The sequence below is a fragment of the Paenibacillus sp. UNC451MF genome, assembly GCF_000686845.1.
In the GTDB taxonomy this organism is placed as follows: domain Bacteria; phylum Bacillota; class Bacilli; order Paenibacillales; family NBRC-103111; genus Paenibacillus_S.
Genome location: NZ_JMLS01000012.1, coordinates 115,343 through 230,685 on the forward strand (window position 1 = coordinate 115,343; position 115,343 = coordinate 230,685).

The 115,343-nt window shown below is 46.1% G+C and carries 98 protein-coding genes and 1 other annotated feature (2 of these 99 running past the window's edge); of the genes, 78 read left to right on the plus strand and 20 right to left on the minus strand.

Features of this window, described 5'->3' with window-relative positions:
- The 11 genes from BP97_RS0114495 to BP97_RS0114545 all read left to right on the plus strand — a co-directional run.
- Positions 1–942, plus strand: partial view of an ABC transporter permease gene (locus BP97_RS0114495; protein WP_081824191.1) — the 3' portion only. Its footprint begins 30 nt before the window's first position; the window shows 942 of its 972 coding nt (coding positions 31–972); its start codon lies off the left edge, out of view; the stop codon is at positions 940–942.
- 24 nt (positions 943–966) lie between these two features.
- A complete protein-coding gene (locus tag BP97_RS0114500) occupies positions 967–1,863 on the plus strand; it encodes a carbohydrate ABC transporter permease (RefSeq protein WP_028549750.1) in 897 nt (298 codons plus the stop codon).
- 48 nt (positions 1,864–1,911) lie between these two features.
- Entirely contained in the window at positions 1,912–3,591 is a 1,680-nt protein-coding gene (locus BP97_RS0114505; RefSeq protein ID WP_028549751.1) for an ABC transporter substrate-binding protein, read from the plus strand.
- A 400-nt stretch (positions 3,592–3,991) separates the two neighbouring features.
- Positions 3,992–4,912 (plus strand): carbohydrate ABC transporter permease, encoded by a 921-nt coding sequence (locus BP97_RS0114510; protein ID WP_028549752.1) that lies wholly within the window; start codon positions 3,992–3,994, stop codon positions 4,910–4,912.
- Between the two features lie 24 nt (positions 4,913–4,936).
- On the plus strand, positions 4,937–5,773 hold the full coding sequence (locus tag BP97_RS0114515) for a carbohydrate ABC transporter permease (protein ID WP_028549753.1): 837 nt from the start codon (positions 4,937–4,939) through the stop codon (positions 5,771–5,773).
- Between the two features lie 101 nt (positions 5,774–5,874).
- The gene (locus BP97_RS0114520; protein ID WP_028549754.1) at positions 5,875–7,194 is read left to right on the plus strand and encodes an ABC transporter substrate-binding protein; all 1,320 of its coding nucleotides are present in this window, start codon (positions 5,875–5,877) and stop codon (positions 7,192–7,194) included.
- Positions 7,195–7,321: 127 nt separating this feature from the next.
- A complete protein-coding gene (locus BP97_RS36320; protein WP_036745884.1) occupies positions 7,322–9,076 on the plus strand; it encodes a cache domain-containing sensor histidine kinase in 1,755 nt (584 codons plus the stop codon).
- Complete coding sequence (locus BP97_RS0114530) at positions 9,069–10,637, plus strand: response regulator transcription factor (protein ID WP_028549755.1); 1,569 nt, start codon at positions 9,069–9,071, stop codon at positions 10,635–10,637. The genes BP97_RS36320 and BP97_RS0114530 overlap by 8 nt, the downstream gene beginning before the upstream one ends.
- 109 nt (positions 10,638–10,746) lie before the next feature.
- Complete coding sequence (locus BP97_RS36325; RefSeq protein WP_051620592.1) at positions 10,747–11,469, plus strand: DUF2238 domain-containing protein; 723 nt, start codon at positions 10,747–10,749, stop codon at positions 11,467–11,469.
- Positions 11,470–11,636: 167 nt separating this feature from the next.
- Positions 11,637–13,847, plus strand: a complete 2,211-nt coding sequence (locus BP97_RS0114540; RefSeq protein WP_036745885.1) for an alpha-galactosidase — start codon at positions 11,637–11,639, stop codon at positions 13,845–13,847.
- A gap of 25 nt (positions 13,848–13,872) precedes the next feature.
- Positions 13,873–14,247: a cupin domain-containing protein gene (locus BP97_RS0114545; protein WP_028549757.1), complete on the plus strand. Its 375-nt coding sequence runs from the start codon at positions 13,873–13,875 to the stop codon at positions 14,245–14,247.
- A gap of 130 nt (positions 14,248–14,377) precedes the next feature.
- Here the strand turns inward: BP97_RS0114545 and BP97_RS0114550 are convergent, their stop codons facing one another.
- Positions 14,378–14,845, minus strand: coding sequence for a DinB family protein (locus BP97_RS0114550; protein WP_028549758.1), 468 nt, complete (start codon positions 14,843–14,845; stop codon positions 14,378–14,380).
- A gap of 100 nt (positions 14,846–14,945) precedes the next feature.
- Positions 14,946–15,833 carry an AraC family transcriptional regulator gene (locus tag BP97_RS0114555; protein WP_028549759.1) on the minus strand — a complete coding sequence of 296 codons (888 nt, stop codon included), beginning with the start codon at positions 15,831–15,833 and terminating at the stop codon, positions 14,946–14,948.
- 211 nt (positions 15,834–16,044) lie between these two features.
- Between BP97_RS0114555 and BP97_RS36330 the strand changes: the two genes are divergently transcribed.
- From BP97_RS36330 to pckA, 7 genes are all read left to right on the plus strand, one after another.
- On the plus strand, positions 16,045–17,829 hold the full coding sequence (locus tag BP97_RS36330) for a glycoside hydrolase family 36 protein (protein ID WP_051620593.1): 1,785 nt from the start codon (positions 16,045–16,047) through the stop codon (positions 17,827–17,829).
- Between the two features lie 107 nt (positions 17,830–17,936).
- On the plus strand, positions 17,937–18,707 hold the full coding sequence (locus BP97_RS0114565) for a sugar phosphate isomerase/epimerase family protein (protein WP_028549760.1): 771 nt from the start codon (positions 17,937–17,939) through the stop codon (positions 18,705–18,707).
- A gap of 137 nt (positions 18,708–18,844) precedes the next feature.
- Positions 18,845–19,306 (plus strand): MarR family winged helix-turn-helix transcriptional regulator, encoded by a 462-nt coding sequence (locus tag BP97_RS0114570; RefSeq protein ID WP_028549761.1) that lies wholly within the window; start codon positions 18,845–18,847, stop codon positions 19,304–19,306.
- 67 nt (positions 19,307–19,373) lie between these two features.
- Complete coding sequence (locus BP97_RS0114575) at positions 19,374–20,573, plus strand: MFS transporter (protein WP_028549762.1); 1,200 nt, start codon at positions 19,374–19,376, stop codon at positions 20,571–20,573.
- 197 nt (positions 20,574–20,770) lie between these two features.
- Positions 20,771–21,811, plus strand: coding sequence for a type I glyceraldehyde-3-phosphate dehydrogenase (gene gap, locus BP97_RS0114580; protein ID WP_028549763.1), 1,041 nt, complete (start codon positions 20,771–20,773; stop codon positions 21,809–21,811).
- Positions 21,784–21,966: a GapA-binding peptide SR1P gene (locus BP97_RS36335; protein WP_036745886.1), complete on the plus strand. Its 183-nt coding sequence runs from the start codon at positions 21,784–21,786 to the stop codon at positions 21,964–21,966. The genes gap and BP97_RS36335 overlap by 28 nt, the downstream gene beginning before the upstream one ends.
- A gap of 35 nt (positions 21,967–22,001) precedes the next feature.
- Positions 22,002–23,582: a phosphoenolpyruvate carboxykinase (ATP) gene (gene pckA / locus BP97_RS0114590; protein WP_051620594.1), complete on the plus strand. Its 1,581-nt coding sequence runs from the start codon at positions 22,002–22,004 to the stop codon at positions 23,580–23,582.
- A 138-nt stretch (positions 23,583–23,720) separates the two neighbouring features.
- Here the strand turns inward: pckA and hrpB are convergent, their stop codons facing one another.
- From hrpB to BP97_RS0114605, 3 genes are all read right to left on the minus strand, one after another.
- A complete protein-coding gene (gene hrpB, locus BP97_RS0114595) occupies positions 23,721–26,243 on the minus strand; it encodes an ATP-dependent helicase HrpB (protein WP_028549765.1) in 2,523 nt (840 codons plus the stop codon).
- A gap of 200 nt (positions 26,244–26,443) precedes the next feature.
- Positions 26,444–26,671 carry a hypothetical protein gene (locus tag BP97_RS0114600; RefSeq protein WP_028549766.1) on the minus strand — a complete coding sequence of 76 codons (228 nt, stop codon included), beginning with the start codon at positions 26,669–26,671 and terminating at the stop codon, positions 26,444–26,446.
- A gap of 218 nt (positions 26,672–26,889) precedes the next feature.
- The gene (locus tag BP97_RS0114605) at positions 26,890–27,318 is read right to left on the minus strand and encodes a cell wall hydrolase (RefSeq protein WP_028549767.1); all 429 of its coding nucleotides are present in this window, start codon (positions 27,316–27,318) and stop codon (positions 26,890–26,892) included.
- Between the two features lie 223 nt (positions 27,319–27,541).
- Here BP97_RS0114605 and BP97_RS0114610 point away from each other — a divergent pair, with 223 nt between their 5' ends.
- The 11 genes from BP97_RS0114610 (at position 27,542) to BP97_RS0114660 (ending at position 42,111) form a co-directional block, all read left to right on the plus strand.
- Positions 27,542–27,790 (plus strand): hypothetical protein, encoded by a 249-nt coding sequence (locus tag BP97_RS0114610; protein ID WP_028549768.1) that lies wholly within the window; start codon positions 27,542–27,544, stop codon positions 27,788–27,790.
- A gap of 48 nt (positions 27,791–27,838) precedes the next feature.
- Positions 27,839–28,885 (plus strand): glycoside hydrolase family 88/105 protein, encoded by a 1,047-nt coding sequence (locus tag BP97_RS0114615; protein WP_028549769.1) that lies wholly within the window; start codon positions 27,839–27,841, stop codon positions 28,883–28,885.
- 263 nt (positions 28,886–29,148) lie between these two features.
- Positions 29,149–30,012: a VOC family protein gene (locus tag BP97_RS0114620; protein ID WP_028549770.1), complete on the plus strand. Its 864-nt coding sequence runs from the start codon at positions 29,149–29,151 to the stop codon at positions 30,010–30,012.
- A gap of 260 nt (positions 30,013–30,272) precedes the next feature.
- Complete coding sequence (locus BP97_RS0114625; protein ID WP_231506307.1) at positions 30,273–32,612, plus strand: AraC family transcriptional regulator; 2,340 nt, start codon at positions 30,273–30,275, stop codon at positions 32,610–32,612.
- 296 nt (positions 32,613–32,908) lie between these two features.
- The gene (locus tag BP97_RS0114630) at positions 32,909–33,814 is read left to right on the plus strand and encodes an ABC transporter permease (protein WP_442952367.1); all 906 of its coding nucleotides are present in this window, start codon (positions 32,909–32,911) and stop codon (positions 33,812–33,814) included.
- 18 nt (positions 33,815–33,832) lie between these two features.
- Positions 33,833–34,717 (plus strand): carbohydrate ABC transporter permease, encoded by an 885-nt coding sequence (locus BP97_RS0114635; RefSeq protein WP_028549773.1) that lies wholly within the window; start codon positions 33,833–33,835, stop codon positions 34,715–34,717.
- 158 nt (positions 34,718–34,875) lie between these two features.
- Positions 34,876–36,426 carry an extracellular solute-binding protein gene (locus tag BP97_RS0114640; protein ID WP_028549774.1) on the plus strand — a complete coding sequence of 517 codons (1,551 nt, stop codon included), beginning with the start codon at positions 34,876–34,878 and terminating at the stop codon, positions 36,424–36,426.
- Positions 36,427–36,606: 180 nt separating this feature from the next.
- On the plus strand, positions 36,607–37,308 hold the full coding sequence (locus BP97_RS0114645) for a DUF1961 family protein (protein ID WP_036745888.1): 702 nt from the start codon (positions 36,607–36,609) through the stop codon (positions 37,306–37,308).
- Between the two features lie 3 nt (positions 37,309–37,311).
- Positions 37,312–37,998, plus strand: coding sequence for a rhamnogalacturonan acetylesterase (locus BP97_RS36340; RefSeq protein WP_051620595.1), 687 nt, complete (start codon positions 37,312–37,314; stop codon positions 37,996–37,998).
- Between the two features lie 84 nt (positions 37,999–38,082).
- On the plus strand, positions 38,083–40,665 hold the full coding sequence (locus tag BP97_RS36345; RefSeq protein WP_036745933.1) for an exo-rhamnogalacturonan lyase family protein: 2,583 nt from the start codon (positions 38,083–38,085) through the stop codon (positions 40,663–40,665).
- 117 nt (positions 40,666–40,782) lie between these two features.
- On the plus strand, positions 40,783–42,111 hold the full coding sequence (locus tag BP97_RS0114660; RefSeq protein ID WP_028549776.1) for an ABC transporter substrate-binding protein: 1,329 nt from the start codon (positions 40,783–40,785) through the stop codon (positions 42,109–42,111).
- A gap of 105 nt (positions 42,112–42,216) precedes the next feature.
- On the opposite strand, the gene BP97_RS0114665 is transcribed toward BP97_RS0114660, so the two are convergent.
- Positions 42,217–43,389 (minus strand): aminotransferase class I/II-fold pyridoxal phosphate-dependent enzyme, encoded by a 1,173-nt coding sequence (locus BP97_RS0114665; RefSeq protein ID WP_197035470.1) that lies wholly within the window; start codon positions 43,387–43,389, stop codon positions 42,217–42,219.
- A gap of 206 nt (positions 43,390–43,595) precedes the next feature.
- Positions 43,596–43,808: a binding site (T-box leader), on the minus strand.
- Positions 43,809–43,980: 172 nt separating this feature from the next.
- On the opposite strand from BP97_RS0114665, the gene BP97_RS0114670 reads away from it, so the two are divergent.
- The gene (locus BP97_RS0114670) at positions 43,981–44,811 is read left to right on the plus strand and encodes an amidohydrolase family protein (protein ID WP_028549778.1); all 831 of its coding nucleotides are present in this window, start codon (positions 43,981–43,983) and stop codon (positions 44,809–44,811) included.
- A gap of 193 nt (positions 44,812–45,004) precedes the next feature.
- Here BP97_RS0114670 and BP97_RS36350 read toward each other — a convergent pair whose 3' ends face one another.
- Positions 45,005–45,460 carry a MarR family winged helix-turn-helix transcriptional regulator gene (locus tag BP97_RS36350; RefSeq protein ID WP_051620596.1) on the minus strand — a complete coding sequence of 152 codons (456 nt, stop codon included), beginning with the start codon at positions 45,458–45,460 and terminating at the stop codon, positions 45,005–45,007.
- Between the two features lie 182 nt (positions 45,461–45,642).
- Between BP97_RS36350 and BP97_RS0114680 the strand changes: the two genes are divergently transcribed.
- On the plus strand, positions 45,643–46,416 hold the full coding sequence (locus tag BP97_RS0114680; protein WP_028549779.1) for a type III pantothenate kinase: 774 nt from the start codon (positions 45,643–45,645) through the stop codon (positions 46,414–46,416).
- A 73-nt stretch (positions 46,417–46,489) separates the two neighbouring features.
- Here BP97_RS0114680 and BP97_RS0114685 read toward each other — a convergent pair whose 3' ends face one another.
- The gene (locus BP97_RS0114685) at positions 46,490–47,161 is read right to left on the minus strand and encodes a hypothetical protein (RefSeq protein ID WP_028549780.1); all 672 of its coding nucleotides are present in this window, start codon (positions 47,159–47,161) and stop codon (positions 46,490–46,492) included.
- 44 nt (positions 47,162–47,205) lie between these two features.
- On the minus strand, positions 47,206–48,525 hold the full coding sequence (locus BP97_RS0114690; RefSeq protein WP_081824179.1) for an SLC13 family permease: 1,320 nt from the start codon (positions 48,523–48,525) through the stop codon (positions 47,206–47,208).
- Here BP97_RS0114690 and BP97_RS40190 point away from each other — a divergent pair.
- On the plus strand, positions 48,498–48,995 hold the full coding sequence (locus BP97_RS40190) for a hypothetical protein (RefSeq protein ID WP_028549782.1): 498 nt from the start codon (positions 48,498–48,500) through the stop codon (positions 48,993–48,995). The genes BP97_RS0114690 and BP97_RS40190 overlap by 28 nt on opposite strands.
- A 637-nt stretch (positions 48,996–49,632) precedes the next feature.
- Here BP97_RS40190 and BP97_RS0114700 read toward each other — a convergent pair.
- Positions 49,633–50,160, minus strand: a complete 528-nt coding sequence (locus BP97_RS0114700; RefSeq protein ID WP_156043218.1) for a hypothetical protein — start codon at positions 50,158–50,160, stop codon at positions 49,633–49,635.
- Positions 50,161–50,273: 113 nt separating this feature from the next.
- Here BP97_RS0114700 and BP97_RS0114705 point away from each other — a divergent pair, with 113 nt between their 5' ends.
- The 9 genes from BP97_RS0114705 (at position 50,274) to BP97_RS0114745 (ending at position 61,015) form a co-directional block, all read left to right on the plus strand.
- Positions 50,274–51,329 (plus strand): CotH kinase family protein, encoded by a 1,056-nt coding sequence (locus BP97_RS0114705; RefSeq protein ID WP_036745892.1) that lies wholly within the window; start codon positions 50,274–50,276, stop codon positions 51,327–51,329.
- 140 nt (positions 51,330–51,469) lie between these two features.
- On the plus strand, positions 51,470–53,662 hold the full coding sequence (locus BP97_RS0114710; RefSeq protein WP_028549785.1) for a RelA/SpoT family protein: 2,193 nt from the start codon (positions 51,470–51,472) through the stop codon (positions 53,660–53,662).
- 54 nt (positions 53,663–53,716) lie between these two features.
- A complete protein-coding gene (gene dtd / locus BP97_RS0114715) occupies positions 53,717–54,157 on the plus strand; it encodes a D-aminoacyl-tRNA deacylase (RefSeq protein ID WP_028549786.1) in 441 nt (146 codons plus the stop codon).
- Positions 54,158–54,269: 112 nt separating this feature from the next.
- Entirely contained in the window at positions 54,270–54,446 is a 177-nt protein-coding gene (locus BP97_RS40195) for a hypothetical protein (RefSeq protein WP_156043219.1), read from the plus strand.
- 226 nt (positions 54,447–54,672) lie between these two features.
- Positions 54,673–56,628, plus strand: coding sequence for an FAD-dependent oxidoreductase (locus tag BP97_RS0114725; protein WP_028549787.1), 1,956 nt, complete (start codon positions 54,673–54,675; stop codon positions 56,626–56,628).
- Between the two features lie 148 nt (positions 56,629–56,776).
- Positions 56,777–56,938 (plus strand): hypothetical protein, encoded by a 162-nt coding sequence (locus tag BP97_RS40200; protein WP_156043220.1) that lies wholly within the window; start codon positions 56,777–56,779, stop codon positions 56,936–56,938.
- 160 nt (positions 56,939–57,098) lie between these two features.
- Complete coding sequence (hisS, locus tag BP97_RS0114735; protein ID WP_028549788.1) at positions 57,099–58,358, plus strand: histidine--tRNA ligase; 1,260 nt, start codon at positions 57,099–57,101, stop codon at positions 58,356–58,358.
- A 43-nt stretch (positions 58,359–58,401) separates the two neighbouring features.
- Positions 58,402–60,177 (plus strand): aspartate--tRNA ligase, encoded by a 1,776-nt coding sequence (gene aspS, locus BP97_RS0114740; RefSeq protein ID WP_028549789.1) that lies wholly within the window; start codon positions 58,402–58,404, stop codon positions 60,175–60,177.
- A gap of 82 nt (positions 60,178–60,259) precedes the next feature.
- Positions 60,260–61,015 (plus strand): tRNA threonylcarbamoyladenosine dehydratase, encoded by a 756-nt coding sequence (locus tag BP97_RS0114745; RefSeq protein WP_028549790.1) that lies wholly within the window; start codon positions 60,260–60,262, stop codon positions 61,013–61,015.
- A 78-nt stretch (positions 61,016–61,093) separates the two neighbouring features.
- Here the strand turns inward: BP97_RS0114745 and BP97_RS36355 are convergent, their stop codons facing one another.
- A complete protein-coding gene (locus BP97_RS36355; RefSeq protein ID WP_051620597.1) occupies positions 61,094–62,041 on the minus strand; it encodes an AraC family transcriptional regulator in 948 nt (315 codons plus the stop codon).
- Positions 62,042–62,256: 215 nt separating this feature from the next.
- Here BP97_RS36355 and BP97_RS0114755 point away from each other — a divergent pair, with 215 nt between their 5' ends.
- The 11 genes from BP97_RS0114755 (at position 62,257) to BP97_RS36360 (ending at position 77,352) form a co-directional block, all read left to right on the plus strand.
- A complete protein-coding gene (locus tag BP97_RS0114755) occupies positions 62,257–64,320 on the plus strand; it encodes a glycoside hydrolase family 65 protein (RefSeq protein ID WP_036745895.1) in 2,064 nt (687 codons plus the stop codon).
- A gap of 68 nt (positions 64,321–64,388) precedes the next feature.
- On the plus strand, positions 64,389–65,708 hold the full coding sequence (locus BP97_RS0114760) for an ABC transporter substrate-binding protein (RefSeq protein ID WP_028549792.1): 1,320 nt from the start codon (positions 64,389–64,391) through the stop codon (positions 65,706–65,708).
- Between the two features lie 20 nt (positions 65,709–65,728).
- Positions 65,729–65,932 (plus strand): hypothetical protein, encoded by a 204-nt coding sequence (locus BP97_RS0114765; protein WP_028549793.1) that lies wholly within the window; start codon positions 65,729–65,731, stop codon positions 65,930–65,932.
- Positions 65,933–65,995: 63 nt separating this feature from the next.
- Entirely contained in the window at positions 65,996–67,084 is a 1,089-nt protein-coding gene (locus BP97_RS0114770) for a Gfo/Idh/MocA family protein (RefSeq protein WP_028549794.1), read from the plus strand.
- A complete protein-coding gene (locus tag BP97_RS0114775) occupies positions 67,081–67,977 on the plus strand; it encodes a sugar phosphate isomerase/epimerase family protein (protein ID WP_028549795.1) in 897 nt (298 codons plus the stop codon). The genes BP97_RS0114770 and BP97_RS0114775 overlap by 4 nt, the downstream gene beginning before the upstream one ends.
- 1 nt (position 67,978) lies before the next feature.
- The gene (locus BP97_RS0114780) at positions 67,979–69,097 is read left to right on the plus strand and encodes a DUF6807 domain-containing protein (protein WP_028549796.1); all 1,119 of its coding nucleotides are present in this window, start codon (positions 67,979–67,981) and stop codon (positions 69,095–69,097) included.
- 26 nt (positions 69,098–69,123) lie between these two features.
- A complete protein-coding gene (locus tag BP97_RS0114785) occupies positions 69,124–71,613 on the plus strand; it encodes a glycosylhydrolase-like jelly roll fold domain-containing protein (protein ID WP_036745897.1) in 2,490 nt (829 codons plus the stop codon).
- Between the two features lie 27 nt (positions 71,614–71,640).
- Positions 71,641–72,930, plus strand: coding sequence for an ABC transporter substrate-binding protein (locus tag BP97_RS0114790; protein WP_028549798.1), 1,290 nt, complete (start codon positions 71,641–71,643; stop codon positions 72,928–72,930).
- Positions 72,931–72,982: 52 nt separating this feature from the next.
- The gene (locus BP97_RS0114795; RefSeq protein WP_028549799.1) at positions 72,983–74,314 is read left to right on the plus strand and encodes an ABC transporter substrate-binding protein; all 1,332 of its coding nucleotides are present in this window, start codon (positions 72,983–72,985) and stop codon (positions 74,312–74,314) included.
- A 160-nt stretch (positions 74,315–74,474) separates the two neighbouring features.
- Entirely contained in the window at positions 74,475–75,797 is a 1,323-nt protein-coding gene (locus BP97_RS0114800) for a replication-associated recombination protein A (protein WP_028549800.1), read from the plus strand.
- Positions 75,798–76,014: 217 nt separating this feature from the next.
- Positions 76,015–77,352, plus strand: coding sequence for a hemolysin family protein (locus BP97_RS36360; protein WP_051620598.1), 1,338 nt, complete (start codon positions 76,015–76,017; stop codon positions 77,350–77,352).
- Positions 77,353–77,424: 72 nt separating this feature from the next.
- Here the strand turns inward: BP97_RS36360 and mnmA are convergent, their stop codons facing one another.
- Positions 77,425–78,516 (minus strand): tRNA 2-thiouridine(34) synthase MnmA, encoded by a 1,092-nt coding sequence (gene mnmA, locus BP97_RS0114810; RefSeq protein WP_036745898.1) that lies wholly within the window; start codon positions 78,514–78,516, stop codon positions 77,425–77,427.
- 259 nt (positions 78,517–78,775) lie between these two features.
- On the opposite strand from mnmA, the gene cymR reads away from it, so the two are divergent.
- From cymR to BP97_RS0114895, 16 genes are all read left to right on the plus strand, one after another.
- Entirely contained in the window at positions 78,776–79,195 is a 420-nt protein-coding gene (cymR, locus tag BP97_RS0114815) for a cysteine metabolism transcriptional regulator CymR (protein WP_028549802.1), read from the plus strand.
- 17 nt (positions 79,196–79,212) lie between these two features.
- Entirely contained in the window at positions 79,213–80,367 is a 1,155-nt protein-coding gene (locus tag BP97_RS0114820; RefSeq protein WP_028549803.1) for a cysteine desulfurase family protein, read from the plus strand.
- Positions 80,368–80,412: 45 nt separating this feature from the next.
- Positions 80,413–80,934, plus strand: a complete 522-nt coding sequence (locus BP97_RS0114825; RefSeq protein WP_028549804.1) for a PRC-barrel domain-containing protein — start codon at positions 80,413–80,415, stop codon at positions 80,932–80,934.
- Positions 80,935–80,944: 10 nt separating this feature from the next.
- On the plus strand, positions 80,945–81,142 hold the full coding sequence (locus BP97_RS0114830; RefSeq protein ID WP_028549805.1) for a hypothetical protein: 198 nt from the start codon (positions 80,945–80,947) through the stop codon (positions 81,140–81,142).
- 240 nt (positions 81,143–81,382) lie between these two features.
- On the plus strand, positions 81,383–82,453 hold the full coding sequence (locus BP97_RS0114835; RefSeq protein WP_028549806.1) for an AI-2E family transporter: 1,071 nt from the start codon (positions 81,383–81,385) through the stop codon (positions 82,451–82,453).
- Between the two features lie 304 nt (positions 82,454–82,757).
- A complete protein-coding gene (locus tag BP97_RS0114840; RefSeq protein WP_028549807.1) occupies positions 82,758–84,038 on the plus strand; it encodes an ArsB/NhaD family transporter in 1,281 nt (426 codons plus the stop codon).
- Between the two features lie 527 nt (positions 84,039–84,565).
- Positions 84,566–87,193, plus strand: coding sequence for an alanine--tRNA ligase (alaS, locus tag BP97_RS0114845; RefSeq protein WP_028549808.1), 2,628 nt, complete (start codon positions 84,566–84,568; stop codon positions 87,191–87,193).
- A gap of 127 nt (positions 87,194–87,320) precedes the next feature.
- Positions 87,321–87,584 (plus strand): IreB family regulatory phosphoprotein, encoded by a 264-nt coding sequence (locus tag BP97_RS0114850; RefSeq protein ID WP_028549809.1) that lies wholly within the window; start codon positions 87,321–87,323, stop codon positions 87,582–87,584.
- A 58-nt stretch (positions 87,585–87,642) separates the two neighbouring features.
- Entirely contained in the window at positions 87,643–88,062 is a 420-nt protein-coding gene (ruvX, locus tag BP97_RS0114855; RefSeq protein ID WP_036745900.1) for a Holliday junction resolvase RuvX, read from the plus strand.
- Between the two features lie 5 nt (positions 88,063–88,067).
- The gene (locus BP97_RS0114860) at positions 88,068–88,376 is read left to right on the plus strand and encodes a DUF1292 domain-containing protein (RefSeq protein WP_028549811.1); all 309 of its coding nucleotides are present in this window, start codon (positions 88,068–88,070) and stop codon (positions 88,374–88,376) included.
- A 22-nt stretch (positions 88,377–88,398) separates the two neighbouring features.
- Positions 88,399–88,698, plus strand: a complete 300-nt coding sequence (locus tag BP97_RS0114865; RefSeq protein WP_028549812.1) for a DUF1292 domain-containing protein — start codon at positions 88,399–88,401, stop codon at positions 88,696–88,698.
- A 99-nt stretch (positions 88,699–88,797) separates the two neighbouring features.
- Positions 88,798–89,865 (plus strand): endolytic transglycosylase MltG, encoded by a 1,068-nt coding sequence (gene mltG, locus BP97_RS0114870; RefSeq protein ID WP_231506308.1) that lies wholly within the window; start codon positions 88,798–88,800, stop codon positions 89,863–89,865.
- 15 nt (positions 89,866–89,880) lie between these two features.
- Positions 89,881–90,810, plus strand: a complete 930-nt coding sequence (locus BP97_RS0114875; protein ID WP_028549814.1) for a peptidase U32 family protein — start codon at positions 89,881–89,883, stop codon at positions 90,808–90,810.
- 42 nt (positions 90,811–90,852) lie between these two features.
- Entirely contained in the window at positions 90,853–92,133 is a 1,281-nt protein-coding gene (locus BP97_RS0114880) for a peptidase U32 family protein (RefSeq protein WP_028549815.1), read from the plus strand.
- A 395-nt stretch (positions 92,134–92,528) separates the two neighbouring features.
- Positions 92,529–94,595: a methyl-accepting chemotaxis protein gene (locus tag BP97_RS0114890; protein WP_051620614.1), complete on the plus strand. Its 2,067-nt coding sequence runs from the start codon at positions 92,529–92,531 to the stop codon at positions 94,593–94,595.
- Positions 94,596–94,762: 167 nt separating this feature from the next.
- The gene (locus BP97_RS0114895) at positions 94,763–96,571 is read left to right on the plus strand and encodes a peptidoglycan D,D-transpeptidase FtsI family protein (protein ID WP_028549817.1); all 1,809 of its coding nucleotides are present in this window, start codon (positions 94,763–94,765) and stop codon (positions 96,569–96,571) included.
- Here the strand turns inward: BP97_RS0114895 and BP97_RS0114900 are convergent.
- Both BP97_RS0114900 and BP97_RS0114905 read right to left on the minus strand, forming a co-directional pair.
- Positions 96,565–97,854 (minus strand): ATP-binding protein, encoded by a 1,290-nt coding sequence (locus BP97_RS0114900; protein ID WP_028549818.1) that lies wholly within the window; start codon positions 97,852–97,854, stop codon positions 96,565–96,567. The genes BP97_RS0114895 and BP97_RS0114900 overlap by 7 nt on opposite strands.
- 131 nt (positions 97,855–97,985) lie before the next feature.
- Complete coding sequence (locus tag BP97_RS0114905) at positions 97,986–99,044, minus strand: metallophosphoesterase family protein (protein WP_028549819.1); 1,059 nt, start codon at positions 99,042–99,044, stop codon at positions 97,986–97,988.
- Positions 99,045–99,294: 250 nt separating this feature from the next.
- Here BP97_RS0114905 and BP97_RS0114910 point away from each other — a divergent pair, with 250 nt between their 5' ends.
- The 4 genes from BP97_RS0114910 to BP97_RS40205 all read left to right on the plus strand — a co-directional run bounded on the left by BP97_RS0114910 (position 99,295) and on the right by BP97_RS40205 (position 101,878).
- Positions 99,295–99,681 (plus strand): DoxX family protein, encoded by a 387-nt coding sequence (locus BP97_RS0114910; RefSeq protein ID WP_028549820.1) that lies wholly within the window; start codon positions 99,295–99,297, stop codon positions 99,679–99,681.
- 179 nt (positions 99,682–99,860) lie between these two features.
- Entirely contained in the window at positions 99,861–101,081 is a 1,221-nt protein-coding gene (locus BP97_RS0114915; RefSeq protein ID WP_028549821.1) for a DUF2157 domain-containing protein, read from the plus strand.
- Positions 101,078–101,614, plus strand: coding sequence for a GDYXXLXY domain-containing protein (locus BP97_RS0114920; protein ID WP_028549822.1), 537 nt, complete (start codon positions 101,078–101,080; stop codon positions 101,612–101,614). The genes BP97_RS0114915 and BP97_RS0114920 overlap by 4 nt, the downstream gene beginning before the upstream one ends.
- Positions 101,615–101,716: 102 nt before the next feature.
- Positions 101,717–101,878 carry a hypothetical protein gene (locus tag BP97_RS40205; protein WP_156043221.1) on the plus strand — a complete coding sequence of 54 codons (162 nt, stop codon included), beginning with the start codon at positions 101,717–101,719 and terminating at the stop codon, positions 101,876–101,878.
- An 89-nt stretch (positions 101,879–101,967) separates the two neighbouring features.
- On the opposite strand, the gene BP97_RS0114930 is transcribed toward BP97_RS40205, so the two are convergent.
- Genes BP97_RS0114930 through BP97_RS36370 form a run of 5 tightly spaced genes read right to left on the minus strand, consistent with a single transcriptional unit; the run spans position 101,968 to position 107,810 of the window.
- Complete coding sequence (locus BP97_RS0114930) at positions 101,968–103,719, minus strand: hypothetical protein (protein WP_028549823.1); 1,752 nt, start codon at positions 103,717–103,719, stop codon at positions 101,968–101,970.
- Positions 103,720–103,765: 46 nt separating this feature from the next.
- On the minus strand, positions 103,766–105,007 hold the full coding sequence (locus BP97_RS0114935; RefSeq protein ID WP_028549824.1) for an efflux RND transporter periplasmic adaptor subunit: 1,242 nt from the start codon (positions 105,005–105,007) through the stop codon (positions 103,766–103,768).
- A gap of 44 nt (positions 105,008–105,051) precedes the next feature.
- Complete coding sequence (locus BP97_RS36365; RefSeq protein WP_051620599.1) at positions 105,052–106,641, minus strand: DHA2 family efflux MFS transporter permease subunit; 1,590 nt, start codon at positions 106,639–106,641, stop codon at positions 105,052–105,054.
- A gap of 48 nt (positions 106,642–106,689) precedes the next feature.
- Complete coding sequence (locus BP97_RS0114945) at positions 106,690–107,343, minus strand: HlyD family secretion protein (protein ID WP_028549825.1); 654 nt, start codon at positions 107,341–107,343, stop codon at positions 106,690–106,692.
- 38 nt (positions 107,344–107,381) lie between these two features.
- Positions 107,382–107,810 (minus strand): MarR family winged helix-turn-helix transcriptional regulator, encoded by a 429-nt coding sequence (locus BP97_RS36370; protein WP_051620600.1) that lies wholly within the window; start codon positions 107,808–107,810, stop codon positions 107,382–107,384.
- Between the two features lie 232 nt (positions 107,811–108,042).
- Between BP97_RS36370 and BP97_RS0114955 the strand changes: the two genes are divergently transcribed.
- Together BP97_RS0114955 and BP97_RS36375 are read left to right on the plus strand one after the other, a co-directional pair.
- Positions 108,043–108,477, plus strand: a complete 435-nt coding sequence (locus tag BP97_RS0114955) for a MarR family winged helix-turn-helix transcriptional regulator (protein WP_028549826.1) — start codon at positions 108,043–108,045, stop codon at positions 108,475–108,477.
- A 113-nt stretch (positions 108,478–108,590) separates the two neighbouring features.
- Entirely contained in the window at positions 108,591–109,424 is an 834-nt protein-coding gene (locus BP97_RS36375; protein WP_036745902.1) for a lipoyl protein ligase domain-containing protein, read from the plus strand.
- Positions 109,425–109,501: 77 nt separating this feature from the next.
- On the opposite strand, the gene BP97_RS0114970 is transcribed toward BP97_RS36375, so the two are convergent.
- Positions 109,502–110,230, minus strand: coding sequence for an alpha/beta hydrolase (locus BP97_RS0114970; RefSeq protein ID WP_028549828.1), 729 nt, complete (start codon positions 110,228–110,230; stop codon positions 109,502–109,504).
- Between the two features lie 207 nt (positions 110,231–110,437).
- On the opposite strand from BP97_RS0114970, the gene pdhA reads away from it, so the two are divergent.
- The 4 genes from pdhA to lpdA all read left to right on the plus strand — a co-directional run.
- Positions 110,438–111,511 carry a pyruvate dehydrogenase (acetyl-transferring) E1 component subunit alpha gene (gene pdhA, locus BP97_RS0114975; RefSeq protein ID WP_028549829.1) on the plus strand — a complete coding sequence of 358 codons (1,074 nt, stop codon included), beginning with the start codon at positions 110,438–110,440 and terminating at the stop codon, positions 111,509–111,511.
- A gap of 18 nt (positions 111,512–111,529) precedes the next feature.
- The gene (locus BP97_RS0114980) at positions 111,530–112,510 is read left to right on the plus strand and encodes an alpha-ketoacid dehydrogenase subunit beta (protein WP_028549830.1); all 981 of its coding nucleotides are present in this window, start codon (positions 111,530–111,532) and stop codon (positions 112,508–112,510) included.
- Positions 112,511–113,043: 533 nt separating this feature from the next.
- Positions 113,044–114,366, plus strand: a complete 1,323-nt coding sequence (locus BP97_RS0114985) for a dihydrolipoamide acetyltransferase family protein (RefSeq protein ID WP_028549831.1) — start codon at positions 113,044–113,046, stop codon at positions 114,364–114,366.
- 5 nt (positions 114,367–114,371) lie between these two features.
- On the plus strand, positions 114,372–115,343 hold the 5' portion of the coding sequence (lpdA, locus tag BP97_RS0114990) for a dihydrolipoyl dehydrogenase (protein ID WP_028549832.1). 450 nt of this gene lie beyond the right edge of the window; 972 of the gene's 1,422 nt are visible here — the first part of the coding sequence; the start codon lies at positions 114,372–114,374; the stop codon falls past the right edge of the window.

Below are 115,343 nucleotides of genomic sequence, written 5' to 3' on the forward strand. Positions count from 1 at the left end.
AGCAGTAGCGTAACGAAAACAAGAAGTCAGCCGTTTTCCCGCTGGAAGCAAATCAGACGAAGCTGGCAATTATACACATTGCTTGTATTGCCGGTTGTCTATGTCCTTGTATTCAAATATTATCCGATGTATGGAGCGCAGATCGCGTTTAAGGATTATATTGCATCCAAGGGAATTACGGGAAGCGAGTGGGTGGGCTTCAAACATTTTATCCGTTTTTTCAATTCCTATGAGTTTGGAAAACTGATGAAGAATACGTTGATTATCAGCGTATACAGTTTGCTGGCGGGAATCCCGTTTCCAATCATTTTGGCTTTATCTTTGAATTATGTAAAAAACCAGTTTTTCAAAAAAACAGTTCAAATGATCACTTACGCGCCGCATTTTATTTCTGTGGTCGTTATGGTAGGGATCATTCTGGAGCTGCTGGAGCCCCGCAAGGGATTAGTGAATCTGCTGTTGGTCCAATTAGGCTTTGAGCCTATCAACTTCATGGCGATTCCAGAATACTTCAGCTCAATCTACGTTTGGTCCGGCATTTGGCAGAACGTTGGTTTTTCCTGCATCATTTATTTAGCTGCCCTTGCTGGCGTAGACCCTGCTCAACACGAAGCCGCTGTAATTGATGGTGCCAACAAATTTCAACGTATGCTTCATATCGACCTTCCAAGTATTATTCCAGTCATGATTATTTTGCTCATCCTGAATACAGGTAATATTCTGGATCTTGGCTTCGAGAAGGTGCTCCTGATGCAAAACTCGTTGAATGCACGGACCTCTGAAGTTATAGACACGTTCGTGTACAAGGTCGGACTTGCTTCTCAGGCGATGAATTACTCATACTCCACGGCAATTAATTTATTCAAATCGATTGTAGGTCTGATTCTGCTTGTTACGGTCAACTCCATCGCCAGAAGAACGAAGCAGGAGAGCCTATGGTAGGGCCGGAGAGAGGAGGAAGCCGAGATGGAATACGCCAATATTAGAGAAGGTAGGACCGATCGTTGGTTTAACATTATTAATTATGTTATCCTTACGCTATTTCTCATCACAGTGCTGTATCCGCTAGTCTTTATTGTAAGCGCATCATTCAGCAGTCCGAATGCAGTGACTTCAGGACGAGTCTGGCTGTGGCCTGTTGAACCAAGCCTGGAAGGCTATGCTGCGGTGTTCAAGCACAAGCTCATCTGGAGCTCGTTTCGGAATTCCGTATTTTATACGGTTGCAGGAACATTGATTAATGTCGTTTTGACGGTTATGGCCGCATATCCATTGGCACGAAGAGATTTGTTCGGCAAGAATGCCTTTATGCTTTTGTTTGTATTTACAACGATTTTTTCCGGCGGATTGATTCCAAGCTATATTCTGGTGAAAGACTTAGGCATGTTAAATACGGTATGGGCGATGATTTTGCCTAGTGCTATGAGCGTGTTCAATGTTATTATTGCGCGTACTTATTTTAAAACGACCATACCGGATGAGTTGCTGGAAGCGGCTCAATTGGACGGCTGCAACGATTTCAAGTTCGTATGGCGAATCGTTATTCCGTTGTCCGGACCGATCATTGCTGTCATTATGCTTTATTCGGCCGTCGGATATTGGAACCAATATTTCAATGCTTTGATCTACTTAAAGCAGCCAGCTTTGTATCCGCTGCAGCTCGTGCTAAGAGAGATTCTTGTGCAAAATGAGGTTGATGTAAGCATGTTATCCAGCTTGGAGGATCAAGCGAACCGTGAAGGCTTGCGGTCATTGCTAAAATATTCACTCATTGTCGTATCATCATTACCGCTGCTTGCTGTATATCCGTTTGTACAAAAGCATTTTGTGAAGGGCGTTATGATCGGTTCATTAAAAGGATAGAACGCAATGAAGTGTATGGATGGGCAAAATTCGAAGGGGGTTTTTCAGATGCAGAGGAAAAAATGGCTTCCAGTAAGCTTAGGCTTGGCATTAGCAGCAACGGCGGTATTAAGTGGTTGTGCGGATAAAGGTGATCAGCAGGGAGCTTCAGGGCAATCTCAGCAAGTGACGGTGAACCCGGCGGGGCAGCTGCCTATCACTAATGAAAAGACGACGCTAAAAGTTCTTGTTAAAGGAAGCCCGTTCGTAGAAGACTTCTCGAAAAATGAGTTTACGAAGTTTCTGGAAGAGAAGACGAACATTCATATCGAATGGGATGTAGCTCCAGAGAAATCGGCGACAGAAAAGCTGAACCTGGTGCTTGGAAGCGGCGATTTGCCTGATGTCATCATGGGCTTTGGTGTCTCGCCTACACAGCAGCTGATCTACGGAAGTCAAGGTGATTTCCTTGATCTTACTCCTTATATTGAGAAATATGGAGCGGAAACCAAGAAGATGTTTGACAAGGTTCCAGGTGTAAAAGAGGCTATTACCGCCCCAGGAGGCAAGATTTATGCTCTGCCTATGGTGAACGAATGCTTCCATTGCTCGATGTCGCAAAAGCTGTGGATCTACAAACCATGGCTGGATAAATTGGGACTAGCAGTGCCTAAGACGACCGATGAACTGTATGAAGTGCTGAAAGCCTTCAAGACCAAGGATCCTAATGGCAACGGCAAGGCGGATGAGATTCCTTTGGCGGGAGCGGCTGTAGGCCCTAACGTCAATATCGATTCGTTTATTATGAACTCCTTTATATTAGATTCCAGTGCCAATGGAGTCGGACAAAACAACTGGAATCGTTTGTTTGTTAACAATGGGAAAGTGGATCTTCCTTACAACAAACCGGAGTGGAAAGAAGGCTTGGCTTATTTACACAAGCTGTATGCTGAGGGCTTGATTGCTCCTCAATCGTTCACCCAGGATAGGGACCAAGCGAGACAGATGGGGGAAAATCCGGATATCAACATTTTGGGTGCGGAAATCGCGCAGCACAATGGCGTGTTCACCACCTTCAGCGGACCCAGCGGAAGATGGCTTGAAGTCGTGAGTGTTCCGCCACTCAAGGGACCTAAGGGAACACAAATCACGCCGCTTAACAACAGCGTAGGCCAAGGACGTTATATCATTACGAAAGCAAGCAAAAACCCGGACGCTGCTTTCAGACTTGCTGATCTGCTGTATAGTGAAGAGATGACGATGCGCGAAACGATTGGCCGCTTGGATGTGGAATGGAAATATGCCGATAAAGGCGAGGTGGGTATTAACGGCAAGCCGGCTATTTGGAAGAAAACCGACGTCGTTCTGCCAACCGTACAAAACGTAAGCTGGTCACAAACCGCTCCAACGCTCAGAACCAACGATTTCCGACTCGGCCAGGTTGCCGATCCGAAAAATCCGCAAGAAACGATACTGTACAATGAAACGAAGCAAAACTACGAGCCGTACAAGCAGAGCATGAATACGGTTCTACCGCAAATGTTCTTTACTAATGAGCAAGCCATGGAACTCGCAGATCTGGAGAAAACCATTACAGATCACGTGCAGGAGATGATTGCGCGTTTTGTAATCGGGGATGCGAGCCTTGATAAAGATTGGGACGGTTATTTGAAGAATCTGCAAAATATGAATTTGAAGCGCTACTTGGAAATCTACCAAGCGGCATATGACGCAAAGATGAAGAAATAGGGTATAGCCATATAGTTTGAACAATAAGCCACAGGCTGCTCGTTCGGAGCAGTCTGTGGCTTATGCGTCATTTAAATGCATCAAATGCACCACGTTTCACGAGCACAATCGCCTGTTCACGTGTCGTTTGACCGAGGGAGCTCTACTTCCTAAGGGGTTCTTTTAAGGAGACAACTAGCTTAGAAAATAGGAGCAAAGGGAAGGGAGAGAAATCGTATACTTAGCAAGCTTCGTCCAGACAGGACGGGGCTTTTTTTTGTATGCAACGTTTCTTTATGTCCCGGAAGGTAAAAATAGTGCACAAACGAGTAAAAATCATCAGCGTGAAAATAGGCTGGAACCTTATATAGTAGGAACAAGCGAATACAAAAATGAGGTGAACAGCTTGGCGGATAACAAAATGGAGCTTGGTACGCAGAGGCTTGCCCAGCGCAGAAAATTTTGGAATAACGGACGAAAGGACGCCTTGATCGGCTGGCTATTTCTAGCTCCGGAATTTCTTGGAATGCTGGTGCTTGGCGTATTTCCTATTGTATTTTCATTATATTTAAGCTTTTGCGATTGGAATTTGGTTGGCGGTCTATCCAGTATCAAGTTTGTTGGTCTAGACAATTTCAAGATGCTGTTTGAAGACGAGAAGTTCTTCATGGCATTAAAAAATAATTTGATTTATACGTTGTTTACAGTACCGATCGGGATGATTCTCGCACTTGTTCTAGCAGTCATTATTCATTCCAAGGTATATGGAAAAGAATATTTTAAGGCTGCGTTCTTTATTCCCTATATCTCTTCCATAGTTGCCTTAGGAGCCGTATGGAGTGCGCTGTATCATCCATCCCAAGGGCCGATCAATCGCTTCTTAATCAGCATCGGCATCACCGAACCGCCTAAATGGCTTGCGGATACGCATTATTCTCTAGCGGCGATTATCATCATTGCAATATGGGCGGGAATTGGCTATCAGATTATTATATACATTGCCGGTTTATCCAACATACCGGACGAGCTGTACGAGGCTGCTGACATTGATGGCGCAACGCAGACACAGCAGTTTTTTCGTATCACGCTGCCACTGCTTGGACCTACGACCTCGTTTTTGTTTATTACTTTGTTGATGTCCTCGTTCAAAGTATTTGATCTTATTGCCTTCCTGACAAACGGCGGGCCGAACGATTCTTCTACTGTACTGGTTTATCGCATCTATGAGGAAGGCTTCCGTAATTTCAGAATGGGTTATGCTTCGGCCATTTCATGGGTATTGTTTATCCTGGTTGGCGTCATTACGCTCATCACTTGGAAGCTGCAGAAAAAACCGGAATAGATCTGGAGAGAAGGAGAGCCTAAGATGCTATCTAAAAGAATAGATGTTCCAAAGCTGTTTACAACGGCGATACTTGCCGTGCTATCCGTGTTATTCCTGGTTCCGCTGATCTGGATGCTGTCGGCAGCTTCCAAATACGAGCAGGATGTCATGTCTTACCCTATTCAATGGATTCCTACGGCATGGAATTTCGTGGGTAATTTTAAAGAAGTATGGCTGGGCAAGGTACCGTTTTCCTTGTTTTATTTCAACTCGCTGAAGCTGGCTATCATTATGACGCTGAGCACATTAATATTTTCATCGATGGCTGCGTTCGCGTTTACAAAAATTCAGTTCCGTGGCCGTAATGTAGCTTTTGGTTTGCTCTTATCGTTCATGATTATTCCTTCGGAAGCGACCTTGGTGCCGCGCTATATGCTGCTTAAATGGTTACACTTGTATAATACACATGCAGGGCTTATCGTTATGGGAATGTTCTCTATTTATTTCACTTTCCTGCTCAGACAATTTATGATGGGAATTCATAGTGAATTTATTGAAGCTGCGAAAATAGATGGTGCTGGATACTGGACGATCTACTCGCGAATCATGCTTCCCTTGTCCAAGCCGATCCTTGCAACCGTCGGGATTATTAAGTTCATCTGGACCTGGAACGATTACCAGAACCCGCTTATATTCCTGATCAAGCAGCAGCTGTACCCGATTCCGCTGGGACTTCAATTGTTCCGTAACGATTTCGCGGATAATTATTCAGTAGTCATGATGGCTTCTCTTGCTGCGATCCTTCCTTTGCTAATTATCTTCGTCATTTTGCAAAAGCAGGTCATTAAGGGGATTTCGCTCGGAGGGGTTAAAGGGTAAGGTCAATATAGTGCACAAAATACACAAGATTCTGCACACTAAGAACTAAACAAGCAATGTACAATTCATGTTGTAGTCATAAACAGTAGGGGGAATACAAGTTGAAAAAGCACAGTGCCATTGTATTGAGCGGTATGATCGTCACAGTATCTGCTTTGAGCGGATGCGGCAGCCCAAAGGCGGATGATACATCACAAGGAAAAGCGCAGAGCATTACATTGAAATATTATAACTACGATGCAGATACAGATGCCCCAGCCACGAAAAAATTGATCGAAGACTACCAAAGCAAAAATCCGAATGTAAAAATCGAGTCAATCACTCTTGTTCCGGGCAACTCCGTAGAGACATTGAAAAAGCTGGATGTTACGATGTCCTCCGGCGAACAGGTAGATATCGTAAGATTTCCGAGCATTGAGGAAACAATGTCCAGAGCGGCACAAGGCGTTCTAGCTCCACTGGACGATTTTTATGCCAAGGATAACGTAAAGCCTGAAGAGGAATATTATGTGAATCCGAAGTATAAAGGAAAATATTACGCAACCATGCATACTTCCAGCAATTGGTTCGTGCTATTGAATGAGGATGCATTGAAGGAAGCGAATCTTCCCGTGCCAAGCTTTGACTGGACTTGGGATGATTATCGTGAATATGCGAAGAAGCTGACCAAAGGAGATCGTTACGGTACCTACTTCCACAACTGGGGCGAGTACGTGAATCCGATTGCGTATACCGACAAGAAAAACCCTTATGTGACGGAGGATTTAAAACCGCTCTTTAACGATGCCTCATTCAAATATTTCTTTGATCTTCGCCGCGCGATGGAGAAGGAGGACAAATCGGCTAAGACGTTGGCGGATGTTATTGGGGCCAAGCTGAACTATCGAAACGAGTTCTTCACCGGTAAAGCCGCCATGATGATGAGTGCGACGTTCATTCTACCTGATGTAGGCAATGTGGAGAAATATCCGCATACGTTCAAGACAGTGTTCGCTCCGTTGCCGCGTTCCTCCAAAAATGTTGAACCTGGATTGACGAACATTGGAGGAAGCTATGTGGGTATTGCTAACAGTTCTAAATATAAAGAAGAGGCGTACAAGTTTGTGCGTTACATGACCACAGAGCAGGATGCCAGACTCGAATTGTCCGGTTGGAAGAAAGGCGACTCCAAAGCATTGATCGAGGAATTGTACGGCAGCAGCAAAAGTCTGGCTGATATGACTACGCTTAACTCAGTACTGACCGATAAGCGCGTTAAAACGGCGGTGTCCAGTGACATTGCAGTAGCTTATGGAGCTCAGCTGAAGAAAGTGATGGAAGACGGCTTTAGCAAATATTTGCTCGATAATGTATCGGCGGAGGAAGCACAGAAGTGGATGGTCGAGCAAGCGGATAAAATCATCAAGCAAAACACTAAATAAACCGGATCAAACAATAGGGCGCCCGCAACGGCGTCCTATATCCAATTTATTAAAGGATGAGATGGGATACTACAGCGGAATATGCTAGGATATGAACTGTGCAATCAAGGTCAGGAGGAGGATCAACATGAGCAACATTTTTCATTTTACCTTTTATCGTCGAATTCAGATTTCATTTCTCCTGCTGATTCTGCTGCCAACCGTGGCTGTATCTTATATCAGCTATTCGGTAACGCAAAACAATGTGAAGGAAAAAATTCGTTTAAGTAATGAATCGGTTATCGCAGTGATGGCGAAGGACATTACGAAAATGATCGACGATTTGACCTACTCCTCCAATTTCTTTGTACAGGATACGAACGTCCGCAAGGAGCTCCGCAGCTTTGCCGATACCAAACGAATCGGTAATTATTCGGATCTGACCACCTACCAGCAGATCAAGGATTTTTTTAGCTTGACAGTCGCTAAGACGATGAATACGGACATTCTCATGTTTCTTGTAAATAACGAAGGGTTCATTGTTCAGTCTAGCGAAAGCTTGAGTGTGTCCCCGGAGCAGATTCAGCAGCATTGGGAGAAGGTCAAAGATCGTGTAGACCCAGATCAACGCAATTTGCTTCAATGGCTTGGAACGGTTGCGGTCACATCTAACGGAGAGCAAAGCAACTACTATGTTTCGAGAGTGCTTCGCGATCCTGCGGACAACCGGCTGTTGGGTATTTTGTACATTGCTATTCCAAGCCAATATTTCGATAAATTGTTCCAGCAGCTTCAGTCCGGGAACATGGTTCTTTATGACGCCAACGGTGTCCGAATAGCCGGAGATTCTAACGTAGCCTATTCTGCGGCGGAAGCTCCCTTGGAAAATGTACGCAACGAAGTCATGATTGAGAAGGCTGGCTGGAAGCTCGTCTATGAAACGCCTAAGAAGGAAGTCACAGGAGAAATATCCAGGACGTTTTATATAGCGCTTTTCCTCGTAGTCCCGTTCTTTATAATATTTTTCTTGATATCGATTGTTATGGCTAAAAGATTACATCGGCCGATTCGCCAGTTGGAGCTCGGCGTGAAGTTGTTCGGTGAGGGGAACCGTAAAATTCGATTTCAAGCGGAAGGCAAGGATGAAATAGCCGATCTTGGAAAAACGTTGAACACGATGCTGGATCAAATCAACCAGTTGATTATAGATATCGAACAGGAACAGGAGCAGAAGCGGGAGATGGAGCTTCAGGCCCTTTTCTCGCAGATACGACCCCATTTCTTGCTCAATACACTTAATTCCATCAAATGCAATTTGGTACTACACAACGATGAACTCCATAGCAGCAAGATCGATTCGTTAATGAGTTTACTGAGAGCCTACATGAAATTTAGTGAGCCTTCTACCTTGCAGAGCGAGTGCAAGCTGCTTGCGTCTTACGTGGACATTATGCAGATGAGAAACGATATTCAATTGGAGTTCGAAGTGCATTTGGAGAAGGACACGGAGGGCATAGATATACCAAAGCTTCTGCTGCAGCCTATCGTAGAGAACGCATTTGTTCATGGCTTTGCAGAAGAAGTGGATAGGCCGCGAATTGAAATACGCTCTAAGTTAACTGATGGAGAGCTGCAGATCCGCATTGAAGATAATGGAGCAGGTTCGGAGGAGCAGCGATTGAAGGAAATGAACGAATGGCTGCAGCATCCGGATGCGGAGACTCACAGCTCTTATAAAAGGGTTGGACTTATGAACGTACTCCAACGGTTGCAAATGACTTACGGCCCTGGTGCCTCGATGCATTTAACCAGAAACGAGGCTGGAGGGGTTGCCGTACTGCTGAGAATACCTCTAAAACCGGAAGAAGCGGAGCACAGCAAAGAGGGGGATGCGAATGCTTAAAGTGATGCTAGTGGATGATGACGTGCCGATGATCAAATATTTAGTAAAGTTGATCCATTGGAAGGAACAGGGGCTGGAAGTCACTGCGACGGCCCATTCGGGGAAAAAAGCGCTCCAGCTATTCCGGGAGACGAATCCTGATATTGTTATTACCGATATAGGGATGCCGCAGATGGACGGCTTGGAGCTGGCTGGAGAGCTAAAGAGGATCAAGCCGGAAATCCGAATTTTGTTTCTAACATGCCATGAGGAGTTCCACTATGCCAGAAAAGCGGTACAGCTGGATGCAGACGACTATTTGATTAAGGACGAGCTGTCCCGTGAGCAGCTGGAAGCCAGTTTAAAGAAAGCCGCCCAAGAGGTGAAGGATCAGCAGACCCAGCTTGGAGAATGGACGTACAAGCAAGATTTGATGAAGAATAAGGATGTGCTGAAGGAACGTTTTTTTGCGCAAATGCTATCCGGCTCCTCCCCTGAGGAGATGCTAAGCTTCGGCAAAAGGCTTGGCTTCGAATGGAACCATTCCCATTTTATCGTTGCTATCGGATATTTGAATTATGCATCATTTCCCAAGCAATATCGCTATGAGGATGTTCCTGTGCTGTTATACGCGATCAGCAATATAGCTGAAGAGCTGTCAGCCGATACGAATCTGGTCACAACACTAACGGATACGGAAGCTTATTTTGTCTGCGTCGCCAACTACCAGCCGAATTTAAGCTTGAATACGGTAGAGCAATTTCAACAGCTGCTTTCTGCACTCCGGACCAAAATTAAGGAGTACTTGAAGGTCGATGCATCTATCTTTTACGGTCAGCCCTTTAAAGGGATTGAGGGCATCAAGCAGCAATATAAGCAGTTAAAGCAAACTGATCGCTCCGCTTACTATGAGGATTTGACGTTTGGACCGATGCCTGCTCTAGGAAACAAAATGTGGTCAGTAGATGTGACAGGTGTGCTAGGGGAGGAATGGAGCCGGATCGTGCGGTCATTCAAGGATAAGGACGAGCAGCAGACGAATCAAGCGCTTAGTGAGATGAAGCAGAAGGCATACAGACATCAACTGGACCCCGGTGAATTCATGGCCAAATGTTCGCAGTGGATCAGGGTGCTGGAGCTTGAAAGCAATGAGCATAGTGATGAAAGTTTCCACGATTGCATGGTGAGATGCAGACGATTGGATCAATCGATGCTGCTGATGGAGAAGAAGATTAAACAATTGATGAGTGCTAACCCTGACCCTGGATTCGAGAGAAAACCGAAGCTGCAGCAGATTGACCAATTTATTGCGGAGCATCTGTCGGAAAATATTTCACTTGTGGATATCGCCGACTATTTATTTCTAAACCCAAGCTACTTATCCAGGTATTTCAAACAGGAAACCGGCATGAATTTCACCGATTACGTTCACCGACACAAGATGAAAATCGCCTGTCACATGCTTAAGAGCAAGCAGGACAATATCGAACGGATTGCTTTTAAGCTCGGCTATATGGAGAGGACGTATTTTTCGAAAATTTTTAAAAAGTACGTCGGGGTTAGTCCGAAGGATTATAGATAAGTGATTCCGTTAGTGATGAATACTTCTGTAAGAGCATATGTCATATTTAGGTACTCCATAGGACAATCTAAAAGGAACTAACCGATCTGTTCCGAGGAGGAATCTTCAGATGCTTCGTCTGTCTGAGTCTTCGCCAAACGCTGGATCCTCATTACTGAAAAGCCACAACATTGCTTTCCGCAAAAATTGGGTTTTGCATCTATTGATCGCTATATTCGTTCTTTACTGGTTAGCTATGGCTATTCATCCTGTTGATTATAGAGACTTTTATCTAGAAAGCGCGCTTCCCTTTATCCTTATTGCAGTGCTTGCCTTTCTTTATCGTCATTTTGCATTCAATAATATTTCGTATATTTTGATAACTGTTTTTTTCATACTGCATCTGACAGGGGCGCATTATGCATATGAATATTCCCCGGTAGACTTTTGGTTCAAAGGGACATTTCATTCCGAGCGAGGCATTTCTGATAGGCTGGTGCACTTTGCGTTCGGACTGTTGATGGTATATCCGTTAGAGGATATGATAATTCGTCTAATGAAAACCAAATGGGTCTGGTCATATGTCATTACCTTTTCAGTGATCATGGCAGCCAGCGCCCTGTTTGAGATATTGGAAATGCTAGTAGGGCTTATGGCTAATCCCCAGCTAGCGGAGCAATACTTAGGTCTTCAAGGGGATGTTTTGGATACGCAGAAAGATATGATGATGTCCCTTTGTGGAGCGGTTATTGGTATCGGCTGTATTGCAGGTTATCGGTACTTTAAACAAAAAGACCCTTCAGATGATGATGGCAGAGAGGGGCATAAGGGGATCAGAGTCAGAGTAAGGTGACCCGTGAAGTTAAACGTAAGCAGCAGTCCGAGCCTAAAAAAGGCTCGGTTTTTTTGTCTTTCAAGCTGAAATAAAAGAAATTTCTCCATATAAAAGTGTGTTTTGTCCATATTCGGGCTTTTAGCGCCGTTATATAATGTTGGGTATATCTAACTATGGAGGTAGCCATGAGCAGCATAAGCTATGATTCAACAACACAAACCTTTCATCTACAGGCTCAAAATGCAAGCTACATTATACAAATCATCAAATCGAAATATATCGCTCATGTACATTGGGGAAGCAGGGTGCGGGGAACCAATATCGGACGGCTTCTAGCTAACCGTAAGCGCTGTTCATTCTCGCCGTCAACAGATCCTAATGATCTCAGCATATCACTGGATACCCTGCCGCAGGAGCTGCCGGCTTATGGTGGAAGCGATTTCCGAGTACCTGCATATCAAGTGCAGTTGGACAATGGCACTACAGTAAGCGAGCTGGTCTACGAATCTCACCGGATTTATCCCGGGAAGCCGCAGCTCGAAGGACTCCCAGCCACTTATGTTGAGCAGGACGAAGAAGCGGAAACGCTCGACATTGTTTTGACAGACAAGCTGATCGGCTTGAAGGCAGTTCTTTCGTACACCGTCTTTCGTGATTTCAACGCGGTTGCCCGTTCTGTCCGGTATTATAATGAAGGCGCTGGACAGCTCAGACTTCTTAGGGCTCTTAGCATGGGCATTGACTTACCGCATCCGAATTTCGATATGCTTCATTTGTCGGGCTCTTGGGCGAGGGAACGACACATCGAGCGTCGTTCTCTGACGACAGGAGGATCATCCATCGAGAGCCGCCGCGGTGCGAGCAGTCACTCGGTCAATCCGTTTGTTGCACTGCTATCAAAGGATGCAGACGAAGATCACGGGGAAGCTTACGGCTTCAGTCTTGTCTATAGTGGCAGCTTCCTGGCACAAGCAGAGATCGACCCGTACAGTACGACACGAGTGGTGATGGGAATCAATCCTTTTGACTTCTCGTGGCTGCTGCAGCCGGGAGAATCGTTCCAAACGCCAGAGGCAGTCCTTGTCTACTCCGCTGAAGGGATAGGCGGAATGTCTCGCACTTATCATAAGCTGTATCGTACACGCCTATGCCGAGGCGAGTATCGCGATAAGTCTAGACCTGTGCTCGTGAATAACTGGGAAGCAACCTATTTTAATTTCAATGCCGATAAAATTGAAGAGATTGCCAAAGTTGGCCAAGAGCTCGGGTTGGAGCTGTTCGTGCTTGATGACGGATGGTTCGGCAAACGAGACAATGATAAAAGCTCGCTAGGTGACTGGTTCGTCGATTTGAACAAGCTTCCGCAAGGCTTGGAGGATCTAGCCTCTAGGGTTAACAAGCTTGAACTGCAATTCGGGCTTTGGTTTGAGCCGGAGATGATGTCGCCGGATAGTGAGCTGTACCGCGCACATCCCGACTGGTGCCTGCATGTTCCGGATCGCAGACGCACGGAAGCACGTCAGCAGCTCATTCTTGATTTCTCGCGCAAGGATGTGCGGGATTATATTGTCAAGGTCGTCTCCGACATTCTGGCAAGCAGCCCGATAAGCTATGTCAAATGGGATATGAACCGCAATATGACGGAAATCGGTTCAGCTTTGCTGCCTCCGGAAAGACAAAGGGAAACCGCCCACCGCTACATGCTCGGGCTATACGAGGTGCTGGAGCGGATCACTTCCGACTTTCCGCACATTTTGTTCGAGAGCTGCTCCGGAGGTGGAGGCCGCTTTGATCCTGGGATGCTTTACTACATGCCGCAAACCTGGACGAGCGATAACACGGATGCGGTCGAGCGGTTGAAGATCCAATATGGAACAAGTATCGTCTATCCGATCAGCTCAATGGGCTCACATGTATCGGCCGTGCCGAACCATCAGGTTCACCGCATTACCCCGATCGAAATGCGCGGTCATGTAGCGATGTCGGGAAACTTCGGCTATGAGCTGGATTTGACCAAATTTACGGATCAGGATAAAGAAGTAGTCAAGCAGCAGGTTGCTATGTACAAGGAGTTAAGACCGTTGATCCAGTTCGGCGATTTTTATCGCCTGCTAAGTCCGTTCGAAGGTAATGAGACAGCGTGGATGTTCGTCTCCGAGGATCGAACGTCTGCTCTAGTGGCGTTTTTCCAAGTGCTCTCGAAGCCGAATGCGCCGTTAGCTAAGCTGCGCTTAAAAGGCCTTGATCTTAACAAGGATTATCGTGTGCAGGAAGATGGGGCGGTGGAAGCTGAAGAGAGTCTGTTTGGTGGAGACGAATTGATGCATGTCGGGCTTAACCTGCCTCAGTGGAAGGGTGACTTCCGTAGTCGCTTGTACCACCTGAAGGCAGAATAATATATCATAACCGGGAGGAATCGATATGAAAAAGTATCGTTTGTCTGATCTGCAGGATACGAAAGAAGGACACTTCTTACAAGGAATTTTACCAGGAGAATATTTATCCTCCGGCGGTTTGGCATTTGAAAAACCAGGCTATCGCACTCATTCGAACGACGGCCCTGAGGGAAGAGACTATCATGTTCACAAGGATTGCGAAGTATTCATCATCGCGCAAGGGAAAGGTGAAATGGAAGTCGATAAAACCTTCCATCCCGTTGTTACCGGAGATATTTTTGTTATCGAGCCCGGTGAAGATCACCATCTGATCTCCAGTAAGGAAGATCCTATAGTAACGTTGTGGGTTCATGCGGGACCTGCACGCCACAAGAACCAGCTGGAAGAACAGCAAGGATAGACGTACAGTTGTCATCAGCTTGATATTGAAAAAAGTCCTCCTATTTTACGCAAACGCTGCGGAAGTATGAGGACTTTTTGCTGCTCCAGCTAACCGGAGAATGAGAATAATTGTAAGTTACGTTTATACCCTAAGCTTTACGATTCAATGCTTTAAGCAAGCCGCTGACCATGCCGGAATGCATGCTTTCATGCATAATATGGAATTGCAGAAGCTCGTCGATCGACTCTGCTTTCATAAAATTTTCTTTCGTCAATCCTGAAGAAAGTTTTCTGGACAGAACCGCTTGAATACGATTAGGCTGATCCTTCAACTGCTCCATGATGGTTTCCCAGGCCGGAGGCTCTTCTGACCAGTCTGCGGGTTTAGTCCCATTGCCGAAGAATGAGCGGTATGAGGCAGGACATTCGGAAGGATGTCCCGATATGCCAAAAACTAATCCATCTGTCACCGTAAGGACATGGCCCATCTGCCATAGGATATTGTTATTGAAGCCGTCGGGAACAACGTTTCTCTGATCTGCCGGGCACTGTTCCGCCTGCTTCAGCAGCTTATCCCTGGTTCTTGCAATCAGTGAAAATGTAAACTCTTCTCTCATATTCAACCTCCAACCAGTTTCTAATTCATTGTTATTATACTACGCTGCGGAGAATGTTTGCACATATTGGAGCATCGATTGTAGTCGACTTGATCTTGTTTTATCCGAAACCCCGAAATCGCTGCCGATATTGGGTAGCGGTTTCCTGTACATATTTACTGAATAGTCTTGCAAAATAATGCAGCGACGAGAAGCCAAGTCTGTAGGCAATTTCGGTCACAGGCATATTCGTTTCTCGTAAATAAGCTTTGGCTTTGTCGAGCTTACATTCAAGCAAGTAGGTTTGGGGACTCGTACCTGTCTGCTTACGGAACAGCTCGTATAAATATGCGGTGCTGATGCCTAATCGCTCTGCCCATTCGGTCACGTTTGCGCTGGAAGTATCGGTCTCTTCCAGCCACTCGAGCATTTTGACAATCCTCGGATCGTAAAAGGTGTTCTGTGGTTTCAACGTATGTTGAATATATCGGACAAGAAAAGACTCAAAATGGGAGCGCAGCAGCAAATCGTTGCCGAGCGATTGATTGAAATAAGTTTCGATTACTGAGAAAAACGGCTCCATCCATACGGCATTGTGGGGCAGTCGAGTGTGGACCGGTATAACAAAGCCCTCGCTATATTCCACTCTGGTCGCGCATAGGGAAGGATCGTATCGAGAAGCATCGTTAACATTTAGTTGTGTATCTCCTTTTAACTTGGGTGTGGAAGGAGATATAAGATCTACATAAATCGAAGCATGAACCATCGGGTCTTCCTGCTTTGCGATGAACTGATGAGGTACGCCGGGGGCAATGTAAAACAAGTCTCCTTGTTCAGATGGCCATGCTTCTTCTCCAATCTTCATAATTCCTGCTCCTGCTGTAATATAAATGAAGATATGGACATATGGCAGACGTGGTCCGACGATTTGTCCAGGCTTGAACGGATAAAAGTTAGCGCTAACTATCCGAGAGCGAAGCTCGGTTAATGCAATAGTGCTGGACTTCATTAGAGGTCACCTCATGTTAATGCTATCAAGAAAATAAACGGATGACAATATTTTATCCTACAATCGTGCAAATCTTAGACATTTGGATAAATTCAATAGAAAGCTCAGTTGCTATAATGTTTATACTAGCTTCCGTCATCTGGAAGTCTTGAAGTGAGTTCATATAAAAGTAGAGAAAAAAACAAATTTAAACATTGGAGTGTTTACAACAATGATTTCAACTCGTATCGATTTTATCAAAAATGCTTCTTCTTTTGTTAGAGAAGCGGATGGGAACATTAACGAGCATGTCCGCATAGTGACGGAATGGTCCGGTAACTCGGCATCGTTTCAGCTTGTGAATGAAGGAAGTAACCCTATCGCTGTAAAAGAAATGATATTGTTTAAAGGGGAATGGCCTTATGCGGCGGAAACTAAGTTTTATGGCGAAGGCTATAGCATGCTATCACAATATGGAGGAACGATTGGTCAGCCCGGTCTCATAGGTAAGTTTGACGATCGTAAGCATTATAAGCTTCCTGCCACGGAAGGCTTCTTTACCGCTTATAACTTCGTGTTGTTGTCGCAGGATGCTTCAAGCCATACGCTGATGGGCTTTACCTCTTGCAACTGCTACACGGGAGAAATTCGATTAGCGAGCGGTCATTATGAGATTGTGCTCGACGGCGAGCAGTTGGTTATTGAACCGGGACAAAGCTGGGAGCTTGAAAGCTTCGCTATCTTCGAAGGAAGCGATAGAGAAGCTTTGCTTGAGCAGTTCGGCAAGCAGCTCGAATCGCATCACCCAAGACTGGAAACGCCTGGCGCACCGAACGGCTGGTGTTCCTGGTATTGCTTCGGACCCGAAGTAACCGAGCAAAATATATTTGATAATTTACACGCGATAGGCGAGCAAGCGCCTCAATTAAAATATATACAAATTGACGATGGCTACCAAGCCTATATGGGGGATTGGCTGATTCCAGGCAAATCGTTCAGCGACATGGAGAAGCTGTGCAAGCAGATTAAGTCCGAAGGCTTTGAGCCTGCTATCTGGGTAGCACCTTTTATCGCTCAACAGGAATCGGCGTTGTTCCAGGAGCATCCGAATTGGTTCATACAAGATGAGAACGGACAACCTCTTGCCTCGAATAAATTTTCATTTGGTGGCTGGCGCCAAGGTCCTTGGTACATGCTGGACGGGACGCACCCGGAAGCACGTGAATATTTAAGACATGTGTTTCGGACCATGCGGGAAGAGTGGGGCTGCCACTACTTCAAGCTGGATGCAAACATGTGGGGCGCACTCCCGGGAGGGCGGCGCTATATTCCGGAAGCCACAAAAGTAGAAGCCTACCGAATGGGTATGGAGGCAGTACTGGAAGGAGCAGGTCAAGACAGCTTCTTGTTAGGCTGCAACGCTCCAATGTGGCCTTCGCTTGGAACCGTGCACGGGATGCGGGTCACAGGAGACATTGCGCGGAAATGGCCAGTGTTTGCATTGTTAGCTGCCGAAGGCTTCTCCCGCAATTGGCAGCACAACCGTCTGTGGGTTAACGATCCTGATTGCTTGGTGCTTGAGAACCGCAACATTAAGCTCGTGGATCCAGATGGCACAGTGCGTCGAGGCCTATCTTCCATTACACCGGATGAATTCAGCTTCCACGCTGCTTACATCGTGGCGTCTGGCGGTATGGTACTGTCTGGGGATGACATGTCTACCATGTCTTCGGAAAATTTGGATATTGTGAAAAAAGCGCTGACCACCCGTAATAAAGCGGCAAGGTTTGACGATGACAGCTTCCGCGTAGGCAGAGTTAATGAACCTGACCGTCAGCTGCTATGCTTGTTTAACTGGCAGGAGACGGCTTCAACTTTGACTGTCCAGTTGGATCATGCAGGACGCATTGAGGATTTCTGGAAGGGTGAAGAGCTTGGACATCACCAGGAGCAGCTCACCTTATCGGATATGCCTCCGCACTCGGCGCGTGTCCTTATCCTCTATCCTTCCTTGTAATCTAATTAATGAGATAGGGAAGTTTTGGTAGAACTATGAAGATGAATATGGTAAATTGAACTTGAACTACTAAATCCTCATTTTATGATGAATGGAGATGTCCTATTTTGAAAATTGCAGCACAGCTCTACACGTTGAGAGAGTTTTTGAAAACACCGGAAGACATTGCTGAAACTCTGAAAAAGGTTAAACAGATCGGCTACAATGCCGTACAAGTATCTGGTGTAGGTCCTATCGACAATGAGGCGTTGAAGGAATTGGCGGACCGTGAGCAGCTGACGATTTGTGCTACGCATATCGGTTATCCGGATTTGTTGAACAACCTCGATAGTGTCATCCAAAAGCATAAGACTTGGGGCTGTCAGTATGTAGGACTGGGCGGATTGCCGCAGGAATATCGGACAAGCGGTGAAGGTTATGCTGCATTTGCGAAGCAAGCGTCCAAAATCGGGAGAAAGCTGAAGGATGCAGGATTAACGTTCATTTACCATAATCATAGTTTTGAATTTGCCAAATTCGACGGCAAGACCGGCATGGATATTTTGTTCGAGGAGTCCGATCCGACGGCATTTGACTTCGAGTTGGATGTATATTGGGTACAAGCGGGTGGAGCTGATCCGGTTGAATGGATCCGTAAGGTGAACGGCCGAATGAAGGTCGTTCATTTGAAAGACATGGCTGTTACGGGTGACCGTGAGCAGCGTTTCGCCGAGGTTGGAGAAGGCAATATGAATTTCAAACGCATTCTAGAGGCTTGTAATGAAATTGGAGTAGAATGGGGGGCTGTAGAGCAGGATCAATGCTACGGACGGAATCCGTTCGAGAGTCTTGCAATCAGCTTTAACAATTTACAAAAAACAGGACTTATTAACGTATAATCTTTTTATCGTGACCCCGTACTGCTTCGTCTGAAGCGTGCGGTTTTTTTTTATATGTAACCAATCCATTGCATCGTTTAGTTGCTTATGATATTATTGTTACAACAATTAATTTAGAAAGGAAAGGAGGAATCATAATGCAGTTTTATGATTTGGACGGATCGTTCGGTTTTTTGCTCGGGAAAGCATACCGAAGAATGTCGCAACTGCTCCTGCTTAGATTCAAGCCGTTTAATATTACACCGGAGCAGTGGACTGTGCTGTGCAGATTGCAGGGCAATGACGGCATAAGCCAGAAGGAGCTAGCTTCCCGCGCGGATAAAGATCCTCCTACCACAACCCGTATTCTGGATGTCTTGGAGCGGAAAGGATATGTCCGAAGAGAGATGAATGCCGAGGACCGTAGGTCTTTTTGCGTCTATTCAACACCGCTTGGCATTGAGCTTGCGGAGAAGCTCGTACCGATTGAGCTGCAAGCGCTAAAGGATGCTGCTCGTGATATTCCGTTTGCTCAGCAGGAGCTATTGAAGCAATTACTTTCTCAAATCAGCCAGACTGCCGAGAAGCTTCATGATGATTCACATGTTCAAGGCAAATAGTGGGCGCCCACTTATACTTTTTTAAAACTACAACTATGGAACGACAGGAAGGGAATTTACAATTACAATGAATCAACCACCATCATCGTCGTCCAGACTCTGGACGATGAATTTTATTTTTCTGACCTTATGTAACTTATGTGTGTACTTAAATCTTCAAATGATTACTCCGTCGCTGCCTGCCCATGTATCGAGCACCTTCGGAAGCAGCGGAACGATGATCAGCTTTGTTATCAGCTTGTTCGCTGTATCAGCAATAGCCACCCGATTATTCGCAGCTAAACTATTTGAACTGTTAGGAGAGCGCCGCTTGATGTTTATCGGGCTCATCATATTTGCAGTTTCTACAGCAGGATACGCCTTTATGCACTTCTTGGGTTCGTTACTTGTTCTTCGAATCGTGTATGGAATTGGCTTCGCCATTGCAGGTACGGCGTTTGGGACACTAGCATCTGAGATTATTCCTAAAAATCGGATGGGAGAGGGCATGGGCTATTTCGGGCTTTCGACCAGCTTGTCGATGTCCATTGCTCCGGTTATTGGTTTGTGGTTGTTGAATGCTTACGGCTTCAACACACTCATCGGGGTGACGTCAGTGCTGGCCGTTGTCGTGTTTCCGCTGGCGGCTTTTATCCGTTTTCCTGCGAAAGCTCCTGCGGTCACTAACCCTTCTTCTGCTGGAAAGGGCAAAAGTGGAATATGGGAAAAAGGAGCGGTATTCCCTTGCGGCTTGAATCTACTCTTATCCGTAACCTACGGCGGTCTGATTACTTTTATCGCATTGTTCGGTAAAGAAGTTTCCCTCGGGAACGTAGGCTGGTTTTTCTTGTTTAATGCCATGATGGTTCTTATTATCCGCCCTTTTTCAGGCAAACTGTTCGATCGCAAAGGTCATGCGGCTGTTTTGCCGCCAGGAGCCTTGTTTACGGCCTTGGGCTTGATCCTGCTATCGTACGCATCGAATATGACGCTGCTCGTCATCTCGGCACTCTGTTACGGAATCGGCTACGGGATGCTGCAGCCTTCACTGCAAGCTTGGACGATACAGCGCAGCGCTCCGGAGAGACGCGCAGTAGCGACAGGAATGTTTTATAATTCAATCGATCTAGGCATTGCTATAGGTTCCGTTTGCCTCGGCTTTGTTGCAACAGGAACTGGATATGCGGGGATGTACAGAGTTTCTGCTGTCAGTATGCTCCTGTTCTTGATTTTATATGCCCTGCATGTGTTAGGAGCCAAGAGAAGACAGCCTGTTTCTAAGGCATAATTATACAACAATACCATTTATGAAACACCCTTACCATAAAGCGTTAATGGTTTTAGGGTGTTTTTTGTATATAATATGACGCTATAAATAAAACTTTTCACATGTATAATACAATTTATCGATTATATATTGCGTCATAATTATAATTATGTTATACCATATATATAAGTAATGCACATTAATGAGGGAGGCAGAACATGACAACAGGTGTAGGCATTAGCGGTATGGGAAGAATCGGCAGATTATTGGTGAGAAGAATTTGCTCTAACCCGGAACAGTCCATCGTCTTGAAAGCTATTAACAGCATTTATCCGGTGGAAACGGTTGCGCACTTATTGAAATATGATACGGTGCACGGAACATGGGGAGCGCAAATTTCTATTCAAGATGGTTTATTGGTTGTTAACGGTCATGCGATTCAAGTGGTTTATGAACGTGACCCGGACAATATTCCATGGGCACAGCTGGGCGTTCAGCTTGTTGTCGACGCTACCGGTAAATTCAATGATCGTGAAGGCGCTCAAAAGCATTTGAGAGCCGGCGCATCTTCTGTCATCGTGACGGCACCTGGAAAGCAAATGGATCTTACTGTTGTTATGGGGGTTAATGATCCATCTTATGATCCTGCCCAGCATAAGATATTATCGGCAGCTTCCTGCACGACCAACTGTGTAGCTCCCGTTTTAGCTATACTGGACAATGCATTTCAAGTAAAAAGCGGCTGGCTGACGACCATTCATTCTTCAACGTCGGATCAGAACCATTTGGACAATCCGCATAAAGATTTAAGAAGAGCCCGCGCTTGCACGCAGTCGATTGTTCCGACAACAACAGGAGTAGGGAAAGCGCTGGTTGACGTGCTTCCGCATCTGGCACCGCATATTGAAGGCCTGTCGGTCCGTGTTCCAACGCAGGACGTATCCTTGATCGATTTGACAGTTCAAGTAGCACGGCCAGCTGAGGTGGAAGCGGTAAGAAAAGCTTTTCGCTCCGCAGCCAATGGAGCTTTTGCACACTATGTTGATTATTCGGAAGAACCTCTAGTATCGGTTGACTTTGTCGGCTGCTCGAAATCCGCTGTTATTGATGGATTATCCGTTATGGCATCCGGCGACCAAATTAAAGTGTTGGCATGGTATGACAACGAATGGGCATATGCTTGCCGCGTTGTGGAATTAACTCAAACCGTAGGCGAAAGGGTGGGAGAAACATGCGAAGCATCTATGGCGGTTCTTTAGAGTTAGGGGTCATTGTTTGTAAACATTGCGGAGAAATCATCGATACTGTAGATACGGAAAAAGTAGTTACTTATTATAGTCAATGCGACCATGCACAATGCAAGGAAAAGAGCAAGAAACAAGAAGTGTTGTCCGTCAAAGCGGCTTCGATATAATACATCACATTCACCAAGAGAGGATTCGGAACCCCATGAAAATAAATGAACTTACACTTGACCCGGCACTGTTAGTAGAAGAAAACGCTCACATGAATGCATCAGCCAGCCAGCTGGTTGAGTATGCACTAAGCCGTAAGGAAGGAAAGCTTGCTTCGAGCGGCGCATTTACAGTTACAACTGGCAAATATACCGGACGTTCGCCAAAGGATAAATATATTGTAGAAGAACCGTCCGTTATGGAACACGTTGCTTGGGGCGCAGTCAATCAGCCGATGTCACAGGTTCATTTTGAAAAGCTGTATGCTAAGGCGATGGATTATATGAAAGATCGTGAGCTATTCGTCTTCGACGGCTTTGCAGGGGCAGATAGCGAGTATCGTCTTCCAATCCGGGTGATTAACGAACGCGCGTGGCATAATTTGTTCGTTCGCCAATTATTCATTCGACCAACCGAGGAGCAGCTGGCAGCTCATCAGCCTGAGTTTACGGTTATCGCAATGCCCGGCTTAAAAGCAGAGCCTGCTGAAGACGGAACGAACTCGGAGACGTTCATCGTCGTTTCTTTCGAGCGTCGAGTTGTACTGATTGGCGGCACGGAGTATGCCGGTGAGATGAAGAAATCGATTTTCAGTATATTGAATTACCTGCTTCCTTTTAAAGACGTATTTCCTATGCACTGTTCAGCAAATGTCGGTGAGCAAGGGGATGTAGCATTGTTCTTTGGTCTGTCAGGTACCGGCAAAACGACTCTTTCAGCAGATCCCAACCGACGCTTGATCGGTGACGATGAGCATGGATGGTCGGATAGAGGTGTATTTAACTTCGAGGGAGGCTGCTATGCCAAGTGTATCGGACTCACCAAGGAGAAGGAGCCGCAAATTTGGGAAGCCATTCAAAACGGTACTGTGCTTGAAAATGTAGTTTTGGACCCGCAAACCGGTGAAGCCGATTATTCGGACAATTCGCTTACGGAAAATACTCGTGCGGCATATCCAGTTGATTACATTGCTAACGCCGTTATCCCTGGAGCTGCAGGACACCCTGGAGTAATCGTATTTTTAACTGCTGATGCATTCGGTGTGCTTCCTCCGATCTCGAAGCTGACGAAGGAGCAGGCGATGTATCATTTTCTTTCCGGCTATACGTCGAAGCTTGCAGGTACGGAGCGGGGAGTTACAGAGCCGGAAGCTACGTTCTCTTCTTGCTTTGGTGCGCCGTTCCTGCCGCTACGCCCAAGTGCTTACGCGGAAATGCTCGGCAAAAAGATTGATGAGCATCAAGCACAGGTATATCTTGTGAATACGGGATGGTCCGGAGGCAGCTACGGTGTTGGCAAAAGGATGAATCTGACTTATACAAGGGCGATGGTTACGGCAGCATTGAACGGCAGTCTGGAGCAAGCTGCATTCACTCCTGATCCGATCTTTGGCGTCGGCGTTCCCGATCAGGTTGAAGGCGTTCCTAGTCAAGTGCTTCAGCCCCGTAAAACATGGGAGAATCCTGCAGCTTATGATGTTAACGCGCGAGAACTTGCAGGTCGGTTCATTCGTAACTTTGAGAAGTTTGCGGACGTGTCGGAAGTAATTCGCAACGCTGGTCCCAAGCAGGAGTAACCTGTTTCATGCAAACTGTAGGTTTGCTTTAACAACAAGCTAAGCAGCTCCTACAACAGCACAAAGACCCGGTCTATGCTATTTACGCATACCGGGTCTTTTGGCGTCTTCTTGATGAAGCTTCACAACAATTTAGGGTTAGGCACGCGGACGAGTTCGATTCGTTGGCATGGCTTCGAGAGGATTGTCAGGCCAGTAATGTTTTGGATAACGTCCTTTCAGATCCTTCTTTATCTCAAAATAGGCATTGGACCAGAAACTGGCCAAGTCCTTAGTTACTTGCACGGGTCTGTGTGCAGGTGACAACAAATGCAGCGTGAGAGGAACACTGCCGCGGCCGATACGGGGCGTTTGCGTTAGTCCGAACATTTCCTGCAGCCTAACGGCAAGCAATGGAGATGCCGGGTCTGTGTAATCTATAGGAATACGGGAACCGCTAGGAACAACGATATGGGTCGGTGCGTAAGTGTCGAGCTCCCTCCGTTGATCCCAGGAAAGCCATGTTTCCAGAATATCTGCCAAGTGGAGCCGCTCTAGATCACTTCGGCTTTTCAAGCTGTACAAGTGGGGGGCGAGCCAATCTCCCAGTGTTGAAATGAGTGCTTCTTCCGAAGCATCGGGCCATGAAGCATCCACTTGATGCATGAAGCAGATGCGCTGCTGCAGCTGCCGGGCTGCTTTGGTCCACGTTAGTATGGATAAGCCTTCCAGCGAGATGCCTTCGAGTAGAGCTTGGAGTGCTGCATCCGGATCGGGATGCGTTAGTTGAGCATCCTTTACGACCAGCGCCCCAAGACGCTGGCGTTTTCTTGCGCGTACGGCTTGTACGGTGGTATCCCAGCCGACCCAAGTTTCTTCTTCGAGCTGATCTCCTATATATTGCTCTATATCGCTTAGTTCAACAGGTGCCGCCAAATAGATGCGGCTTTCTACACTCTGATCGTCCAGTTCTGCAGCAACTAAATAAGCAGAGCTCGCGAGAAGCTGTGTGTCGCTGAACGCAGCTCCGCGACCATTTTGCAGCAAATAACGGCCGTTCGGTCTACGCTGGCCTATCCGATCTGGATAAGCCAGCGCCAGCAGGATGCCGCATGAATCCACATCTTCGTGAGTGGGGGGATGCGATAGCTTGAGCGCACGCTTCCATTGGTTTGCTTCTGCATTAATTCTTCTACATGCAGCAGTGTCGATCCGAAAGCCTTCATGATACAGCTCATGGATTCGATTAGCAGAAGCTGACTTGCGAAGCGCCTCAACGCGTAAACGGATATCGGCATTTCTGCCGGTACCGTCACTTCTCAGAATATCGCGGTCATTCAAAAGGGCAGCCAGCTCGCAGGCGAGTACGCCGAGCTGCATCTTAACTGCCTTGAGCAGCATATGTGCGAGACGTGGATGAAGCCCGAGATCGGCCATGCTTTTGCCGTGCTCGGTGATGCTTCCGTTTATGTCGAGCGCCTGCAAGCTCATCAGCAGCTCACGAGCTTGCGAGAACGCTGCTGATGGTGGAGGATCCAGCCAGCACAGCTCGGAAGGATCGGAGACGCCCCATTGCGCCAGTTCAAGTGCCAGCGGCGCCAGATCCGCTTCTGTAATCTCCGGTGCGCTTCGTGAATGGAGGTTACGGTCTTCCTGCTCCGTCCAGAGCCGGTAGCATACGCCGGGCGCTGTCCGCCCGGCACGGCCCCGGCGCTGATCCGCTGAGGCACGGGAGACGGGAATCGTCTCCAAACGCGTCATCCCCGTTCTCGGTGAGAAGCGGGGAACCCGCATGAGTCCCGCATCGATGACGATCCGCACGCCCTCCACTGTCAGGCTCGATTCGGCAATTGAGGTAGCAAGAACAATTTTGCGCTCATCCGGGCGGCTAGGCGCGATGGCCAAGTCCTGTGCGTCCTGAGGCAAGCTACCGTAGAGTGGGGCGATCCGCAGCGGATACCCCGTCTCTGGAGCTTGTTCTGAGAGCATAGCTTCGACGCGACGTATCTCGCCTTCACCAGGGAGAAAGACGAGAAGATCACCAGGATCGTTAGCTAGCGCATTAAGAATACAACGGACAACGGAGGACTCTATCCTTCCTTCTGTACTTCGGTTCCAATAACGTGTTTCCACAGGAAAGCTGCGTCCTTCGCTAATAATTGTCGGTGCATTGCCCAGCAGCTTGGTGACAGGCTCAGCGTCGAGTGTTGCCGACATAACTAATATTCGTATATCGTCGCGCAGCAAGGATTGTGATTGAAGGCATAAGGCTAAGCCGGTATCGGCATGCAAGCTTCGCTCGTGAAATTCATCGAAAATGACGATGCCCACGTCTTCCAACGCCGGATCGGCTTGAAGCATTCGGGTAAGTACACCTTCCGTTACGACCTCAATACGCGTTATAGCACTGACTTGAGTATCGAGCTTCACTCGGTAGCCTACGGTATTCCCAACCTGCTCTCCTAGAGCGGAGGCCATGAACCGGGCTGCGGACTTTGCAGCGAGCCGACGTGGCTCCAGCATAAGGATTTTTCGCCCTGACAGCCAAGGCTCGTCCAATAATGCAAGAGGAATACGGGTTGTTTTTCCTGCCCCCGGCGGGGCTACAAGCACTGCGTTAGAGCAGGATCGAAGCGTTTCTTTAAGTTTTGGTAATACGGGATCAATCGGTAATAGGTTCATAGGTTCACTTCTTCCCTTAATCAACGGAAAATATGGATTCCTATCATTGTATACGAAAAAGGAAAATGCGAACAAGTGTGGTGTGATGTTATTGAGAGTAGAGGGGGAAGAAATGGAAAGAAGAGGGTCATCCAAGACCCTCTGAAGAATAACCGTATAATAAATAAGAAGCTGGATAATCGTTCTACGGTGGTTATCTCTTAATAGAGAGACAACGCAAGTGAATCTCGTTCGTTAAGAGAATGAAGAATGGCTTCGCACCCGACGATTTCGATACTGATAAGCGAATCAAGACATTTCTTAATCGCTTTTCTCCCTTTGGTCACCTTGGATTCCAAAGCGGATTTTAATAAATTAAATTTTTTACTTGTTTTCTCATCGGTGTATACGGGTACGGTTTTGTTTTGGACAGTAATAAATAGTTTCATCAATGATCACCAACCTAATATTGGATATGTAAATAGGATATATTACGATTATTAAAATAACATTAAAAAAGTTTTACAATTTAACTACAGAAACTATTATTTTTGTTTTCTCTATTAATTAAGACGGATGATAGCTGGAAAAGGTTACACATGAAATGAAAAAAACCTCGCTGCAGACGAAGAAAAAGATCTTCTCCGCCGCTGCGAGGGGGCGACATTTAATACGTATTATAGATGTTTTCACACTCTTCCCCGGTCGGCTGATAAAAGCAATGTAACTTCCAGCGACCGACCAGAGGCTGATTGTACCAAGTATCCGGGCAATCTCCTGCGGGTCTGAAATACCACAGGCTGTATTTGCCCGGCCACAATCTTTCACCGTTTACCGAGCGTCTTGCAAGACGCCTCTCTCTTTCCCTGGGAGATTGATAGAAATAACCGTGCTGTACTGCTTCAAAGGCATGCTCCTGATACACCATTTGAGGAATAGTCCGCAGCCCTTTAAAGTCGGAGCAGTTGGAACGAATTCGGTTGATACCTACGTTTCCTACGAGGAGCATCCCCTGCTCTCCCTCACCTTCGGCTTCAGCCCGGAGCAATCTTGCCAACAAATTGATATCCTGTTCCCTGGCTTTAACAACAGCCATAGGTTCACCTCCTTATTCGGATTTATCCCTAACATATGTGGCTTCTTGCTGATTTATGAGGTGGCAAAGGCTGTCCTGTCGCGTTTTGGCAAGGAAGTCTCAAGCATACAAAATAGTGCAAATGCTATTCCTGGCTACAGCAAAAATGTGTAATTGTGTTACAGACCTGCATCGTATAAGGTTAATTAACAAGAGCGGATAACGACATAGGAGGGGGAAGCTCATGTTTGACCTGAAGTTGTTTCAGCCGCCGCCGTCACTGTTCCGTTTCCAACCGTTTTGGTTTTGGAACCGAGATATGACGGACGAGCAGATCGGGCCATGGTCACCTTATCGTTGGACAGGCTCATCGAATCTGCTGCGAAAAGGTGCAAATCAGGTCGAGGTTAAAGTGACTAATACTTTGAGCGGTCTGCTCGAAGGCAAATATTTTGATTATGCAAGTCATACCTTGCAACCAGTCAATAACTAACTACTAACCAATAAACTAACAAGTTGACTATAAGAGAGGAAGATTACTATGCCGTACCTTCAATTTGATGAACAAGCCATTAAACAAACCTTGGATCGAATCGTAGAAAGAACCAGCAATATGGATTTTACATGGGATTGGCCTGCAGGCGTTGCCTATTACGGAATTAGCTGCGCTTACGCGGCTACCAAGAACGAAGCCTATTTGAACGTTATGACCAAATGGGTAGACGAGCAGCTGGAGGAAGGGATCCCGCCGTTAACCGTCAATGCGGTTTCCATTGGTCACACGCTTCTCAGCTTGTATGAAGCTACAAAGAAAGAAGAATATTTGGAGACGGCCATTAAAATGGCGGAGCATTTGAAAAATGATGCGGTCCGGTTTGCTGACGGTATTTTTCAGCATACGGTTTCTCAAAACTACTATTTCCCTGAGCAAGCATGGGTCGATACCATGTTCATGGCAGGTTACTTCCTGATTCGTATCGGGACACTGCTCAACCGCAACGATTTCCTGGAGGATGGCTTGCTTCAGTACCACGGCCACGAAAGATTCTTGCAAAATATGGATACAAACCTGTACTACCATGGATGGGACAATATTGTGCAGAACAACATGTCCGCTGTGTATTGGGCTAGAGGCAACAGCTGGGCTGCCTATACGATGGGGCAAGCATTGGCTATTGTAGAGGTCACCCATCCCGGATATATGAAAATGTACGATTCTCTCAGAGACCAGCTTAGCACGGTAGTGCGCCTCCAAGCGGAAGATGGCTTATGGCACACGGTATTAAATGATCCGACAGCTTATACGGAAACATCCGGCTCTGCGGGTCTAGCAGCAGGTTTGGTTCGATTCAATGAGGCTATCGGCTCGCCGTTGTACAACAAGCAAATTCAAAAGGCTATTGATGGAGTGCTTGGTCGTGTGAGCGCGAACGGAACGGTTACAGGCGTATCTGCTGGAACAGCCGTTATGAAGGATGCCGAAGGATATAAAGGGGTTGCTCATCAACGCATCCAAGGCTGGGGGCAAGGACTTGCACTCGTCTTCTTGTCTTCCTTGCTTACTTACAAGTGGAAAGTAACCGAATAAGGTAGTTTTGTTAAAAACCTGCAAGTTGTTGCAGGTTTTTTCTTTTTCCCTGAAATGAATTCGGTTACAAATAGTAATTTAAATACAAATGATAGGATATTACATTGTTTCGAGTTGTTTACTTGGGTTATAATAAGTTAACTTAGGAGAGAGATTACGGGAGGATATCCTTTTTTTATGGTAAGGAAATGGTATTGGACCGTATTCTTGTCCCGGAGGAGCGACAGATGACGGTTCTATTTTTTTAGGAGGTGATTTTCTTTATGTCATATACGATTCATCCGGCAATGGAGCTTGGTGAAGTCAGCTTAAGGGTAAGTGATTTAAAACGATCGCTTCAGTTTTATGAGGAGGTTGTTGGCTTCTCGGTTCTCAGACGTAGCAGCACCATTGTGGAACTGACTGCAGACGGGAAAAGAACGCTGCTCATTCTCGAAGAAATTCCGAATGCCGCCGTGGTCCCAAGAAGATCGGCGAGTGGACTTTATCATTTCGCATTGCTGCTCCCAACGCGTAAAGATTTGGGAATCGTGCTGCAAAGGCTCATACAATCAGGGATTCACATCGGTCAAGCGGACCATTTGGTGAGTGAGGCGCTATATATTACGGATCCAGATAATCACGGCATTGAAATATACCGGGATCGCCCTCGGGATACATGGGAGCGAGACGCGCAAGGAAATTACAAAATGGCAACGGATCCTATCGATTGGGACGGCCTGTTGAACGAGGTCAAAGGCAGCACCGAGAGCAAGCTGCCAGTCGGTACGACCATGGGGCATGTCCATTTTCATGTCGGAGATCTTCTTTCATCCAAACATTTTTATTGTGATATGCTCGGCTTTGACGTTACGTCCGATGTAATGAGACAGATGGGGGCGCTCTTCATTTCTGCAGGAGGATACCATCATCATATCGGCCTAAACCTATGGGCTGGCCACGGTGCTTCCCCTCCACCTCCGAATGGGACCGGAATTCAATATTTCACCATCGTTCTTCCTGATGAGATCGAATTGCAAAAAACACAAGAGCAGCTTGCGAGCTCTGGGATTACGGTCCAGCGGCAGGAAAGTGCTTTATTAACCCAAGATCCATCCGGTATAGGTATACGCTTTATCGTCAAATAATCGAAAAATGATTTCGCCTTTGGCGTGACAACCTGCCTCTACTCGCGGTCCCTTTTTAAAAGGCCACGATAGAGGTTTTCTCGTTGATGGGCCTCGGTTAAAAGATTGATTTCAAATAAATAACCAATAGGCATGCAATATTTCAAAATAAAACGGTTGAAAACAAAAACAAATAAAGGTATGTTAGTAATATAATGAATACAAATGGTTCTTTCTTACAAAAGATAGCTAACATTTAATACTTCTTGGTGGTGAATGGATTGCTCGGTACGATAAAGAAGCGCTTGAGTCACTGGGGCTCCAGCTTTTATGGAGGAAAAGGCACACATTATCGGAAGATACTTGTCCTCATTCTGATCATTGCCAGTATCCCAGGATTAATTACCGGAGCCTTAATCTATTGGTTTGTCGGCGGCCGGATAGAGAACGAGCTGCTTCAGCTGCATAAAAATCAAATTATTAAGAGAGCAGAAAATATTGACGGGCAGTTTGCAAATATGGAGCTATCTATGTCACATGGGGCATTGGATACCAAGTTTGATTACAGTTTGAAGGAAGTCGATTTTTATCGACAGTTTTCACTCACAAGAGATATTTCCAAAACGATTGTGTTGATGCAAGGCGCCATGCCTTTAGCTAAGCGATTGGATCTGTATATCGACGGTCTACTCCCGGTTCATTTTAACCCTGAGATTAGCGTTATCGATAAAAATTCGGACGAATGGAAGCAGGTTAAACGAGTCGGTGAAAATGGACCCAATGTATATTGGACCACTTTGCCTACTTTGACTAAAAACCAAACGGGAAATGATGTAGCCCTTGTGCATAAAATCCCAGGAGGGATATCAGAACCCTTCGGACTCATGGTAGCACGCCTGGACCGTGATAATGTCGTTGCACTATTGAAAACGGTTGCTCCTTATGATGAAGGAGAAGCTTTCATGATGCAGGAGGATGGAGACGTTCTGATCTCAACGGAAGAGAGCAAGCAGGCTTCCACATTGATTGATGCGGTTAAAAAGGAAGTGCTCAGCCGCAATGTTGATCAAACGTCGTTCCTGTTTAAATGGGATAAAAATACGTATTCGGTATCCGCCGGAGCGTTGGATAGAATCGGCAACAAGTGGATCTATGTTTCTATCGCTCCTACCAGTGCTATTAAGAAGCCTATTGTGTTTCTTTCTCAAGCCATTGTTCTTGTCAGCTGTGCCGGGCTGCTTCTAGCTGCCGTTCTGTCTTGGCTCGCTTCACGAAGAATTTACTCTCCGTTAAATCAGCTTGTAGGCTTACTGAGCGGAGGGAACCAGACGCACGGTGACGAATTTGAACTGATTGAGAAGCATTGGCAGCATTTGAACAGGGAAAGCCTAGAGCTGCAAACGAAGTTAGAGCAGCAGCTACCGCAGATGAAGGAAGGCTTCCTTCTTCAGCTTATTCAAGGGTATTTATCCGCTTACTCGGAAGCTGACCTTATGGACCGGATGAATCATTACGGCTGGAATACCGACCAACGTCAATATATCGTATTATATATTCAATTAGTTGGGATGACGGAATTGGATACCGGAGGCCGATTTTCTCACGGAGATGAGGGGCTAATAACCTTTGCCGCGGCCAATATGGTCGAGGAGCTTGTCAACGAACGATTCGAGCATTGCCACGTTATTAATTTTCATAATTTAACCGTCGGACTTATGATCAATATTCCGGAAGGTCAATCGTTCAAGAATGAGCTGTATCAGCTAAGCGATATTTTGATGAAAACGATCAATCAAATTCTCAAGATGCAGGTAACTATTACCCTGGGTAAAGCAACGAGCAAGATCAGGGAGATTCCGTTCTTGTTCGAGGAAGCTAAGCTTGCCATGAGCTATCGGAACTTTAGTAAAGAGAATCAGATCATAGATCTGGAAGCTTTGAGTAAGCTGGAAGAACATCAGCCGTTTCAATACCCGTTCTCATTGGAAAGAGACATTATTCAGGCTATGCGGATGGGACAAGCGGATGAGGCGAGGCAGCATGTACATGCTTTCATGGATGCGCTAGCAGCAGATAGGGTCAAGGAAATGGATGTTCAGCAGGGGATGATGAATTTACTTGGGTCCCTTGAGCACGCTATTATGCAATCCGGTCTTAATCCGAACCAACTGTTCAAGTCAGTGAATTTATTCGAACAGCTCTCCATGCTGAGGGAACCGGAGCAGATTGAACTGTGGTTCATGAATAAAGTGATCAGTCCATTTATCGAAGCAATGGAAAATCGCGCGGATTTCCAAATTAAGAAAATGATCGAGCAAGCCATGCTTTATATCCAAGCTAACTACATGAATGATATTTCACTGGACAGCTGCGCTGAGCATTGCGGCACAAATGCGTTTGTGATGAGCCGAACCTTCAAGCAAGTCTCAGGCAAAAACTTCATCGATTACTTAACGGATCTTCGAATGGAAAAGGCAAAGGAGATGCTGAGGAATTCGGAGCTGAAGATTAATGAGGTGTCGGAAAGAGTCGGATATCAGCATAGTTATTTCAATCGTATTTTCAAAAAATACGAAGGCGTTACACCGAGTCAATATCGCGACATGAGCCGCAAAGGATAGCCTGAAAACCCGCTTGTAGAGCGGGTTTTTTCTTTTTTATCAAGAAAAGAGTAGGTTTGCAAAAGTAGTACAAACAGCAAAACCAGGGCAAATCAAGAATGTCTAATTGAAAACAAAAGCCCTATACAACACAATGTGACTATGACTTAACCGAACGACGAAACAAGTCTTAATGTATCGTTAAAGGTCGAAACTTGTCACAAGATAAAGATGATATTCGAATAAGGAGTGAAACTATGGGGCACACAACAACGACAGACAACATCCAAATGAAGGTACGTAAAAAACAAAGTACCATGGACCTATTCCTCAATCGGTTAAAAAGAGACAAATGGATGTATATTCTTTTATTACCCGGCTTGCTGTACTTTCTCATTTTTAAGTATGTACCTATGTGGGGCGTGCTGCTTGCCTTTAAGAACTATCAACCCTTTACAGGCTTTTGGAACAGTGAGTGGGTAGGTTTCGATCATTTCCGTAACTTCTTTCAAAATCCGGATTTTGCCCGGCTGATGAGAAATACGCTGTTGCTTTCTTTATACAATTTGGTGTTCTTTTTCCCGGCACCTATTGCAATAGCGCTTCTGTTGAACGAAATTCGTAAAGACTTCTATAAACGGACGATTCAAACGCTCATTTATGTGCCGCATTTTATATCGATGGTTATTGTGGCCAGTATTTCATACGTGTTCTTGACTACCGAAGGCGGTATCGTCAACAGCATGCTCGAGCAGTACACCGGACATAAGATTGATTTTCTCTCAAATCCGGAATGGTTTAGACCGCTGATCATTTTACAAACGATGTGGAAGGAATGCGGTTGGGGGACGATTATTTTCCTTGCTGCTCTAGCGGGAGTAGATACCGAGCAATACGAAGCAGCAATTGTGGATGGAGCTAACCGTTGGCGCCAAATGTGGCACATTACGCTTCCATCTGTACGAAGCACAATCATTATTTTGTTAATTCTAAGAGTAGGCGATGTGCTGGAGAACGGCTTCGAACAAATTTACTTGATGACCAATGCTCTGAACAGGGAAGTAGCCGACGTATTCGATACCTATGTCTATATGATGGGGATTACGCAGGGAGCATTCAGCTACAGTACGGCGGTCGGTTTGTTCAAATCGATTGTAGGCGTCATTCTTGTCTTTACAAGTAACTATTTGGCCAAACGATTCGGGCAATCAGGCATTTATTAATAATGGAGGTTCGATACTATGGGGAGACATCATAGAAGCTTTCTAGGCAATTTGTTCGACGGGTTAAATTACACGATTCTCGGAATACTTGGACTCTTAACGATACTTCCCTTCCTTTATGTCATTGCGGGCTCCTTCGCCACGGAAGCGGAATTGACTCAAAGAGCGTTCTTTCTGATTCCGAAGACATTCTCGTTGTCCGGTTATCAATTCATTTTCTCATCCGATACGCTGTTCCGAAGCATCCTGGTTTCGATCTATGTGACGGCGATGGGGACATTGGTGAACTTGGTGTTTACCGTTACGATGGCCTATGCATTGGCAAGAAAAGATTTAATGGGACGCAATACCATATTGAATATGGTGCTATTCTCCATGCTGTTCTCCGGCGGGATGATTCCGACTTACCTGGTTGTGAAAAACCTTGGCTTGCTCGATTCCTATTGGGCATTGATGCTGCCGGGAGCGATCAGCGCCTTTAACCTGATTGTTGTGAAAAACTTTTTCCAAGAGCTGCCTCCAGGGCTTGAAGAAGCCGCAAAAATTGACGGCTGTACTGAAATCGGCGTTCTATGGCGCATCGTGCTTCCATTGTCCAAGCCTGTGCTTGCCACCTTCGGCCTCTTCTATGCCGTAGGTCACTGGAACAATTTCTTCACGGCCCTGCTTTATATTAACGATCCGGACAAATGGCCGCTACAGGTTATGCTTAGACAGCTGGTTATGCTCTCCCAAGGAAGCATTGGGGATATGAGTCAGCTTGACCCAACCTTCGTTCAGCCTCCAGAGCAAACAATCAAAATGGCGGTAATCGTTGTCGGTACCATTCCAATCTTGCTTGTATATCCGTTTTTGCAAAAGCATTTTGCTAAAGGTGTTTTGATTGGATCGATCAAAGGCTAAACCATTGCTATGTTGTAATCCAAATCATTGATTAGTTCTTCGCATTGCTGAAAAAAAGGGGGGATACAAACCGGTAATGCGAATTATTATAAATTTTAAGCCAATCATTTAGCTAAAATTGTTATACTCAATGAAGATAAAAAGGGAGGCAATTATTCATGGAATCCAAAAAGAAATTGAAACGTTTAGTAAGTGGGGTCATGATCTCGACGATTGCAGTTACTGCAGTTGGCTGTGGATCGGGTGGAGACAAGGCGCCAGCAGCAGGGAAAGACGCAGGCTCCTCTGCATCGTCAGCACCTCTTGAGCTCAGTATCATGCTTCCAGCGTTTAAGCCAACGTTTCCTAAGGATGGAAGTCCTGTAGTTGCAGAATTGGAGAAGTTCACCAATAGTAAAATGCATTTGGAATGGGTACCGGACTCCTCTTATGCGGAGAAAATGAACATTACTCTTGCATCCGGTAAATTGCCTACCGTAATGGTTATTAAAGATAAAACAGCAAGCTTCATCAATGCGGCTCGTTCCGGTGCATTCTGGGAAGTAGGCCCGTATTTGAAAGACTACCCGAACCTGAGTAAAGCGAATTCGATCGTAAACAACAATATCTCCGTTGACGGCAAAGTCTACGGTGTATACCGCGCAAGACCGCTCGGAAGAAATGGTATCGTGTACCGCAAAGAGTGGCTGGATAATCTTGGAATGAAAGAACCGAAGACGATCGACGACTTTTACAACATGCTGAAAGCCTTTACAACCCAAGACCCGGACAAAAACGGCAAAAACGATACGTACGGCATGGTTATTTCCAAATACACCGGTCCTTTCGATATTATGCAAACCTGGTTCGGCGTGCCGAATAAATGGGGTACTGACGCAAGCGGCAAGTTAATTCCTGCACACTTTGCTCCAGAGTATATGGATGCCCTTAAATTCTTCAAGAAGCTGTATGACGAGAAGCTGATCAATGCGGACTTTGCCGTCATGGATTCTAACAAATGGACAGATCCTATCGTAAATGGACAAGCCGGCGTTATGGTTGACGTAACGGACAATGCGGCAAGAATCGATGACAAAATTCATACCGCTTTGCAGCAAGCAGGCAAAGACGATAAGAGCAAGTACTTCATGGATATCTTAGGCTCTGTTTCCGGTCCAAAAGGTAACCGTGCGCTTCCTACATCCGGTTACGCAGGTATGCTTGTTATCTCCAAATCGACTGTGAAAACAGAAAAGGATCTTCGCCAAGTACTTGGTTTCTTGGATAAATTAAATGAAGCGGAAGCACAAAACCTAGGCTTCAACGGTATCGAAGGCAAGCACTACAAGAAAGTAGAAGGCGGCATCGAGCCGATCAAGGATACAGCTATGATGGATCAGGAAGTAAGCGGCTTGAACCAAATGTTCATGGGTATTCCAGAAAATAGATACTATGAAGTGGTTCAAACACCGGTTCGTATTAAATCGAATGAAGTACAAAAAGCAAACGAGTCTATCGTAGTAGCGAACCCTGCTGAGCCACTTGTTTCCAACGTATATGCACAAAAAGGTCCTCAATTGGATAACATCATCAGTGATGCCAGAACCAAGTTCATCGTAGGACAAATTGATGAAGCAGGCTTTAAAGCAGCTGTCGAGCTTTGGAAAAAAAGCGGCGGCGACGATTATGTAAAAGAAATCAACGATTTGTATCAAGCATCAAAAAAATAAACAAAGATTATAGGGCTGTGTCCTGAGACACAGCCTGTTTTCTTGCTAAACACAAGGTTGTGCAAGGAAGTGATAGCAATGCAACAAAGTCTAAGCGGAATATTGCCGCCTCACAAGAATATCCAATGGCTGTAAAATGCAATGTCAGTTACATTAAGAACTAGATTAAGGGGGAGAGACATGACTACGATTAGTGAAACATTGCCATATCAACTAGGAGAACTCATCTATCACAATCCTTTAAGCTGTGAACAAGATGTGCAGCCATTTATTATGGAAGGGAAAGCGGCGATCAGCTTCCCGCAGCAAAGAATGCGGATGGAAAATGTGCTGGATCCGCAGCTGGGACAGCAGGCGAATTTTGTATTCTGGTGCCCTCAGAATTTCCCGGATTCGATTGCTATTACTTGGGATTTTTGGCCGATTCGCGAACCTGGACTTTGCATGACCTTTTTCTCGGCAACAGGGGCAAACGGTGAGGATTTGTTCGATGAAAGCCTTGCGCCGCGGACAGGCATTTATCCCCAGTATCATAATGGAGATATGAATGCCTATCATGTATCGTATTTCAGACGTAAAGAAGCTGACGAGCGAAGCTTCCATACCTGCAACCTGCGTAAAAGCCGCGGTCTGCACCTGGTAGCTCAAGGAGGAGATCCGATTCCTTCGGTTAGCGACGCATCAGGGCCATATAAAATTAAAGTGTTAAAATGGAAAGATGAAATCGTATTCATGATCAATGACCTGATAGTGTTCCAATGGAAAGATGATGGAGAAACCTTCGGTAAGCGACTCGAGGGTGGGAAAATCGGCTTTCGTCAACTAGCCCCAATGATCGGGGAATATGCCAATTTACATGTGTATGCATTGGAGAGAGGGTAGCTTATGCAGCCAAAGACTCGGATTTATATAGCCGGTGATTCTACAGCGGCTAACTATCCGCCGGAGCAATCGCCGATGGCGGGCTGGGGACAAATGATTGGTGAACTGCTGACAGACGATGCAGAGGTGTGCAACGAGGCATCATGTGGAAGAAGCTCGAAGAGCTTTATGGACGAGGGTCGGCTCAAACCTATAGCGGATAATATTCAACAGGGTGACTATTTGTTTATCCAGTTCGGGCACAACGACCAGAAACCGGATGCGGAGCGTCATACCGAGCCGTTCACTACTTATTTGGACCATTTGCTTCAATATATAGCGGCAGCTCGGAGAAAAGGGGCTACGCCCGTTTTATTCACTTCGGTAGCCCGCAGAAACTTTAATGACGAAGGCGTTCTTGTTCCGACTCATGGGGACTATCCGGCAGCTATGAAGAAGCTGGCGTCGGAGCAGACGGTGCTTCTGATCGATATGGAAGCAAAGACGGATGAACTCTACCGTTCATTAGGCTCAGAAGCATCCAAGCGGTTATTTGTATGGCTTGAGCCTAAAGAGCATCCGAATTATCCGGATGGTGTTCGGGATAACACGCATTTTAATGAGCAGGGCGCTAGAGAAGTGGCAAAGATTGTTGTGTCGCAGCTGATCAAGGTATGTCCAGAATTGACAAGAGTTATTAAACCAGCTTGAAATGGTGCCAAAGTCATTTTCAAGCTGGATTGTATCGATAAAGGAGAGGGTAAAACGGTGAGTACACAAGCAGAACGAATTCAAATGCAATGGCTGGGGAAAAGCGGACATGTCTCCGATGGATTAGGTGTCACATGGGGGATTCCATGGGCAGAAGGAGAGCTTCAACGCAGCGAATCCTTGACATTAGTCGGATCAACTGGGGAAGACGTTCCCGTTCAAAGCTGGCCAACGGCATATTGGCCTGATGGAAGCGTCAAGTGGTCGGCTCATGCTGCCTCCATTAAGGGTGACCGATCTGACACGTATTATATTAGCAAAGGAGCTTCTGCGGCACCTGCGTCAGCAGTTACTGTGACGGAAACCGAAGAAACGATTGTTGTAGACACTGGCACGATGATTTGCCGTTTGAATCGCGAAGGACAATCCATCATCCGTTCTATTTACCGCGACGGATCGCTGGTGTGCTCGGATGGTAAGCTTCAATGTATTCGCGAGGAACGTCATGTAACTAACGGAAGCAAGACATTGAAGGAGCATACATTCACAAGCCGTGTTTCGAAGGTTATCGTGGAGCAGCAGGGACCTGTTCGTGCGGTTGTGAAAATAGAAGGTAACCATAAGCTGAATAACGGCGTAAGGGAATGGATGCCGTTCACATTGCGCTTGTATTTCTATGCCGGGCAGTATGCCATCAAGGCGATTCACACCTTCGCTTATGACGGCAATCCCCATATGGATTTTGTCAAAGGAATTGGAATGACGTTCAAGGTCCCTATGCAAGGACCATTATATAATCGTCACGTGCGGTTTACGGGAGATAGCGGCTTGTTCAGCGAATCGCCTAAGCACCTGATGACAATTCGCACAACAGGTAAATATGAAGAAATATTCAGACGGCAGACAGCGGGTGAAAATGTCAGCTTTGACCCAATTGAAGACGAACGTTTTATCGGACTTATCGAAGAGTCTGCGGTATGGGACAGCTTCAAACTCGTCCAAGGCACAGCGGATTCGTATACGATAACGAAACGCACTCAAGAAGGCTGCGCATGGATTCGCGCCGCATTCGGGCAGCGTTCGCTCGGAACGGTGTATGCGGGCGGCGAGAACGGTGGGCTAGGCGTAGGAGTGCGTAACTTCTGGAAGAAGTACCCGTCCTCTCTTGAGCTTCACCACACATCCAAGGACGAAGCGGAGATGACTGTATGGTTCTGGTCTCCGGATGCAGAGCCAATGGATTTGCGTCATTACGACACAACTACGCACTTACAGTCATCTTACGAAGGATTCGACGAAATGAGAAGCACTCCATTTGGTGTTGCAAACACAAGTGAATTGGCGATTTGGTGCTTTGACAAGACGCCGAGTCACGAGACTCTTCATGCAGCAGCACTGGAATGCCAATCTCCATCTCTGTTAGTTTGTGAGCCGGAATATTATCACAAGGCCAAAGCTTTCGGCGTCTGGAGCCTTCCGAACCGTAGTACTGCGGTTCATACCAAAATTGAAGATCAGCTGGATGCAGCTATCGAGTTTTACAAAGAGGAAATCGAGCAGCGCAGATGGTATGGCTTTTGGGATTTCGGCGATGTGATGCATGGCTATGATCCTACGCGTCATACTTGGCGTTACGATATCGGAGGCTGCGCATGGCAAAATACGGAGCTAGTGCCGAATATGTGGCTCTGGTATATGTTCCTTCGTTCCGGGCGCGAAGATATATTCCGTCTGGCTGAAGCTATGACACGTCATACAAGTGAAGTAGATTTGTACCACTTTGGCGAATATTCCGGGCTAGGCTCCCGTCACAATGTTATCCATTGGGGCTGCGGCTGCAAGGAAGCGCGGATTGGTATGGCAGGGTTACACCGGTTCTTCTATTACTTGACGGCAGACGAGCGAATCGGGGATATCATGGATGAAGTGACCGATTCCGATTACACGACCGCTCATTTAGATCCGATGCGCTATTATTTCCCTAAAGACGAGTATCCGACCCATGCACGTGTAGGTCCGGATTGGGCTGCCTTCAGCTCGAACTGGATGACCCGATGGGAGCGACATGAGGATACGACTTATCGCGATAAGCTGTTGGTCGGCATAGAAAGCTTGAAAAACATGCCAAACCGGATGAAAAACTTGGCTGTTCACGGCTATGATCCGAAAACCGGTAAGCTTTACGATATGGGGAACAATGCCGGTGGTCATTTGGCTATTTGTATGGGCGGTCCGCAGGTTTGGATGGAGCTCGTTCTTATGCTTAAGGATGCTGAATGGGAGAGCATGTTAGTCGAGATCGGAGCATTCTACAATTTGCCTAGGGAAGAGAAACGGGCTAAGCTGGTTGGTTCCCTTGGTAACGGAGGCTATGCATGGCCTATGTTCTCAACCGGTATTGCGGCATATGCTTCCGTCCATAACAAGGATGAAGCGTTGGCTGAGCTTGCATGGAGCATCTTGCTCAAAGATGAAGTAGGTCAGGTCAATCTTACGGATATTACAAAACCGGTAGAAACCCTGGAATACATCAGACCGATCAAGGAAATTCCTTGGATCGCTACCAACACCATCTCCCAATGGTCGCTTAATGCTATTGTGTGCATGGAATTAATTAGCAGCTCTTTAGAGAAAGCCGCAGCTGCAGCTGCAGCGGTACATCAATAACGAATACACCACAGATAAAGCACAAGGCTCGTTCGACTTTTTTTGAGCGGGCTTTTGTGCAAATTTTTTATGTAATATTTTTCACTATATGGAATAAATGTGAAGGGGAATCGCAATATGAAAAAGAAAATAGTAGGTACTTTGGCGGCATTGGCCGCAGTAAGTATGTTTGCAACCGCTTGTGGCGGAGGAAGTAACGGTGCCAGTGCTCCAGATGCGAAAGATACGACAGTAAAGGAAAACAAGGAGCCTGTGGAGCTGGTGTTCTATTCAATGAGCCGTGACTCCGAGGCCAGCTTTAATGATCGCTACGGTGATGCGATTCGTAAAAAGTTTCCGAACTATACGATCAAATACATACAAAGAGCAACGGGCAGCGACTTGCAGGATTTGATAAATGCCGGTCAAAGAATCGATATCCAGTGGGATTCTATCGGTTCGTTCCCTGCGAGTAATATGGTATTCGAGCTCAGCTATGACATGACGGAGCTGATAAAGAAGCATCAGATAGATTTGAGCCGTTTCGAGCCTTCTTTGATCGATGCCATGAAGCAGTTGGGGAATGGGGCGATTTATGGACTCCCTGTCTATAATGAACGGATGGCGTTATTTTATAACAAGGACATTTTCGATAAGCTGAACGTTCCTTATCCAAAAGACGGCATGACTTGGGTCGAGCTGAATGAGATCGCCAAAAAACTTAACGTAGAGAAGGACGGAGTGACCTACACAGGATTCTCGCCTTCCGTTAATCACCTGTTCCTGGTCAACCAGTATTCGCTGCCGCTGCTTAATAAAGATCTGCGCTCGAACATTTCGAACGAAAAATGGAAGCAAATATTGGATTTGCAGCTGCTTCAGCCAACTCAAAATCCGGTGTACCAAAAAGCGATGGCCAACAATAAAGGCAAAATTCTAGATTTGAACCAGTTTGCTAAAGATCAATCCTTGGCTATGTTCATCTCCTCACCGATACTGCCTCAAGTTATGAAGGACGAATTGTCCAAGTTTAACTGGGATGTTGTATCTGAGCCTACTATGCCGGATGCTCCAGGAGTAGGACCGCAATCGTACCCGGGTTATTTCGCCGTAACGAAAATGGCTAAAGACAAAGATGCTGCGATGGAAGTCATTAAGTTCTTAACTTCAGATGAATACCAAATGGACTATTCCAAGAAAGGTATTATGACGACTTTGAAAAACGAGTCGATTCAAAAAGCATTGGGACAAGAAAGTGCTTTTAAAGGAAAAAACTATGGCGCGTTCTTCTATAACAAATTCCCGGCTATTGCCGATAAAACCATCCAAGAGAGCCAAGTGGCCATCCTCGGTACTTACACGAAAAACTTGAACAAGCTATCCACGGGTGATATGGATATCAATACCTTCATGCGTACAGCAGAAGAGGAAGCCAATAAGCTTCTGGATAGCTTGAAGAAAAAATAAGCTAGTCAGCATCATTAGCGAGTGAAGCAATCGCTCCTTAAGTATCACAGCCTCAAAGCAGGCTGCGATACCTGGGGCGATTGTTTTTATCATTAGGGGTACTCCTTACTTAAACCGCTGTACAAAGCTTCCCATTCGTTCGATTGCCTCAGTAATATTTTGGATTGAAGAAGCGTAGGAGCAGCGAATATGTCCTTCACCGCATGAACCTAGCACATTGCCAGGGACGACAGCTACCTTCTTCTCCTCCAGCAGTTGATCGGCAAATTGCTCGGAAGTCAGGCCTGTATGTTGTATTGAAGGGAAGGCATAAAAGGCACCCTTAGGCTCGAAGCAGGGGAGACCGATTTCTTCAAAGCCTTTTAGTATAAGTCGTCTGCGTTGATCGTAGGAAGCGACCATTTCATTCACCTCATGAGAGCCGTTGCGAAGCGCTTCGATAGCTGCCCTCTGAGTTGTGATGGGTGCGCAAATCATCGTGTATTGATGAATCTTGGTCATAGCTGCAATGACTTCCGAATGTCCGCAAGCATAGCCTAGTCTCCAGCCGGTCATTGCGTAAGCTTTGGAGAATCCGTTTAACAGGATCGTACGGTCTCTCATACCAGGCAGCTCAGCGAAGCAGGTATGCTGGCCAACATAGGTCAATTTTTCATACACTTCATCAGAAATAACGATTAAATCGTATTTCTCCACTACTTTTGCAATTTTCTCAAGCTCTTCCCTTGGCATCGTTGCTCCAGTTGGATTATTCGGGTAATTGATTAGCAGCGCCTTGGTTCTAGGAGTTATCGCAGCTTCAACCTGCTCAGCGGTAATTCTAAATTCATTGTCTGCACTTGTGCTTAGAGGCACCGGAACGCCACCTGCCATGATCGTGCAGGGAGAGTACGATACATAGCAAGGCTCCGCAATCAGTACTTCGTCCCCGGGATGGAGAATGGCTCTTAATGCCAAATCCACTGCTTCACTGACGCCGACGGTAACGAGAACCTCATTTCGTGGCTCATACGTAACCCCATGGCTTCCGTGCAAGTGTAGGGCTATTTCCTCTCTGAGCTCAAGCAATCCTGCATTGGAAGTGTACATGGTGTAGCCCTTGCGCAGGGAATCGATGCCGTTTTCTCTAATATTCCATGGTGTTACAAAATCAGGCTCGCCTACCCCTAGTGAAATGACGCCTTTCATCTCTGCCACTAAGTCAAAAAAACGACGAATACCTGAGGGGGGAAGATCCCTAACCGTTGGAGAAATGCGATTGGACCAATTCATATTCATAACGTTCACCAGCTTTCTTCAAAATAAAAAGCCCCCGCCCCTGGAAAGGGACGAGAGCTTGAACTCACGCGATACCACCCTAATTGACATAATATAGCCAACCCTTTAAACGCTAGACGGCTGGATCCAAAGCCATTTAACAAGTAAAAAGGAAACAGGTGCTTCCGGGAGATGTGTATAGACAACAAAAAAAGCCCCCATCCCCGGAAAGGGACGAGAGCTTAGCTCACGCGGTACCACCCTAATTGACAATAAAATGTCCACTCTTTCCGATAACGGCGGAAGACCGTCCTTCTCCTACTGTAAAGTTCAGAGGGCGACTCCGGGGCGGCTTTCAATCAGGCTTCACTCCCAGGTTCTCACCATCCCCGGGTCTCTTTGAGGTCTGCCTTGTTTACTTTCCCCATCACTGTCTTTGGTTCACTAAATTAATCAAAACTATAACACGGTCGATTTTACCTGTCAATCGGTTATTCGAAAATGGGCTTAGGGCTGAAGCTTGGTGTTGTCTAAAGGAAGAACATATATTATCATCAGACAAGTAAGGCTAATCATTCGGAAACATAAGCAGGGTAAGAGGAGGAATACAAGTTGAGAATCGATGCGCACCAGCATTACTGGAAGCTGGACCGTGGGGACTATGACTGGCTAACACCGGAATCAACCGTGTTGTACAAAGACTTTTTGCCTGAGCAGTTGAATGAGCACTTGAAGGCAAACGGAATTAACAAGACCGTAGTTGTGCAGGCGGCTCCTACTTTAGCTGAGACGGAATTCATGCTTAGCTTGGCAGAGAAGAGTGAAACGATCGCAGGGGTTGTAGGATGGCTTGATCTGGAGGATGAGAGCTATAAGGAGCAGTATGCAAGGCTGAAGCAAAATCCATATTTCAAGGGGATTAGGATCATGCTGCAGGATATCGATATGGAATATGCATTCCGACCTGCGGTTTTGGAAGCGCTGCGATTCTTCGAGCAGGAGCAGTTTCCCATTGATTTGCTGATCAAAACCCACCAACTGGAGGCTACCGCAAAGCTGCTGAAGCTGCTGCCTAATCTTCGCGGGGTTATCGATCATATAGCAAAGCCTATCATTTCCGAACAGCAGTTGGAGCCATGGAAAACATACATAGCTCAAATTGCCTCAGAAAATCCGAACATTTATTGCAAGCTATCCGGGATGGTAACGGAAGCCGATCACCTGAACTGGCAGAAAGAGCACTTCATTCCTTATGTTCATCATGTGGTTTCACAATTCGGCCCTCAAAGAGTGATGTATGGTAGTGACTGGCCCGTTTGTTTGATTGCGGCTGAATACGATGAGGTGTACAAGCTGCTGGAGCTTACACTTCCCAACACGTTATCAGTATCCGATCTGGAGGATGTATTCGGCCTTAATGCGTCCCGATTTTATCGGCTGTAAAGCAGACTGTGAAATGATAAAGAACCGCTTCACTCCGGTACGAACGGATGCTGAAGCGGTTTTATTCGTTGTACCCCAAAATGAGGTTTATTCGTTTGAATGCTCTGTACGATGGACTATACGAATCAGAGGGAGTAGTAGTGATAACGTTTTCAATGAGGAGTACCATCAAGTTGCATTTGAAGCAGACGATTTAAATTTGCTTATTTACATTCTCATTATAAGAAATTAACAACGCTTCCATACTGCCTGCCAAGTGGATGTAATTCCGTAAGTCCTCATCGGAAACAGTATTAAAAATGACTTTGGCTTCGTTTAATATATGATTACGCATAGCTACTACTTTCTCTTTACCAATTTCCGTGAGCTGTACGTAAATAATACGACGGTCTTCAACGGAACGAATCCGTTCTACAATGTGCTGACGTTCCAGCTTATCAACGAGACTGGTTGCCGCGCCTAATGTAATGCACAAGTAGTCAGCAATATCATTCATTTTCATGGAGTGGTGCTCAAGCTGAAAAATGACGGATAATGTTGAGTTATTTAGGTGCGGATCGGTGTTCATAGCTTGCAGAGAGCGCTTTAATTGACGGCCCACACACAGAAGCTTACTTAACAATACAGTAGTGTCTTGTTCTTTGCTCATCTAACCTGTCTCCTATCTAATTTGACATATAGTATTATTTTACTACATTACGACAGAAAATAATATGAAAGCTGTCGATTTTAGCACGGCTTTATAATCTCGAGTCGATTGGCGCTCTTGTCCGGATTGTATATAATATGAATAAAGCGAGCGCAGGAAGAAATGTTGCTGGAGGACAAGTTATGAAATCGGGACTATTAGTAATAGATGTCGGCAATACCAATACGAAAATAGCGGTATACAAAGACAACCATATGGATCATTTCTGGCGAATTACAACACAAAGAGAAATGACAGTAGAAGAATTGTGGATAATATGGAATCAGCTATTTGTACAGAGCGGTTTTGATTTCGGGCGATTAAGCGGAATTATTATCAGCTCTGTAGTGCCTCCTCTCATGACGGCTGTCAGAGAAGTGTGTCGGAGTAAACTAGGAATCACTCCGCTTGAGCTCGGCCCCGGTATTAAAACGGGTTTGAAAATTATGACGGACCATCCTGCGCAGGTGGGGGCAGACCGGATCGCAAGCGCTATTGCGGCAATTCATCTTTACAAAGCTCCCGTCATCGTCATCGGATTAGGGACTGCGACAACCATTAGCGTTGTCAACGAGCATAACGAATTTATAGGCGGAGCTATTCTTCCTGGAGGCGTTATCTCCGCTGAAGCGATGTACGAAAGAACGGCGCAATTACCGACCGTCAGTATTACAAGCCCGCAAAGGCATCTTACTCATGATACGGCATCAAGCATGACCTATGGGATTGTCAACGGAATAGCTGGGCAAGTAGACGGTATTGTGACGAGAATCAGGGAAGAAATGGATCTGCCCTTCACGGTAGTCGCATCCGGGGGATTGTCGGAATTGATATCTCCCGAATCCAAAACCATTCAGTATACGCATCCAGACCTTGTTCTTGAGGGACTGCGTATTACTTGGGAGCTTAATCATTAGACATGATAAGGTATTCTGCATTTTACGAAGCAAGGTCCTCTGCATAAGAAGCGGAGGACCTTGTTTTATTTTATTATGGCAAATGAACCGATTTAATATGCTCCATATGAAGGAAAAGTGTCTCTCCTCCTGCTGCAATCAGTTCAAGCAGGCCGTTATTCAACGATTTAAGCTGACCGATTTTATTAGGATTTTCTCCGATATCAAGCACGACGAATTGACCTTCCAGTTTTTTGAGCTGTTGATCGAATGTTCTTGCCAGTGTGATGGTGGAAGGACTTAAAGGAAAGCGTTCCTGCTTCAATGAGTACGGCGTCACATTAGGATCGTAAGGTATGAGATATTTCATATGCTGCATTGGGATATATACTACGTGATACACCGGGGAGTAAAAGACGAAATAGTCATTCATTATGCTTGTAACATAACCATGCAGCGATTGATTCCCGCTTGTGTAAATCTCCGTAAAGACACCTTTGGCATTCATCAAAATTTTGCGATATGAAATATCCTTGTGATCTTCAAAAGGCAGGTCTGTTGGGACCGTAATCTCGGCATCGTCCTTGCTATCCTCGTACAATGTCAATTGCTGCAAGTGCAGAAGCGGGATGTATAGAAATTGCTGGCCGTTGTAGAGTACCATAATATCACTGCCCAAATTGATGAGTTTTCCACGGATTGGCGTTTTTTTACCTGATACAAAAAGTTCTACCGGTTTGTCAAGCAATGCGTTCAAGATGGTCATAAAGCACCTCCTATTCTTAAAGGTTGGGGTGTAAATTCCATTGACTATATCAGGCGGATCCATACATAGATGCAGATAAGATTTATCATCAAGCCAACAGGCAGTATAATGCAAATCACTTTAATGTATGGCTTCCATGAAATGATCGTATGATTTTGTCGTAATGCGAGCATCCAGCTAACAAAAGTTCCTGTAATGGTGAGAGCCCCTACCAAGATTAAAGAAGCAGGCGATATGATGCGTGAGATAGCAGATGAGTGGACTTCCATTCCAAGGCTGATTTGCAGCTGTACGGTCAATGGTAGCTCTTTTAGCAAGCTCCACAGCGCAGTGGTGATACCACTTAGTTCAAAGGCATATACGATGAAAAGAGTGCTCCAGCAAATAATCATCAGCTGCCAAGGGATATGCTTCATGATGGATAAAGTACCACCGACTCCCGTTTGGAGCCAGCCAATAACGATTATTAATACTGCACCGGATAAGGCAAACCATTCTCCGGGCATACCCTGCTCCATTCCTAACAGCACTGCTGCCTTGGAAATAATGACCACAGCCGCACAAAGGCGGAACAGACAAGTATTCGGAAAATCATGATTTCCAACATTCGGAGTTAACTGTGCTTGTGTCGCTGCATCTTCCTCATCGATCCATCTCGCTACTGTTTTCAAGCGATAGTATCCATGCCGTATCGGTGCACGTGTGGATAAGATCGACATAGAGATCGGTACATCAAGGTGCTTTGGAAGCACTTTGTAGAAACAAAGAAATAGCATCAGGACGGAACAACTAGCAGCAAGGATGGAAGAAACGAGCAGCATGGAGTATGACGTCCAGTCCAGTCCATTCATATCGAGATTCCATAAGCTCTGCATACTGCTTATCCCAATCGGGGTGCCGGAAAGCATGCATATCAGCACCCCTGAAAGGAGATAAGGGAATTGTTGATGCGGCTGCAGCCTTAATGCATTTGTAAGCTGCAGGATGACGGGGGTCGTAAACCAAATGCTGCTGTATGGATTAAAAAGCATGGTCATCAAGAAACAGAACAGCAATAAATACCAATACAGCAGGATTCCAGAGCTTTGGGAGCTGTGAAGAATCTGAGTGTAAATTTTACGATAAAAGCCAATGCTATCCAGAACAGCTGCCATGATAAAGGTTGATACTATCATCAGGAATGGTCCGGATAACATAGATGCTAAATGGCTCAGCTCTGTAGAGGGTACCAGACCCCATAGTATGATAATGATAGCGCCTACCTCAGCAGGAACGGCTTCGCTCTTATTGCGCAAACATCCTATTAGAAAAACAACCGTCATAAAAAGGACGGTTAATGTCATCCATTCAAATGAGTCAAGCATTAGAGCTCACAGACTTGTTGCTAAAAATGAAAATACCGTTAGCGCTTTTTGTTGTTGGATTTTTTATTGTTGCTGGAGTTTCTGTTTCTGCAATCGCATCTATTGTTACTGTTGTTTTTATTGTTGTCGCAACTTTTGTTTTTACTATTGTTTCTATTGCTTTTATTATTGTTGTTGCTTTTGTTATTGTTGCTACCGCTTTTATTTTGGTTATTTCCGCCGTGGCTAGAGCTTCTTCCAGAAATACTAATCGTTTTGATATGGAAAACGGGAATGCGGACAAGCTCCCTGTTAATAACGATCAACACGAAATCGTCAGCGATATCAGCTATGAAGCCTTCAACCTTCTCAGGACCTCCCCGATTGATTTGAACAAATTTGTGGCGCATTTTTTGCAGCAGCTGATTGAACGTGCCTGCCTGAATAATTTTCACCATACCACGAGATCTGCCGCTTCGGTTTCCTCCTGAACCCATTTGCGTAATGCTTTTTATGTGAGAGCGATTAATATACACAATTCCTTCTACACAACTTAATACGATAAATCCATTTTGGGATGAGACCAATACACCGACTACGGAATCAGGGCCACCGCGGTTCACTTTGACATGCGTTCCTAGCAGGCTGGACATCATATTTCCAGAGGAAGAGTGAGAGCCGGTTGATCTGTGATGACTCCCACTGGAGCTGTGAGACTTATTAGACATCATATCGGACACCATGTGATGAAATTGATTCATTGTACATTCCCCTCTCAAACTATTCATAATTAATTATTCTTTCGTAATTTCTTAGTGGCTTCTAAACTACTTAACACTCTACCTTGGGTCGTAGGACTACCTGGCGTTTGGACTTCACGTGCACGCTGCCTGCTAGTGAATTAATTCATAGGCAGCGACCTCCTTTCATTAATCATGATAGGGAATTCATAATTTATATATATGTATCCGGCAAATCTTGGTACTAGTTGTCAATCTATATTTGATAGAAGTTCCACTTCTATCTATGAGAGCTTGTGATAGGACGATTTGCTAGGGGGAATCTGTATATTTTTCAGCTGACAAGCTATTGTCTAGTTCAATTAAAGTCCTGTTTTCATAGACTGAACTATCCTAGTAGAGGAGGTAGTTTAGTATGCCAGGTCCAGGAGGAAAACGCAGCGGAGGAAGCAAAGGTAACCGCAGTTGTGGTAGCGGCGGCAATCGTAGTGGGGGAAGCAGAGGTAACCGCAGCAGCAAGCACGATAACTGCAGTAGAACAGACAACCGCAGTAATGTAAGTAGAGGCAACCGCAGCAGTAAACACGAGCACTGCAGTAGAACAGACAACCGAAGTAATGTAAGTAGAGGCAACCGCAGCAGTAAGCACGATCACTGCAGTAGAACAGACAACCGCAGTAATGTAAGTAGAGGCAACCACAGCAATAAACACGAGCATTGCAGTAGAAATGACAACCGCAGTAGCAAACACGATCACTGTAGTAGAACAGACAACCGCAGTAGCAAACACGATCACTGCAGTAGAACAGACAACCGCAGTAATGTAAGTAGAGGCAACCGCAGCAGTAAGCACGACAACTGCAATAAAAGCAGAAGACATTCCAGCTGCTAGTCTCAAGGCGGCATTTGTTTGCATGGGAACAAGTGCCGTGACGGCTAAGATCACAACCGCATAAGGTGAATTACCTACAAAAGTCTATCAAGTATTTGATAGGCTTTTTGCTTTATAAAGAAAGGCGGAATCGTTCCATGGAACTTTCTACTCGGTCTATTGTGATTGGGGATGAAGAGCGTTCAACTCTGCAGAGAAACGTATGGAGTGAAAAATACGTCAGAGCCCATATGCTTATTCAAGGGAAAAAAGAGCCCATCCTCCTACGCTACCGGGGAGGTCATACGCGCGATTATCCTAAAAAATCATACGAGGTTGTGCGGAACGGCAAAACGTATCACTATAATGCCGAATTTGATGATCCTTCCATGATTCGCAACGCGTTGTCATTTCAATTTTTTCAATGGATCGGGGTGCCGAGTCCTAGGACCCGTCACTGCTTGCTGAAACTGAACGGGCAAAGTCTTGGAGTCTATTTGGAGATTGAAGGTGTGGATAGGCTTTTTTTCCGAAGCCGGAACATTTCTGTTAAATCTTTGTTCTATGCGGTTAATGATAATGCAGATCTAACCTTAATAAACCCTGATACGCAGCGCAGAAAATCGTCCTTATTCAACGGGTATGAACAAATGCTGGGGACTGAATCGGATCGCCAGCAATGGAAATCGTTCATTATGAATCTGAACACGCTTAAGGGTGCAAATTTAGGTCGATACTTGAAGGAGCGAGTAGATATCGAAAACTATCTCCGCTGGCTGGCGGGGGCCGTCTGTACAGGAAATTATGACGGGTTCGATCAAAATTATGCCGTCTACCGTCACAGGAAAACAATGAAGTATCGCATGATCCCTTGGGACTATGAAGGAACATGGGGACGCAACTGTTATGGTAAAAAGTGCGGAAGTGACCTGGTTGAGGTAGAGGGCTATAATCAGCTAACGAAAAAACTACTATCCTATCCAAGTGTTCGCAATCGTTATAAAGTCATATTACGCTCTATTGTTAAGCAGCATTTAACCGTGAGAAAAATTCAGCCTGTCGTCCAACGGATGTATGAAAGCATTGCTCCCCATATCTATGAAGACTCCATGCGCAAATGGTCTTTATCCGTCTTTGATGGCGAGCCTCAACTGATCCAAAGCTATATTCGAGAACGACGCGAAATCATTCTGAATTCGCTTAAAAAGTTATAAAAATAGAGAAGTTCACACACCACTTAGCAAAACCTAGAAATTTTTCGACAAAGTGTGTCGAAATGACGCAAATAAGTTGACGTAGCGCCTATTTCAAAGGCATAATGGATTAAAATCGAATTAAGGGAATGGATAAACGAATGGGCATTGAGCAGCTTCTTGAGAAGGCGTCCGGCTATTTAAAAGAAAATGATCTGAAGCGTATAAGAGAAGCCTACGAGTTCGCTGAACAGGCTCATTCGGGCCAGGTTCGCAAATCAGGGGAGCCTTATATATTGCATCCGTTGGCCGTAGCGGAAATATTGGTCAACATGCAGATGGATACAACTTCGATTATTGCCGCATTGCTTCATGATGTGGTTGAGGATACGACCGTTTCTCTGGAAACCGTAAATGAAAAATTCGGCAAAACCTGCGCTATGCTGGTGGACGGTCTGACCAAGCTCGAGAAAATCAAATTTAAAACCAAAGAAGAGCAGCAAAACGAAAACTATCGTAAAATGTTTGTGGCGATGGCACAGGATATTCGCGTCATTTTGATCAAACTGGCCGATCGCCTACATAATATGCGTACGCTTAAGCATCAATCGGAAGAAGCTCAGCGGCGGATAGCGGATGAAACGCTGGAGATATTTTGTCCGATTGCTCATCGGCTTGGGATCTCGGCGATCAAGTGGGAGATGGAGGACATCGCTCTTCGCTATTTAAACCCTCAGCAGTATTATCGTATCGTTAATTTAATGCAGAAGAAACGGACCGAACGGGAGAAATATATCGAGGACGTTATTGCAACCGTTAACGAGAAGCTGTCTGAAATGGGAATTGATAGCGATATCTCAGGTCGTCCGAAGCATATTTACAGCATTTATAAAAAGATGACGGCGCGCAACAAGCAATTTAATGAAATTTATGACCTTTTGGCGCTCCGAATCATTGTTGACAATATTAAGGATTGCTATGCAACGCTTGGGATTATTCATACGCTTTGGAAACCTATGCCCGGGCGGTTCAAGGATTATATCGCGATGCCGAAGCCCAATATGTATCAATCGTTGCATACCACCGTTATTGGCCCCAAGGGTGAACCGCTTGAGGTACAGATTCGAACGTTCGAGATGCATAAAACGTCCGAGTACGGGATTGCGGCCCATTGGGCATATAAGGAAGGCAGTATGGTTCCATCGGGCAGCTTTGAGGACAAGATGAATTGGTTCCGAGAGATATTGGAGCTACAGCAGGATGCTCAGGATGCTTCCGAATTCGTCGAGTCGTTGAAGATGGACTTTTTCTCCGATCTTGTGTTTGTGTTTACCCCTAAGGGGGAAGTTATAGAGCTTCCTGCCGGTTCGGTACCGCTTGATTTTGCATATCGGATTCATACGGAGGTCGGCAACCGGACGATTGGCGCGAAGGTTAATGGACGTATTGTTCCGTTGGATTTCCGTCTTCAAACCGGAGATATCGTAGAAATTTTAACGTCCAAGCATTCATATGGCCCCAGTCAGGATTGGATCAAGCTGGCCCAGTCTTCTCATGCGCGTACGAAAATTCGGCAATGGTTCAAGAAGGAAAAGCGGGAAGAGAACGTCGAGAAGGGCAAGGATGCGATTGAGCGCGAGTTGAAACGTCTTGGAATTGATCCTCCGACCTTGATGAAGGATGACGACCTAATGGAGGTCGCGAAGAAATTCAACTTCAACGAGATTGAGGATATGTATTCGGCGGTCGGCTTTAGCGGCATTACAGCTGCTCAGATCGTAACCCGATTGACGGAGAAGCTGCGTAAGCAGCAGGAGGAAGCGCGCCAGCAAGCCCTGCAGCTCACAGAGGAAGTCAAAGAGCTGAAGTCTGCCCCATCAGAGCGCAAAGGGCGGCCTACGCATGGCGTTCGTGTCAAAGGAGTGGACAACCTTCTGGTTCGTTTCGCCCGCTGCTGTAATCCGGTTCCAGGGGATCAGATTATCGGATATATTACGAGGGGCAGAGGGGTATCGATCCATCGGTTGGATTGCACCAATATCCCTGCTGCTGACAGCGGTGAGGAAGGGAATCGCGTCATAGAGGTGGAGTGGGCGGATTCCATTGAAGCTAATTACAACGTTGAAATTGAAATTACAGGACATGACCGTTTCGGTTTCCTGAATGAAGTGCTGCAGGCCGTATCGGAGAGCAAGACGGTGATTTCGGCGGTTTCAGGACGTTCTGACAAAAACAAGATGGCGATCATTCACATGACCATTTTGATTCGCAATATCGAGCATCTTCATGCAGTTGTTGAGAAGATAAAGCGTGTGAGGGATGTATATTCCGTGCAGAGAATTATGCAATCGTAAGAGTCTTCAAACTAGCCTTCTGCATCATCATCATGAATAGAGGTAGTATTCAAAATGAGAGTTGTCGTTCAGCGAAGTAAACAAGCCCAAGTAACGGTAGATGGAAATGTTGTTGGGTCCATCGAACACGGGCTCGTGCTATTAGTAGGTATAACCCATGAAGATACAGAGCAGGATGCCAAATTCACAGCGGATAAAATCGCTGGTCTGCGTATCTTTGAAGATGAATCAGGCAAAATGAACCATTCCGTGCTTGATGTGGGCGGGCAAATTTTGTCGGTATCCCAATTCACACTTTATGGTGACACCCGCAAAGGCAAACGTCCGAATTTCATGGCAGCTGCCCGGCCGGAGCAGGCTAAGCCGCTTTATGATCGGTTTAACGAGCTTCTTCGTGAACAAGGCTTGAAGGTGGAAACAGGCACATTCGGAGCAATGATGGATGTTTCGCTTGTCAACGACGGCCCTGTTACACTGATAATAGAAAGTAAGTAAAAATTATTTCAATGAAAGCTGTACGATGCCTCTGAAAACCGTATTTCCATGGTTAGGTTTACTCCTATTTGGACAAAATAAGGGTATACTCATACAAGGAGATAACATTCTCATGCACCAATCCGGCAAAGAAAAAGCAGTCGTTCAACCGGAGCAGCAACTGCTCTTTTGCAGTATGGACGAATCGTTAGGGATGGTCGCCGCGGCACTGTGCGATAACGAACTGTCGGCAGGTTATTCTTCCGTGAGCGAGCAGTTAAAAAGACAGACTCGTCAGACATTCCGATAAAAATCGAAAGGCCCTCGGGAGAATGCAAAGACCGGGGGCCTATTTCTTTTCCTGAGAGCAGACGGTGTGGTACACTAAGTCTAGTTTTGTTTGGACACAGTCAAACCTTGTAAATGAATTTTACAAGGCAACTGAAACATTCGGAGCCTTTCACCGTATATAAAGTTTGGGGAATTGTTCCTTTTTGTTCTCAGGAAAGCAATAAAATACGTCAACGAGGTGTGTAATGGGGAGAGCAGGTTATTCTACCGGCAATGCTAAGGGTTGGCTGCTTGCGGTCATAGCTCTTGTGTTGGTGGCTGCCGTAGGAGCGGCGGCTTATTGGTATGCAGTCAAGAAGGAAGGTTCATCAGGCGGTAAAACTGCATCGAAAGCGCTGATGGAAGTGAAATCGAGCAAGGATATTAAAAATAGCTACGATGTCATCGTCGTCGGTACAGACCCGGAAGGCGTTGCGGCGGCAGTATCGGCAGCTCGCAATGGAATGAAGACATTATTGGTCGATGGAAAGGATCGTACGATACTGGGCGGCCTAATGACTGAAGGCTGGTTGAACAGTATCGATATGAACTATGATCCTGCCAAAGGGATGCTAGGTAAGCATGATATTATGAACAAAGGGATTTTCAGCGAGTGGTACGGCCAAATTGAGGGGGATTCCTTCGATATTACGACGGCAGCCAACGCTTTTTATTCCATGGTCCTAAAAGAGAAAAATATCGATTTGCTCATGAAAACCAAATCTATCGAACCGTCGATCGCCAAGACGACAGATAAAACCACAGTGACCGGTATAACGGTAACAAAAGCGGACGGTTTGAAACAATCTATCCAAGCTAAAGCGGTTATCGATGCAACACAGGATGGAGATATTGGAGATTTGGCCGGCGTAGCCTTTACGCACGGAAGAGAGGATCTGGCCGATGTGAAGAGCCGCATGGCTGTCACCGCGGTATTCAGACTTACTAACATTACGCCTGAACGTTGGAAGCAATTCGGCAAGACGATTCTTGCTGAGGATAAAGGTCAGCTTAAGTACGGCATTAATGAGATGAGCCTTTGGGGCTTTGACAAAATGCAGGATTATCCTGCTGTGAACAAGGAACGCGTAAGAATGCGCGGTCTCAATGGCGGACGCCAGAACGATAATACAATGCTTGTCAATGCGCTGCAAATTTTCGGAGTGGACCCGTTTGATCCGAAATCCAAGCAGGAAGCTCAGCAAATTGCGAAGGACGAGCTCCCTCATGTGCTTGCTTATCTGAAGAAAAGCTACCCGGATTTCGAAGGGGTTGAGCTGGATGGTATCGCACCTGAGCTGTACGTTCGTGAATCCCGCCATATGGTGGGCGAATACAGATTGTCCATCATTGATCTGCTGGAGAACCGCGATCAGTGGGATCGCATTGCTTTCGGCGGCTACCCGGTTGATATTCAACGGACAAGTCCTACGGACAACGGCGCGGTTGTTATTGATCCAGATAAATACGCCATTCCGTTCCGCAGCATCGTTCCGCTTAAGGTTGACGGACTTCTGGTTGTCGGCAGAGCAGCAAGCTACGACACGCTTCCGCATGGCAGCGCTCGGGTAATCCCTGTAGGAATGGCTGAAGGGGAAGCGGCGGGAGCAGCAGCTAAAATTGCAATTGATCAGAACATGACATTCCGTCAAATGTCTGCTTCGAAAGAAACAATCGCGAAGCTTCAAGATATGTTGAATAAGCAAGGAATGGATTTGAAGCCTTATTCGCTGAAACCGGCGCCTTTCATGGAGAATAAATCGTATGAAGGGTTGAAGACAGCTATCAGCCTTGGATTAGCTACAGGCGGTTACAAAAATGAATTCAGTCTTGATAGCGCATCGAACCAGCAGCGGATGATCAATATGCTGAATGGGATACGCAAATTCAAGCCTGCGGTATTGACGGGCAACCCAGCTGCGGTCATTCCTAATGAGAAGGAGCCGCAAAAACAGCCGTTGTCCTTAGATATCGCTGCAGGCATGATCGCTTCATTGCTGAAGCTTGATATTTCCAAAGGGGATGCAATCAGTGTGCTTCAGTCGAAAGGTTACTTGACTAAGCAGACGGTGGACGGCATCAGCAAAAAGCAGGAATTGACCAATGGAGACACTTATATGTTGATCCATGACGCATATAAACAGCTGAACGCGGCAAAATAATGACAGTTATAGCGGAATTACACTCTATTTACATGCTTTTTGCTTGACTTTGCCAAATTTCAATATTACAATTATGCAAAGAATGAAGATCATGATCCGTTGATGGGACAAAGTACTTCGAGCGCAGCATAACCAGAGAGGGAAGCCATTGGCTGCAAGCTTCCTTATGCAAACCGGACGAAAAGACCTCCCGGAGGACACACGGGGAACCAGCGGCTGTAAAGCCGAGGCAGTAGCTGTAGTGCGTAACGCGGGCGTTAACCGCTTGAGTGTGAATTTGCATTTGCTTTTGCGTAACAGCAGAGCATAGATTGCAGATTCGAAACGTGGGTGGTACCGCGGGATGATTTGAATTACGAATCTCTCGTCCCTGACATGAACGTCAGGGGCGGGGGATTTTTTGGTTTTTCATGGATCCCATACCGTTATTGATCATTAAGGATGAATTTTATGAAAGGAGTGGCGTTATAGTGAGCATTCAAAAACCAAAAGGAACTCAAGATTTGCTTCCCGGAGAAGTAGAGAAATGGCAGTATATCGAAGCAAAAGCCAGAGAGCTCTGTCAGCGATTTAATTACCGTGAAATCCGCACTCCGATCTTTGAGCATACCGAGCTGTTTCAACGTGGAGTAGGGGAGACGACGGATATTGTCGAGAAGGAGATGTACACCTTCTTGGACAAAGGGGACCGGAGCATTTCCTTACGCCCTGAAGGGACTGCTGGAGTCGTAAGAGCTTATGTGGAAAACAAGCTGTATGGAGAACCAGACGTAAGCAAGCTTTACTACATCGGACCGATGTTCCGCTATGAGCAGCCGCAGGCAGGCCGCTACCGTCAGCTGCACCAATTCGGCATTGAAGCATTCGGTTCTGTGGATCCAAGCATCGATGCAGAAGTCATCGCCCTGGGCTACACATTTTACAGCGAGGTTGGTATCAAGGATGTGACCGTGGAGATTAACTCTGTCGGCAATCCTGCTGTCCGGGCTGCTTACAGGGATACGATTCAGCAGTTCTTTGCACCGGTCAAAGATAAACTGTGTAAAGATTGCCAGTCTCGTTACGACCGCAACCCGATGCGGATTCTTGATTGTAAAATCGATCAAAAATATTGCGAGGGAGCGCCGACTATTCTGGAGCATTTGGATGAAGAGTGCAGCGTCCATTTCCAGTCAGTGCAGAAATATCTCACGGAAATGAACATCCCGTTCCGCATCAACCCTCGTCTAGTGCGTGGTTTGGATTACTACACCCATACTGCGTTCGAATACAAGGCTGCTGGAATCGGAGCCATCGATACTATCGGCGGCGGCGGCCGTTACAACGGACTTGTAGGTCAAATCGGCGGTAACGATCAGCCGGGCGTCGGTCTTGGACTTGGGTTGGAGCGGACCTTGCTAATCTTGCAAGCGCAAGGAGTCGAAATCCCGACAGCTAAGCCGTTGGATGTATACTTGGTAGGTCTTGGAGAAGCAGCTGAGCAAGAGCTTCCGAGCTTGCTGTATCAGTTGCGACTGGAAGGCTTAAGAGCCGAGAAGGATTACTTGGGCCGCAAGATTAAAGCGCAGATGAAATCCGCTGACCGATACCAAGCCCATTATGTAGCTATTCTTGGTGACGATGAGCTGGCACGCGGCGAAATAACGGTGAAGACGATGGAGAACGGCGAACAGAAGACGTTGAAGCTAGATTCCTTTGCTGCCGAAATGCGTAAGCTTAACGAACAATAAATTCAACTATTTATATTCAACTCTGGAGGTAGATGAAATCATGATGTTAAAAACACACCATTGTGGATCTTTAACGAAAGCGAACGTCGGAGAATCCGTCGTTCTAAACGGCTGGGTACAGCGTAGACGTGACCTTGGGGGCGTATTGTTTATCGATTTGCGTGACCGCAGTGGTCTCGTACAAATCGTATTTAACCCGGACTTCTCAGGTGAAGCATTGAACATTGCAGATCGTGCCCGTAATGAGTTCGTTCTTGCAGTTACCGGTAAAGTCGTAGAGCGCGACGCCGCTACTGTGAATCCGAACCTGGCAACAGGCGAAATCGAGATTCAAGTGACGGAAATTGAAATTATGAACCCTGCGAAAAATCCTCCGTTCTTTATCGAAGACGGAATTGAAATCGATGAATCCTTGCGTTTGAAATACCGCTACCTGGATCTGCGCCGTCCGGAAATGCAGCGCACGTTAATGCTTCGTTCCAAAGCAGCCAAAGTATTCCGCGATTACTTGGACGAGAACGGCTTCTTGGAAGTAGAAACTCCAATTTTGACCAAGAGCACACCGGAAGGTGCGCGTGATTACTTGGTACCAAGCCGTGTGCATCCGGGAGAATTCTTCGCTCTTCCGCAATCGCCGCAAATTTTCAAACAGTTGCTGATGGTCAGCGGCTTGGAGCGCTACTATCAAATCGCCCGCTGCTTCCGTGACGAAGATCTGCGCGCAGACCGTCAACCGGAATTTACCCAAGTGGACATTGAGACTTCTTTCTTGTCCCAGGATCAATTGCTGGATATGATGGAAGAACTCGTTGTACGCTTGATGAGCCAAACGGCAAATGTGGAGATTGAGCGTCCGTTCCAACGCATCAGCTATGCAGATGCTATGGGCAAGTACGGTTCCGACAAGCCGGATCTGCGTTTCGGTCTGGAGCTTCAGGACGTATCGGATATCGTATCCACTTCCGGCGTGAAAGTATTCGCATCCGTTGTAGAAAAAGGCGGTCAAGTTAAAGCATTGAATGCAAAAGGCTGCGGAAGCTGGAGCCGTAAGGAAATCGACGATCTTGGAACGTTTGCTTCCCGTTATGGAGCGAAAGGTTTGGCTTGGGTTGTCTTGAAAGACGGCGAAATGAAGGGACCTATCGTGAAGTTCTTCTCCGAAGAAGAACTTGCAGCATTGAAAGAGCGTTTGGGAGCTGAAGAAGGCGACTTGCTATTGTTCTCCGCCGACACGAAGAAGGTTGTAGCCGATGTGTTGGGTAACCTTCGATTGAAAATTGGACGCGATCTTGGATTGATCGACGAGAGCAAGTTCAAATTCGCATGGGTTGTTGATTTCCCACTGCTCAGCTACGACGATGAAGCTAAGCGTTATGTGGCAGAGCATCATCCGTTCACTCGTCCGAAGGAAGAAGATGTACACTACTTCAACAGTGATCCTGGCCAAATTCGTGCTCAAGCGTATGACCTTGTTCTGAATGGCTATGAAGTAGGCGGCGGTTCGATGCGGATTTACAAACGCGAAGTTCAAGAGCAAATGTTCCAAGCACTTGGCTTCTCCAAAGAAGAAGCTCAAGAGAAATTCGGCTTCTTGCTTGAAGCATTCGAATACGGAACGCCTCCACACGGCGGTATTGCTTTTGGTTTTGACCGTCTGGTGATGTTGATCGCTGGCCGTACGAACCTTCGTGAAACGATTGCTTTCCCGAAAACAGCGAGCGCAACCGACTTGTTGACTGATGCACCGGGAACAGTAGACGACAAGCAGCTGGAACAATTGTCTATCCGTGTGGCAATGAAGCAGCCGGCTTCCAAATAAATAGATACACAAGTGAAGCAGCCGGGGAATCACCGGCTCTTCGCCTGTTCATGATATTGTAATGTATAAGGAGGGCGGCCCTATGCTGCACCAGTTTTCGAGAACAGAGCTCGCCATCGGTCCTGAAGGACTGGACATTATGCGTAACAGCTGTGTAGCCGTCCTCGGCATCGGCGGCGTAGGCTCCATTGCCGCTGAAGCGCTGGCCCGTACCGGCGTTGGCAGGCTCATACTGATTGATAAGGACGTTGTCGATATAACGAATATTAATCGTCAGGTTCACGCACTCTTATCAACGGTGGGTCAACCTAAATCCGATTTGATGAGAGATCGTATCCTGCAAATCAATCCGGAGTGTGACGTCGTTTCCTTGCGAATGTTTTATACGGAAGAAACGTATGAGCAGCTATTCGAATATCCACTTGATTATGTCATCGATGCATCGGATACGATCAGCTATAAGATCCATTTGATCAAGCAATGCTTGCAGCGCAAAATTCCGATCATTTCGAGTATGGGCGCCGCTAATAAAATGGACCCGACGAAGTTTCAGGTCGCGGACATTTCCAAAACGTCGATGGATCCTCTAGCCCGAGTCATCCGTCACAAGCTTCGGAAAGAAGGAATCAAAAAAGGCGTGAAGGTCGTGTTCTCCACGGAAGAACCGATCAAGCCTCGGGAGGAAGTTACTCAACGAATCGTACCAGAGAACGCACCCGAAATCCGTAAGGCACAGCAGCCTCCGGCGAGCAATGCGTTCGTCCCACCGGTTGCAGGGCTTATCGCGGTCAGTGTTGTTGTACAGGATTTATTGGCGAAGGGAAATCCCCAAGCTTAACCATTGAATAAGAAAAGCATGGTTTGCGAGCAGCTGCTCACATACCATGCTTTTTCTTATTATATTCCTATTTCTTATTTATCTAAAATGTCCTGTAGGCAAGCTTAAATTGTGTGCGTTTTCATCCAGTGCCGGAAAGCACTTGTCCACTAGATTAGGAAGCACATAATCATTCCTTCGGTATTCCTGCGGAGTCATTCCCGTTCTTTGGCGGAACAGTGTATGAAAAAACTTCATGTCATGATAACCGACGGCACCAGCGATTTGCTGTACGGTCATTGAGGTAGCTTTCAGCAGCTCGCAGCATTTTTGAACTCGTAAATGCTGTACATAGGAGGTGAAGGAGGTTCCTGTCGCTTGTTTAAAGAGCCGCTGCAAATGACTTACACTTAGAAAAGCATGCTCGGCAACCTGTTTCAGATTGATATCCTCATGAAAGTGCTGCTTAATAAACTGGAGGGCATCCTGAATTTTCAGATTCATCGTTTCAGGTGCGGTGGAAGACAAGGTCTCCCGATGAAGCATAGCAAGAATTTGAGTCAAGATAGATTGTACTATAATCTCGTAGCCAGGCAGCTTTAAGCGATATTCCGACAAAAGATTATGAAACAATTCTCCATACTTACTATCCTTATCATAATGATGAAACCAAGGCTGCCTCATATTTTGAGAATGGAACAATGCGTTGTGAAGTTCTGAGCCTACTGGAGGAAAAAGTGAACCCTGAAGGAGTTCAGGCCGGAACACACAGTTAAGAATGGACAAAGTACGGACTTTGTCCGGAGAAGGAGGCCGGTATACATGGGAAGTACCCATGGGAAGCAGGTAAATATCCCCTCGCTTAACCGGAACTACGGTATTGTTAATAAATTGGTAACCGATCCCTTCGGTAACATAGCTGATTTCTATGGCATCATGCGTATGCTGAGGAATACTGAACGCTTCAAAAGCTCGATTGACGAAAATATTCATACCCGGACGAAATCGCTGATCCGCTCTGAATACCTCTGTAGCCATTGGATTCATAATACACCTCCGGAAACAATTAACAATCTTCCATATGATTATAAGCTTCGGTTCATGATGTAATCAACCCATATTTATAGTTCGATTAGATGGTTATTTAGCAAAAAAGAGGTGTAACCCCTATAAATTTCGTGTAACCCCCCCATGTGTCAGGTCATCAGACTGGTATATGATTTTAGAAGATTCTTTTTTTCCTTAAAAGGGGGCACATCAGCTTGAAGATTAACAGAAAGGCTTTAGTCACCCGGCATAATCCGGTTATTAGAGAAATCAATGCATTATCTCCACTTTCCGTAGGGAACGGTGAGTTTGCTTTTACTGCGGATTTCACAGGGATGCAAACTTTTCCGGATCAATACACGATTCCATTGGGGACCCAGTCACAGTGGGCGTGGCATAGCACAGGTGGTAGAAATGTATGGAATTTGGATGATGTTCGGATGCAGTACCGTGATGAAGAACGTCAGCTTGGCGGTTACCCGATTCGTGCTGAAGATAAGGAAGAAGCCTACCACTGGCTAAGGCAAAATCCTCACAGGCTTCAGCTAGGTCAATTTGGTTTTACTTTCATGTCTGCATCTGGAGAACTGCTGACGCCGGATGCGTTTACCGATATAGAGCAAACTCTCGATCTTTGGAGCGGGACATTAATCAGCCGCTTTCGTGTGGATAATCAACCTGTACTTGTGCACACCTTTTGCCACCCTGAGCAGGATAGCTTTGGAGTAACTGTGGAAAGCCAGCTCCTAACGGAAGTGCGAATAGGTATTCAATTTCGGTTTCCGGCTCCAGGAATGACTTCTCGAAGCTGGGATCGTTCAATAGACCTTTATTGGGGAGAGACGGACAGTCATACTACGAAATGGTTTCAACAAACGCCAACGAGCGCGCTTATTGAACGTACGATGGATGAAGATGGGTACAATGTCTCTTTAAGCTGGTCGCAAGGGACTTTGAAGCAAACAGGCTTGCATGAATTTATATTGAATGGAAATGGTACGTCTGAAAGACTGGAATTCACTGCGCAGTTTTTACCGCTGACCGAAGTGAGAGCGCTTGCAACGACTCAAGAGATGATGGAGGCAAGTCGTGTTCATTGGGAATCGTTTTGGTTAAGCGGGGGTGCTATTGAGCTTGCAGAGAGCAAAGATTCTCGTGCATTAGAGCTGGAGAGGCGCATCGTGCTCTCGCAATTCAACACCGCGATCCATAGTGCTGGATCTGTCCCTCCACAGGAAACAGGGCTGTTGTATAACAGCTGGTTTGGAAAGCTGCACCTGGAAATGCATTGGTGGCATGCGTTTCATTTTCCTCTTTGGGGTAGAGCGCAGCTGCTGGAACGCAGTATGGGCTGGTACAGAGAGATTCTACCTGTAGCACGAGAATTGGCTCAATCTCAAGGCTATCAAGGAGCTCGTTGGCCTAAAATGGTGGCGGCAGAAGGAACTCAGAGTCCATCGGTCATTGCGCCGCTGCTCATTTGGCAGCAGCCGCATCCGATTGTCATGGCAGAGCTGTGCTACTTGGCGGAACCTACGAAAGAGACGCTGGCACGATACGGAGATGTTGTGTTGGAATCTGCCGAATTCATGGCCTCGTTCGCCGAATGGGACGAAGAGCGTCGTCGTTATGTTCTGGGCCCGCCCGTTATTCCAGCACAAGAGAATCATAAGGCCGAGAATACCTGGAATCCAACTTATGAGCTGGAATATTGGCGCCATGGATTGGAAGTCGCAATGGAATGGGCAAGAAGGCTTGGTAAGCAGGTGAATCCGAAATGGCTTGAGGTGAGTGAACAGTTATCTGAGCTTCCCGAAGCTGATGGCGTATACCTCGCTCATGAAAATTGCCCTAACACGTACACAGAAGCCAACATTGACCATCCGTCCATGCTGGGTGCTCTGGGAATGCTGCCGGGTAAAATGGTGGATCCAAGCATTATGCGCAATACGCTTCATCGAGTGATGGAAAGCTGGAGCTGGGAACGCACGTGGGGCTGGGACTATCCGATGGCAGCGATGACCGCGGCGCGGCTCGGAGAAGGAGAGTGGGCTGTCGACCTGCTGTTGAAAGAAGTTACGAAGAACACTTATTTACCGAACGGACATAACTACCAGCGCCCTGGCTTGTATGCGTATTTACCTGGCAATGGCGGCCTGCTGACTGCTGTTGCGATGATGGCCTGCGGCTGGCAGGGAGGACCTGACCGACACGCTCCGGGCTTTCCTTCCGATGGAAGCTGGACTGTTCGTTGGGAAGGATTACATCCATGGATGTAGACTAGGTTAACATTTGGCTCAAATACCTTATTTTCAAAGGGTTTTCGTCTTAAAAAGGGGGATACATCTTGATCGCCAAAAATATTTCATTAATGATTGCAGTCATACTGGCAGCTTCCGCGGTCACAGGCTGTGCTAAAGAGACAGCGATAAACCAGCAAACAGATAAGAATACGACAGCTACTAGTACCCAGCCAGTCGAGCTAAGCATTTATTCAGCCGGTGGCACCAACAACGATGAATTCGAGAAAAATTTTGGCAGCTATATCAAAAAGAAATTTCCTAATGTGACCATAAAATATTTGAGCCCCAAAGATGGAGCAGGTGCTGCGAGTCTGGAAAGTTTGATTACGGCTGGCATTAATGTGGATCTATACTATGAATCCATAGGTACCTTCTTCTCGACTCTTCCAAGAAATAAAGCGACTCTTGATTTAACGGATCGGATTAAGAAGAGCAATCTCGATCTTAACCGGTTTGATCCCACACTTATCGATGCCTTAAAGCAAAATGGGAACGGACAAATATGGGGCCTGCCGGTAACGACGAATACGCTGTCGCTTTATTACAACAAAGATATTTTCGATAAATTCGGCGTTCCTTATTTGAAAGACGGAATGAGCTGGGAAGAACTCTACGAGGTTGCAAACAAGCTTAACCGAACCGATGGTGGGAAGAAATACGTAGGTTTGGCCATATCGCCCAGCCACAGTACGAGAATGAATAACTACTCAATCCCTTTTGTTGATCCGGCTACGGGAAAATCCACTTACGACAATGAAAAATGGAAGCAGCTGCTTCAGCCGATTCTTGCACCTGCCGCAGATTCTCTGTATCAGTCCAAGATGGAGGATCTTAGCAGTAAGCTGCCTTACTCTAGCGAGTGGTTGAAGACACAGGATCTGGCCATCTTTGGCATATTCTCGGATTGGCAGGTCGTAAGTCCGGAGACGCTTTCTTTCAATTGGGATTTGGCGGCGTATCCTACCTATAAGGATCAGCCTGGAGTAGGGAGCCAGCAATATCCGGTCTACTGGGCCATACCTTCCTTTTCCCAAAATAAAGATCAGGCTTATGAAGTGCTGAGCTACCTGGTTTCTGATGAATATCAGCTTGAGTTGTCCAAAAGAGGCGGCATGACGGTATTGACGAACCCTGAGATCCGTAAAGCATTCGGTCAGAGCAGTCTCAACAAGAATAAGAATCTTGCGGCAGCTTACTTTAACAAGCCAGCGCCGATTTCGGCTAAGACGGAGTATGACAAAGCGGCAGAAAAGGCGCTTACGGATAAGCTGTCCGAATTAGCGCTAAATAAAATGGATGTGAACACAGCTTTGCGTAAAGCAAAAGAAGAAGCTGATAAAGCGATAGAGGCGGCAAAGAAATAAAAAGTTGAGGAGGAAGCGGCATGGCCAAAAAAGTAGTGCTGCTAAGCGGGTTGTTCGTCCTTCTTTTAGTCGTATGGATCGCGGCAGGATTATTGTTCTCTTCGATTTATGGAAATGCCGGTTTTGGGGGGACTCTTTTAATCGGATTTTGCGTCATACCGATCGTCCTCCGTTTGGCGGTAACCAAGCTATTCCGTGCAAATCAGAAAACGATTGATCAATAAAGGCAATATAAACCGCGGATGCATCGCATTGGTGGTATAAAATGGAAAAGGAGTGAACGCACAATGTCTTCCAAACAAATTGGATATGCAGTATTCGGTCTGGGGGTTGGCAAAAGTCATTTAGCCAGCGCGGTCAAAGCAGAAGGGTGCAAGTTTGTAGCGATTTGCGATATGAATGAAACAGTATTGAACAAGCTCGGTGATGAATATGGAATTGATCCGGCTAACCGATATACGAGCTATGAAGAGCTTTTGAAGCGCGAGGATATCGACGCAATCAGCATTTGTACGCCGAGCGGCTGGCATAAGGAGCATACGGTGATGGCACTGAGGGCTGGTAAGCATGTTTTGACCGAGAAGCCTCTTGAGATTAGCGTTGCACGAATCGATGAAATGAACCGGGTTGCCGCTGAAGAAGAACGGTTTCTAGGATGTGTGTTCCAAAATCGACTTGCTCCAGCGAATCAGTTGATCAAGCAAACGATTGATAGCGGAAGAATGGGCAAGATGATCACAAGTAATTTCCACTTAAAGTGGTACCGTGATGACAAATACTATGCCAAAAACGGTGGGTGGCGCGGTACTTGGGCTATGGATGGCGGCGGTGCGATCATGAACCAAACAATTCATACGGTTGATCTTATGCAGTGGTTTATGGGTCCAGTTCGAAGCGTTTTTGCAAAAATGGGCACATACAATCATCCAATTGAAACCGAGGATACTGCCGTAGCTGTCATTACGTTCGAGAGCGGAGCGATCGGGACGCTGATTGGCACTACCTGCGCATATCCGGGTCTGGAGGTTTCCGTTCAAATTCACGGTGCGTCAGGTTCAATATATTCCAAGGGTAACAAAATCGAGCTGTTTAAAATGGCCGATGACGACGAACAGTTCACTGGCGAAGCTCATGTGTTGGAAACGTATGGCGCAGGGGCTTCTTCTAAAGCTGCTTCCGATTCTGGGGCGCTGCCGAAGACAGGTCATGCAGGCCAAGTACAGGATATGATCCATGCCGTTATAGCTGGCCGTCCGCCTATGATTGAGGGCAAGGAAGGCAGGGCATCCGTTGAAATAGTGCAAGCGATTTATGAATCAGCAAGAACGGGCCAAGAAGTGTTCATGCCCTATGTTCAGGAGCTGAGCAGAGTATGAGCGGATTGCAAGAACGTTCCTATTCACTTCCAGCCATCGGATGTTGCTTGACGGCAGGTTCTTTCATGCCGCAGAGCGAGAATCAGAAGGAGACCAGGGAAGATCCTGTCGATCTACTGTTTGATGGAGTGTGCGGTTTGCTTCATGCAGGCTATGATTATGCAGAGCTGACGGTAGGGTCGCTGGCTCAATTAACGGAAGATGAATATGAAAGGCTCCTTCAAAAGCTGAAAAATGCAGGTATCGTCATCCCTGTGTTTAACAGCTTTATCCCTCCCACGTTGAAATTGACGGGGCCTGAAGTTCAACAGCTTGCGGTAGAGCAGTATGTTGAACATGTAATGAAACGAATTCATGCGGTTGGCGGTGAACTGATTATTTTTGGAAGCGGTGCGGCTCGAACCGTACCGGAAGGCTTTGCCATGGAGCAGGGAATAGAACAGCTTAAAAAGTTCTTAATCATGTGTGACCGCTACGCTGCTCAGTACGAGCTTGTCGTTGCCATTGAACCGCTGAACAGCAAGGAAAGCAACGTGATCAATAAAGTGGAGGAAGCGCTGGATATAGCTCAGGAACTGAATTTACGCCATATTCGAGTGCTAGCTGACGCATATCATATGTATTTGGAGCAAGAGTCTCCGGAAATTGTAAAACGAGCGATTAACGATAGGCTTCTCGCACATGTCCATTATGCCGAGTTCGATCGTAGTTTCCCGATAGGGGATGTCGAAGGAGGGGTGGATCTAACCAACTTGTTCTCGCTTCTTAGAGACAGTCGATATGAAGGTCGCGTATCCGCTGAATGTATGACGGAGAGTGCAGCAACAAGCAGTGAAGATTCATTAGGCTACGTAAAAAGCTTGTTAACACAACTACACGGAAGAGGCGAATAACATGTCTTTATTTACATTATTAGTAAAATCAGGCCATCATAGCCGTCAATTTTGTCCTGTTTCCTATCGTATTCCCGGAGATGCTGAGATTTTGAAGGGTACAACGGAGCTGCACATGTCGGGGCCAAATGGTGAACCGGTTGCACTACAATGCGAGAAAGACAATGGGGATCTTATTCTGCACTGGATCGTAGAAAGCTTACCAGCAGGAGAAAACCTTTCCTATACTGTCCACTCGGGAAAAAGTCCGCAAGACCAAGCCGCGTCAGGCGTTCGATTGGAAGAAAAGGAGCATCAGATCGATATCGTCATCGGAGATAGCCTTTTTACCTCTTATGTATTCAATCCTGATATCGCCAAGCCTTATCTCGGGCCGATTATGGGTCCTTACGGGGAAAGCTTTACACGACTTGATTTTGAAACAAAAGAGCATCCGCATCACAGATCGTTATGGCTTGCTATCGGAGACGTGAACGATATCGATATGTGGAACGAGCCTAAGGAACGGCACGGGAAACAAATTTTAACCGGTTTCGGAGAGAAAACCGAAGGTGCTGTATTTGCAAAGCTTACCTCTACTCAAAATTGGTGCTCATTTGGAGGGAAGCCGCAGCTGACCGAGACACGGACGATGACCTTTTATAATACGCCGGCTGAAGGAAGGTTTATCGACGTTGACTTTGTTCTGCTTGCTAACGGCCGTGTCGAGCTGGGAGCCACGAAAGAAGCAGGTCCACTGGGTATAAGGGTGGCTGAATCAATGAAGGCAGATAACGGAGGGGTTATTCGCAATTCCTTTGGTTCCGTTGGCGAGAAGGAGTGCTGGGGTCAGCGCGCTCAATGGTGTGACTACTACGGCAATGTAGGCGGCAAGACACTCGGTATTGCGGCATTCGATCATCCTGATAATGTGGATTATCCGACATACTGGCATGTGCGGGATTATGGTCTTCTGGCGGCTAACAATTTGTATTTCTTAGGTGGTAAACTGCTTCAGAAAGGGCAATCGATTCGTTACAAGCATCGTATTTATTTCCATACGGATGATACCATAACGAGCCAGGTTGCAGAGAAATACCAAGATTATATTCATCCGCCGGTTGTCTCATTGGTGGAATAATGACAAACATAGAGGGGGCTGCAACAATGAACGAGGCGAAAGAGACACGATCGCTGCAGCAGCAATTTCTGGAGCCGTCAGATGAATATACTCCTGTTCCTTTTTGGTTCTGGAATGATGCTCTGACCTCTGAGGAAATCGTGAACCAAATTGCCGGTTTCGCGGAAAAAGGGGTCATGGGCTTTGTTATCCATCCTAGAATCGGAATACCGGAAACCATTCCTTATTTATCCGATAAGTATATGGATCTTGTGGAAACAGCTGTAAAAGAGGCTAAACGGTTAGGGATGACTGTATTTCTATATGACGAGGCCATGTACCCTTCAGGCTCAGCTAAAGGAATGGTAGTACAGAATGATCCTGCTTTTGCCAGCCGAGGATTGAAGATGCTGGAGTTGGACGGCTCCAAGCCGATCGATCTCTCAGATGTACTTGGAACAGGGGATGTTCTTATATCCGCCCAAGCGGTAAGTAAGAAAGATGATAAATCGATTAATCCCAGGGCAACGGTAATTGTGGAGCCTAAGAATGGAAAGATACAGTCCCCTGCTGACAGGGAAACGATCCTGCTATTTATTGAGACTTTTTCCAAAGGAACGATTAGGGGGATTCATTTCGGCGAGGACGACGGTGAGCCTAACGCTCCAGCAGCGGCTGATCTGCTTAATCCTCTTGCTACGCAAAAGTTTATCCGGCTGACGCATCAAAGGTATTATGAGAGAGTCGGGGCGTATTTTGGCAATACGATCCAGGCTATGTTCACAGATGAGCCGGACATTCTTGGACGTCGACATGTGAAAGGTTTAAAGGCATGGACGGGTGGCTTCCTGGCTTGCTTTACCCAGGAGGGCTGCAACGAAACCGATTTACCCTTGCTGTGGTTCGAGGTGGACAACTCGGAAAATGTAAGAAGAGCATACCGTAAGGCAGTGAACAAGCGGATGGTTGATGCTTACTACAAGCCTCTGAGCGATTGGTGCGCGGAGCATGGCATCTCCTTAACCGGACATCCTGCTGCAAGCGATGATATTGGTCTGCTGGAGCATTTTCAAATTCCAGGGCAAGATGTTGTTTGGCGCTGGGTTGCCCCAGAGGACGGGAAGGCCTTGGAGGGCAGGCACACTACGATGGCAAAATGTTCATCCGATGCAGCAAGACATAGGGGTAGACGTAGAAATTTGAACGAATTTCTAGGAGTGTGCAGCCCAGGCGGCGGATGGGCGTTAAATGGCGGAGATATGAAATGGTATATGGATTGGCTGCTGGTTCGCGGAGTCAATTTATTATGTCCTCATGCATTCTATTATTCTGTGGACGGACCGCGGAGATTTAATGAACGCCCGCCAGATGTGGGTCCTAATAATATATGGTGGCCTCATTATCGGTTGTTTTCCGATTATATGAAAAGAATGAGTTGGCTGATGACCGACAGCGTGAATAATACGCCGATTGCGGTGTTATGTCGTGAGGATTGGCTGCCATGGCAAGTGGTAAAGCCTCTTTATGAGAATCAGAGAGAGTTTAATTATTTGGAAGAAAGCCTACTTGTTAGTGCGAGTAAGATAGATAACGGTTGTATTCAGATCAAGGATCAAGCTTACTCCGTTGTATTGGTAGAAAATGAGCGTCTGTGGGAGGAAGAGACAAGGAAAGCACTTCAATTATTCCGGGATGACGGAGGTATCGTTATCGTTCTTCACACGGATAAGCAGGAGCAGGACTTGGTGGCAACGACACGGATTACAGCTCCCGAGCAGCTGATATCTGCGTTAGACGAAGTAATTCAACGTCCGGTCATCTTGGATCCGCCTTGTGTAGATCTACGAGTGAGTCACGTCGTCAAAGAAGGGCATCATTTTTATGTGGTGGTTCACGAAGGTGAACAAGCCTATGAAGGAACCATGACGGTTGAGACAACTGGTCGGACAGAGCGTTGGGATCCATGGGAATGTTCAATAGGTACCACAGATGCTCATACATCGAACGGAAGGACGACCATTCCTGTTCGATTAGAAAGAAGGCAAAGCATCGTTTATAGCATCGATCCTTCCGTTCAACAGCATGAGGAGAGCAACACGGTGAACGCTGAAAGATCTGACCTCGACAAAACGGTTCGTTCCCTTACCGACGGGTGGATGGTTGATGCATCGCAGCTACAGGCTGCAGCCCTAATTACAGGATTAGGCAGTTGGTCAGATATTGATGGATTGGAGCACTTATCGGGTACGGTCCATTATGCTAACAACTTTGTTGTTGAGAGCGAAGGCTCGCAGGAAGCTGCTCCGATAGTGCTTGATTTGGGAGAAGCTCATGAAATGGCTGAAGTATGGGTCAATGGGCAGTTCGCAGGAGTGCGCATGTGGCATCCTTATACATTTAATATCGAGTCGTTCATTCAACCCGGTGACAATGAACTGCGAATAGCTGTAACTAACAGTCTAGCTAATCGAATAGATCAGGTAATGCTGCCGTCTGGCTTGATCGGTCCGGTCAGCGTTTCCGAATACCGTATGTAAACTGACTTAGAAATAGGGGGGCTTACGGTGAAAAAGAAAACATGGTTTCTCACCATGCTTGTTATATTGCTTCTGGTGGCAGGCTGCTCGACTCCAAAAACCAGTCAAGTGCAGGATACGAAGCCTGCGGATGAAATGCCTTCAGGACCTTTGAAGCTTAGCTTCTATCTCGACGTTCCATTAACGGACGAAGAGTTCGATAAAATTTTCAGCAAGCCTATTGCCTCTAAGTATCCTAATGTAACACTGGAGCTTATTCGCAAAGGGAAAGGTATGATGCCTCAGGATTTAATGGCTGCTGGGATTGTACCGGACATTATTCTGGCAGCCAGCACGACGGTTATGAATTGGCAGGGACTGGGGATGGTAGAGGACTTGACTCCTTTTACTAAAGGAGCAGGGATTGATATGAACCAGTTTGATCCTGCCATTACGGAATCGTTGAAAATGTACACGGACAAAAACGAGATTATAGGCTTGCCTTACGTAATGAACTGGGTCGCGCTGTTTTACAATAAAGACATCTTCGATAAGATGGCTGTACCCTATCCTAAGGATGGAATGGATTGGGAAGCAGCGCATGAATTAAACAAGAAGCTGACTCGAACCGTTGATGGTGTGCAATACCGCGGTCTTGATCCGGATACAGTCGATAAGATGGGCTTCGGTTTATCGCTCGATTATGTGGATACTAAGACAGGTAAAGCCAAGTTGGATACTCCTGAATGGAAAAAGGTCCTCGAGACCGCTCTTACGATTACGAGCATCCCAGGACATAGTATCGGAGGCAGCTCGATACCTAACTTTACGGATAAGCAAAACACAGCCATGATAGTTGGAGGAATCACATCCGATTTGCAAAAGCTTCACAGTGACGGACATCCGATGAACTGGGACATGGTGACGATGCCGAATTTCAAGGAAGGTCTTGGAACGGCACGTGAGCTGGATGCTCATTACATGGTCTTGAATAAACAAAGCAGCAACAAGCAGGCGGCTTTTCAAGTGATGCGACACATTATTTCGGATGATGTGCAGAACATCGTCGTCCGTTCCGGCAGGCTATCCAGCTTAAAACAAACAGAAGAACACAAAAAAATATTTGCCAGTGATTTGCCGGCTCTTCAAGGTAAAAACTTCAATGCGGCGTTCGGTGCCAAAATTCGTAAAAATCATTACACGACCCCTTACGATGGGCAAGGACGAACGGAAATTAAGAAAGCGCTCACAGAAATGCAGCAGGGAAAAGACGTCAATACCGCACTGAGGGACGCGAATGAAAGATTCGTCCAATACTTAGAAAAGGAAAAAAAGTAATATAACTAAGGCTTGATTTGAATCTGAAGTGAATGAAGGGGAGTTGTAGAAAATGAAATTCAATAAGTCAATCCTATCTGTTATTGCGTCTAGTATGCTTATTTCGATGCTTGCAGCATGTGGAGGAAGCGGAGGAGGAGCTGGAGCTGATCAGGGTGCTGCAACAGATAAATCGGCCAGCAACGCTGATAATGAACCGGCTACTCTGGTTGTTTATTCCAACAGCGGAGATTCTCCCGATAGCTGGAATGAGCGTTTCGGCAACGCGCTTAAACAAAAATTTCCAAACTACAACATCAAGTACATTCAGAAGCAATCGAACTACGGGATTAAGGAGCTGCTCACAGCCGGAGAGACCATCGACATTTATTGGGATTCCATTGGAGGCTTTGCTTCAGGCCTTCTCGATAACGGGCTTGAGTACGACATGACCGATTTGGTCAAGAAGCATCAGATCGATTTTTCAAAAATGGAACCTTCTGTAGCGGACTCCATTAAGCAGATATCCAAAGATAAAATATATGGTATACCGGTTTTCAATAACAATATGGTTTTATATTACAATAAAGATATATTCGATAAATTCGGAGTTCCTTATCCGAAGGATGGCATGACCTGGACCGAAGCGAACAAGCTGGCTCAGCAGTTGACGCGTGTGGACGGCAAAACGTATATCGGCTTGTCCTCATCACAAACACATATGCTGCCCATGAATCAGCTGTCGATTCCTTTTGTCGATGCAGCTACGGAAAAACCGACCATTTTTACCAATGAAAAATGGCGCGAGTATTTTGATACTGTGTTTGTAGGACCGAGTAAGGCTCAAGGTTACGTCGAATATATGAAGGAGCTCAAAGACGCGATTCCTTATCGAAACGAATTTTTGAAGGAAAAGAATGTGGCAATGTTTGCATGGCTCTCATCCATTGTTTTCGTATTCCCTGAAGAATTCCAAAGCATGAACTGGGATATGGTGTCTCTGCCGACGTTCGACAGTTTGCCTAAGGTCGGCTCACAAGCTTATCCTACATATTTCACCGTAACTTCCATGTCCAAGCAAAGAGACCAGGCGATGAACGTGATAAAATATTTAATCAGTGATGAGCATCAAACCAAGCTGTCGAAAATCGGTCTTATGCCGATCTTGAACAACGATGCGGTGAAAAAAGCGTACGGCTCGGATAGCATTTTCAAAGGGAAAAACTTCGGAGCTTCATTTTATAACAAGTTCGCTCCGATTCCGGAGAAATCCCGCTACGATAGCCTGATGCTGACCCCTTATGCAAAGGCGGTTCCGAAGGTCATCATGACTGGTGACTATAATACGGTATTCCGTGCAACTGAAGAAGATACCACGAAGAAAATAACGGATGCCAAAAAATAATGTCTTGCGAGCGGTGCCATGATCCAAGCGGTGGGGCTTGGTTTCTGGCAGTCTGATCCTGGGGAAACATTGTAATTCCCTGAGGCTCCTTTATAATAGAGCATGTACGGTAAATGCCGGGCATGCTCTATTACAGTTTTCATATAAAGGTAGTGATGGTATGGATTTATTCTCTTTTGCAGCAGAAGAAAATCAAACAGGTAAGCTGCTTGCGGATCGAATGAGGCCGATTACGCTAAGTGAATATATAGGACAAGAGCATATTGTCGGACCGGGGAAGCTGCTTCGGCGAGCCATTGAAGCGGATCAGGTAACGTCGATATTGCTGTACGGGCCTCCGGGAACCGGAAAAACGACGCTTGCGAATATTATTTCGCATGCAACGCAAGGCGCGTTTGTCAAATTGAATGCGGTTGATGCTACAGTGAAGGACGTTAGGGAAGTCATTGAGCAGGCTAGAACGAATAAAGATCTATATGGCCGTAAAACGATCTTATTTCTCGACGAGGTGCACCGTTTCAACACGTCCCGTCAGGATGCTCTGCTCCCGGCGGTGGAGCAGGGGATTATTATATTCATCGGTGCTACGACCGAGAATCCGTTCCACCATGTGAACGGGGCGCTGCTGTCCCGTTCAACGCTATTTGAGCTTCATGCGCTCACGCATGAGCATTCCCTTGTGGCGCTGCGGCGTGCGCTCAGCGACCGGGACCGCGGCCTCGGCATGCTGCCGATCGAGGCCGAAGAAGAAGCGCTAGCGCATCTGGCGCACATGGCGGGCGGAGACATCCGCCGTGCGCTCAATGCGCTCGAGCTTGCCGCGCTAACCACCCCTCCGGCTTCGGATGGGGTGGTTAGCGTAACGCTTGCGGTCGCCGAAGAATCGATTCGGCGGCGCATCGTGAAGGCCGACGAGTCGACGCAGTACGACGTCCTCTCGGCCTTCCACAAGAGCGTACGCGGCTCCAGTGACGCCGCGTTGTTCTGGTTCCTCTATGCCGTCGAGAAGCTCGGCATGGATCCTATGACCTTCCTGCGACGTCTGATAGTCGCATCCAGTGAGGACATAGGCTTGGCCAATCCGCAGGCGATGGTGCAGTCCGTATCTGCAATGGATGCGTATCATAAGATTGGCTGGCCCGAATCCAAGTATGTCATCGCTCAGGCGATCCTCTTCGCTGTAGAGAGCCCTAAGTCAAATGCTATACCTTTGGCGATTGCCAAGGTGATGGGTGCCTTCGAGTCCATCGGCTCGGCGGAGGTGCCGATGCATTTGCGGGATACCCACTATGCAGGAGCGGAGAAGCTCGGTCACAAGGGATACAAGTATCCTCACAACTTCCCGGGTCATTATGTGGAGCAGCAGTATGTGCCGCAGCCGCTGATGGGACAGCATTTCTATGAAGCCACGCAGCAGGGGATGGAAGATAAAATCAGGCATAATCAAGAGCTGCGCAGAAACAGTAAGGGAACCATACGCTAAGAAAAACAGGCTTTCATATAACGGATATCCAAAAACGGCCGAATTTTACTCCTTTCGGCCGTTTTTTCCAAATTGTTCAAGCTTTTAAGCGCTATATGCGTTATTTTTGGGCATAGCACAGCGTTTGACTGTATAGCTTATTAATATATAATTTACAATATAAACCTAAGGGAGGTGTACCTATTCACCTCAAGCGAGGGGAATAGGAAACGTATTGATGGATAGTGACCCGTTACCCGCGATATGGAATTTTAGTCTTGTGTTATTTCTGGTGCTACTGAACGGTTTCTTCGTGGCTGCTGAATTTGCCATGGTTAAAGTCCGCAACAGCCGTATTGATGCGCTGGTGCAGGAAGGAAATCGAAACGCCAGATTCGCCAAAACAATCGTGAGCAACTTGAACGGTTACTTGTCAGCCTGCCAGTTGGGCATTACACTCGCTTCTTTGGCGCTGGGCTGGATTGGCGAACCCGCAATTGCAAGACTCCTTGAGCCGGTGCTGCTTCCGCTGCAGTTCTCCGCTGCGGTTATTCATACGATCTCCTTTGTCATCGCCTTTACGATCATTACCGCCTTTCACATAACGCTAGGAGAGCAGTTCCCCAAAACCTACGCCATCCGCATGTCAGAGAAGGTAACTTTGCTGTCTGCCGGACCTCTCATATTATTCTACAAGCTTATGTATCCGCTGATTTGGTTTTTGAACGGCACCTCGAACTGGATGCTTCGCAAAGCGGGGATCGAGCCTACGGAAGAGCATCACACGGTACACACCGAGGAAGAAATTCGAGTACTTATGAAGGAAAGCAATAAAAGTGGGCTAATTGACAATACCGAATTGGCACTCGTAGATAATATTTTTGATTTTGCCGAGACGAATGCCCGTGAGATCATGATTCCAAGAACCGAGATGATTTGCCTTTACGCCAACTTATCTTATGAGGAAAACAGAAAGATCGCCGTCACCGAAATGCACACCCGTTATCCCGTTTGCGATCCGGACAAGGACAATATTATTGGCTTCGTTCATATCAAGGATTTATTGAAGTCCAATCAAAGTACAGGGCAAATTCTAAGTATTGTGCGACCTATCACCAAAGTACCCGAATCTATGCAAATCAGTGCATTACTTAAGCTTATGCAGAAGAAAAAACATCAGATGGCGCTGCTGATAGATGAATATGGAGGAACATCAGGCTTGGTGACCTTCGAAGATATTATTGAAGAAATCGTCGGGGAAATTCAAGACGAGTTCGATGAGGAACGCCCGCAAATTGAAAAAAAGGATGATATGACGCATTCTATCGACGGTAGATTACTAATTGAAGAAGTGAACAGTTATTTCGGACTAGAGATCGAGTCGGATGATTATGATACGATCGGTGGTTGGGTGTATTCACAAGTGGAAATGCCACCTAAGAAGAGTCAACAAATTCGATATGACGATCATTATGAATTCATTATCGATGAAACGGACCAGCTTCGAATCTCGAGAATCGTAGTGAAAAAAAAGGGTAAGGGACCTCATTCCGAGCACTCATCCATCAGTATATAAGGATTCACAAAGAAAGGTCACTTTATGGCTAACCATAAAGTGACCTTTTTTAATCCAACCTGTCTATGAACGTTATTGATGGGGAATCATCACATCTATGATGGCACCGCCAAGACACACCTCGCCGTCGTAAAAAACAACGGATTGGCCGGGAGTAATCGCTTTTTGCGGCTGATCAAAGGTAACCTCACAGGTTCCGTCGGTGCCGAATGCAACGGTTACGCCTTGGTCCGGTTGACGATAGCGGAATTTGGCTGTGCAACGCAGAGGCGTTTCTGGCAGCTTGCCGCTAATCCAATTCAGATCCGTCGCGTGAAGTCCGCTAGAGTACAGGCTCGGGTGCTTCTCGCCCTGGACGACGTACAGAATGTTTTGCTCCAAATCTTTTCCGGCCACAAACCAAGGCTCGCCGTTTCCGGACCCCCCAATGCCAAGTCCTTGACGCTGCCCGAGGGTATAGTACATTAAGCCGTCGTGACGCCCTTTAACTTCGCCTTCGAAGGTACGCATATCCCCTGGCTTGGCGGGTAAGTATCCGCTGAGAAACTCTTTAAAGTTGCGCTCACCGATGAAGCATACACCGGTACTGTCTTTTTTCTTGGCCGTTGCAAGCCCTGCTTTTTCGGCAATGGCACGCACTTCCGGTTTTGGAAGATGTCCAATAGGGAACATAGCCTTAGACAGCTGGTACTGGTTCAGTGCATTCAAAAAGTAAGTTTGATCCTTGTTGTTGTCTACTCCACGCAGCAGACGGAACAGGCCATCCTTTTCTTCCACTCTTGCATAATGGCCCGTCGCGATATAGTCGGCTCCGAGTTCAAGCGCTTTTTGCAAAAACTCTCCGAATTTGATCTCGCGATTGCACATCACGTCAGGATTCGGTGTTCTTCCTTTGCGATATTCATCGAGAAAGTATTGAAACACCTTGTCCATGTATTGTTTCTCAAAATTTACCGTATAATAGGGAATACCGATTTGGTCGCAAACTCTGCGAACGTCTTCTGCATCTTCTTCTGCAGTGCAGTGACCGAATTCGTCGGTATCATCCCAGTTTTTCATAAAAACGCCGATAACCTCATAGCCCTGCTCCTTTAATAGAAGAGCGGAAACGGATGAATCGACTCCGCCGGACATCCCGAGGACGACACGTGTTTTTTTATTCATGCGGGTTATCTCTCCTTACAGCTTGTTCGACCTTAAGCTTGAAACCAGCTGAAAACCGGGCTGATCAAGTTGCTTTCTCCCTGTTGCTCTGTCTATTAAAACAGCCATCAGGAAAGTCGTATCCATTGTATTATACATAGGTTTGTTCGAATAATAAAATATTTCATGAATATGTCAAGGTTTTTCTCCCACTTAACAGGGTTTTATGTTACGATATAAACGATACCAAAATGTATGAAATGTAAATGAGGTGCTTTATTTGAAAATTTCAACCAAAGGCCGATACGGTTTAACCATCATGATGGAATTGGCAACCCGATATGGTGAAGGACCAACTTCTTTGAAAAGTATAGCCGAGAAGCACCAGCTCTCCGAGCACTACTTGGAGCAATTGGTAGCCCCTTTACGGAATGCGGGATTGGTTAAAAGTATTCGCGGCGCTTATGGGGGATATATTTTATCGAAAACAGCGGAAGATATTTCTGCAGGCGATGTGATTCGGGTGTTGGAAGGGCCGATAAGCCCTGTCGACTTTACCGAAGAGGACGATCCGGCGAAGCGAGATTTATGGGTTCGCATTCGTGACAGCATTGCTGAAGTTCTCGACTCTACGACTTTGTATGACCTGATATCCTTTAAGGATGAAGGACAAAACGATAATTATATGTTCTACATATAGTATAACGGAGCACGGTTATGACGTTTATATACTTCGATCATGCTGCGACAACGCCGGTTCATCCGGAGGTTGTCGAGGCAATGCTGCCCCTATTCACGCAAACTTTCGGGAATGCCTCCAGTACACATAGCGCAGGAAGAGAAGCTCGTTCCGTTATCCATCAATCGCGAGATACGGTAGCTTCCTTTATCGGCTGCGCGCCTTCCCAAATCATATTCACAAGCGGTGGAACAGAAAGCGATAATATGGCTTTATTTGGCGCTGCCTACGCCAGAGCAAATGAAGGTAAAGGAAAACATATCATTACAACTCAAGCCGAACATCATGCCGTACTGCATGCTTGCGAGCATTTGGAAAGGCAAGGCTTCGAGGTTACTTATTTGCCGGTAGATAGTACCGGTTGTGTTCGGCTCTCGGATGTTGAACAAGCGATTCGCCCGGATACGATACTGATCAGCGTTATGTATGCTAACAATGAAGTCGGAACGATTCAACCGATAACGGAAATCGGAACGATTGCACGGAACCTCGGCATTTATTTTCATGTGGATGCTGTGCAAGCGCTTGGAAATATACGTATGGATTTGAGCGGAATGCCGGTTGATTTCATGAGCTTTTCCGCACACAAGGTTAACGGACCCAAAGGAATCGGTGCTCTATACATATCGAAACAGGCAAAGCTCGAGCCTCTTCTGCACGGGGGCAATCAGGAACGCAAACGTCGCCCTGGGACTGAAAATGTCGCCGCTATTGCCGGGTTTTCTAAAGCGGTACAAATCTTGAACAGTGAAATGTATGAAAAGCAACAAAAGTTGGAAAAACTACATAATGAAATGATTTCAAGGCTTAAAGACCTGCTTGGTAAGGAACAGGCCATTGTTAATGGACATCCGACAGAGCGGGTACCCCATATTCTGAACGTGAGCTTTCCAGGGGTATCGACGGAAACCATGCTGATGAATTTGGACCTTGAAGGTGTAGCTGCTGCCAGCGGATCCGCTTGCACTTCTGGTTCTTTAGAGGTGTCTCATGTATTGAAGGCTATGGAGCTACCGGAGGAACGAATGACTTCCGCCATACGCTTCAGCTTTGGCCGCGGCAATACGTTGGAGCAAATTGAAATGGCTGCTCAAAAAATTGCAACCATTGTAAAACGCGTCCGTAATACATAGTAAACAAATGTTTAATTAACAAGCTGCTTCAGGAGGAAGTCTCCATTGAAAAGAGCGCGTGACGTGATCGGTTTACCGATATTTTGCGTACAATCCGGTAAGCAGGTAGGTACAGCTAAGGACCTTTTGTTAGGCGACGCTTGGCAGGTCGAAGCCGTACTGCTGGAGACGAAACATTGGTTTGCCGCACCAAGCTGTATATTGTGGAAAGATGTTATCGCATTGGGCGAGGATGCCATTACGATTGAACATGAAGAAGTTATCGGACGCCTTGATGAAGAGAAAAACTATACCTCATTGGTTAACGGAGACAGGAAGCTGAAAGGCATGCCCGTCTTAACGATAAACGGTCAGCAATTAGGGATCGTTGACGACGTTTATTTGGATCAAAATAGGGGTAAAAAGGTAATAGGATACGAATTAACAGAAGGTTTTATCTCCGACTTGAAGGAAGGGCGTAAATGGCTTCCTTTGCCTGATTCCGTAACTGTAGGTAAAGACGCGATTATCGTACCCGTTCACTGCAATGATACATTGGAGGAAAGTATAATACCAATTGAAGAATAGGGTGATTCAGATGCTACGTTGTCCAAATTGCAATTCCAAAGATATCGGCAAAATTGGCTCGCACCAGTTTTATTGCTGGGGCTGCTTCATTGAGCTCACGGTGAACGGAGAAAAAATGTCCGTCTATCAAGTAGAAGAGGACGGAACGCTTAGTTCTCTCGATGATTTGTTTTTTGAAGAAGAAATGCCGCAAGTTCACGCCAACTGATTTGTTGGCTTAATTAAAAGATAAAGTTATTACCGGTCTCAGCGCTTTTTAAGCGAGGGGCCGGTATTTTTTTGCTTATATATATCGAATCTTGGGCGGCAGTGCTATTAATCAGTGTATTCTAATTCGGTCAGGTTATGATCGTTGCGCAGCAATTCTCGGTTGTTCAGGATTAAGATACCAGGGTTGTACATATACTGTAAGAGTACGATAGAACGTGCTCTGAGGTAGGTGATCCGATTGGAACGATTTTATAAAAGTCATCTTTTTACGGTGCTTGTTTATATTTTATTGAGCCTGCTGATTTTGTTTTTCCTGCTGCAAATTCGGCCGATGATAGTGGCTATCTATAGTTTTCTTAAAGAAATATTGGCTCCTTTTATCATTGCCATGATTATTTCCTATGTACTGAATCCGGTAGTATCGTTGCTGAATGCTCGGAAAGTTCCGCGAACGGTAGCTGTATTGCTGATCTATGCTGTTTTCATATTGTCGACGACGGTCGTTCTCATGAACGCCATTCCTATGTTTATGAGCCAGCTTGCCCAGCTAAACAACCATTTGCCGCAAATGGCCATGAAGGCACAAGGATTCGTAGACGGGATGAACAGCGTACAATTTTTACCGGATAGCGTGCGTACAGGAATCAATCAATCGTTAGCTAAGCTGGAAAACGGTATTTCTTTGGCTATTTCGCAGTACATAGACGGTATTGGAAGCACGATCAACATGGTGTTTATTGCGTTTATTATCCCGTTTTTGGCGTTTTACATATTGAAAGATTTTCAGCTTATTGAAAAGACGGTTCTGGCCATTGTGCCAAAAGCGAAACGCAAGCAGGTCATTACGCTGCTGGTCGATATGGACACTGCGCTCGGTAACTATATCCGAGGTCAATTTCTTGTTTGTATGATTATCGGGGTACTGGCTTATCTGGGTTATTGGATAATAGGAATGCCGTATGCATTATTATTGGCCTGCGGGGTTGCGATTTTTAATATCATCCCTTATCTGGGACCATTTTTCGGGGCGGCTCCGGCGATTATTATGGCATCGACGATATCAATAAAAATGGTGCTTATGGTTGTTATCGTCAACACGATTTGTCAAATACTTGAAGGCAATATTATATCACCACAGGTGGTGGGGCGATCGTTAAAAATGCATCCCTTGGTGATCATATTCGCTTTGCTGGTTGGCGGCGAGCTGGCCGGTGTTGTCGGATTGATTTTGGCAGTACCGTTTTTTGCCGTCATGAAGGTCATCCTTCAGCATGTGTTGATGTACTACGTACACCGCAGAACGACATAATATTTTCACAAGCTGAAGCAGCCCAAATTTTTGAAACCAACTATGGTTGGACTGCGTATTACCTTAAGCGCTGAAAATTAGAGCGGTAAAAGTGCATATGCATATGATTTTGGAGGAGCCTGTCACCAAGGGCTCCTTTTTGCCGTTTTTCCGGTGGGGTATCCCGTTCAGCCGCTGTTGTTATCGGAAAAGTATTAATCTAGTCGCTTTTAGCAGTGATTTTCCGATAACAAAGGCGGACGCTATCGCTTCTACACGGGACACCCCACCTCCAGCTATTATGCATCTTCTAAGGAGGGTCAAAATGGATCAACAAGCTTGGATTGCCATCGGAATTTTTCTAGTTATTTACGCGTTAATTATTAGTGAAAAGATCCATCGAACTATCGTAGCCATGATCGGCGGGATACTGATGGTAGGGCTAGGAATTGTCAGCCAAGAAACCGCCATCCATCACATCGATTTTAATACGCTAGGTCTGCTGATTGGAATGATGATTATTGTGGGTATAACGGCGGATACGGGGTTATTCAAGTTTATAGCTGTCTGGTCCGCTAAAAAAGCAGGAGGGCATCCGGTCCGGATACTAGTTGTTCTATGCATAGTCACAGCCGTAGGCTCGGCTTTTCTGGATAACGTAACGACTGTCTTGCTGATGGTACCTGTTACGCTGAGTATTACCAGGAAGCTTCAGGTTACGCCGATTCCTTTCTTCATATCGCAAATCATGGCCTCCAACATTGGCGGGACCGCTACATTAATTGGAGATCCTCCGAACATCATGATCGGAAGCGCCGTCAAAGAGTTGACGTTTATGGCATTTATTAACAACTTATCTCTGATATCGATAATCATTTTGATAGTGACACTGCCTTTTTTTGTTCTTATCTACCGTAAGAAGATACAGACAACCGATGAGCTGCGCCAAGGCATTATGGATATGGACGAGAAGGCGGAAATTACCGATTCCCGATTGCTGCGAAAGTGTCTTACTGTTCTGGGACTCACTGTTTTCGGATTTTTCGTTCATCAAGTTATTCATCTGGAGTCTGCAACCGTTGCACTGGCGGGAGCGTTCCTGCTGTTATTGCTGACAGGCGAACATGCATTGGAGCAAGCGTTCCAACGGGTGGAATGGACAACGATATTCTTTTTTGTCGGACTGTTTGTTCTGGTGTCCGCATTGGTTGAAACCGAGGTGATCGCAGCGCTGGCTGAATATGCAATAGGGATTACGGGAGGAGACGTGACAAAATCGGCCATTCTCATCTTGTGGCTCAGTGCCATCGCATCTGCTTTTCTCGATAACATTCCTTTCGTCGCCACTATGATACCTTTAATTCAAGAAATGGGTACGATGGGGATCACAGATTTGGAGCCTTTATGGTGGAGTTTAGCATTGGGGGCCTGTTTGGGAGGAAACGGCTCACTTATCGGAGCAAGCGCCAACCTGATCGTTGCCGGAATATCGGGAAGAGAAGGGCATCCTATCTCATTTATGACCTTTTTCAAAGTGGCATTTCCTCTGATGCTGCTGTCGATTGTCATTGCTAATATCTATATTTATTTGCGTTATTTAATGTAACAAAATAAATATAAAAGGAGGGAGTAAAGCAAAAAGGTGACGAGTTGACATGGATATCGTGAAACGTATATAATTTCTTTAATTACTGCAAAAAATGGATAATTGAAAGCGTTGATGAAATCAAGTAAGTCATAGCCCATGATCCAGAGAAAAGGTTCTAGTCTTCATTGCATGAAGGCTAGCTGAGAGAACCTTTGCATGAAGGATGGCTGAAAGCTCATTTCGGAGTGCGGAACAAATCCGCCGGATGGACTCGTTATTCGTCTACTAAGGAGATTGTACAGTCGGCAAGATGCCATTAATGGCTTGCTTGAGCTGCTGTACAGTAACCAGGGTGGTACCGCGATCGATTCGTCCCTGTTAGCAGGGGCGATTTTTTGTTGTTAAAACAGTTTTTGTGGCTCAGCTGGCGGCTTATCGGGGTAAGTATTTGTTATGAGGCGGGTCCTTGGAGCAAGTGTTGCAACCGTCTGCTGACGGAACCGGAGCTAACACAAAAACAGATTATATAGTAGGAGGATATAAATATGAAAGCCAGTGAAATCCGTTCCAAGTGGTTAGCATTTTTCGAAAGCAAGGGACACAAGATTGAGCCGAGTGCTCCACTTGTTCCTCATAATGACCCGTCACTTTTGTGGATTAATGCAGGGATGGCGCCGTTGAAGCCATATTTTGACGGACGAGTCGTGCCTGACAATCCGCGTATTGCCAACTCTCAGAAATGCATCCGTACTAACGATATTGAGAATGTAGGCAAAACACGCCGTCACCATACGTTTTTTGAAATGCTCGGCAATTTCTCCATCGGCGATTATTTCAAAGAAGAAGTGATAACCTGGGCATGGGAGTTTTTGACTGGGAAAGAGTGGCTTGGTCTTGATCCTAACCTTCTTTCAGTTACGGTTTATCCTGAGGATACCGAGGCGTACGAGTTTTGGAATAAAAAAATCGGTCTTCCTGAAGAACGTATTTACAAGCTGCAAGATAACTTCTGGGATATTGGCGAAGGCCCATGCGGACCTTGTACGGAAATTTTCTATGACCGCGGCGATGCTTATGGTGATTTGGACGATCCGGAGTGCTGGCCTGGGGGCGAGAATGAACGCTTCCTCGAAGTCTGGAACTTGGTGTTCTCCCAATTCAATCATAACAAGGATGGCAGCTATACGCCGCTTCCTAACAAGAACATTGATACGGGCGCAGGCTTGGAGCGTTTTGCGAGCGTGCTGCAGAACGTGGATTCCAACTTCGATACCGATTTGTTCCAGCCGATTATTCAACAAACCTGCAAGCTGGCTGGCGTAAAATATAACGACAATGAAGAGTTTGACGTCGCTTTGAAGGTTATTGCTGACCATATCCGTACGGTAGTATTCTCTGTGGGTGATGGAGTACTTCCATCCAATGAAGGCCGTGGCTACATTATTCGCCGTTTGTTGCGCCGTGCAGTCCGTTACGGTAAAGTACTCGGTATGGATAAGCCGTTCCTCTACACTTTGACACCTATCGTAGGTGAAGTGATGGGAGTCTACTATCCGGAAGTAGTGGAAAAACACGAGTTCATCGAGAAGGTTATCCGCACCGAAGAAGAACGTTTCCACGAAACGTTGTCCGACGGCTTGGTTATTTTGGCAGAAATGACGGAGAAAGCCCGCAAAGAGGGCAGCACGCAAATTAGCGGTCCCGACGCTTTCAAGCTGTACGATACTTATGGGTTCCCGTTCGACTTGACCGAGGACTTTGCCGCTGAAAAAGGAATGACTGTCGACAGAGAAGGCTTCGACCGTGCTATGCAGGAGCAGCGTGACCGTGCGAGAGAAGCACGTAAAGATGCCGACAGCATGAAGGTTCAAGGAGGACCTCTATCCGATTTTACGGTTAAAAGCGAGTTTGTTGGGTATAATGAATTGGTAACAACTGCTAAAGTCATTGCAATTGTGCATGAGAACCAATTTGTTGATTTGGTTGGCGTAGGTGAGACTTGCCAGGTTATCTTGGATAAGACGCCTTTCTATGCAGAAAGCGGAGGTCAAGTAAGTGACCATGGCTTAATGACCGCAGGAGATCTTCAACTGCGAGTTGATGATGTCGGCAAAGCTCCACATGGTCAGCATGTTCATACTGTAACTGTCGTATCCGGCGTGCTTCGCAAAGGGGATAGTGTGCAGGCGGCAGTTAATGACGAGCTTCGTGATGACATTATTAAGAATCACACGGCCACTCATTTGCTTCACAAAGCATTGAAAGAAGTGCTAGGTGACCATGTTAACCAAGCGGGCTCCATGGTAGCGCCTGAGCGTCTTCGCTTTGACTTTTCCCATTTCGGAAGCATTAGTGCAGAAGAGCTTCAGGATATCGAGCAGCGCGTCAACCGCCAAATTTGGAAGAGCACACCGCTTACTATTTCGCTTAAACCCATTGCTGAAGCCAAAGCAATGGGCGCTATGGCTCTTTTCGGTGAGAAATACGGCGATATCGTTCGCGTCGTTCAAGTAGGGGATTACAGCCTAGAACTGTGCGGTGGCTGCCACGTGGCCAACACAAGCCAAATCGGTTTGTTCAAAATCGTGAGCGAATCGGGAATTGGTTCCGGAGTTCGCCGTATTGAGGCAGTTACTGGACGCAACGCATACGAATATTTGGATCAACAGCTTCAATTGCTGCGTGACTCCTCGGTTCTGCTGAAAGCAAACATTCAAGATGTGCCTAAACGAATCGACGGCTTGTTTGCACAATTGAAGGAGCTTTCCCGCGAGAACGAGTCGCTGAAAGCGAAGCTAGGCAAGATTGAAGCCGGGTCCTTAACGGATCAAGTGAAGCAAGTTCAAGGAGTACCTGTATTGGCTGCACAAGTAAGTGCCGGCGATATGGAATCACTCCGCGGTATCGTGGATCAAATGAAGGCCAAACTAAGCTCGGCGATCATCGTACTGGGCGCAGCTTCCGAGGATAAAGTAAACCTGGTAGCGGCTGTAACACCGGACCTGATCTCCAAAGGGTTCCACGCTGGCAAACTGATCAAGGAAACAGCAGCTATCGTTGGCGGCAGCGGCGGCGGACGTCCGGATATGGCACAAGCAGGCGGTAAAGACGCTTCCAAGCTTCAGGAAGCACTGCAGCACGTTGAACAGCTTGTAGCTCAAGTGACTGCTTAACAAAATCGAGCAGGCCTTAAAATAAATTTGCATTGTCAACAGGAATTATTCGACAAACAGCGAATATAAGATGATATCAGCTGTTGTCAGCTATGCATTACATTTATGTTTCTAAGGGGGTGTTGGGATGAGTTCGATGGATAAAACGATGAAATTTAACGTAAAAGCGGAAGAAATCGAAACATCGCCCAAGGAAGTCATGTTGGCGGTATATGACGCGTTACAGGAAAAGGGCTATAATCCGATCAATCAAATTGTGGGGTACCTTTTATCCGGCGACCCGGCTTATATTCCCCGTCATAACAATGCAAGAAGCATAATTCGCAAACGGGAACGCGATGAGCTGATCGAAGAATTGGTTCGTTCCTACTTGCAGCAGCATAAATCGTAACAGAATGTCGGATCCGGACATTCTCTCATGTCCGGATCTCCTTTTGGGAGTATAACAAATGGAACGTTTAATGGGATTGGATTATGGGGATAAAACCATTGGTATCGCTCTAAGTGACGAATTGGGCTGGACCGCACAAGGTTTGGAAGTCATTCGTCGCACGACCGTGGAGAAGGATTATGCCAGAATCCGTGAAATTATTGAGCAATACGACGTCAAAGAGCTGGTTGTCGGATTGCCGAAGAACATGAACAACACGATTGGGCCTCGCGGAGAAATATGTATCGCTTTCGCCCAGTCCTTGCAAGAAACGCTGCAATTACCCGTTCATTTATGGGATGAGCGGCTGACTACCGCATCCGCGCAGCGAACGCTGCTCGAAGCCGATGTAAGTCGTAAGAAACGGAAGCAGGTCATTGATAAAATGGCAGCTGCACTTATTTTGCAAGGATATATGGATTCCAATTCGAAGAGGTGAATGATATGTCTAAAGAGGAACAACTACAGGAAGAAGAACTGGATATCATTGTGATTCCGGATGATGACGGCAATGAAGAGGAATTTGAAGTGGTTGCAAGGTTTGAAGTGGACGGATCGGACAAAAAGTATTTGATGGTTGTTCCGATGGACGCCGATGAGGAGTCGGAAGAAGTGTATGCTTTCCGTTACGAAGAGGATGGGGACGACTTGCAGTTGTATACCATCGAAGATGAAGAAGAGTGGAACATTGTGGAAGAAACCTTCAATACTCTGATGGATGAAGCGGCTGAGGACGAGGAAGAATCCCGATAAGGGCATTACAGGAGGCAGTTCTTTGTACGAATTGAAAGATATGAAACCAACGAATCAGTTGCGCAGCGCATACGGAGATGATATTATTTTGTATGACGACCGCGAACAATCCGTTGCATACAAGCTTCTGGCCGAATTTCAGCTGGGTGACCAAAGCTATGCTGTGCTCCAGCCTGAGAAAGGCAAGAATGAAGAGCCAGAAATTTTTAAGGTGACTTCATATGACGGGGAGCTTGAACTCGAAACTATAGATGATGATGACGAGTGGGAAACCGTTTCTGAGCTTTATGATGAGATGACGTTCCCGCAAGACGATATGTAGCAAACTACAATTTGCTTTCAAAACGGAGGCGAGCGGAGACAATCCGCTCTTTTTCGTTGTTAAATAGCAATTCATGGAGTGGAAGGAGTACAAGAAAGCGTGACTGCAGGACATAGGATGGCGGTAGGCAAAAAAATCGCACTAATCATAATAATCGTAATCCTGGCAGGCGCTGCTGGCATCGGATGGTATGTAAGACAGATGCTGGAGCCGATGCAGCCTTCTGAGAAGCCTGTACGCGTTGTGATACCTTCCGGTACGGGATCGTTGGCTATAGCGCAAAAGCTCGAGGAAGCAGGACTTATACGCAATGCCGCGATGTTTACGTACTATTTGAAATATAAAGGTCAAGGGGATAAGCTGCAAGCAGGTGAATATGATTTGACGCCAGGCATGACGCTTGATTCTATCGTCGACATATTAAACAAAGGATTGACGGTAAAGGAGCAGGGAACTAAATTGACTGTTCCTGAAGGTTATACAGTGAAGCAAATTGCTGAAAAGGTTAACCAGCAGTTCGGTACAGATATCACGTTGTTCATGCAAACTGCGCAACAAAATAAAGATTTTACTGCGCAATCGTTTTCCTACATTCCTAGTAATGCGCAGCTTAACAACAGACTGGAAGGTTACTTGTTTCCTGAGACGTACGAATGGAAGAAGGATATCAAAGTAGAGGATATGCTCGATCAAATGATGCTGGAACTGGATAAGAAGCTCGCTTCGCTTCCAGACAACTGGCAGGAGAGCTTGAAATCGCGGGGACAAAGCTTCCATCAAATGATGACTATTGCTTCTCTCATCGAAAGGGAAGTCGTTCTGGACGAAGAACGCCCCATAGTAGCAAGTGTCATCTACAACAGGCTGCAAAAATCGATGCCGCTGCAAATCGATGCTACGATTCAGTATTTACTGGATAAACCGAAAGATCGATTATTTGAGAAGGATCTCCAAATCGAGAGTCCTTACAATACGTATCTGCATCCCGGACTGCCGCCCGGTCCAATAGCTAGTCCAAGTCTAGCCTCAATTAAAGCTGCGATACAGCCTGCTGACTCCAAGTACTTGTTTTATGTGACTAAGAAGGACGGGAGCAAGGGACATATCTTCGCGGAAACTTACGAGCAGCATCAGCAAAACATTGCGGCAAGCAAAAAGAATCAGTAAAGGGAGAATGGTAAGATGAAAAAACCGGAGCTGTATATATCAGCAGGCTCGGCGGAAGAGGTTAAAGCTTACATCGAAGCAGGAGCAGACGCCGTTGCTGTCGGAGAGCATCGATTCGGAATGCGTCTGCCTGGAGAAATTAAGCTGGATGAGTTAAGTGAGCTTATTCCATGGGTGCATGAACGCGGAGCCAAGATTGTCGTAGTAGCTAACAAGATTATGGAAAATGATCAGCTCGCTGAGCTGGCCGAATATTTACGACGTGTCAAAGAACTGCAAGCGGATGCCGTTGTATTCGGTGATCCGGCTGTGCTAATAGCCATTCGTCAAGGCGCCCAAGGGCTGCCGCTGCATTGGAATGCAGAGATGACCTCCACTAATTACGAGACTTCCAACTACTGGAAATCCAAGGGGGCTACACGCGTTGTGTTGGCACGTGAGCTTAACTTGGAGGAAACGCTCGAGATCAAGAGACAGCTTCCGAGTATGGAAGTCGAAGTACAAGTACATGGTATTACGAATATATACCATTCCAAACGGAGTCTGTTAACTAACTATCAAGATCATCAAGGACATGGCGATCGACGGGCTACAGGCAGGGAAGAAGGGCTGTTTCTGATCGAGCAGGAGCGCCAGGATGAACGATATCCAGTCTATGAGGATGTCAACGGAACTCATATTATGAGCTCTGACGATATTTGTATGCTCGAGGATTTGCATGAGCTGATGGGTGGTCAAATCGATAGCTTCCGAATTGACCCGTTGTTAAAGTCTTTGAAATATAACGTTACCGTGCTTCTAAGCTACAGAAAAGCGATTGATGCTTATTTTGCCGACCCGGAAAACTATGCTTTTCAGGAAGAATGGATGGATGCGATTCGCGAGCTTCAAGACCCGCGGCGCGAGCTGTCGTTCGGATTCTTTTATAAAGAGCAAGTCTATTAATTGGCTAGTTGCAAGAATGATTATTTTAAAGGGGTTGAAATCATGACTTTGGTACAGCAAGATCTACTTGGCAAGCGAATTCGCTTGGAAAAGCCCGAATTGCTTGCTCCTGCGGGCAGTCTGGAAAAATTGAAATTTGCCGTTCATTATGGAGCGGATGCAGTCTATATCGGCGGCCAACAGTACGGATTACGCTCAAATGCCGATAATTTCACATTCGAAGAAATGCGTGAAGGCGTTGAATTCGCTGCACGCTACGGAGCCAAGGTATTCGTTGCTACGAATATATATGCTCATAACGAAGATATCGCTGGAATTGAGGACTACTTGCGCGGCATTCAGGACGCGGGAGTCGCGGCCATTATTGTTGCCGATCCGGTTATTATTGAAACCTGCAAACGTGTAGCGCCTAAGCTCGAGATTCATCTGAGCACTCAGCAATCGACGATGAATTGGCAAGCCGTACAGTTTTGGAAAGAAGAAGGTGTAGATCGTGTCGTCTTGGCACGTGAAGCCAACATGCAGGAAATTGTGGACATCAAGAAAAATGTTGAGGTCGAGATTGAAGTGTTCGTGCATGGAGCAATGTGCAGCTCGTATTCGGGACGCTGTGTGTTGTCCAATCATTTCACGGATCGCGACTCTAACCGCGGAGGCTGCTGCCAATCCTGTCGCTGGAAGTATGATTTGTTTACCAGCGAGGAGGATCAGCAAGAGGGCATTAAGGAAATCCCGCTGTTTGATGAGGAGGACAATGCGTTCTCTATGAGCTCGAAGGATCTTTGCATGATCGAGCATATTCCTGATCTTGTCCGTTCGGGAGTCGACAGCTTCAAAATTGAAGGACGAATGAAAAGCGTCCATTATGTAGCTACCGTAGTGAACGCATACCGTCAAGCTATCGATGCGTATTTCGAGGATCCGGTTAATTATGAATTGAAATCGGAATGGTTGTATGAGATTCAGAAAGCGGCCAACCGTCCTTTGAACACAGGCTTTTTCTATGACGAGCCAGGACATGAAGATCATATTTTCGAACCGGAGAATAAAGCGGCTCCTTACGACTTCGTCGGTGTAGTCATGGAATATGATGAAGCGAGCGGAGTCGCAACGATCCAGCAGCGCAATCACTTTAAGCCGGGGCAAGAGGTTGAGTTCTTTGGGCCTAAAGGCACATTCTTCAAGCAGGTGGTACCAGCTATTCACGACGAAGCCGGGCAAGAGCTGGATGCGGCGCGTCACCCGCTGCAAAGAATTAAGCTGAAGGTGGAGCAGCCGGTCAAAGCGTTTGATATGATGCGTAAAAAAATGGGTAAGGCTTAATAGGCCTACCATGAGGCATAGTACAGGAAGTTCCTATAGAATAGGGACTTCCTTATTTTTTTGTAGGAAGTTAGGCCCATGGACAAAATTCAAAAAAAGGAATATTATGCTACGTGTTACTATGGAAATGTTTATGTATTGACAAAAACTGCGCGGGTAAGTCGTCAGAACTATTTTTTTGCAATGAAAGCGATTAATTGAGAGGAAATAGGCGGACCGTGTCGAATATCATGGTAAGCTGAGCGTCATCCCGACATACGCAGATTAACCTATTTCAGAGCAGGGTGGTGGGTCCTTTGAAGGGGATACTGTCTTTAGTTAGACAATGGGCAGAAAAATTTGGAAACCGGATTAAAGCATCAAATGTACGAGGAAAAGGATCGGGCAGCCGCCAAATGGTAAAAGAAACAGCCTCCGGTTCGAGAGCTAGTCTTCGATTGGAGAATCCGTTAAAATCTGTTGGAATGAAGCTGTTTTTAATTTTCCTTGTCAGTATCTTATTTTTTGTACTTGTAGTAGGCTTTACGTCATTCAATATTTCTAGTGGCGTGCTTCAGAAGAAGGTAGTTGATGCATCAGAGCAGACGATTATTCAGGCAGGACAGAAGCTGGATTTATTGTATGGGGTATATGAAGACTTATCCATGCAAATTTTGTTAGACGATGATATGAAGAAGCTGCTGACCGAAGTTGAAAATGTAAACAGAGGCAGCTATGACTTTTTACAACTGAGACAAAAAATCGGAGATAAGCTGAACGTTTATACATACTCCAATAAAACAATTAAAGCGATCCACCTGCTTCGTGCAAACGGTGAGCCGCTCAGTGCTTCGGGAAGCTCCATTAGCAAGGAAACCGTAGCACAAGAAGAGTGGTACAAGAAGATCGTCGAGAATAACGGAAAAGCGACTTGGTTGGAAGCCAAATCGAAAGGCTACGCGGATGCTACAAATGGATCCACCTTCGGGCTTGGACGCGTTTTGAAGAATACGTCAACCAATACAGCTCAAGCCATTTTGTTAATGGAAGTTAGCGTGGATGCGATCGACAAAGAGCTTGGCGATATTAAGATGGGTGACGAAGGTCAGACAATGATTCTGACTCCGGAAATGAACGTTATTTTCTCCAAGGATCGCGCCTTGATCGGAGAAAAGTCTAACTTGGATGTTGCCAAGGATTCATTAATTGAAGATTCCCACAATACAATGACAGGCAAGAAGGACATGCAGATCGTGTACTATAAATCAGCGAAAACGAACTGGTATTTGATGGGTGCCATGCCGGTCGCTGAGCTTGTTAAGGATGCTAAGGTAATCTTCAATGTCACATGGATTATAGCTGGTGTTGCTGCGATTATCGCAGTTGGAATTGGTATATTCGTTGCAAGAATGATCGGTCATCCGGTCGTGACTCTACGTAACCTCATGAAAGAAGGGGAACAGGGTAACCTCACCGTACGGATGAATGTTAATAGTCAGGATGAAATCGGTCAGCTGGGGCATAGCTTTAACCAGATGATGGAGAAAATCACACAGTTGGTTCAGCAGACAAATCTTTCCGCACAAGAAGTATTGGCAACTGCGGCAGAGCTGTCGGATGCCTCGAAGAAAACAGCCGTATCAGCCAAAGAAATTGCTGTTGCTACTGAAGAGATTGCAGGCGGAGCGTCCAGCTTGGCAGTTGAATCGGAACGAGGCAATGAATTGACGCATAATATCAGTATGCAAATGAAATCGGTCATCGATTCCAACCTCGTCATGGGTACAGCTGCTTCCAGCGTTCAGTCATCTAGTGAACAAGGAATTCAGTATATGTCCGAGTTGATCAGCAAGACTAATGAGACCGAGACGATGACTCGGGATATGGTTGACAAGGTAGACAACCTTAAGGAAAGCACGCGTTCTATCCGCAAAATTTTGGATGTATTGAACAATCTGACGAAACAGACGAATATTTTGTCTCTGAATGCTACGATTGAAGCTGCTCGCGCAGGCGTGGCTGGCAAAGGGTTCATGGTAGTGGCTGATGAAATTCGCAAATTGGCCGACCAGTCCCGTCAATCGATTGCTATTGTAGGGCAAGTCACTGAAACCATCCAGAAGGAAATCGACGAAACCGTTAATGCATTGTCAAATGCTTATCCGATGTTCCAGCAGCAGATCGTTTCTGTAAAAGAAGCTGATGCGATTTTTAAAGAAGTTCACTCTCATATGAACGGCTTTATTACTCAATTATCTGATGTAACAGAGTCTATCGATAATCTGAATGCATCCCAAGTGGTGCTGTCTGATGCGATGTCCAATGTTAGCGCCGTTGCTGAAGAGTCTTCTGCAACTTCCCAAGAGGTAGCGTCGTTAAGCTCGGAACAATTAAGCATAAGCTCTGGGCTGGTTCGCTTGTCGGACAAGCTGGAGCAGCTGTCTAATTCACTGCAGGAATCTTTATCCAAATTTGAAGTTTAAACGATATGTATCTGGCATAATCTATACACAATAAGATTCGTTAGAGAAAGCTTTTTTCAGGGCGTGGATTTGGTCTTGAAAAGGGCTTTTTCTGTATGTGCCAGTGTTTGTAAATGGATGAAGAAGCTTATACTGCTAATATCCGGTCGTGAAGGGAAAAGCAGAATATGGCGAACAGCTCACAGATGAAAAAACACCGTCTTTTTTACACTTTATTACTTATTATTGCTGCATTGGTGGTGTTAAATGGCCGCTTATTTTGGGTCCAGCTAGCAGCTAGTCATAATCTATCAAGGCATCACATCAATCTCGTTGAGAATTCCGTCATTCAAAGAGAAAAGGGAATCGTATTGGATAGCGGGAGAGGTGACTTTTTCGATCGAAACGGAATCCCCTTAACAGGAAAAAGCTTATCAGTCTTGACAGTGTTCCCAGTTAATCATCATTTCCCGGAAAATAATAAAGAAACTGAAGCCCAGATGCAGATGGCTCAATTGTTGAATGTTTCCTTAGAAGAGTGGAGAAGCTTTACTCTTGCCCTGAAAGCTCCGCAGATATGGTCCGTTGACGGGAAGCCTGTTGTGCTTACGGAGCGGCAGATCGAACAAATTGAAGCGCTGAAGCTGCCTCAGACAGCCGTGACCCAATTCAAGCAGCGCTATGATATGAAACCATTAGCCAGCCAGGTTATCGGTTTCATTGGTCAAAATCCGGACAGAATTACAAGACAATTCACGGACCAGTTTCACAGCGGAGAGCTTCAGCTCACTAGTAAAATTGGCGGGGCCGGTTTGGAAAAAAGCTTCGAGCCCTGGCTCCAAGGAGTCGGCTCAACTTCAGTGTCCCTGTTTACTGATGCCAAAATAAATCCGCTGCAGGGCTTGGCAACAAGAGTTTTTGCACCCCAAAATGGATATTACCCCATTAAAGTCATGACGACGCTCGATGCTGGGATCCAGCAAAAGGTAGAGCAAATTATGAGAAAACTTGAGGTGAAGGAAGGCGCTGTTGTAGTACTGGATACGGAAAATGCGGACGTTGTAGCTATGGCCTCTCAACCTTACTTTGATCCCGATCATATCGATATGGAAACGGGGTCATGGAGTAATAGAGCATTAAAAGCGGTTGCGCCAGGTTCTATATTTAAAACAGTAACGGCTGCCGCTGCATTGGAAGAGCATGCAGTTGATCTAAAGGAAACGTTTGAATGCGATGGTGAGCTTGGGAAGTATGGACTCACCTGTTGGAAAAAGGACGGGCATGGGACGATAACCTTAGAAGAAGGATATGCCCAGTCGTGTAATATCGCATTTGCCCGAATAGCCGAGCGTCTAGATGGCAGTAAGTTTGAAGAATATGCGCATAAACTGGGCCTTGGTGTCCAAGTGGGCTGGCAGGGCGATTTTTTGCAGAAGAAGGATTTTCAATCATGGGATGCGGAGGAGCAAGGGCAGGTGTTCTCTTCTACCACTGCGCAACAGGACGGAGGGGTTAAGGCCCAAACCTCTATCGGGCAACGGGATGTACTCATAACGCCGCTTCAGGCAGCCAATATGGTAGTTACTCTCTTACATAAGGGAAAGGTGAGTTCGCCGCGTGTGGTTAAGGAGCTTCGTTTTCGTAATGATAGGAGCATGGAGACCTTATCTGCAAAGGAAGTGGACGGACTGAATGAACGTATCACTCCCGCCACTGCGGAGCTGCTGCTCTCTTGGATGCAGGATGTGGTGGATCACGGAACGGGGAAAGGGCTCAAGAAAGCCCAGTGGAAGTTAGCGGGTAAATCAGGTACAGCTCAGGTTGTAGACAAGCAGGGGAATGAGAAGGTCAATGAATGGTTCATCGGTTATGGACCGGTAGAGAAGCCCCGCTATGCAGTTGCGGTTCTTGTCCAAAATGCGGAGCCGGATCAAAAAAACACATCCATACCTTTATTCAATCAAGTCATGGATGTGCTGGCTGAGCCTACTCAATGATATGAGCTAGTATGAAGTGAAGGGATAACCAGCGAAAAGCAGGTGCCTTTCCCGACCTCACTGGTGACATCGATCTTACCGTGAATCGTCTGGATAACCCGGTATGTAACCATCATCCCGAGTCCAGTTCCTTTCTCTCTGGTGGAGTAAAATGGAGTTCCGAGTCTGCGAATTTCTTCGGGTGTCATGCCAACGCCATGATCGATAATATCGATACAGACTGTCCGGTTTTGAATAATTCCGATAATTTTCAGCTTGCCGCCAGATGGCATGGCTTCAATTCCATTTTTACATAAGTGCATAATGCATTGAACGAACTTATCCTTGTTAGCACTAATCGTCAGCTTATCATCCAGCTGGGTTTCGATTTCAACATGACACAGCTTGGCATAAGGCTCAATCGATAGTAAGGCTTGTTCGATCAGCAGTTTGGCATCCACAAGCTCGATAGCTTCCAGATGCGGCTTGGCGAAAGCTAGATAATCGTTCACTATGGAGTGGGCCTTATCGATTTCCTCCATTACCATTGAGGTGTACAGTGTTCGCTTTTCTTCCGCTAAGTCAGGCTGCTTCAGTATTTGCATGAAGCCGCGTGCTACGGTCATCGGATTTCTGATTTCATGAGCAAAGGAAGCGGCTAATTCGCTGAGCACATTCATTTTATCCGATTGTTGAACTTGATGGCGGAGCCGCGTATTCGCTCTGATTTGCTCGACGACATACACGACCAGTCCCATAGTTATAGCACAGAATAAACTGTAGGAGCTGAAGTAGGTCCAATATTGGAGATCCATCTTTTGCTCGGTAAACCAGAAGGCTATGCAGGAATAAAGAGTGGAGATAATGCCTAGGCATAAGCCAAGAATGAACCCTGACGTTACATTTTTAGTCTTGGTTTGATCCATAATGTAGGGTTTGAAGCATTTGACTAGCAAGATTAGTGTCATAAGAAGAGCAGTGCTAACCACGAGTGCGACAGGATTTCCACCCAGAATTAGTCGATGTGCAAGAATAGCAAGCATAACCCACAGCGATGGAAGGAACCCGGCATACAGCATGCACACGGCTAACGGTATCAGTCTGAAGTCATAAAAAAATCCGGAAGAAAACCGGAAGGGGTATGTCATGCACAATATGGCTATGATCGTTGATAAGATAGCGATAACCCGTTTATTGGTTGTTGAATGATTAAGACTATGCCGATCTCCCCAAAATAACTGATACAACATGACAGGAGTAATAATAATAAGCATGTTCAGAAACAGTTGATTAAATAAGTTCAAATGTGATCACCTTATGCGAATGATGTGAGCGGTTGAATAACGACTCTAACCTAGTGTATTCGACAAAAATACATATTTTCCTACAAAAGATTTGAAAAAAGGAAACAATGTCCTAAATCTAACGATTAGACTCAGGAGAATGTAAGAGGAATCGTCCACTGGGCATTCTCAATCCAGCTTCGGTCGCTAAATTCTCTGGCTTTAAGAATAACCTGATGGCTATACACTTCTACATATAATCCTTGCGCGGCAGTACCGGTTTGGCCGGGGAGCACACTACGAGTTCTGCCAACGGAGGCATTATTAAACCAATGGAACGTATTTTGCCGATTGTAGTGGTCTTCATTGACAAAATTACGGTGAGTATGACCGGATAGTACAAAAACGTTACGATATGGAGCAAGGATTTCCCGAAAAGCCTTAGCTCTTATTAATTGATGTGTTCGTCCGTCACTGCCAATCTCGGGAAGCGGCTGGTGAATGAAGACGATTGCAGGTTTTCCGTCCTCATGAGCTTTCATTGTATCCTTCAACCACTCTAATTGGGCATCTGAGTACCAAGCTCCCTCACCAACATCTGATTTCTCCTGTACGTACAATTCCTGCGAGACCATTATGAGATGAACGTCATTGATCCAGACATCCGTATAGGGCCTATTCTCATACCCGATAAAAGACTGAAATCGCTCACGGGACATTGCGTCCGTTTTTCCATTGGGCATAGTTTCCGTTGAAAAGGCACCTTGATCTGTTAACCATATATCATAGTAATCATGGTTCCCCATATTGGCATAGAGCGGAGGCAAAGTATATTGATTTAAAATACTCCGGAGCAGCTTGTAATCGCTTTCTCTTCCGAAATCAGTTAAATCGCCGCCAAGTACGATAGCATCCAGAGGATGTTCCCAATCTCTAATATCTTGCAGAGCCATATGAAGCTTATCGGTCATGGAGGATTCACCGACGGAAATATGAAGGTCGCTAAGCAGGAAAAAGGAGAGCTGCTTTTCTTTGGATGGTTCGGGTTTAATCGGTGCTGGCTCTACCGCTTTAGGTTCAATGACCGGTTCAGGATCCGAATCAGCCTGTGCGATCCAGCGACGAAGATAAGGTGCGCTAAGTCCGACACCACCAGCAAGAACAGCAAGAGAGAACAACATTTTTTTTACAAAATTACGACGTGTTAACACAGCTCATCATCCTATCCGGTGAAGTACGTTGATAAGGTTTGCTTCCATTATAACTGCACCCAAGTACGATCACAATAAAGGAATGGCCTAGAATATAATCACCTTAACATTTTTTTATAGGAATGTTTAAGAAGTAGTCGGCATAAAAATAAAATGTAAGTTATTTTTAGTTAGTGACTTGATAAATGTAATTAATATAAAGTAATATACTAACATAAAGTTAGTAATTAATTATTAAGGAGTGGTTAATATGATGAGTTGGGGCCTTCTTATTATTCGTTTGGTCGTAGGGATCAGCTTCATGGGGCATGGGGCACAAAAGTTGTTCGGATGGTTCGGCGGTTACGGTCTTAAAGGCACCGGAGGCTGGTTTGATTCTATAGGAATGAAACCGGGGGTTGCTATGGCGTTTATAGCTGGGTTATTTGAACTTGTGGGCGGACTGCTGTTCGCGGCAGGGGTATGGACACCAATAGGGGCAGCATTGATCGTCCTTACCATGTTGGGAGCTATCGTCAAAGTTCATGGTAAAAACGGTTTTTGGGTTACGTCGAACGGTTATGAGTATAACCTGATCCTCATTGCTATTGCCGTTGGGGTCGCATTAATCGGACCTGGAGCCTATGTTCTGTTCTAATGGATTTCTGAATATGAGGGTAAGAGCCTTTGGCATGAGCCGAAGGCTCTTTTTGCGTTATTCCTTCCTTGTTTATTTACGACCTTCTAAGGGTACTAGAGAAAGATAGTACTTTTATTTCCAGCTTTACAAGATATACTTTAAGTAAATGGTGAGTCAAAAGAAAGAGGTGCAGCGGGATGAGCCGTAAATGGCTAGAAAAGGAAGGCCTCCGTTGGGTGGACCAAAATATTGTAACCCGTGAGCAATATCATCAAATTCTTGGTCTTTATGAGGATAAAAAGCATGCTATAGGCATACTTCCTATACTTGGAAGTATTTTGGTGGGGCTTGGTATATTGAGCTTTGTAGCGGCCAACTGGCAGGACATTCCACAGTTAATGAGGCTATCTCTGATCATGATCATAATGGTAGCATGTTATGGCGCAGGAGAGATCTTCCAGAGAAAGGATCATGAGAAGCTAGGTATTGCTCTGACGGCTCTCGGCTTTGTATCCTTCGGTGCAGGGATCGTCTTGATCGGCCAAATGTTTCATCTGGTCGCTTACAATATTACATCTTTTATCGTTTGGGGTAGCACAGGAATATTGCTTACCTACTTATATCGAAGCCGATTTATATATTTGCTCAGTTTGATTGTGTTCACAGCGGCACAACTCTATAACATGCTGGAATTTAACCAATTCAGCTATATAGGCTTTGCCATCATGGCATTGGGGCTTGGCTACTATGCTTGGATGCGCAAAAACACGCTGCTGACCTGGTGCTTCAGCTTAAGCTATGTACTGCATGCACTCATATTCATTCTGCATAAAGATTGGGCGTTTCTGTGGTTCTTTATACCGGTTATGGTATTGTACACCCTCGGGGATTGGTATAAGGATCGCAGTACAGGATATGCTTTGCAATCAGTGCCACTTGCAGCAGCCTATATATTTGCAGTCGTAATAACTCTAAGCTGGGTTAATCATCCGTCCGATTTAGATGAAGTCTTGGCTACTCCATGGATATTCATCAGTTCTATGTTGGTATTGTTTGTTTTATCCTTCATAGGTAAATTGAAGCATGAACGATCATCGAGCGCTTTGGAGTGGGTTCTGGTAGTTCCTTTTGTATATTTACCTTCAGGAGTTTCCATTCTTTATTTACTTTCGTTGTTCTTCTTCTCATTCTATGTGCTCTGGAGAGGGTATATCGAAGAGTGGAGGTTCAAGATTAATTTCGGTACGGTCTTGTTTATATGCAGCTCGATGATTGCTTATGGGAAGCTAACTTGGGACTTTATGGATAAGTCGCTATTCTTCATTATAGGAGGAGTATTGCTGCTGGCACTCAGCTGGTTCTTAAACCGGCGCAACAAACGATTTCTTGATGAGGTTAAAGGAGGGAAGCCGTCATGATCCAAGATGTAAGGTTAATTAAGCGTAGGACATGGCTGCTTAGTCTTCTAGTTCTCCTCCAGTTGCTTGTTCTTGCTGGCATTGCGGTTTCCTACTATGCTGTCGGCTGGTTCGGTACCGAGATCAAGTTAAAGACAGCACCCGTTGATCCAAGAGATTATTTGTATGGTGATTATGTGAGGCTAGGATATGACATTAGCCGTCTCGATTCAAGCTTATGGAACGAGAAAGAAATCGAGGTTGATAGCGGCAAACGAGTGTATGTGCTGTTAAAACCCGATGTACACGGAGTCTATGAAGCAAAAGGGATTTACGCATCCAAGCCTGCCCCACAACCCGGAGAAGCAGTGCTTAGAGGAACCGTTACAAATCATTGGAGTGGTTCGATAAGCATTAGCTATGGTCTGGAAAAATATTATGTTCCCGAAGGAACGGGGAGAGAACTGGAGGAACAAGCCAACAATCTTATAGCTAAGGTAAAAGTAGCTTCATGGGGGCAGGCTAAAATCGTCGCCTTAGAGCCGCGCGGCTGATACTTTCAGCAAACATTCAGTTAGTGTTCAGATTCGATTCATCTTTAAGTGTGATAATAGATATAGAGAAGAATAAATCTATTAAACTTGGAGGAATCGAACATGACGAATCGCAAAGCAATAAGACTTGTGCTGGCAGCTGTCATTATGTTCGGAGGAACCGTGGCGCTTTACGAATGGGACCAAGCCGTATCTGCACAACAAGTACAAACGATAAACAATAACCAACAATGGACTAACTCGGGTAACTTGAAGGATTTATAACGAAATCCATTCATTGAAATCCGCTAACTATTGAAGGCGCATGGAGAGATTCCATGCGCCTTCTTGCTGTTTGACAAAGCGGGTGTACTTTAATCTCTTTCCAATTGAGCGACTAGTCGTCTTGCTAGACCTGCTGGCGTATCGATGGTTTCATACAACTTCAATCGCAGTTTGTTCTCAAGCTGATCCAGCTGCGTGTCATTGAAATAAATTAACTGTTCTCCGCTGGTTAAACGGCTTTCTCCACTTAAATTTTTCAAAGTTGAAGCTATTTTTCTTCCATCCCTCGTTTCGAGAACCATCAGCAGTTTATTGTAATTAGCATCAACCATGACCGTATCAGTACTTTTCAATTCCGTATTGATGCGGAGCTTATAATTGTAGCTGTAAGTTTGAGTCGCTTGATTCATTCCGGCCAGATTGCTGAGCGCCCAGTCCTTAATGGTTACCTGATATGGATAGGCAAGCAATTGTTGATTGTCGAGCGTAGTATTGTTCATAGCCACATAAGCTTGAGAGATCGTTATTTTATAGGGTGCGGCTGTCTTATCATCAATTAATTTGAGAGTATATTGATTCTTGGCATCATTCATCGGGAGAACGAATGAATAATTGATTACATAGTCCGTACCTGGAACAACAAGTGTGGCCGTGTTGTTCAGACGACTGCCGGCATAAGTATAGCCTCCGCCGACAAGCTCAGCAGCAAATTGGGGTACGGGTAAAGGCTTATCGCTTTTGTTCGAGAACTTCATTTTGACGATGCCGGTTTGATACCCCATGCCTTCGTTCTCGTAGGTTTGCATATCCACAACCGATACGGCGATGTCAGGATTCACCGAATTATTGATCGGATCTATACGAAGCGGTGTGTTCATAATATACGGAGCAGGCTCGGTTGTATCCTTATCCGATGCATTGCCTTCAGGAAGCTGGATGCTTAAGCGACCGATCTTGTATGAAATATTTGCGGAAGCATCTGTACGGTTAGGTACTTTATAGGTTTCCGATGTTGAGATAGTAACGCTGTTAAGCTGGATATCCAAGTCGGTAGGAACAGCATAGTAGATGTATTTTTTATCGCCGGGATCTAGAGTGGTTACAGCCTGATCCGCCCGATACCCTTTATAAGTCAAGGTCGCTGATTTGCCGTCAAGTGAAAAGCTCGGGATGGATTCCGTTGTTATCCCCGGGTTTTGAACGAGCAGTTTTAATACTTTTACAGGTGTCTGATCTTTGAAATTAGTGTCCAAGTGGATCGGCGTATAAGTTAATGAAGAGTCCAAAGAAGGAATAGTGAACGTTTCGCCCCATGCTTTAATAGCATTTGGATCTGAAATCAAGGTCTGATCCCCGTACCATACGAGGTTGCTCACGGGAACATCCAACATCGTCGTTTCGACCTTTGGATAGACATCCTTATTCACATCGATCCAGACAATATCGGTTGGTTTCAATTCGTCTCCACCGTCGATTTGGGTCATATACCCTAGCTCGATGCTTGACATTGGCGGTACGGAAACCCCGTTATCCGCGCTGCCCTTCAAAACATACTTGGCCCCATTCCCGATAGCGACTCGAGGTTCATAGTCAGGCACTCTCACGGTATCATTTGAAACATTATACATTTTAACCTTAACGCCGATCCGTGTACCGCTTATTGAATGCTCGCTTAACAAACCGTTGATTTTAACCTGGAGCGGACCTTCCAGTGTAGTAGGATATCGATTATCCATGGATGCGCTATCCCTTTCATCAGCAAGAAGGGTGCTTGTTCCCAGCGTGCAAACGAGGGAAGAGATGATAACGGCCGAAAGTGCTTTTTTAAAATGGTTTTGCATCGTCTGTCCTCCATTATAGAAAATAGTCAAAAGAAACCAGGAGTCGTTATTTTCGAACCTCTACTTTGTCCTTGTCTTTCAATTCTTGAGAGCCGGAGATTACAACCTGTTCGCCTTCCTTGACACCGGATACGACTTCGCGGGTGGAATCAGCAGCCGTACGTCCCAGTGTTACTTTTCTTCTCTCAGCAGTATCGTTCGAGACTACAAACACATAACTATCATTGCCTTCCTTGGTAATCGCTGCTGCCGGAATCGTTACGACATCTTGTGTGGTATCACCGCCAAGCTGAAGCTTTACTCTCATGCCTGACTTGAGCTTCTGATCCGCATTAGCGGCACTTAATTCAAGCACAAAGGTTTTGCTTTGAGGACTCATGACCTCGGCTAGATAGGTGACCGTACCGGTCATCTGGGTATCCGTTCCTTGCAGTGTAAAAGGAAGCTCCTTTTTGCCGCGGACTAGCTTTAGAGTGCTCTCGGTTACATCGGCATGTATTTTAATCGGGTTTTGCTGCTGGATAACACCTGCTACATATCCGGCTGGAACCGTTACTCCTACCTCCGGATTTAAATCAGTCAATATACCGCTAATCGGGGCTTTCACTTCAAAGTCCGATAAGGTTTTGTCGATATCCTGAAGCGTAACATTGGCGGACTCAATTTGAATTTTTAAGGATGCGAGAGGGTCTGTAGAATCGAGATTGGCGAGCTGCTTCTGAGCCGTATCCAAATCCAGCTTTGATGTTTTTAACTGGGTCTCAGCTTTTTCCAGCTGTGTTTTTGGAACGAGACCGGCATCATAATCATTGCGGATATTGTTATAGCTTTTTTCCAAATCGGCTATAGTCAGCTGCAGCTTTTCAATTGTGTTCTTGTAGACTCCACGATTGGTAGCAATATCTTCACGCGTTTTGTCCAGCTGGGCTTGCAGGTTTTGTCTTGACAGCTCGGTCTTCTCCCTGTTTCTGGCGGCATCGGCAGAGTCCAGCTTGAAGATCACTTCACCTTGCTGCACGGAATCTCCACGTTTTTTCTTCATTTCCAATACATCGCCACCGACTTTGGTTATAACATTGACTTGGGAGGACGATACGACGTCGGCATCCAGCTCCTGCTTATTATCCATTTTTTGCTTGCCTATCTGAACCGTTTTGACCGATTTGGTCTGGCTTCCGTTGGCATTCGTAACTGAGCAGCCCGCTGCCAAAGCCCCGCTGAGTATAACAACAAGACCTGTCATAAGTACGCGTTGGAACCTGCTTGAATTTTCTATCCTACTGGTCATTGGATTGGTTGCCCCTTTACTATAAAATCGGTAGATGGTTTCTTTTATTCGCCCATAACGTGAGCTTTAGGACCGCCTTTGGCTTTAGTGTTTTTCAAAAAGAGAGAAAGAACGGCTGCAATGACAGACAACACAGCGGTAACGACGAAGACGTCATCGAGACCGTTTACGGTAGCCTGAATTTGTACCTGCCCGTTAATAAAGCCAAGTGCGCTCACCTTAGCCTGCGCGGCCGATTGACCCATTCCCAAATATTGGCCCTGCAGCTGATTAAAATGATTTGCAATATTAGAAGAGAACATGTTCAACTGCTCGGATAGGTCTGCTACGTGGAACGTCCGGCGATCGGAATAAAGCAGGGCAAGCCAAGCAATGCCGAAGGAGGCGCTGATCTGGCGAATCGTATTGGAAAGTGCAGTTCCTTGGCCCATTTTGTGCATAGGAACGGTATTCATTCCAGCTGTCTGGATAGGCATCATCATAAGACCCATACCTATAGCCCTGAGCACTAGCCATGTGATAAGCACGGAGAATGCGGTATTCAAGTCGAGAGCTGCGGACAAATACAAAGACAGCGCAGTAAACAGCAGTCCGACCACAGCAAGCAGACGAGCACCTATCTTGTCGAACAGAGCTCCAGCTATAGGCATCATAATGCCGGAAACGATAGCCTGTGGAAGCAGAATCAAACCGGTTTGAATAGCTGATAATCCAGATAGTGTCTGCAAAAATATGGGAAGCAGGAATAAAACACCCATCATAATTAGGGTAGCGATACTCGAGATGATGAGGGACAAGGTGTAAGTCGAGTTCTTCAGCAACGTTAAATCCAGCATCGGATGATCAATCAGCAGCTCTATAAAGACAAATATAATAAGACTGGTAATCCCGATAGTAACGAAAATGATGACCTCGGAATCTCCCCAGCCTTTTTCCGATACTTTGCCGATACCGTACAGGAGCGTCGCAAGACCGGTAGTTGAAGTAAGGAAACCCCAAAAATCAAACCGCTGGGTTACAGGCGCTTTAAATTCTTTAAGCACTGCCATAGCGAGGAAAAAGTCGATGATCCCAATGGGGACGTTAATAGTGAAAATGAGCCGCCAGTCCAAATATTCAACGATATATCCGCTTAGGGTTGGCCCGGTAGCGGGAGCGAACATAATAGCGATCCCGAACAACCCCATGGCCATTCCACGTTTCTCCGGAGGGAACATACGGAAGATCATCGCCATACTGATCGGCATCAAGGCTCCGCCGCCAATGGCTTGAACGATACGAAAAACAATCATGCTATCGTTGCTCCAGGCAACGCCGCATAGTCCCGAACCAAGGGTGAAGATTGCATTAGCAATCAAAAAAATTCTTTTATATCCGAAGCGATCGCCCAAATAACCGGTAACCGGAACAAGTGCTCCGCTGACCAAGGCATAAGCTGTAACGACCCATTCGATATCGGATTGGGTTACGCCGAATACAGACATCATTTTGGGTAGAGCTACATTGACGATACTCGTATCAAGAATAGCCATGAACACAGCAATGATGACCGCTAGCATGGCTAGACCGGGTCCTTTGGCTGCTGTTTGAGCCTGAGGGACCGATTCATTTGAGGCCGCGTTTGTGGATGCCACACCTATTCCTCCTTTCTTTCCATCTTTTTTTGCCAAACACACGAGGGATTATTTCTCGATTTTTACTGCAACATTCAAACCGGGTACCAGACGGAGCCCCTGATGGTCATCTAATGAGATTTTTACGGGAATACGCTGAATGACTTTGGTGAAATTACCGCTCGAGTTGGAGCTAGAAAGCAGGGAAAAGGAGGAATTCGTGCCTAAGCCCAGACGCTCTACATGGCCCGTAATCATAGTGCCTGGATATGCGTCGACTTTAATTGTGACTTTGCTGCCTACCTTGACATCGGCAATTTCTGTTTCTTGGAGGTTAGCTGTAACATAGAGCTGATCCAAATTCGCACTCATTGCGATAGCGCTGCTGGAGGAAACCATTTGATCTTTAATACCGCTGAATTGAATAATGGTACCTTCCTCTACGGCAATTATTTCTTGAGTCACGGCAGGCGTGTTACCGCGAGCGGGGGTCGTCTCTACAATGCCCAATACGTCGCCTTTCTTAAAGGACTCGCCCTCTTTGTAGTTCCATTCGATCAATTTGCCTGATCCCGGGGCTCCGATGGCTCGCAGGTCACCCTGAATTTTGGCATCCTCAGTGTTTATGTATTTGCTTGCAATAGCATAGTAATAAGTGCCGCCTGCTCCTCCTCCAAGAAGGATTATCGCGAGCAGGACGAGTATAATGATTTTTTTCTTCATTGCGGACTAAGCCCCTTTCTTTTATGGGAAGCGTGGTTTTATCCCAATACCTTAGCGTTGGACAGCATTTTCCGAAAAGTGGCCACGAACTGATCGGTTTCCTCTTGGCTTAAGTTGGCTAGCATAGCTTGTAAAATCAATTTTCGGCGCTGCTTTAGTTCGGTAACTGTATGTAGGCCCAGTTCGGTTAATTCAACCCAGACCACTCTACGATCTGTATCATCCCGCGTTCGCATAACTCGACCGTCTCGTACTAGACGATTAACAGCAATAGTCGTAGCACTGGGTGACAAGCAAAGCTCCTCAGCAAGCTCGCTTACAGTCATCCTGCGTTTAGCAGATAAAGTAGCAAGCAGCAGAAATTGCTGTTTGGACACAGCTGGGCATGGCATCCACTTGTTCGATTGCCGTATCGCAGTATGGATAAGCTGTTCGAATTCATTCAATCTGTCGTCGATGCTTGCCAATGATGGGTTCCCTCCTTCTCCGAAAACAGGTTTACAAATTAAGGTATTATTCATAAGTGGTAAAAATGTTTTTCAGAATATATTTTTATAGTAAAACTATTCATGGAAAAAATATCATGTAGAATATTACACCGTCAATATATTTTTTGAAGAAAATGTTTGAAACAAAACTTCCACTCGCCCGTATTAATGAATAATACATACTAGATCCATTGGAAAAAGGAGCAAAAGCATGAATGACCACCGCAGCCTCTTTGAGTTGGAAGAGGTATCGAGGCAGCTATATCGCAAAATGTCGTTGGCCTGGAACAGGTTCAATGAGAAAGGAATGACTGCTGCTCAAGGCTTTATTCTAGAGAAGCTGGATACGGAAGGACCCCTTAAGGTATCTCAGATGGCAGAAGCTATGTGCTACACAGCCGGTGCTATTACAACGCTATCGGATAAACTGCTGTTGGCTGGTTATGTAGAGCGGGAAAGAGATGATGAGGATCGCAGAGTGGTCTATTTGCGGATTACAGAAGAGGGCCGCAGCATGTTAGGATCAATAAGAGATCAAAGAAAATCGAATGTTGATACGTTTTTCGGGGATTTGCCGGATGAGGACATTCAGCATTTGATTCGCATTTACAAAGAAATTTTGGCTCATTCGGAGAAAAAGGCTTAGTCAAAGACGTCATCAGCCTCTATAATGAAACAGTGGAGGGAGCTGTCTGTAAAAGTCAGGCTCTTTACCATACGATAGATGAACCAACAGGTATTCGGAAAGAGGAATAAGCAATGGAACAGATGAATTGGTCGTTACCGGAAGGAACCCTTATATGGGACCGTACGCAGCAACCGGAGCAAGGAGAGGTATTGTATCCCTTCGCACTGGAGGAGCTGTTGTGCAGACTTGTAGGGGATGGGGGCGCCCCAATGGTTCATTTGTGGAGACATCCGAGAGCTTTCGTTATGGGACTGAGAGACAGCAGGTTGCCTTATGCAAGGGAAGCCAAGCGTTGGCTAGAAGATCAAGGATATTCCGTTGCCGTCAGAAATTCAGGCGGTGCGGCTGTGCCGCTTGATCTGGGTGTAGTAAACGTTTCGTTGATCCTTCCCAAGAGACAAGGGCAAATTGATTTCCGCCAAGATTTTGAAACGATGTATAGTCTAGTGCGGGATGCGCTTTATAGTGTAACGCCGGATGTAGCCAAGGGCGAAGTGAATGGCTCCTACTGTCCTGGTGACTACGATCTTAGTATTGAAGGACGTAAATTTTGCGGAATAGCCCAGCGTCGGCAGGCGCATGCCTTTGTTGTACAGGCCTTTGTTGTTGTAATAGGGAGCGGGAGGTCCAAGGCGGAGCTTGCCAGGGAATTCTACCGCATTGCGGCCCAAGGCGCTGAACAGGTAAGCTTTCCAGATGTGCAGGAGAACAGTATGGCCAGCCTTCAGGAGCTTGTCGGACTTAATGACGAGCAGCGCTTTATCGATGCGGTGAAGCAGACGGTAAGAACGCATAGGCTGGAGAGTGAATCTGGAACCATGGGCGGAGTTCTTCGAATTCCTGAGGATGCTCAAGTTCAAGAGATGATCTCGTCGATGAAGAGTCGCTACGGAATTGATGGTTAGGTGTGAAAAGGCATAAGCGAATCCTCAAGGAGGACGTAGCTTATGCCTTTCTACTGTTTTTGCAACTTAGTTTGCAATTATTTTAGAAAAAGCTTCATCGCGGCGGGCAGTTCATTCTGCCAGAAGCCCCATAAGTGCTTGCCTGGTTTTTCCTCATACCATAGCCTACAGTTCTTAGCTTCCAACTGTTCCTTGGTCAATCGGTTTGCTTCAAGGAAATCAAAGGTTCCTCGTTCTGTTTTCACTTCCGTTTCGTCCAGTCCAATTAACATATAGAGATATAACCACGACAAATCGGGCTCTTGTTCCAACCTTGCTCTTGTTTCTTGCAAAAATGCGCCGGACAAGGATATAACGTTGCAAAATAGGCTACGATAATTTAAGGCAAGATGTAGGGATACGGTCCCGCCTAGTGAATCGCCAGCTAGGATGCGATCTGCAGCTTCCGTTCTTACTGAATACTTGGATTCGATGTAAGGCAGCAGCTCTTCGGCAAAAAAACGGGTATATGCGCTGAACCGCTCTCCTTCCGGTGCGTATTCACTTGTTCTGACAGCTGTATCCACATCCACGCCAACGATAATGGCTGGATTGACGCCTTCATCGAAGATGAGTCTATTCATATGTGTGACGATTCGACCGAAGTTGAAAAATTGTTCACCGTCCTGACAATAGATAACAGGGTAGGTGACAAGCTCCTGATAACCTGGGGGTAAAAAAACGCGTACAGGTCTTTCTGTTCCCAAGAATTGGGAAGGTACTTGTTCTTTCACAACAGTGCGTTTGTAATATATGGAATCATCCATGAAAAATCCTCCAGTGTATTATAATAGTTTACCGTTATTTTGCGATCTGTATTATATATTTATGTTAGCTGTTATAGTCTAAACTTTGAAGAGAACGTATATTTTTCAGGTAAGTAGTTGTGTTATTCATGAAAACAGGTTTATAATACTACTATAACAGAAACTCCGGTTTCAAGGCATCAAAATCTATCGCTGAGGTGAATGTACATGAGTAAGCCATATGAAGTGGCAGTGTCCAAGGTGCAGCCTTTGTCTGTTCTAGCGCCAGACGGTACTGTGGTTAACGAGCAAGAAATGCCGAAATTGACTGACGATCAATTAAAAGAATTAATGAGACGCATGGTATTTACCCGTACTTGGGACCAACGGGCTGTTAACTTGACCCGCCAAGGACGTCTTGGTTTCTATGCACCGGTTTCCGGTCAAGAAGCGTCGATGATCGGTAGTGAGTTCGCTTTAAATAAAGATGATTTTATTTGCCCTGGTTATCGTGATATGCCGCAAATCGTATGGCATGGTCTTCCGATGTACCAAGCATTCTTATATTCCCGTGGCCATCAGCATGGTGGACAAATTCCTGCTGACGTGCACGTGTTGATGCCGCAAATTATTATCGGCGCACAAATTTTGCACGCTATGGGCGTTGCAATGGCATTCAAAAAACGTGGAGAAAAACGCGTAACCATTACTTACACAGGTGACGGCGGTTCCTCCGAGGGCGATTTCTACGAAGGCTTGAACTTCGCAGGCGCATTCAAACTTCCATCCATTTTCGTTGTACAAAATAACGGCTATGCGATCACAACTCCGTTTGCTAAGCAAACAGCAGCTGAATCCGTAGCTCATAAAGCAGTAGCGGCAGGTATTAAAGGCGTTCAAGTAGACGGTATGGACGTGCTTGCGGTTGTCAAAGCGGTTCAAGATGCAGCAGAACGCGGACGTAACGGTGAAGGCGCGACTTTGATCGAAGCCATCACTTATCGCTTCCTGCCTCACTCCATGTCCGGTGATGATCCGTCCAAATACCGTACGAAAGAAGAAACAGCTGAATGGGAAGCAACTAGAGACCCATTGAACCGTTTCCGTACTTACTTGGTTGGCAAAGGCTTGTGGTCGGAAGAAGAAGAGAACAAAGTAGTCGAGGAAGCGAAAGCTACCGTTGCTGAGGAAATCAAGAAAGCAGAAGCAGTTGAAAAAATGACAGTTCCTGGCTTGATCGACAGCATGTTCGAAACGACGCCGGCATACTTGGAAGAGCAAAAAGCGGATTATATCGGGTAAAGGAGAGGACACCATACCATGGCTCAAATGACAATGATTCAAGCGATAAAGGATGCAATGCGCGTCGAGTTGGAACGCGATCCTAACGTTGTTGTATTCGGGGAAGACGTAGGTAAAGTAGGCGGTGTGTTCCGTGCAACGGAAGGACTGCAAGCTGAATTCGGCGAAGAGCGCGTATTTGATACTCCGCTGGCTGAATCCGCAATCGGCGGTTTGGCAGTAGGGATGGGTATTCAAGGCTTCCGTCCGGTAGCTGAAATTCAATTCGTAGGTTTTATTTATGAAGCAATGGACCAAATCTGTGTACAAGCAGCTCGTATGCGTTACCGTTCCGGCGGCCGCTACAATGCTCCAATTACATTCCGTACTCCATTTGGCGGCGGCGTAAAAGCAGCTGAGCTTCACACAGATCCATTGGAAGGCTTGCTTGTTCAAACTCCAGGGATTAAAGTGGTTGTTCCATCGAACCCATATGATGCAAAAGGTTTGCTGATCTCTGCAATCCGTGATAACGATCCTGTATTCTTCATGGAGCACTTGAACCTGTACCGTTCGTTCCGTGCTGAAGTACCAGAAGGCGAGTACACAGTGCCTATCGGTAAAGCAAACGTAGTTCGCGAAGGTTCTGATGTTACAATCATCACTTACGGTGCTATGGTTCATACTTCACTTAAAGCAGCGGAAGAAATCGAAAAAACTCGCGGCGTAAAAGTTGAAGTTATCGACCTTCGTACTTTGATTCCATTGGATATCGAGACAATCGTAGAGTCCGTCAAAAAAACAAACCGTGTTATCGTTGTTCAAGAAGCTCAAAAAACTTCCGGCGTTGCAGCTGAAGTTATCGCTCAAATCAATGAAAAAGCGATTCTTCACCTAGAAGCACCAGTGCTTCGTGTAACTCCTCCAGATACGGTATATCCTTTCGCGCAAGTGGAAGATCAGTGGCTTCCTAACCCGGCTCGTATCATTGCTGGTTTGAATAAAGTTCTAGATTTCTAAGATGGCGCTCCTGTGAGGGAGCGACTGTCAAATCCATTCGCGAAAGAGTTCAAGAAGGAGGGTGTGTACCTCCGGCCGCTGTTGAGATTGTGTATCTTAGAATGTATCAGGAAGTTGTGGATACACAATCTCAAAGGCGGACGTAGGCTCCTCCGGTACACACCCTTCCTTTCTTTTCACATTCGCGGTTGCTTTGACAAAACGCTCCTTTCAAGGAGCGTTTGAGCGATACTATTACGTTTGCTGATATAGGCAAACGGGTAATTTATTTAAAAGCGCAGCGAGAGCAGCTTTTTGGAAGTAATAAAGCCCACGATCACAGAGGGTCGGAGGGCTGTGTAACTGGCGGAAAGTTTACGTGCCACCTTTGAAATCGGGTTTCATCTAATGACAATCTAATCAAGAAACCCGATTTCAATAGTGGCTGGAGGCAGTTAGCACAGTTCGGAGACGGTAAGTGTGATCGATAAAGGTTGCTTTATTACTTCCAACCTACATACTCGCGCTGCGCCACCATTAGGAGGGTCAGAATCGTGGCTATATTTGAATATAAATTCCCTGAGCTCGGTGAGGGCATTCACGAAGGCGAGATCGTCAAATGGCTTGTTAAGCCGGGCGATGTTGTAAATGATGAGACCATCATCATGGAAGTTCAAAACGACAAATCCACTGTAGAAGTGCCTGCTCCAGTAGAAGGTAAAATCGTGGAAATCAAAGTTAGCGAAGGCACCATGTGTACTATCGGCGACCTTATCGCTACGATCGAAGTTGAAGGTGCGGTTCCGCAGCAAGCTAGCCACGGCGGTCACAGCGAGAGCGCAGCTCCTGCTGCCCCAGCGGCACCGGCAGCAGCTCCAGCACCGACGGCTCCTGCAGCAGCACCAGCTGCAGCGGCGCCTGCTCCGACCGCGGCTGCAGGCAGCGCGGTCCTGGCAACTCCAAGCGTGCGCAAGCTAGCACGCGAAAAAGGCTTGAACATCGCAGACGTCACTCCAACAGGCCGCAACGGCCGTGTGACGAAGGAAGATGTTCTCGCGTTTGCTGCAGGCGGCAGCGCGCCTGCGGCAGCACCATCGGCTGCAAGCGAAGCGCCAGCAGCTGGAGCAGCACCTGCAGCAGCGGCTTCCACAGCTGCAGCAGCAGTATCCGGCGATCGCGTCGAAGAGCGCGTGCCGCTTAAAGGCATTCGCAAAGCGATTGCGAACGCAATGGTTAAATCCGCGTATACGGCTCCTCACGTAACACTGATGGACGAAGTGGACGTAACTCAATTAGTTGCTTTGCGCGGTAGAGCAAAAGCAGCAGCTGAGAAAAAAGGCGTTAAATTGACGTACTTGCCATTCATCGTCAAAGCATTGGTAGCGGCTGCTCGTCAGTTCCCTGCTATGAATGCGATGATCGACGAAGAGAAGAACGAGATTGTCTACAAAAAGTACTACAACATCGGTATCGCTACAGATACAGACAACGGCTTGATCGTTCCTGTTATCCAAGATGCAGACCGTAAAAATATTTGGACTATCGCTGAAGCGATCAAGGATTTGGCAACACGCGGTCGCGATGGCAAGCTTAGCGGTAACGAGATGAAAGGCAGTACCATCTCCATCACAAACATCGGTTCTGCTGGCGGTATGTTCTTCACTCCGATCATTAACTTCCCTGAAGTTGCGATTCTGGGTACAGGACGTATCACGGAGAAACCGGTTGTGAAAAACGGAGAGATCGTAGTGGCCCCAGTCATGGCATTGTCCTTGAGCTTCGACCACCGTATCATCGATGGCGCAACGGCACAAAACTTTATGAATTACATTAAACAGCTGCTGGCTGATCCAGAGCTGCTCATTTTGGAGGTGTAATACAAATGGTAGTAGGAGACGCTTCCGTTGAGATAGACGTTCTGGTCGTGGGTGCAGGTCCTGGCGGTTATGTGGCCGCCATCCGTGCTTCCCAATTGGGCAAAAGCGTATTGATCGTGGATAAATCCGAACTGGGCGGCGTATGCTTGAACCGCGGATGTATCCCTTCCAAAGCGCTGATCTCGGCTGCTCATCATTATGAAGCAGCAAGCCATAGCTCCGAAATCGGAATTACGGCTGAGAATGTAAAAGTGGATTTCACAAAAGTCCAAGAATGGAAAGCTGGTATTATAAAGAAACAAACCGGCGGTGTTACACAGCTGCTGAAAGGCAACAAAATTCAAATTTTTAACGGCGAAGCCTTGTTCATCAATGAGCATGAAGCTCGCGTATTTAACGATAACGAAACGGCTCGTTACCGTTTCAACCACTGCATTATTGCGACAGGTTCCCGTCCGATCGAGCTTAAAGCTTTCCCTTACGGCGGCCGTATCATGTCGTCCACTGAAGCTCTGGAGCTTCCGGAAATTCCGGAAAGCCTGGTTGTTATCGGCGGCGGCTACATCGGTATCGAGTTGGGTCAAACCTATGCGAAATTCGGAACTAAAGTAACCGTATTGGAAGGCTCCGATGCAGTACTTCCAGGTTTCGAGAAAGAAATGTCGCAGCTGGTAGCCCGCAACTTGAAGAAGCTGAATGTGGAAGTATTCACAGAAGCTATGGCTCAAGGCTGCGAGCAAACGGATAAAGACGTAACTGTAACCTTCACTGTGAAGGGCGAAGAGAAGAAAGTAACGGCACAATACGTGCTTGTTACGGTTGGACGCCGTCCTAACACTGACGGAGACCTTTCCTTAGAGCTTGCAGGCGTTGAAGTTGGCGAGCGCGGATTGATCCAAGTCAATGAGCAATGCCAAACAAATGTATCTCACATCTATGCAATCGGTGATATTGTTCCAGGTCTTGCATTGGCGCAC

Coding starts and splice junctions, on each gene's coding strand:
- BP97_RS0114630 (WP_442952367.1), top strand. CDS start 32,909: ATGGACCTATTCCTCAATCGGTTAAAAAGAGACAAATGGATGTATATT.
- BP97_RS0114770 (WP_028549794.1), top strand. CDS start 65,996: ATGTCTTCCAAACAAATTGGATATGCAGTATTCGGTCTGGGGGTTGGC.
- BP97_RS36325 (WP_051620592.1), top strand. CDS start 10,747: ATGCTTCGTCTGTCTGAGTCTTCGCCAAACGCTGGATCCTCATTACTG.
- BP97_RS0114635 (WP_028549773.1), top strand. CDS start 33,833: ATGGGGAGACATCATAGAAGCTTTCTAGGCAATTTGTTCGACGGGTTA.
- BP97_RS36360 (WP_051620598.1), top strand. CDS start 76,015: ATGGATAGTGACCCGTTACCCGCGATATGGAATTTTAGTCTTGTGTTA.
- BP97_RS36340 (WP_051620595.1), top strand. CDS start 37,312: ATGCAGCCAAAGACTCGGATTTATATAGCCGGTGATTCTACAGCGGCT.
- BP97_RS0114745 (WP_028549790.1), top strand. CDS start 60,260: ATGCTGCACCAGTTTTCGAGAACAGAGCTCGCCATCGGTCCTGAAGGA.
- BP97_RS0114540 (WP_036745885.1), top strand. CDS start 11,637: ATGAGCAGCATAAGCTATGATTCAACAACACAAACCTTTCATCTACAG.
- pdhA (WP_028549829.1), top strand. CDS start 110,438: ATGAGTAAGCCATATGAAGTGGCAGTGTCCAAGGTGCAGCCTTTGTCT.
- BP97_RS0114515 (WP_028549753.1), top strand. CDS start 4,937: ATGCTATCTAAAAGAATAGATGTTCCAAAGCTGTTTACAACGGCGATA.
- BP97_RS36335 (WP_036745886.1), top strand. CDS start 21,784: ATGCGAAGCATCTATGGCGGTTCTTTAGAGTTAGGGGTCATTGTTTGT.
- BP97_RS36350 (WP_051620596.1), bottom strand. CDS start 45,460: ATGAGCAAAGAACAAGACACTACTGTATTGTTAAGTAAGCTTCTGTGT.
- BP97_RS0114785 (WP_036745897.1), top strand. CDS start 69,124: ATGAACGAGGCGAAAGAGACACGATCGCTGCAGCAGCAATTTCTGGAG.
- ruvX (WP_036745900.1), top strand. CDS start 87,643: ATGGAACGTTTAATGGGATTGGATTATGGGGATAAAACCATTGGTATC.
- BP97_RS0114970 (WP_028549828.1), bottom strand. CDS start 110,230: ATGGATGATTCCATATATTACAAACGCACTGTTGTGAAAGAACAAGTA.
- hrpB (WP_028549765.1), bottom strand. CDS start 26,243: ATGAACCTATTACCGATTGATCCCGTATTACCAAAACTTAAAGAAACG.
- BP97_RS0114955 (WP_028549826.1), top strand. CDS start 108,043: ATGAATGACCACCGCAGCCTCTTTGAGTTGGAAGAGGTATCGAGGCAG.
- BP97_RS0114840 (WP_028549807.1), top strand. CDS start 82,758: ATGGATCAACAAGCTTGGATTGCCATCGGAATTTTTCTAGTTATTTAC.
- gap (WP_028549763.1), top strand. CDS start 20,771: ATGACAACAGGTGTAGGCATTAGCGGTATGGGAAGAATCGGCAGATTA.
- BP97_RS0114820 (WP_028549803.1), top strand. CDS start 79,213: ATGACGTTTATATACTTCGATCATGCTGCGACAACGCCGGTTCATCCG.
- BP97_RS0114690 (WP_081824179.1), bottom strand. CDS start 48,525: ATGCTTGACTCATTTGAATGGATGACATTAACCGTCCTTTTTATGACG.
- BP97_RS0114945 (WP_028549825.1), bottom strand. CDS start 107,343: ATGAAGAAAAAAATCATTATACTCGTCCTGCTCGCGATAATCCTTCTT.
- BP97_RS0114640 (WP_028549774.1), top strand. CDS start 34,876: ATGGAATCCAAAAAGAAATTGAAACGTTTAGTAAGTGGGGTCATGATC.
- BP97_RS0114615 (WP_028549769.1), top strand. CDS start 27,839: ATGCCGTACCTTCAATTTGATGAACAAGCCATTAAACAAACCTTGGAT.
- BP97_RS0114920 (WP_028549822.1), top strand. CDS start 101,078: ATGATCCAAGATGTAAGGTTAATTAAGCGTAGGACATGGCTGCTTAGT.
- BP97_RS0114555 (WP_028549759.1), bottom strand. CDS start 15,833: ATGAAGTCCAGCACTATTGCATTAACCGAGCTTCGCTCTCGGATAGTT.
- BP97_RS0114930 (WP_028549823.1), bottom strand. CDS start 103,719: ATGCAAAACCATTTTAAAAAAGCACTTTCGGCCGTTATCATCTCTTCC.
- BP97_RS0114610 (WP_028549768.1), top strand. CDS start 27,542: ATGTTTGACCTGAAGTTGTTTCAGCCGCCGCCGTCACTGTTCCGTTTC.
- BP97_RS36345 (WP_036745933.1), top strand. CDS start 38,083: ATGCAATGGCTGGGGAAAAGCGGACATGTCTCCGATGGATTAGGTGTC.
- BP97_RS36320 (WP_036745884.1), top strand. CDS start 7,322: ATGAGCAACATTTTTCATTTTACCTTTTATCGTCGAATTCAGATTTCA.
- BP97_RS0114530 (WP_028549755.1), top strand. CDS start 9,069: ATGCTTAAAGTGATGCTAGTGGATGATGACGTGCCGATGATCAAATAT.
- BP97_RS0114875 (WP_028549814.1), top strand. CDS start 89,881: ATGAAAAAACCGGAGCTGTATATATCAGCAGGCTCGGCGGAAGAGGTT.
- BP97_RS0114665 (WP_197035470.1), bottom strand. CDS start 43,389: ATGAATATGAATTGGTCCAATCGCATTTCTCCAACGGTTAGGGATCTT.
- dtd (WP_028549786.1), top strand. CDS start 53,717: ATGAGAGTTGTCGTTCAGCGAAGTAAACAAGCCCAAGTAACGGTAGAT.
- BP97_RS0114700 (WP_156043218.1), bottom strand. CDS start 50,160: ATGCAAACAAATGCCGCCTTGAGACTAGCAGCTGGAATGTCTTCTGCT.
- BP97_RS0114645 (WP_036745888.1), top strand. CDS start 36,607: ATGACTACGATTAGTGAAACATTGCCATATCAACTAGGAGAACTCATC.
- BP97_RS0114600 (WP_028549766.1), bottom strand. CDS start 26,671: ATGAAACTATTTATTACTGTCCAAAACAAAACCGTACCCGTATACACC.
- BP97_RS0114775 (WP_028549795.1), top strand. CDS start 67,081: ATGAGCGGATTGCAAGAACGTTCCTATTCACTTCCAGCCATCGGATGT.
- BP97_RS0114725 (WP_028549787.1), top strand. CDS start 54,673: ATGGGGAGAGCAGGTTATTCTACCGGCAATGCTAAGGGTTGGCTGCTT.
- BP97_RS40205 (WP_156043221.1), top strand. CDS start 101,717: ATGACGAATCGCAAAGCAATAAGACTTGTGCTGGCAGCTGTCATTATG.
- BP97_RS0114780 (WP_028549796.1), top strand. CDS start 67,979: ATGTCTTTATTTACATTATTAGTAAAATCAGGCCATCATAGCCGTCAA.
- BP97_RS0114710 (WP_028549785.1), top strand. CDS start 51,470: ATGGGCATTGAGCAGCTTCTTGAGAAGGCGTCCGGCTATTTAAAAGAA.
- BP97_RS0114660 (WP_028549776.1), top strand. CDS start 40,783: ATGAAAAAGAAAATAGTAGGTACTTTGGCGGCATTGGCCGCAGTAAGT.
- BP97_RS0114880 (WP_028549815.1), top strand. CDS start 90,853: ATGACTTTGGTACAGCAAGATCTACTTGGCAAGCGAATTCGCTTGGAA.
- mnmA (WP_036745898.1), bottom strand. CDS start 78,516: ATGAATAAAAAAACACGTGTCGTCCTCGGGATGTCCGGCGGAGTCGAT.
- BP97_RS0114860 (WP_028549811.1), top strand. CDS start 88,068: ATGTCTAAAGAGGAACAACTACAGGAAGAAGAACTGGATATCATTGTG.
- BP97_RS0114505 (WP_028549751.1), top strand. CDS start 1,912: ATGCAGAGGAAAAAATGGCTTCCAGTAAGCTTAGGCTTGGCATTAGCA.
- BP97_RS0114575 (WP_028549762.1), top strand. CDS start 19,374: ATGAATCAACCACCATCATCGTCGTCCAGACTCTGGACGATGAATTTT.
- BP97_RS0114605 (WP_028549767.1), bottom strand. CDS start 27,318: ATGGCTGTTGTTAAAGCCAGGGAACAGGATATCAATTTGTTGGCAAGA.
- pckA (WP_051620594.1), top strand. CDS start 22,002: ATGAAAATAAATGAACTTACACTTGACCCGGCACTGTTAGTAGAAGAA.
- BP97_RS0114570 (WP_028549761.1), top strand. CDS start 18,845: ATGCAGTTTTATGATTTGGACGGATCGTTCGGTTTTTTGCTCGGGAAA.
- BP97_RS40195 (WP_156043219.1), top strand. CDS start 54,270: ATGCACCAATCCGGCAAAGAAAAAGCAGTCGTTCAACCGGAGCAGCAA.
- BP97_RS0114620 (WP_028549770.1), top strand. CDS start 29,149: ATGTCATATACGATTCATCCGGCAATGGAGCTTGGTGAAGTCAGCTTA.
- aspS (WP_028549789.1), top strand. CDS start 58,402: ATGTTAAAAACACACCATTGTGGATCTTTAACGAAAGCGAACGTCGGA.
- BP97_RS0114915 (WP_028549821.1), top strand. CDS start 99,861: ATGAGCCGTAAATGGCTAGAAAAGGAAGGCCTCCGTTGGGTGGACCAA.
- BP97_RS0114765 (WP_028549793.1), top strand. CDS start 65,729: ATGGCCAAAAAAGTAGTGCTGCTAAGCGGGTTGTTCGTCCTTCTTTTA.
- BP97_RS36330 (WP_051620593.1), top strand. CDS start 16,045: ATGATTTCAACTCGTATCGATTTTATCAAAAATGCTTCTTCTTTTGTT.
- BP97_RS0114935 (WP_028549824.1), bottom strand. CDS start 105,007: ATGACCAGTAGGATAGAAAATTCAAGCAGGTTCCAACGCGTACTTATG.
- BP97_RS0114685 (WP_028549780.1), bottom strand. CDS start 47,161: ATGACCATCTTGAACGCATTGCTTGACAAACCGGTAGAACTTTTTGTA.
- alaS (WP_028549808.1), top strand. CDS start 84,566: ATGAAAGCCAGTGAAATCCGTTCCAAGTGGTTAGCATTTTTCGAAAGC.
- BP97_RS0114510 (WP_028549752.1), top strand. CDS start 3,992: ATGGAGCTTGGTACGCAGAGGCTTGCCCAGCGCAGAAAATTTTGGAAT.
- BP97_RS0114550 (WP_028549758.1), bottom strand. CDS start 14,845: ATGAGAGAAGAGTTTACATTTTCACTGATTGCAAGAACCAGGGATAAG.
- BP97_RS0114895 (WP_028549817.1), top strand. CDS start 94,763: ATGGCGAACAGCTCACAGATGAAAAAACACCGTCTTTTTTACACTTTA.
- BP97_RS0114545 (WP_028549757.1), top strand. CDS start 13,873: ATGAAAAAGTATCGTTTGTCTGATCTGCAGGATACGAAAGAAGGACAC.
- BP97_RS0114850 (WP_028549809.1), top strand. CDS start 87,321: ATGAGTTCGATGGATAAAACGATGAAATTTAACGTAAAAGCGGAAGAA.
- BP97_RS0114795 (WP_028549799.1), top strand. CDS start 72,983: ATGAAATTCAATAAGTCAATCCTATCTGTTATTGCGTCTAGTATGCTT.
- BP97_RS0114800 (WP_028549800.1), top strand. CDS start 74,475: ATGGATTTATTCTCTTTTGCAGCAGAAGAAAATCAAACAGGTAAGCTG.
- BP97_RS0114680 (WP_028549779.1), top strand. CDS start 45,643: ATGAAATCGGGACTATTAGTAATAGATGTCGGCAATACCAATACGAAA.
- BP97_RS36375 (WP_036745902.1), top strand. CDS start 108,591: ATGGAACAGATGAATTGGTCGTTACCGGAAGGAACCCTTATATGGGAC.
- BP97_RS36355 (WP_051620597.1), bottom strand. CDS start 62,041: ATGAATCCAATGGCTACAGAGGTATTCAGAGCGGATCAGCGATTTCGT.
- BP97_RS40190 (WP_028549782.1), top strand. CDS start 48,498: ATGTCATCCATTCAAATGAGTCAAGCATTAGAGCTCACAGACTTGTTG.
- BP97_RS0114500 (WP_028549750.1), top strand. CDS start 967: ATGGAATACGCCAATATTAGAGAAGGTAGGACCGATCGTTGGTTTAAC.
- BP97_RS0114910 (WP_028549820.1), top strand. CDS start 99,295: ATGATGAGTTGGGGCCTTCTTATTATTCGTTTGGTCGTAGGGATCAGC.
- BP97_RS0114980 (WP_028549830.1), top strand. CDS start 111,530: ATGGCTCAAATGACAATGATTCAAGCGATAAAGGATGCAATGCGCGTC.
- BP97_RS0114890 (WP_051620614.1), top strand. CDS start 92,529: ATGGTAAAAGAAACAGCCTCCGGTTCGAGAGCTAGTCTTCGATTGGAG.
- BP97_RS0114830 (WP_028549805.1), top strand. CDS start 80,945: ATGCTACGTTGTCCAAATTGCAATTCCAAAGATATCGGCAAAATTGGC.
- BP97_RS0114705 (WP_036745892.1), top strand. CDS start 50,274: ATGGAACTTTCTACTCGGTCTATTGTGATTGGGGATGAAGAGCGTTCA.